Source organism: Vibrio sp. H11, assembly GCF_004804295.1.
In the GTDB taxonomy this organism is placed as follows: Bacteria; Pseudomonadota; Gammaproteobacteria; order Enterobacterales; family Vibrionaceae; genus Vibrio; species Vibrio ostreae.
This window is the reverse complement of the sequence record NZ_SSHN01000011.1, coordinates 57,672-159,113: the sequence shown is the minus strand read 5'-3', so window position 1 is coordinate 159,113 and position 101,442 is coordinate 57,672. Positions and strand designations below refer to the sequence as shown.

At 49.2% G+C, this 101,442-nt stretch carries 90 protein-coding genes (1 of these 90 cut by a window edge); 35 read left to right on the top strand and 55 right to left on the bottom strand.

What is annotated here, in order from left to right; genetic code table 11:
• Positions 1-409 precede the first annotated feature (409 nt).
• The 7 genes from E6C74_RS16465 (at position 410) to E6C74_RS16435 (ending at position 7,447) form a co-directional block, all read left to right on the top strand.
• Positions 410-2,866 carry a P-loop NTPase fold protein gene (locus E6C74_RS16465; protein ID WP_136487135.1) on the top strand — a complete coding sequence of 819 codons (2,457 nt, stop codon included), beginning with the start codon at positions 410-412 and terminating at the stop codon, positions 2,864-2,866.
• Between the two features lie 752 nt (positions 2,867-3,618).
• Positions 3,619-4,380 (top strand): ABC transporter ATP-binding protein, encoded by a 762-nt coding sequence (locus tag E6C74_RS16460; protein WP_136487145.1) that lies wholly within the window; start codon positions 3,619-3,621, stop codon positions 4,378-4,380.
• 29 nt (positions 4,381-4,409) lie between these two features.
• Complete coding sequence (locus E6C74_RS16455; RefSeq protein ID WP_136487134.1) at positions 4,410-5,360, top strand: ABC transporter substrate-binding protein; 951 nt, start codon at positions 4,410-4,412, stop codon at positions 5,358-5,360.
• A gap of 16 nt (positions 5,361-5,376) precedes the next feature.
• Positions 5,377-6,375 (top strand): iron ABC transporter permease, encoded by a 999-nt coding sequence (locus E6C74_RS16450; RefSeq protein WP_136487144.1) that lies wholly within the window; start codon positions 5,377-5,379, stop codon positions 6,373-6,375.
• Positions 6,376-6,379: 4 nt separating this feature from the next.
• Positions 6,380-6,817: a hypothetical protein gene (locus tag E6C74_RS16445; protein ID WP_136487133.1), complete on the top strand. Its 438-nt coding sequence runs from the start codon at positions 6,380-6,382 to the stop codon at positions 6,815-6,817.
• 39 nt (positions 6,818-6,856) lie between these two features.
• The gene (locus tag E6C74_RS16440) at positions 6,857-7,048 is read left to right on the top strand and encodes a DUF1289 domain-containing protein (protein WP_136487132.1); all 192 of its coding nucleotides are present in this window, start codon (positions 6,857-6,859) and stop codon (positions 7,046-7,048) included.
• 189 nt (positions 7,049-7,237) lie between these two features.
• Positions 7,238-7,447 carry an ATP-binding protein gene (locus tag E6C74_RS16435; protein WP_136487131.1) on the top strand — a complete coding sequence of 70 codons (210 nt, stop codon included), beginning with the start codon at positions 7,238-7,240 and terminating at the stop codon, positions 7,445-7,447.
• Between the two features lie 123 nt (positions 7,448-7,570).
• On the opposite strand, the gene ampC is transcribed toward E6C74_RS16435, so the two are convergent.
• Positions 7,571-8,767: a class C beta-lactamase gene (ampC, locus tag E6C74_RS16430; protein WP_168797048.1), complete on the bottom strand. Its 1,197-nt coding sequence runs from the start codon at positions 8,765-8,767 to the stop codon at positions 7,571-7,573.
• 126 nt (positions 8,768-8,893) lie between these two features.
• Between ampC and E6C74_RS16425 the strand changes: the two genes are divergently transcribed.
• Positions 8,894-9,763 (top strand): LysR family transcriptional regulator, encoded by an 870-nt coding sequence (locus E6C74_RS16425; RefSeq protein WP_136487130.1) that lies wholly within the window; start codon positions 8,894-8,896, stop codon positions 9,761-9,763.
• 19 nt (positions 9,764-9,782) lie between these two features.
• Here the strand turns inward: E6C74_RS16425 and E6C74_RS21070 are convergent, their stop codons facing one another.
• From E6C74_RS21070 to E6C74_RS16410, 3 genes are all read right to left on the bottom strand, one after another.
• Positions 9,783-9,998, bottom strand: a complete 216-nt coding sequence (locus tag E6C74_RS21070; RefSeq protein ID WP_206208430.1) for a hypothetical protein — start codon at positions 9,996-9,998, stop codon at positions 9,783-9,785.
• Between the two features lie 306 nt (positions 9,999-10,304).
• Positions 10,305-10,520 carry a DUF3820 family protein gene (locus E6C74_RS16415; RefSeq protein WP_136487129.1) on the bottom strand — a complete coding sequence of 72 codons (216 nt, stop codon included), beginning with the start codon at positions 10,518-10,520 and terminating at the stop codon, positions 10,305-10,307.
• A 174-nt stretch (positions 10,521-10,694) separates the two neighbouring features.
• A complete protein-coding gene (locus E6C74_RS16410) occupies positions 10,695-11,876 on the bottom strand; it encodes a lytic polysaccharide monooxygenase (RefSeq protein ID WP_136487128.1) in 1,182 nt (393 codons plus the stop codon).
• A 416-nt stretch (positions 11,877-12,292) separates the two neighbouring features.
• On the opposite strand from E6C74_RS16410, the gene E6C74_RS16405 reads away from it, so the two are divergent.
• The 3 genes from E6C74_RS16405 (at position 12,293) to glpQ (ending at position 15,571) form a co-directional block, all read left to right on the top strand.
• On the top strand, positions 12,293-12,637 hold the full coding sequence (locus E6C74_RS16405; RefSeq protein ID WP_136487127.1) for a DUF3316 domain-containing protein: 345 nt from the start codon (positions 12,293-12,295) through the stop codon (positions 12,635-12,637).
• Between the two features lie 352 nt (positions 12,638-12,989).
• Positions 12,990-14,360, top strand: a complete 1,371-nt coding sequence (gene glpT, locus E6C74_RS16400; RefSeq protein ID WP_136487126.1) for a glycerol-3-phosphate transporter — start codon at positions 12,990-12,992, stop codon at positions 14,358-14,360.
• Between the two features lie 149 nt (positions 14,361-14,509).
• On the top strand, positions 14,510-15,571 hold the full coding sequence (gene glpQ, locus E6C74_RS16395) for a glycerophosphodiester phosphodiesterase (RefSeq protein ID WP_136487125.1): 1,062 nt from the start codon (positions 14,510-14,512) through the stop codon (positions 15,569-15,571).
• 112 nt (positions 15,572-15,683) lie between these two features.
• On the opposite strand, the gene xapA is transcribed toward glpQ, so the two are convergent.
• Positions 15,684-16,517, bottom strand: coding sequence for a xanthosine phosphorylase (xapA, locus tag E6C74_RS16390; RefSeq protein WP_136487124.1), 834 nt, complete (start codon positions 16,515-16,517; stop codon positions 15,684-15,686).
• A 108-nt stretch (positions 16,518-16,625) separates the two neighbouring features.
• On the opposite strand from xapA, the gene E6C74_RS16385 reads away from it, so the two are divergent.
• Both E6C74_RS16385 and E6C74_RS16380 read left to right on the top strand, forming a co-directional pair.
• Complete coding sequence (locus E6C74_RS16385) at positions 16,626-17,531, top strand: LysR substrate-binding domain-containing protein (RefSeq protein WP_240798209.1); 906 nt, start codon at positions 16,626-16,628, stop codon at positions 17,529-17,531.
• A 209-nt stretch (positions 17,532-17,740) separates the two neighbouring features.
• A complete protein-coding gene (locus E6C74_RS16380) occupies positions 17,741-19,852 on the top strand; it encodes a TonB-dependent receptor (RefSeq protein WP_136487123.1) in 2,112 nt (703 codons plus the stop codon).
• A gap of 40 nt (positions 19,853-19,892) precedes the next feature.
• On the opposite strand, the gene E6C74_RS16375 is transcribed toward E6C74_RS16380, so the two are convergent.
• From E6C74_RS16375 to rbsD, 11 genes are all read right to left on the bottom strand, one after another.
• On the bottom strand, positions 19,893-20,672 hold the full coding sequence (locus E6C74_RS16375; RefSeq protein ID WP_136487122.1) for an IucA/IucC family C-terminal-domain containing protein: 780 nt from the start codon (positions 20,670-20,672) through the stop codon (positions 19,893-19,895).
• On the bottom strand, positions 20,660-21,478 hold the full coding sequence (locus tag E6C74_RS16370; protein ID WP_136487121.1) for an ABC transporter ATP-binding protein: 819 nt from the start codon (positions 21,476-21,478) through the stop codon (positions 20,660-20,662). Before E6C74_RS16370 ends, E6C74_RS16375 begins: the two co-directional genes overlap by 13 nt.
• 27 nt (positions 21,479-21,505) lie before the next feature.
• Positions 21,506-22,447: an iron ABC transporter permease gene (locus E6C74_RS16365; RefSeq protein WP_206208429.1), complete on the bottom strand. Its 942-nt coding sequence runs from the start codon at positions 22,445-22,447 to the stop codon at positions 21,506-21,508.
• Between the two features lie 73 nt (positions 22,448-22,520).
• Positions 22,521-23,537: an iron ABC transporter permease gene (locus E6C74_RS16360; protein ID WP_136487119.1), complete on the bottom strand. Its 1,017-nt coding sequence runs from the start codon at positions 23,535-23,537 to the stop codon at positions 22,521-22,523.
• On the bottom strand, positions 23,534-24,412 hold the full coding sequence (locus E6C74_RS16355; RefSeq protein WP_206208428.1) for an iron-siderophore ABC transporter substrate-binding protein: 879 nt from the start codon (positions 24,410-24,412) through the stop codon (positions 23,534-23,536). The genes E6C74_RS16360 and E6C74_RS16355 overlap by 4 nt, the downstream gene beginning before the upstream one ends.
• 232 nt (positions 24,413-24,644) lie before the next feature.
• The gene (locus E6C74_RS16350; protein ID WP_136487118.1) at positions 24,645-25,655 is read right to left on the bottom strand and encodes a substrate-binding domain-containing protein; all 1,011 of its coding nucleotides are present in this window, start codon (positions 25,653-25,655) and stop codon (positions 24,645-24,647) included.
• A 68-nt stretch (positions 25,656-25,723) separates the two neighbouring features.
• Positions 25,724-26,644 carry a ribokinase gene (gene rbsK, locus E6C74_RS16345; protein WP_136487117.1) on the bottom strand — a complete coding sequence of 307 codons (921 nt, stop codon included), beginning with the start codon at positions 26,642-26,644 and terminating at the stop codon, positions 25,724-25,726.
• Between the two features lie 210 nt (positions 26,645-26,854).
• A complete protein-coding gene (rbsB, locus tag E6C74_RS16340) occupies positions 26,855-27,733 on the bottom strand; it encodes a ribose ABC transporter substrate-binding protein RbsB (protein ID WP_136487116.1) in 879 nt (292 codons plus the stop codon).
• A 178-nt stretch (positions 27,734-27,911) separates the two neighbouring features.
• Complete coding sequence (rbsC, locus tag E6C74_RS16335; protein ID WP_206208433.1) at positions 27,912-28,880, bottom strand: ribose ABC transporter permease; 969 nt, start codon at positions 28,878-28,880, stop codon at positions 27,912-27,914.
• 11 nt (positions 28,881-28,891) lie between these two features.
• Positions 28,892-30,400 (bottom strand): ribose ABC transporter ATP-binding protein RbsA, encoded by a 1,509-nt coding sequence (gene rbsA / locus E6C74_RS16330; protein WP_136487114.1) that lies wholly within the window; start codon positions 30,398-30,400, stop codon positions 28,892-28,894.
• 27 nt (positions 30,401-30,427) lie between these two features.
• Complete coding sequence (gene rbsD, locus E6C74_RS16325) at positions 30,428-30,847, bottom strand: D-ribose pyranase (protein WP_136487113.1); 420 nt, start codon at positions 30,845-30,847, stop codon at positions 30,428-30,430.
• 413 nt (positions 30,848-31,260) lie between these two features.
• On the opposite strand from rbsD, the gene E6C74_RS16320 reads away from it, so the two are divergent.
• Complete coding sequence (locus E6C74_RS16320) at positions 31,261-31,524, top strand: DUF3012 domain-containing protein (protein ID WP_168797047.1); 264 nt, start codon at positions 31,261-31,263, stop codon at positions 31,522-31,524.
• Positions 31,525-31,604: 80 nt separating this feature from the next.
• On the opposite strand, the gene E6C74_RS16315 is transcribed toward E6C74_RS16320, so the two are convergent.
• Entirely contained in the window at positions 31,605-32,723 is a 1,119-nt protein-coding gene (locus E6C74_RS16315; protein ID WP_136487111.1) for a hypothetical protein, read from the bottom strand.
• Positions 32,724-33,134: 411 nt separating this feature from the next.
• Here E6C74_RS16315 and E6C74_RS16310 point away from each other — a divergent pair, with 411 nt between their 5' ends.
• Positions 33,135-33,866, top strand: coding sequence for a complement resistance protein TraT (locus E6C74_RS16310; RefSeq protein WP_136487110.1), 732 nt, complete (start codon positions 33,135-33,137; stop codon positions 33,864-33,866).
• Between the two features lie 197 nt (positions 33,867-34,063).
• Here the strand turns inward: E6C74_RS16310 and E6C74_RS16305 are convergent, their stop codons facing one another.
• From E6C74_RS16305 to E6C74_RS16200, 22 genes are all read right to left on the bottom strand, one after another.
• Positions 34,064-35,254, bottom strand: a complete 1,191-nt coding sequence (locus E6C74_RS16305; protein WP_136487109.1) for a sel1 repeat family protein — start codon at positions 35,252-35,254, stop codon at positions 34,064-34,066.
• Positions 35,242-38,973, bottom strand: coding sequence for a LysM domain-containing protein (locus E6C74_RS16300; protein WP_136487108.1), 3,732 nt, complete (start codon positions 38,971-38,973; stop codon positions 35,242-35,244). Before E6C74_RS16300 ends, E6C74_RS16305 begins: the two co-directional genes overlap by 13 nt.
• Before the next feature lie 2 nt (positions 38,974-38,975).
• Positions 38,976-39,530: a DUF4123 domain-containing protein gene (locus tag E6C74_RS16295; protein ID WP_136487107.1), complete on the bottom strand. Its 555-nt coding sequence runs from the start codon at positions 39,528-39,530 to the stop codon at positions 38,976-38,978.
• On the bottom strand, positions 39,527-41,641 hold the full coding sequence (tssI, locus tag E6C74_RS16290) for a type VI secretion system tip protein TssI/VgrG (protein ID WP_136487106.1): 2,115 nt from the start codon (positions 41,639-41,641) through the stop codon (positions 39,527-39,529). The genes E6C74_RS16295 and tssI overlap by 4 nt, the downstream gene beginning before the upstream one ends.
• 194 nt (positions 41,642-41,835) lie before the next feature.
• Positions 41,836-43,110, bottom strand: coding sequence for a type VI secretion system ImpA family N-terminal domain-containing protein (locus tag E6C74_RS16285; protein WP_136487105.1), 1,275 nt, complete (start codon positions 43,108-43,110; stop codon positions 41,836-41,838).
• Positions 43,111-43,187: 77 nt separating this feature from the next.
• Positions 43,188-46,688 (bottom strand): type VI secretion system membrane subunit TssM, encoded by a 3,501-nt coding sequence (tssM, locus tag E6C74_RS16280; RefSeq protein ID WP_206208432.1) that lies wholly within the window; start codon positions 46,686-46,688, stop codon positions 43,188-43,190.
• Positions 46,689-46,749: 61 nt separating this feature from the next.
• Entirely contained in the window at positions 46,750-48,153 is a 1,404-nt protein-coding gene (gene tssA / locus E6C74_RS16275) for a type VI secretion system protein TssA (RefSeq protein WP_136487103.1), read from the bottom strand.
• A 9-nt stretch (positions 48,154-48,162) separates the two neighbouring features.
• Positions 48,163-48,819 carry a type VI secretion system-associated protein VasI gene (gene vasI, locus E6C74_RS16270; RefSeq protein ID WP_136487102.1) on the bottom strand — a complete coding sequence of 219 codons (657 nt, stop codon included), beginning with the start codon at positions 48,817-48,819 and terminating at the stop codon, positions 48,163-48,165.
• On the bottom strand, positions 48,816-50,396 hold the full coding sequence (locus E6C74_RS16265) for a sigma-54 dependent transcriptional regulator (protein WP_136487101.1): 1,581 nt from the start codon (positions 50,394-50,396) through the stop codon (positions 48,816-48,818). Before E6C74_RS16265 ends, vasI begins: the two co-directional genes overlap by 4 nt.
• 2 nt (positions 50,397-50,398) lie before the next feature.
• Positions 50,399-53,008, bottom strand: coding sequence for a type VI secretion system ATPase TssH (gene tssH, locus E6C74_RS16260; protein ID WP_136487100.1), 2,610 nt, complete (start codon positions 53,006-53,008; stop codon positions 50,399-50,401).
• 24 nt (positions 53,009-53,032) lie between these two features.
• Positions 53,033-53,806: a type IVB secretion system protein IcmH/DotU gene (icmH, locus tag E6C74_RS16255; RefSeq protein WP_136487099.1), complete on the bottom strand. Its 774-nt coding sequence runs from the start codon at positions 53,804-53,806 to the stop codon at positions 53,033-53,035.
• A 2-nt stretch (positions 53,807-53,808) separates the two neighbouring features.
• Complete coding sequence (gene tssK / locus E6C74_RS16250; RefSeq protein ID WP_136487098.1) at positions 53,809-55,143, bottom strand: type VI secretion system baseplate subunit TssK; 1,335 nt, start codon at positions 55,141-55,143, stop codon at positions 53,809-53,811.
• A 6-nt stretch (positions 55,144-55,149) separates the two neighbouring features.
• A complete protein-coding gene (tssJ, locus tag E6C74_RS16245; RefSeq protein ID WP_136487097.1) occupies positions 55,150-55,626 on the bottom strand; it encodes a type VI secretion system lipoprotein TssJ in 477 nt (158 codons plus the stop codon).
• A gap of 2 nt (positions 55,627-55,628) precedes the next feature.
• Positions 55,629-57,185, bottom strand: coding sequence for a type VI secretion system-associated FHA domain protein TagH (gene tagH, locus E6C74_RS16240; protein ID WP_136487096.1), 1,557 nt, complete (start codon positions 57,183-57,185; stop codon positions 55,629-55,631).
• A 1-nt stretch (position 57,186) separates the two neighbouring features.
• Positions 57,187-58,203: a type VI secretion system baseplate subunit TssG gene (tssG, locus tag E6C74_RS16235; protein ID WP_136487095.1), complete on the bottom strand. Its 1,017-nt coding sequence runs from the start codon at positions 58,201-58,203 to the stop codon at positions 57,187-57,189.
• Positions 58,167-59,936 (bottom strand): type VI secretion system baseplate subunit TssF, encoded by a 1,770-nt coding sequence (gene tssF / locus E6C74_RS16230; protein WP_136487094.1) that lies wholly within the window; start codon positions 59,934-59,936, stop codon positions 58,167-58,169. The genes tssG and tssF overlap by 37 nt, the downstream gene beginning before the upstream one ends.
• Before the next feature lie 4 nt (positions 59,937-59,940).
• Positions 59,941-60,378, bottom strand: coding sequence for a type VI secretion system baseplate subunit TssE (tssE, locus tag E6C74_RS16225; RefSeq protein WP_136487093.1), 438 nt, complete (start codon positions 60,376-60,378; stop codon positions 59,941-59,943).
• Between the two features lie 2 nt (positions 60,379-60,380).
• Positions 60,381-61,853: a type VI secretion system contractile sheath large subunit gene (tssC, locus tag E6C74_RS16220; protein ID WP_136487092.1), complete on the bottom strand. Its 1,473-nt coding sequence runs from the start codon at positions 61,851-61,853 to the stop codon at positions 60,381-60,383.
• Between the two features lie 46 nt (positions 61,854-61,899).
• Entirely contained in the window at positions 61,900-62,409 is a 510-nt protein-coding gene (gene tssB / locus E6C74_RS16215; RefSeq protein ID WP_136487091.1) for a type VI secretion system contractile sheath small subunit, read from the bottom strand.
• 440 nt (positions 62,410-62,849) lie between these two features.
• A complete protein-coding gene (locus E6C74_RS16210) occupies positions 62,850-63,896 on the bottom strand; it encodes a sel1 repeat family protein (protein WP_206208431.1) in 1,047 nt (348 codons plus the stop codon).
• On the bottom strand, positions 63,841-64,125 hold the full coding sequence (locus E6C74_RS16205) for a type VI secretion system PAAR protein (protein WP_136487089.1): 285 nt from the start codon (positions 64,123-64,125) through the stop codon (positions 63,841-63,843). The genes E6C74_RS16210 and E6C74_RS16205 overlap by 56 nt, the downstream gene beginning before the upstream one ends.
• Positions 64,126-64,545: 420 nt before the next feature.
• The gene (locus E6C74_RS16200) at positions 64,546-64,989 is read right to left on the bottom strand and encodes an Lrp/AsnC family transcriptional regulator (RefSeq protein WP_136487088.1); all 444 of its coding nucleotides are present in this window, start codon (positions 64,987-64,989) and stop codon (positions 64,546-64,548) included.
• Between the two features lie 108 nt (positions 64,990-65,097).
• On the opposite strand from E6C74_RS16200, the gene E6C74_RS16195 reads away from it, so the two are divergent.
• On the top strand, positions 65,098-65,682 hold the full coding sequence (locus E6C74_RS16195; protein ID WP_136487087.1) for a LysE family translocator: 585 nt from the start codon (positions 65,098-65,100) through the stop codon (positions 65,680-65,682).
• Positions 65,683-65,732: 50 nt separating this feature from the next.
• Here E6C74_RS16195 and E6C74_RS16190 read toward each other — a convergent pair whose 3' ends face one another.
• Both E6C74_RS16190 and dmeF read right to left on the bottom strand, forming a co-directional pair.
• Positions 65,733-66,149, bottom strand: a complete 417-nt coding sequence (locus E6C74_RS16190) for a MarR family transcriptional regulator (protein ID WP_136487086.1) — start codon at positions 66,147-66,149, stop codon at positions 65,733-65,735.
• Between the two features lie 17 nt (positions 66,150-66,166).
• Positions 66,167-67,129, bottom strand: coding sequence for a CDF family Co(II)/Ni(II) efflux transporter DmeF (gene dmeF, locus E6C74_RS16185; RefSeq protein ID WP_136487085.1), 963 nt, complete (start codon positions 67,127-67,129; stop codon positions 66,167-66,169).
• 134 nt (positions 67,130-67,263) lie between these two features.
• On the opposite strand from dmeF, the gene E6C74_RS16180 reads away from it, so the two are divergent.
• The 5 genes from E6C74_RS16180 to E6C74_RS16160 all read left to right on the top strand — a co-directional run bounded on the left by E6C74_RS16180 (position 67,264) and on the right by E6C74_RS16160 (position 72,527).
• Positions 67,264-68,115 carry a DMT family transporter gene (locus E6C74_RS16180; protein ID WP_136487084.1) on the top strand — a complete coding sequence of 284 codons (852 nt, stop codon included), beginning with the start codon at positions 67,264-67,266 and terminating at the stop codon, positions 68,113-68,115.
• A gap of 83 nt (positions 68,116-68,198) precedes the next feature.
• Positions 68,199-69,896 carry a pseudouridine synthase gene (locus E6C74_RS16175; RefSeq protein WP_136487083.1) on the top strand — a complete coding sequence of 566 codons (1,698 nt, stop codon included), beginning with the start codon at positions 68,199-68,201 and terminating at the stop codon, positions 69,894-69,896.
• Between the two features lie 200 nt (positions 69,897-70,096).
• On the top strand, positions 70,097-70,693 hold the full coding sequence (locus E6C74_RS16170) for a TetR/AcrR family transcriptional regulator (RefSeq protein WP_136487082.1): 597 nt from the start codon (positions 70,097-70,099) through the stop codon (positions 70,691-70,693).
• An 85-nt stretch (positions 70,694-70,778) separates the two neighbouring features.
• Positions 70,779-71,810 carry an NADP-dependent oxidoreductase gene (locus E6C74_RS16165; protein WP_136487081.1) on the top strand — a complete coding sequence of 344 codons (1,032 nt, stop codon included), beginning with the start codon at positions 70,779-70,781 and terminating at the stop codon, positions 71,808-71,810.
• Between the two features lie 96 nt (positions 71,811-71,906).
• A complete protein-coding gene (locus E6C74_RS16160; RefSeq protein WP_136487080.1) occupies positions 71,907-72,527 on the top strand; it encodes a glutathione S-transferase in 621 nt (206 codons plus the stop codon).
• 112 nt (positions 72,528-72,639) lie between these two features.
• Here E6C74_RS16160 and E6C74_RS16155 read toward each other — a convergent pair whose 3' ends face one another.
• The gene (locus tag E6C74_RS16155; RefSeq protein ID WP_136487140.1) at positions 72,640-74,379 is read right to left on the bottom strand and encodes a SulP family inorganic anion transporter; all 1,740 of its coding nucleotides are present in this window, start codon (positions 74,377-74,379) and stop codon (positions 72,640-72,642) included.
• 198 nt (positions 74,380-74,577) lie between these two features.
• On the bottom strand, positions 74,578-75,297 hold the full coding sequence (locus E6C74_RS16150) for a UTRA domain-containing protein (RefSeq protein ID WP_136487079.1): 720 nt from the start codon (positions 75,295-75,297) through the stop codon (positions 74,578-74,580).
• Positions 75,298-75,517: 220 nt separating this feature from the next.
• Between E6C74_RS16150 and E6C74_RS16145 the strand changes: the two genes are divergently transcribed.
• Genes E6C74_RS16145 through E6C74_RS16120 form a run of 6 tightly spaced genes read left to right on the top strand, consistent with a single transcriptional unit; the run spans position 75,518 to position 80,767 of the window.
• Positions 75,518-76,588, top strand: a complete 1,071-nt coding sequence (locus E6C74_RS16145) for an ABC transporter substrate-binding protein (RefSeq protein WP_136487078.1) — start codon at positions 75,518-75,520, stop codon at positions 76,586-76,588.
• A gap of 9 nt (positions 76,589-76,597) precedes the next feature.
• Positions 76,598-77,407: an alkaline phosphatase family protein gene (locus tag E6C74_RS16140; protein WP_136487139.1), complete on the top strand. Its 810-nt coding sequence runs from the start codon at positions 76,598-76,600 to the stop codon at positions 77,405-77,407.
• Positions 77,404-78,294 (top strand): ABC transporter permease subunit, encoded by an 891-nt coding sequence (locus E6C74_RS16135; RefSeq protein WP_136487077.1) that lies wholly within the window; start codon positions 77,404-77,406, stop codon positions 78,292-78,294. Before E6C74_RS16140 ends, E6C74_RS16135 begins: the two co-directional genes overlap by 4 nt.
• Positions 78,281-79,063, top strand: coding sequence for an ABC transporter permease (locus tag E6C74_RS16130; RefSeq protein WP_136487076.1), 783 nt, complete (start codon positions 78,281-78,283; stop codon positions 79,061-79,063). The genes E6C74_RS16135 and E6C74_RS16130 overlap by 14 nt, the downstream gene beginning before the upstream one ends.
• Positions 79,060-80,100 (top strand): ABC transporter ATP-binding protein, encoded by a 1,041-nt coding sequence (locus E6C74_RS16125; RefSeq protein WP_136487075.1) that lies wholly within the window; start codon positions 79,060-79,062, stop codon positions 80,098-80,100. The genes E6C74_RS16130 and E6C74_RS16125 overlap by 4 nt, the downstream gene beginning before the upstream one ends.
• Before the next feature lies 1 nt (position 80,101).
• The gene (locus tag E6C74_RS16120) at positions 80,102-80,767 is read left to right on the top strand and encodes an HAD-IB family hydrolase (RefSeq protein WP_136487074.1); all 666 of its coding nucleotides are present in this window, start codon (positions 80,102-80,104) and stop codon (positions 80,765-80,767) included.
• Positions 80,768-80,909: 142 nt separating this feature from the next.
• Here the strand turns inward: E6C74_RS16120 and dkgB are convergent, their stop codons facing one another.
• Positions 80,910-81,710 carry a 2,5-didehydrogluconate reductase DkgB gene (dkgB, locus tag E6C74_RS16115; protein ID WP_136487073.1) on the bottom strand — a complete coding sequence of 267 codons (801 nt, stop codon included), beginning with the start codon at positions 81,708-81,710 and terminating at the stop codon, positions 80,910-80,912.
• 317 nt (positions 81,711-82,027) lie between these two features.
• Positions 82,028-82,909: a LysR family transcriptional regulator gene (locus E6C74_RS16110; protein ID WP_136487072.1), complete on the bottom strand. Its 882-nt coding sequence runs from the start codon at positions 82,907-82,909 to the stop codon at positions 82,028-82,030.
• A gap of 162 nt (positions 82,910-83,071) precedes the next feature.
• On the opposite strand from E6C74_RS16110, the gene E6C74_RS16105 reads away from it, so the two are divergent.
• Both E6C74_RS16105 and E6C74_RS16100 read left to right on the top strand, forming a co-directional pair.
• On the top strand, positions 83,072-84,253 hold the full coding sequence (locus tag E6C74_RS16105) for an MFS transporter (RefSeq protein ID WP_136487071.1): 1,182 nt from the start codon (positions 83,072-83,074) through the stop codon (positions 84,251-84,253).
• A gap of 185 nt (positions 84,254-84,438) precedes the next feature.
• A complete protein-coding gene (locus E6C74_RS16100; RefSeq protein ID WP_240798208.1) occupies positions 84,439-85,002 on the top strand; it encodes a nucleotidyltransferase family protein in 564 nt (187 codons plus the stop codon).
• A gap of 69 nt (positions 85,003-85,071) precedes the next feature.
• Here E6C74_RS16100 and E6C74_RS16095 read toward each other — a convergent pair whose 3' ends face one another.
• Complete coding sequence (locus tag E6C74_RS16095) at positions 85,072-86,025, bottom strand: DMT family transporter (protein WP_136487070.1); 954 nt, start codon at positions 86,023-86,025, stop codon at positions 85,072-85,074.
• A 112-nt stretch (positions 86,026-86,137) separates the two neighbouring features.
• On the opposite strand from E6C74_RS16095, the gene E6C74_RS16090 reads away from it, so the two are divergent.
• Positions 86,138-86,929 carry a helix-turn-helix transcriptional regulator gene (locus tag E6C74_RS16090; RefSeq protein WP_136487069.1) on the top strand — a complete coding sequence of 264 codons (792 nt, stop codon included), beginning with the start codon at positions 86,138-86,140 and terminating at the stop codon, positions 86,927-86,929.
• Positions 86,930-86,959: 30 nt separating this feature from the next.
• Here E6C74_RS16090 and E6C74_RS16085 read toward each other — a convergent pair whose 3' ends face one another.
• Positions 86,960-87,664, bottom strand: coding sequence for a dienelactone hydrolase family protein (locus E6C74_RS16085; RefSeq protein ID WP_136487068.1), 705 nt, complete (start codon positions 87,662-87,664; stop codon positions 86,960-86,962).
• 59 nt (positions 87,665-87,723) lie between these two features.
• A complete protein-coding gene (locus E6C74_RS16080) occupies positions 87,724-88,644 on the bottom strand; it encodes an MFS transporter (RefSeq protein ID WP_136487067.1) in 921 nt (306 codons plus the stop codon).
• Positions 88,645-88,950: 306 nt separating this feature from the next.
• Between E6C74_RS16080 and E6C74_RS16075 the strand changes: the two genes are divergently transcribed.
• Both E6C74_RS16075 and E6C74_RS16070 read left to right on the top strand, forming a co-directional pair.
• A complete protein-coding gene (locus E6C74_RS16075; RefSeq protein WP_226981114.1) occupies positions 88,951-89,286 on the top strand; it encodes a rhodanese-like domain-containing protein in 336 nt (111 codons plus the stop codon).
• A 388-nt stretch (positions 89,287-89,674) separates the two neighbouring features.
• Positions 89,675-89,923 carry a hypothetical protein gene (locus E6C74_RS16070; protein ID WP_136487066.1) on the top strand — a complete coding sequence of 83 codons (249 nt, stop codon included), beginning with the start codon at positions 89,675-89,677 and terminating at the stop codon, positions 89,921-89,923.
• A 615-nt stretch (positions 89,924-90,538) separates the two neighbouring features.
• On the opposite strand, the gene E6C74_RS16060 is transcribed toward E6C74_RS16070, so the two are convergent.
• From E6C74_RS16060 to E6C74_RS16050, 3 genes are all read right to left on the bottom strand, one after another.
• Positions 90,539-93,007, bottom strand: coding sequence for a toll/interleukin-1 receptor domain-containing protein (locus E6C74_RS16060; RefSeq protein ID WP_136487065.1), 2,469 nt, complete (start codon positions 93,005-93,007; stop codon positions 90,539-90,541).
• A 13-nt stretch (positions 93,008-93,020) separates the two neighbouring features.
• Positions 93,021-93,491: a hypothetical protein gene (locus E6C74_RS16055; protein ID WP_136487064.1), complete on the bottom strand. Its 471-nt coding sequence runs from the start codon at positions 93,489-93,491 to the stop codon at positions 93,021-93,023.
• A 131-nt stretch (positions 93,492-93,622) separates the two neighbouring features.
• Positions 93,623-94,768 (bottom strand): amidohydrolase, encoded by a 1,146-nt coding sequence (locus tag E6C74_RS16050; RefSeq protein WP_136487063.1) that lies wholly within the window; start codon positions 94,766-94,768, stop codon positions 93,623-93,625.
• Between the two features lie 184 nt (positions 94,769-94,952).
• Here E6C74_RS16050 and E6C74_RS16045 point away from each other — a divergent pair, with 184 nt between their 5' ends.
• Together E6C74_RS16045 and tyrS are read left to right on the top strand one after the other, a co-directional pair.
• Positions 94,953-95,771 carry a helix-turn-helix transcriptional regulator gene (locus E6C74_RS16045; RefSeq protein WP_136487062.1) on the top strand — a complete coding sequence of 273 codons (819 nt, stop codon included), beginning with the start codon at positions 94,953-94,955 and terminating at the stop codon, positions 95,769-95,771.
• A gap of 81 nt (positions 95,772-95,852) precedes the next feature.
• Positions 95,853-97,130: a tyrosine--tRNA ligase gene (gene tyrS / locus E6C74_RS16040; RefSeq protein WP_136487061.1), complete on the top strand. Its 1,278-nt coding sequence runs from the start codon at positions 95,853-95,855 to the stop codon at positions 97,128-97,130.
• 109 nt (positions 97,131-97,239) lie between these two features.
• Here tyrS and E6C74_RS16035 read toward each other — a convergent pair whose 3' ends face one another.
• From E6C74_RS16035 to pncB, 4 genes are all read right to left on the bottom strand, one after another.
• Positions 97,240-97,704, bottom strand: coding sequence for a heme-degrading domain-containing protein (locus E6C74_RS16035; RefSeq protein WP_136487060.1), 465 nt, complete (start codon positions 97,702-97,704; stop codon positions 97,240-97,242).
• Positions 97,701-98,741, bottom strand: a complete 1,041-nt coding sequence (locus E6C74_RS16030; RefSeq protein WP_136487059.1) for an oxidoreductase — start codon at positions 98,739-98,741, stop codon at positions 97,701-97,703. Before E6C74_RS16030 ends, E6C74_RS16035 begins: the two co-directional genes overlap by 4 nt.
• A 1-nt stretch (position 98,742) precedes the next feature.
• Positions 98,743-99,510, bottom strand: a complete 768-nt coding sequence (locus tag E6C74_RS16025; protein WP_136487058.1) for a DeoR/GlpR family DNA-binding transcription regulator — start codon at positions 99,508-99,510, stop codon at positions 98,743-98,745.
• A gap of 303 nt (positions 99,511-99,813) precedes the next feature.
• Positions 99,814-101,121, bottom strand: a complete 1,308-nt coding sequence (gene pncB / locus E6C74_RS16020) for a nicotinate phosphoribosyltransferase (protein WP_136487057.1) — start codon at positions 101,119-101,121, stop codon at positions 99,814-99,816.
• A 300-nt stretch (positions 101,122-101,421) separates the two neighbouring features.
• On the opposite strand from pncB, the gene E6C74_RS16015 reads away from it, so the two are divergent.
• Positions 101,422-101,442 carry the start of an NUDIX hydrolase gene (locus E6C74_RS16015; RefSeq protein WP_136487056.1) on the top strand. 696 nt of this gene lie beyond the right edge of the window, so 21 of the gene's 717 nt are visible here — the first part of the coding sequence; the start codon lies at positions 101,422-101,424; its stop codon lies beyond the right edge, outside the window.

Genomic DNA, 101,442 nt, shown 5'->3' with positions numbered 1-101,442 from the left:
AGCTTTATTTGATTACTTTAAAAGGTACGCTAATGAGTCCCGTCAATTTCCCTCGGTAGTTATTGTAATGACAAAGTCGCTTGGTAATTAAGGTACGACAGAATCGCTTGGTGATCACATCTTTCGTTTCATCACTGTAACTCGTTTGTGCCCCTTTATGCGTTAGATCTTTTACTCATTCAAATACTGTTCATGCACCTTTGCCCTATTAAAAGTTATCCATTTTTCTAATGCTGCTCGCTGTGTGACCCCCCTTGATTAGGCGTTTAAAACATGTACGATTCTAGTCTGCGCTGGTGATGCACCTCTGAATTTTCGAGATTGCTCAAAAATCCAGCTAACCCCTATGGGCTTAGAGGTATATGATGTTTTACTTATGTAAGTAAAACAATGGCTAGCAGGTAATACTATGTTATCACTACACGATGCAAAGAGACGATTGGGCGAACTCATAGCCAACGAATCAGAATCAAATATGAACGAAGCCCAGACAAGATTCCATATCATTGATACGGTTTTGAAAGAATGTCTTGATTGGGAAGATTTCATAGAAGTTGAGCATCATAAATCCAGTAACGGTTTCACTGATTATGAACTTGGCCACCCACGTCGGGTCATTGTTGAAGCAAAAAGAGAAGGTATCGGATTTGAAATACCCGCTGGCATTTCATCAAACTCCACTCTTCCTATTCAAACCCTGTATCAAGCAAGCCCGAATTTAAAATCTGCGATGGAACAAGCTGCAAACTATTGTGCTAGACGCGGCGTTCCTATCGCCGTGGTTACGAATGGCCATCAGTATGTCGCATTTTTAGGCACTCGCATCGATGGTATAAATGTAGATGAAGGAAGCGCATTGATATTCACTTCTCTATTGCACATGTATGACAATTTCAATGAAGCGTGGAACTGCCTGTCCAGACATGGCGTAGATGACAAGCGCCTTATACGAAAACTTACCATTGGTGACACGTCTCTACCATCAAAGTTATCTACGAAACTTATAGACTATCCTAAAATAAGATATCCAAGTGATATACAGATAAATTTACGACAACTATCAGAGCTATTTATCCAAGATGTTGTAGACAATCCCGAATTGGAAAAGGACTTCTATAAAAAATGCTATTGTGAAAGTGGCGTACTTAATCGATATTCCTTACTTAGTAAAAATATATTAGAAGCTCGCTATTCATCAATCTTTTCTAACACCGAGCAACAACCGTCTACAACGCCTGTATCGTCGAAGAAAGGTAGTAATTTTACGCCTGAAATTCTAGCGGAGGCATTATCAAGACGTCCTATAGTCTTAATAGGAGATGTAGGTGTTGGTAAAACATCATTTATTAAAAACCTATACCATAATAGCGCCTATAATGAATTTAAAAGAGCCATTTATGTGTATATAGATTTGGGTTCCAACGCAACACTTGATACGGACATTAACAACTTGGTTCTCGATCAAATAAATAAACAACTTTTAGATGAGTACGGAATAAATATTTACAACATTGACTTCATTAAAGATATATATAAATCAAACATAGCCATATTCGACGAAGGTATTTGGGGGAAATATAAGGACTCAAATGTTGATAAGTATAATGACAAGTTGGACGAAAAACTTGATGAATTGCAAAGTAACAAGAGAAACCACATAAAAGAATCAATAGAAAGAATAGCCAAGAAACACAACAAGCAAGTAATTATTTGTATCGATAATGCCGATCAGCGTGAATTTGATATTCAACAGCAGGCTTTTATTATCGCTCAAGAACTTGCAAAAGAATGGAAAGCCACAGTTTTCCTGTCTGTAAGACCTCAAACTTTTTACAAATCTAAACGTGCGGGAGCTTTAAACGCTTACCCTCATAAGATTTTTACGATACTCCCACCTAAAGTAGAAGATGTTGTATCCAAACGCTTAAGGTATGCATCTCGGTTAGCCAGAGGCCAAGAAGTTAATGTTGATTATGGTAACGTGAGATCTGAGAACTTGGCAGTATTCTTAGATGTTTTAGTAAATTCCTTACATAGCAACAAAGATATAAATGAATTTCTGACCAACGTTACTGGTGGTAATATACGCTCTGTAATCGAATTTGTTACAAGTTTTATTGGTTCACCGAATGTAGAAGCGGCAAAAATTATTGATTTACAAGAAAGTGAAGGTAGCTATCGTATACCCCTTCATGAATTCACTAAGCAGGCTCTTCTTGGTGATTACTCGCATTTTAGTCCAGAGACATCTTTATCAATGAATGTACTAGACGTTTCGGTTCCAGACCAAAATGAACATTTTCTAGTACCTTTGATAATTTCATATTTGAACCATAATGGGTCACACCTTAATAAAGATGGATTTTGTCAGACAACGAACTTAATAAATGAGATGCAAGACAACGGTTATTCTGTAGATCAAATAGAAAACGCCCTTAGGCGAGCAACCAATAAAAAATTAATCGAGACATCATTGAGAGTGACCTTCGAAGAAGATGAAGGAAATATTTTGTTTGGTGACATGCCACAAAGTTTCCGCGTAACAACAATCGGTGTATATCACATTAGTCGATGGTTAGGTGAATTCGCATACTTGGACGCAATGGTCTTTGATACTCCTATATTTTATAAGGAAACTCGCGAAAGAGTTGCATATAATGTAGAATCCTTAGCAATAGATAGTCGATACAAGCGAGCTTTGGAGTTTAAACGTTATTTGATTCAAGTATGGAACTCAATGTCTATAAGCCCTATCTATTTTGACTTCAATGAAATTTGTACATCTGCAAATGAAAGCTTCAATAAAGTAAAACTTTTTATACAACAAAATTATCCCAGAAAGGGAAAGCATATTAGAGCAAGTTGAATGGTATAAAAGGGCTCAACGAGCCCTTTTATTTATGGTTTTAATTTAGAAATCAATTTGGAATATTTCAATACTTCACATTTTATCTTATTTTCTAAATCTGCCCCAATTTCCAAGAACGCTATGCCTGTAATTATTTCCTGCGGACTAATAAATTTACCATTAGGCACTTGAAGCTTCCCATTCGATACTCTGAAGACTTCCCACATAGGCAGATATGATAACTCTTTCCCATTAAACATTCACATGAGACGTTTGCATTCAGGAGGTATTGGTTTGCCCCTATCCTACTCAGTGACTGTTCTCACACTTTTAAAACAAAGTTCTGCTGTCTGCTCGCGTGCCAATCCGCACTCAAATTCACGAAAAATGTAATTCTTGGTCATCTAGTGATACTTCACTGTCAATACTCCGAAAAGGAGTATTATTGCGATATGTCATATGCCACCAAGGATTATACATAATGACGCAAGTGCGCACTGCTAGAAGGCGTATCAACTTGCTATGTTTACCTTATACAAAATAATTCATTAATTGCTAATTTAGAAATACCACTAAACGATTTTTGTCCAAAAATAAGCCAGAAAGTATTTTGGACTGTTGTGATAAGCTCTGGTCTCGCCAATATCCTCATAAAAATCTACCTTTTAAATTCATACATCCATCGACTAATGGCAAATGAATTGTTATGTTATAACAATTCATTTGGTAATTAATATCATTTACTTTTTAAGGGAAATGGATTTGTGGCGATGTTAGAAGTCAAGCAACTAGGCACTCGAAGCCCGCAAGGCTGGAAAGCGTTGATTGATGCAACGTTTGAGGTCGCAGATGGTACATGTCTTGCGGTTATCGGAACCAACGGCAGTGGTAAATCGAGCCTGTTAAAATCGATTACAGGCGAATATGGCATAGTGCAAGGTGAGTTACTGATTAGTGGTTGTCAACTCAGAGAGTTATCCCCTCAGCAAAAAGCCAAATTGATTGCCGTCGTCGCTCAAAATGATTATGTCGATCCGCGTTTAACGGTACGTGAATACGTGAGTCTTGGGCGAGTGCCACATGCTTTCTGTTGTAGTCAAGGCGCTCACTTGGCTGCGGTTGATAACGCATTAAATGATGTAAAACTGCTCGAAAAAAGCAATCGAAAAATGGGCTCACTCTCTGGTGGTGAACAGCAACGAGCGAATATTGCTCGAGCTTTTGCCCAGCAGCCTCAACTTTTACTGCTTGATGAGCCAACCAATCATTTAGATCCTTTAGCGCGTCTAGAATTGCTCGCTCTAATAAAACGCAAAGGCGTAGCCTGTATCGCAGTATTACATGACTTACAACTGGTTGCGCCTTTCGCCGATAAAGTGGTTCTCATGGACAATCAGCGTGCGGTGAAATGCGGCTCGCCGGAAGAAATACTAAGCAACCAATATATCACGCCAATATTTGGGTTAAATGTGCTGACTTTTCAACACCCACATCTCAACAACGCAGTTCATCATTTTGAAGCTGCATCTTAATCACTCAAATTTTTAACAGGAATGACTTCATGAAATGGAAAGTTGTATTTTCACTTTTATTGCCTATCGCCGCCGCGCAAGCAACGACAACCCAATATCCGGTGACAGTAGACAGTTGTGGAATTCCATTAACGATTGAGAAGCACCCAACTCATGCGGTGTTTCACGATATCAACATGGCTGAAATGGCGTTTGCTTTGGGTCTACAAGATGATATGGCTGGTGTTACAGGCATTACCGGTTGGTACAAGATGTCACCGGAGTTTAAACATCGGTTGGGGGGGATCCCAGAGCTGGCACCTAAATATCCATCGCTTGAAACCTTGATGGCAGCGCAGGTCGATTTCTTCTTCGCGGGTTGGAATTATGGCATGAAAGTGGGCGGTGAGGTGACACCTGAAACATTAGCGCCTTATGGGATTGATACATTGGTTCTGAGTGAAAGCTGCGTCCACACGCGATCCGAGCAGAAAAAGAGTGCCAGCATGGACTTACTCTATACAGACATTCTGAAACTCGGCGTGATTTTCGACCGTCAAGATAAGGCTAATTCACTTGTCAACGGTTGGAAACAACGTATTGCGGCTTTACCAAAACCTACATCTAACGCCAAAGCTCCTAAGGTATTCTTATACGATTCTGGTCAAGATAAGCCGTTTACCGCAGGCCAGTATGCGATGCCAGACGCTATGATTCGAGTGGCTGGTGGTGTCAATGTTACGCATGATATGCAAACTAGCTGGGCGACTACTTCGTGGGAAACGGTTGCGAAGGAAAACCCAGATGTCATCATCTTACTTGATTACCAAAATGCCAACGGCGCGAGTGAACTGCAGCGTTATCTCGAACAACATCCGCTGATGAAATACACCAAGGCTGTTAAGAACAAACGCTATATTAAGCTTCGATATGAACAACTAACGCCTGGACCTGCAAATATAGATGCTGTTGAGAAGATGGCTCGTGCTTTTGCTCAGTAATGCGGTTATTTAAGTGATGAGAATGAGCAGCTATTCATGGATGTGGGTATTAGGGATCACCCTACTATTCTCGATATTTCTATTTAGCTTAATGTGTGGTTCGATGACTTTTTCTGTTCAGCAGGTTTGGGATGGAATGGCAGCCATCGGTTCACAAGAGATGTCGATGACTAGCAGAATTTTGTTGGATCTGCGCGTACCGAGAGCACTGCTTGCGATTATTGCTGGAACTGGGCTTGCAATTGTTGGAGCCTTACTACAAACCGCCACGCGCAACGATTTGGCTGATCCATTTCTATTTGGTTTATCTTCAGGAGCCTCGGCTGGCGCGGTGTTAGTGATCACTCGCTTGGGGGACTTGCTCGGTATTTGGTCACTACCCATTGCTGCATTTAGTGGTGGTCTTGTCTCTGCTGCAGCGGTGATTATGCTGTTCTCGATGCAAAAAAAGCGCGGGAACGACAACTTAGTGTTATGTGGGCTCGCCATCTCATTTTTGTTTGGTGCGATGACGAGCTTTCTTATCTACTCGGGCGACCAGCGCGCTGCCAGCTCCATACTCTTCTGGACTATGGGAGGATTAGGACTGGCGCGATGGGATAATTTGCTTTTTGCTTTGTTAGGCGTTGCCGTTGTTGTCTTGCTGTCGATTAAACGATATCGCGCCCTCGATACACTATTGGTTGGTGATCAGACAATTCACTCGCTGGGGATGAATGTTCACCGCCTACGCAGTGAAATATTTATCTGTTGCGCGTTTTGTACTGCGGCAATCGTCGCTATAACCGGCGTGGTGGGATTCATTGGTTTAATGGTTCCACATTTGATAAGACCGTTTTCAGGAATGACTCACAAGCGTGCACTACCTCTCGTTGCATTATGGGGCGCAGTGATGATGAGCCTGGGTGACGTACTCAGTCGCACATTACTTGCGCCGCAAGAACTACCTGTTGGGATTATTACTGCAGCGGTTGGTGGTGTGTTTGTTTTGTATTTAGTTTGGAAGAAAAGTTAGTGCGATGAAAGATGTAAAAGGTGTGTTCCGTAACCTAGAAAAAATGCTACGACAGTCGAGTTGGTTTGGTGACGACTGGGAAATTTATAATCGAGGTAACTACTTACAGCTCTATAAGCAGAATTGGTTTAATCACAACCAAGGCGGCGTTCATTTTGAAACATTTATTGAGTCCCCTCAGATTAAGAGCAAGTCTTTCCCAGTGTGTGTGCATGCCGAAGAAGACTGCCCTCAGCAAGCTGAATTTATTCGTCAGTTGTTGAGTTTGGAAGCCGAGCGAATCAATGGTTGGAAAGGGTATAAAATGTTGGATAGCAGTTATGGTGTATGTCAGCGTACTTTGCCGCTTAATTTTAAAAACTTAGAACAGCGTTTATACGAGGAACTCAATCGTCTACGTACACTTGAATCAAGCATCGACAAGCTTCTGCTTGAAATGTGAATAGGTGTTTTATTTAGCCAATAACGTTGTGAGAATGCAATGAAAAAGCAAAAAAGCCCATGTATTGATGTGTGCGATTTTTCAGGTCCGAAAGGATGGTGTACTGGGTGTGGTAGAACTCGAGAAGAATGCCAGAAATGGAAGACAATGAAGCCTTATGCGCTGAATAATATGCATAAAGCACTTCGGAAAAGGATGTCACAAATAAATTTGATGGCGAGTAAAAAATAACGTCTTCGTTTTATAGTGTAGTGGTTTACAGAGGCCACCGACCTCCATCAGGTCATGTATACTGTAGCCAGTTGGTATGAAGATATGTCTGACGAAAAACAGATCGAATTGCGCGTTACCACCGACGAAACACTGGTATACAGTCTGATACGGACAAACTGACTAAAGTGCTGGATAACCTGGTTGATAATGCCATTAAGTACACACAACCTGGCGGTCAGGTTACGCTTAGCGGCCCAACGTACCGACGATAACCTGACAAAGATTCAGGTCACGGACACCGGAATCGGTATCGTTCCCCAATATCAAGATCTGATCTTCGAGCGTCTGTATCGTGTGGATGCAAGCCGCAGTAATATTGAGGGTTTAGCCTCGGGCTTTCTCTCGCCAGAGCGATGACCGAGAATTTAGGTGGTCAGTTGAAGTTGGCATAGCAGATTAATCAGGGGGCCGTGTTCACCATCCTATTGGTTCAATAAACAAACACCCATGCTCGCCAATCGCGGACATGAGTGTTAAACGTTATCTACCCTGGTTGCGCTTACTTCTGTCTAGTCCTACCTGCAGAATACGGAATGCCGCTTTCACTCGTTCCTGATTTGGGTAGTTTTTATTGGCAAGAATCACGATACCCGCTTCTTTGCTTGGAATGTAAACCACGTAAGCACCAAATCCACCAGTCGAGCCTGTTTTATTGACCCATACCTCGTTCGTCGGTGGTGTCGGCGGCGTGTTGAGCTGGATGGTTTGAGGCTTAATGATCACATCCGTCGAATTGCCTTCCAAAAGAGCATTAAGTTTGCTGGGATACGGGTACATCTCCCACGCCAAACCTTGCGTAAAAGTACTGGACTGATAGAAGCCAGCACGGTTATTGACCAGTGCCTGCTGTATATCAGGTACGACCACTGTCAACCCCAGATTGGCTTTGATGTACTGTACCATGTCCGAACTGGTGGACTTGACCCCATACGCCTCTGCATCCAGTACGCCCGGATTCACTCTCACGGCGTCGCCGTTCGAGTTATAGCCAAACGCATACTCTTTCATTTTATTATCCGGCACATTGATGTAGGTATTGGGCATACTCAGTGCTGGAAACACGTTTTTTTCCATAACGGACGCGTAGTCCTCTTTTAGGCTTAACGCGGCGATATAGCCAAACAGACCAATACTGGGGTTCGAATAGAGCCTTTTAGTGTTACTTGGATACGCTTCGCCCCAATTTCGATAGTACTGAACCATATCCTGATTGTTTTTCACCGTATCTGGAAACTGCAACGGCAACCCGCCTGCGATGTACGTTCCTAACTCTTGCAAGGTTCGCGTACCTATGGTGCTGCCTTTCAGTTCTGGCATGTGTTGCTCCGCCGTATCCATTAACGACAGTTGCCCCTTCACCTGCGCGTAGCTCGCTAGCGTGGCTGCGAATGTTTTGCTGACCGAACCCAACTCAAAAATCGTCGCTTCAGAAACAGGCTGGTTTTGCGCTTTGTCAGCCACACCGTAATTGTAAAAATACGCTTTTCCCTCAACGACAACACCAAACGCCATACCCGGAATATGGTAGTTCTGCATCAATGCTTGAGCCTGTTTGTCGACCTCGTTTTTTAGTTTTTCTCCCACGCCAGCCGCGTTAACGGCAGGCGCAAACAACATAGCTAGAGATACTGCATTGATGGTTAGTCTTCTCACACACATTGAAGTGAATCTCTCCATTTATAACTATTACTTATTGGTTTTTAATATGTATCACTCTAAAAACACGCCAATCGTAAGGATAGACGTATCAGAGAACAATGTGTTAAAACTGAACTCAGCCATAAGTTTAACTAAGATCTAATCATGAACATCACACATCTGCCGTTGAATGCCCTGAGGGCATTTCTTATCTCTGCTAAGCATTTGAACTTCACCAAAGCCGCTATCGAGCTCTGTGTCACGCAGGCGGCGATCAGTCAGCAAGTTAAGATGTTGGAGCAGCAACTGGGGGTAGCGCTGTTTTATCGTCTTCCGCGGGGATTAGCGCTGACCGATGAAGGAATGATGTTATTGCCGGTGGTTAAAAATGCGTTTGACAGTATGACCGATACGCTAGAGATGCTTGAACAAGGAATTCACCGAGAAGTGGTCAGTGTTGGTGCTGTGGGTACCTTCGCTCTGAACTGGTTGCTCCCAAGAATCAAAGACTTCAATGAACGTTTTCCCTATATCGATGTCAGAATCTCGACCAACAACAACGTGGCGGATCCCGTGTCCGAAGGGCTGGACTTCTTTATTCGTTATGGCAAAGGCAGATGGCATGCGACCGAAGCAGAGCATTTGTTTCCTGCCCCTTTAACCGTGCTTTGCAACAAAACGATCGGCCATCACTTAGAGAAACCGCAGGACATTCTGGGCTACACCTTGCTGCGTTCATATAATCCTGAGGAGTGGGCGTTGTGGTTTCAACAAGCTCATATACCGCTACCTAAGTCCAGACTCAACAGCATCACCTTTGATTCATCTATTTCGATGATTGAAGCCACAATTCAGGGATTCGGAATTGCATTAGCGCCTCCCGTTATGTTTGAAAAGACACTCATGGAAGAGAAGCTCATCCAACCCTTCGATATCTTTCTCGACAGCGGATCGTACTGGCTAACAAAACTCCAAAGTCAAACTGAGACCAAAGCGCAAACTCTATTTAAGCAGTGGATCCTGGAGTATTGCTGATAGTGAACGGGTATTAATCCTAAAACGTCCAGCTGTCAGCGCCATCTAAGTTGCGGACATCGATGTCCGCCACCTCTCTGGGATCAAACATACGATAGTTCACCGCCAGACAACCACTATCCCACGCTTCAGTTGCGGTGTAGTGCGTGACACAACCGCATTGATTACAATGCTTAAAGCTTATGTATTTGTCACCATATTCGTAACTTCCCAGACCAAACTGACCGACATCCACCTGAACCTCATTGCAAGTTAGGTACCCCCACAATACGCCATAGCGATGTCAGAGTGAACAGTTGCAACTGGTTGTGGTCTCAGTTAAACGTAGAATGGTCAACGTGTAGTGGTTTAGCAAAACTGGCCACTACTTTGTAGTTATTTGGCATGTTTGAAATACAATAAGTTATCTGAAAGTTTGGCTGATTCCGTCCCATCGTAACTCGGAAATGTCCAAAGGTGTGCTGACGAGACATGTAACAAGATAACGTTCTGCCATGCCTAAGGTAAAATCTATTAGCTGACTTAGTATCACCCTGAGGAGTTACATCCGTTTCAAAGGTTTAACCACACTGTCTAACCCCTCAATTTTGAGAGCTAAACACAGCTTGAGCAAATCGCCTAGTTCACCGCTCGGCCAGCCTTTTTTATCGAACCACAGCAGGTACTCTTCCGGTAGATCGATGAGTGCACGGCCAGCGTATTTGCCAAATGGCATTTGCATTCGTGCCAGTTTAATCAGATTTTCTTTTTCCAGCATAAGTCACGTGCCTTGCTTTAATATCAACGCATAATCACTGCGCGAGATCGACCAAACCTGAAGTCTACCTTGCTTTCACTAGTAAGGATACTCTCACCAAACGGTCATCCCATAGATATACGTCAGAAGCGATAAAGGGGGCTAATGCCCCCTAAGATCAATCGCCTGATGTGATTAGCGCCACACGCCCCACTGGCCTGTGGTGCCCGGCTGCTCACCCTGAGTCCACCACTGCGCGGTCCACTCGCGACCATCGTGAATCACGACATCACCTGCGGTATACACGGTAGTGCTATCCCAGGCATTGTCGGCCTGATCGGCGGGTACGCTGCCTTCTTTAATCAGAGACAACTGATAGCTGTATGAGGCATTAGGTGCAAACACCTGGTTGGCATAGATGTTACTGGTATCAAACATGTAGTGCTCCATCTCTTCAGACCAGATACCAATAAACCAGTTATTACCTTGTAGCTGATTAAACTGCCCGGCCAGCTCAGCGGCCCAGGTTGAACTGTTGTTCGCCTTAATCGCCAAACGGATATCTGCCTGCTCGTTACCATTTACATCAAAGGTACGCAGCCTGACGGTATCTCCGGACTCCACCGGTCCAAAACCCTGCGGTACAAAATAGCCAAGTGCCGTCATATCTGCGGCCGGCGTCGATACATCCGGCTGATCCGGAGAGGTTGAACTGCCCTGTGTACTAAAAGTGATATCGCTGCAGTTGTAAAAGCCTTCCCCTGCCGGGTCTTGGCGCTGCCAACGGGTATAAAGAATCGCATCGCCGCTGCGGTCAGTCGGGAAAGTGACATTGAGATGGTATTTGCCATCAGCAGAGACAGTCGTATTACCTGCGGTATCGATTAACTGCAGATCGTCCCAGGTTAACGACGCAGAGGAGTTGTAGTCCGGCTTGGTCAGATAGAACTCCCAGAACGATGGGTTATGCGCAGCTGTAGCATGAAAAACCAGCTCAATCTGATTGTTTGCATCCAAAGTAACAGCCGTTTTTTGCCAATGGGGAGAAGGAACATCCAGGCCGGACTTAGCACTATCACCTGCCGCACACAGTGAACCATCCGTGACAAGTTGTTTAACCGCATTGATGTCCTGATAGTTAACTACGTTGGCGGATAGCTCATTACGTTGTACAAACGGATAAGTGCCCGATTGGTCAAACGCTGCCTGACAGGCGGCATTAGGAATCGTATTGTTCCAAAACCCCCCATCCTCATAACAGGTATTTTGGCGGGCACTTGGAAACTCAACCCAACCGTGAGCATTTACCTGAAATGAAAATGCAGAACCATACAGCAGTGCTGCGCAGGTTACGAGGCGAAAATTTCGATTTTTCATGATCATACCTTAACTATGGGAAAACCGGGAAAATTCAGGATTTCATACATCATCCCGTAAAAGAAGCGAGGTTTTCTCATAAAAAATCATATTCCAAAAGCAATATACCGTACGATATTCTTATAATGTTGTGTGCTTTCCAAATTCCTACGTCATTATTGATTGAATAATTGGTATCTTATTGGGTTAGATTCCATCTTCAGCGCAACCAAACATCAGCATACACTCATGGCTGATTTAATATTTGGTCAAAAAAATTACACTGTCAGCAAATCCAGCACGACCAGAGATATGTAAAATTTGTTCACAAAATGCTATCGCGCTCCTGACTGAGCCTGACATGCTATTAACATGCACATCTACATGCATAGCTAATATGCAACTGTGCATGTCGCACAAAGATGAGGAGAAAAGTTATGAAGAAAGCACTTGTGATCTTAACAACTATGTCCCTGAGCGCTGGCGCTTTCGCAGCAGTGAATACGGCAGAAAAAGAAACCACCATCGCTACTGATGCATATCAGTCACAGCAGCAGGCGTATGATGCAGGTTTTAAGCTGGTTGACCAACTCAATCAGTTACCGGCCGAAAAACTGGCTCAGGAGCTGAATATCTTTGACGCCCAAATTGCGACAGAAAGTTTAAAAGTGACTGATGCAGAAGTAAAAGTCGAGCCGTTTGCACCGAAAGAAGGTCAGATCCAATATCGTGCACTGGTTGATGTCGACTACCAATACACAATGCGTGGAGGCCAGAGCTAATTTAACCACGCTCAGCTGATATTCTAACCGAGGGTAAAGTGCAACTTTGCCCTCGGTTTTTTTATCGGTGCGCAAATCAACGAGCGGCCGGCCAACATGTCTAACATTCGCGGAATAGCGATCAGTAGGTTCGGAAACGAACATGGTGCCTGAGTCACCGAGAAATGAAGAGAAAAGTTGGAATCTATTCAACAACTTTATAACTATTTAATTTGTTTTTATGTTCAAATAAATTCATATCAAACCTCTGTCACAGAAATGTAACAATATTCGAACAACAATCCGACCTCTTTCGAACGAAACTTTTTTGGCGTTCGAGCTTTATCTTTACCATCGCATGAACGAGGTCACAATGTTTGGATTATTCAAACCCGATGCTCATATTGAGCGGCTGCCTGACAGCAAAATCAACAGCACATATACACGCTTACGTTGGCAACTTTTTATTGGTATTTTCGTCGGCTACGCCGGATATTACCTGGTACGTAAAAACTTCAGCCTGGCGATGCCTTATCTGATTGAACAGGGCTTTAGCCGTGGTGACCTGGGCGTTGCTCTCGCCGCGGTATCGATAGCTTATGGCCTGTCTAAATTCCTGATGGGCAGTGTCTCTGACCGCTCCAACCCACGTTACTTTCTCAGCGCTGGCCTGCTCTGCTCAGCACTGGTTATGTTCTGCTTTGGTTTCATGCCCTGGGCTACCGGCAGTATCTCTGCAATGTTTATTCTGCTGTTTCTCAATGGTTGGTTTCAGGGTATGGGCTGGCCAGCCTGCGGACGCACCATGGTGCACTGGTGGTCACGTAAAGAACGCGGAGAAACCGTATCCGTCTGGAATGTCGCCCATAACGTCGGTGGCGGCTTAATTGGCCCTATTTTTCTGCTCGGCCTTTGGTTATTCAATGACGACTGGCGCACTGCTTTTTATGTTCCCGCTTTCTTTGCCACTCTGGTCGCCGTGTTCATCTGGCTGACGCTGCGTGATACGCCGCAGTCTTGCGGCCTGCCTCCGATTGAAGAATACAAAAATGATTATCCGGATGATTATGACACCTCTCACGAAAAGGAAATGAGCGCCAAAGAAATCTTCTTTAAGTACGTATTTGCCAATAAGTTGCTGTGGTCAATCGCAATTGCCAATGCCTTCGTCTACCTGATTCGTTACGGTGTACTGGACTGGGCGCCGGTATACCTTAAAGAAGCGAAAGATTTCTCTGTCGATAAGTCTTCGTGGGCCTATTTCTTATATGAGTGGGCTGGTATTCCCGGCACCCTGTTGTGCGGTTGGATTTCCGATAAGGTATTCAAAGGACGTCGTGCACCCGCGGGGATTCTGTTTATGGTGCTGGTTCTTGCAGCTGTGCTGGTTTACTGGTTTAACCCGGCCGGTCACCCTGGTGTCGATATGGCGGCCCTGATTGCCATCGGCTTCTTGATCTATGGCCCTGTCATGCTGATCGGTTTATACGCTCTGGAACTGGCACCGAAAAAGGCAGCCGGCACCGCAGCGGGACTTACGGGTTTGTTTGGGTATCTGGGCGGAGCCGTAGCGGCCAACGCCATTCTTGGTTACACCGTCGATCATTTCGGTTGGGATGGCGGATTTACCATTCTGGTCGGTTCATGTATCGCTGCAATCGTCTGTCTTATTTATGCGTTTGTCGGCGAACGTGCGCACCATAAACAAAAACAGGCGCAGCAGACCACCAACGCTACGGTTTAGTTTCTGAATACCAATTCAGCTGTGACACTCTGCTCATCCTCAGCAGTGTGTCATCATCTTTCAACCGACTTATGTTGGAGTTTCTCCTGACCGGGTCGGTTATTCAACAACCGGCCCCCTGAGGTTTATTGGCTTATAGGAAGTTATTTATGTTTAAAACCATCAGTTTGTCTCTGCTTGCCCTGGCTTGCAGCAGCGCTGCGTTTGCCAACCCGCTGGTCATTGCCCACCGTGGTGCGTCCGGATACCTGCCGGAACACACCTTACCAGCCAAAGCAATGGCCTATGCGATGAAGCCGGATTACATTGAACAAGACGTGGTCATGACCAAAGATGATCAACTTGTCGTACTGCACGACCACTATCTTGACCGGGTCACCGACGTTGCTGAGCGCTTCCCGGACCGGGCGCGCAACGATGGCCGTTATTACGCTATCGACTTTACTCTGGCGGAAATCAAAACGCTGCGGGTTACCGAAGGATTCAAGCTGGATGAGCAAGGGAATAAAGTCGCCGGATTCCCGCAGCGCTTTCCGATGTGGCAGTCGGATTTTCGTGTACCGACACTGGCTGAAGAGATTGAGCTGATCCAGGGTCTCAATAAGAGCCTGGGCTACAACATCGGAATTTACCCTGAAATCAAAGCGCCCTGGTTTCATCGCCATGAGGGGAAAGATATTTCTAAAGCAGTGTTAACGACGCTTAAGCAATACGGCTATGACAATAAGGACGACAAAATCTATCTACAATGCTTCGATGCCAACGAGCTGAAACGCATCAATGATGAATTACTGCCGCAAATGAACATGGATCTCAACCTGGTTCAGCTCATGGCCTATACCGACTGGAACGAAACCATGGTGTATCAGAACGGGCAAGCTAAGCCGTACGACTATGACTGGATGTTTGCCGCAGACGGTATGGAGAAAGTCGCGCAGTATGCAGATGGCATCGGCCCCTGGAAACCTATGCTGGTTGATGAGAAATCAACCCGTGATCATCTGATGATCAAACCACTGATGAATCACGCTAAACAAGCAGGCCTGGTGGTGCACCCTTACACTTTTCGTGCTGATCCGGGACGTATCGCGCCTTATGCGACCGACTTTAATGACATGCTTGATGTGTTTATCAATCAGGTCAAAGTGGATGGTGTGTTCACCGATTTCCCAGATCAAGCGGTCTCGTTTTTACAACACAACACCATGTAGCTGTGCTTGTACCATCCTATTCCCAGACAAGACACCATATAGAGAAAAGGGACGCACGTAGAGAAAAGGGACGCACGCGCGTCCCTTGTTAATCGCCTAACCGGCGATAAACTCAGGCCACTGCAAAATGGTTGCGGATAAAGGATTTGATCAAGTGGATAAAATCTTTCTCCGCCAGTTTGGCGCAGCGCAGCGTCTGTTCGTGCGACAGTTCGACATCACCCAGGCCCTCTGCCATGTTAGTAATCGCACACACTGCCAGAACCGGCAGGCCGCAGTGGGCGGCTGAAATCACTTCCGGCACCACAGACATGCCGACCACATCACCGCCGATGATTTGCATCATGCGGATCTCCGCAGCAGTCTCAAAATTGGGTCCGGTATAAGAGACAAACACACCTTCATTGAGGTGGATGTTCTGATCCTGGGCCACTTTCAGAGCTTCATCACGCAGCGTCTTATCGTAGGCATTCGCCAGGCTGAAGAAACGCGGGCCGTACGCGTCATCATTCGGACCGGTCATTGGTGATTCCGGCATGGTGTTAATATGATCGTTAAACACCACCAGCGAACCTACATCAATCCGTTCCGGACGCAGTGAACCCGCCGCGTTAGTCACCAGCATAAATTCACAGCCAAGGCGTTTAAACGTGCGGACCGGATTGGTCATCACTTTCATGCTTTGATGTTCGTAATAATGGCCACGCCCTTTCATGCACACTACTTCAATACCAAACAGAGTCCCCATCACCAGTTCACCGGAGTGGCCCTCGACCGTACTGACCGGAAAGCCGGCCAGCTGCTCGTAAGGAATCACCACTTTATCTTCCAGCTCATCGGCAATGACGCCCAGGCCAGAGCCGAGAATAAACGCGGCTTGTGGTTTAAAGTCTGCTTTGTGTGCGTAAATGGTTTCCAGTGCTTGGTTTACCGGATCACAGGACATGATCATCACCTCATTGTGTTGTTTGGTTCACTTTACCCCAATAACCGTACTGACAAAATCTCAAAATTTGGCACAATTATGCTCTTTTCCAGCACAATCAGGCACCTTATGACCGAGCTCGATCCCCGTATTACCTTGAAAATGTTGCGTTACTTCTACCAGGTCGCGCAGTGCCAGCAGTTCAGTCAGGCAGCGCAACAACTTAATATCACCAAATCCCCGCTCAGCGCGCAGATCAAAGAGCTGGAAAACATACTGAACGTGACTTTGTTTGAGCGCGATACGCGCAACGTGAGGCTGACCCGTGCCGGCCAGCAGATGCAACTGGAGTGCGAACGCATCTTCGATATCCTGGACAGCTCTCTTAACCGGGTTATGCAGTACGGTCGCCAGGAAAAGCAGACCGTCAACATCGGCCTGATGAGTTCGATTTTCTGGGCGGGTTTTGGCGATGCCCTGCACCGACTGCAACAGGCTTATCCGCAGGTCACGTTAAATCTGCTGGAACTGCCGCCGGAAAAACAAAAACAGGCCCTGCAGCAACACCGGCTCGATATCGGCCTGGTGCGTTACGCCGACAGTATTAACACCGCGCCACTGACAACCCACACCTTGTACAACGAGCAGATGGTGGTCGCCATCCCGGCCGGCCACTCGCTGGCTAACCAACCTAATCTCTCCCTCAGGCAGCTGCATCATCAGCAGTTCGTTATGCTCAAACAGGAAAACTCGGCCGCGACCCAATGGATTCGTCAGCACTGCCTGAATGCCGGGTTTGACCTGAAGATTCTGCAGCAGGTGGTCGAGCCCAATACCCTGCTGGCGGTCATTTCGACCCGTGGCCTGCTCTCAATTGTTCCCGCCAGCTATGCCAGCCTCAGCTGGCCACATGTGCGGTTTGTACCGCTGCAGGAGCCGATTTGTGCTGACATCTGCGCACTTTCTGCGGCAAAGCCGCATCCGCTGACCGAACATATTCTGGCCGAGCTTAGCCGTGCACTACAATCTGAATAGCAGGCCAGCACACTCCAGACTGCGCATGACATAACGGTTTCGCCTCAAAAAAATCGTTTAAAGATGCCTTTCTTCTGCCCCTCAGCGTGTCAATCATTGAAGCGCATCATTCTAACGGTCAGATAACATAAAAATCTTTTATGGTTTATTGATGAAATTAATTATCGTTTGCATTAGTATTTGCATCTAAATTTACAAGGAGAGTCCCCATGGCACACTCACTGTCATCGAAAAACCTATTATTACTTGCCCCTTTTGTCTGCAGTCTGCATGTCTTACCCGTTCTTGCCTCAGAGAGCGAAGAAGCCGATATGGTCGTGATCGCCTCCAGCCGGACTGATTCGATCAAATCTAAAAGCCCACAAGTCGTGACCGTGATTTCACGTGAGCAGATCGAGCAGCAGCTGACCATCACTACCGACAGTTCTCAGGTTCTGTCCAATTTGCTGCCGGGATACTCTCCTAATACCCAAAAACTGAATAACAGCAGCCAGACCTTTCGCGGGCGCTCAGTGCTGTATATGATCGATGGTGTCCCACAGTCGAACCCGTTACGTGAGGGCAGCCGCTCGGCACATACCATTGATCTGTCAATGGTCGAACGGATTGAAGTGATTCACGGTGCCAGTGCGATTCATGGCTTGGGCGCCACCGGCGGCATCATTAACTTTATTACCAAATCCAACAGCAGCGCCCAACCACTCAAACAACATGTCAGTATTCAGGCCACTTCGGCAACGGAGAATATCAGCAGCGATACCACGTCGTATAAACTGAATTATCAGGCTCAGGGTGCCACGGAGCAGTTTGATTACCTTATCGGCCTGAGCGGCGAAACCCAGGGAGTTTATCTGGACGGCAACGGCGATTATGTCGGTGCAGCCACGGTACGCGGCGATATCATGGACTCACAAAGCTACGATGCCTTTGCCAAGTTCGGCTACTGGATCGATGATGAACGGGATATCCAGTTCTCTTTCAACCGCTATCAACTGAAAGGCCAGAAGAACTTCATGGGCGTCAGCGGAGACCGGGACAATGGAGTAGCAACCTCGTCGGTGAAAGCCACTCCGGTTGGTAAAGCCCCTTATAATCAGGTCAATACCGTCAATCTGGTCTACACTGACCGTGATTTAGCCGGCATGAAACTCAATGTGCAGACCTTTTATCAGGACTTCACTGGTCGTTACGGTGCCACCACTTCATCCAGCTTTCAGGATCCGAGCACAGCTGAAACCATTTACGATCAGTCGCAAAACGAGTCCGAAAAAATCGGCGCCAAACTGCTGCTTTCGAAAGGCGGCCTGCTGGACGATACCCTCAAAGTGACCACAGGCCTCGACTTGCTCAGAGACACCACCAGCCAGAAACTGATCCTGACCAATCGCAGCTACGTTCCGGAAACCACCTATAAAAACTATGCGCCGTTTGTACAATTGGAACTGAGCCCGATTGAACGCCTGACCATCCAGGCCGGAGCGCGCTATGAAAAGGCAGAACTGGATGTCGCTGATTACACAACCGTCGCGGCTCGTAACGGAGTCAGTGTGAACGGCGGCACCCCGAAATTCAGCGATACGGTTTACAATGCCGGTGCCGTATTCGACCTGACACCTGATGTCAGTGTATTTGCCAACTATTCACAAGGATTCGGGATGCCGGATGTCGGCCGGGTGCTGCGCGGCGTCAACACACCCGATCAAAACGTCGATGACTTGATTGATCTGTCACCAATCGTCACTGACAACTACGAAGGTGGCTTGCGTGTCAATAAAGAATCGTTTGATTTTGAAATCAGCTACTACGAGTCCAATTCTGATCTGGGCAGCCGAATCGAAGAAAATAATGGTTTGTACACAGTCAAACGCGAGAAGAAGGAGATTCATGGCCTGGAAACATCCCTCGCGGTCAGGATCAACCCTAAGCACACTGTTAATGCCGGATACTCCTATATTCAGGGGAAATCTGATACCGATGGTGACGGTTCGGTTGACACCAAACTGACCGGGGCAGATATTCCGCCCAACAGACTGCGCGTCGCCTGGACCGCGCACTGGAACGACACCGTATCGTCAATGCTGCAGGCCAACCACGCTTTTGACCGCAGTTTCGATGATGACGAACTGGAATTTGAAGGCTATACCCTGGTTGATGCTTCACTCGGCTATGCCCTGCCAGTCGGTAAAGTCACCATGTCGGTCGCGAACCTGTTTGATGAAGACTACTTTACCTATTACTCGCAAAGTGCCTATAAAAATGATGACTTCTATTTCAAAGGTCGCGGCAGAACCGTCACTCTGGCTTATGCCCTGAACTTTTAAGCAACGAGAGCATGGCCAAGGCCATGCTCTTTTTTATGAGCTACTTGCGTTTAAGCAATAGCGGGCAATTGGAGCAGAACTCAGGAGGCTCGGTGGCCTTATAATAGTAGCAACAGGTTCTGCGCATTCTGACCGGTTCAGAGTGTGCTTGCCAATGGCGTTTGGTGCGATAAAAACGGGTTAACGGATTTTCATCCAGCTCAAACACTGATCTCGTGCTCTCATCCAACAGGTAAGCCAGATCGCCTTCTGCCTGCCGCCGGCGCTCAGAATCCAGAGCCGGAAGAATGCGCCGCTCATAAATACTAAACACCCGCACCGCAACATTTTCCCACAGTATTCGCGGTGAAACCCCGCTCAGGCGCTGCAACTGTTCAATCAATGGGGTTAAATGTCCGGCAAAAGCGCCGCTCAGAATCAGCTCGCGCCAGGCACTGCGATCATGCTGGCAAGGGAGCGCCTGAGTCTGTTTCAGTGGTATACCTGAACGCCATAACCGGTTGTGCAACTGATATTCAAATACGCAGTTGTCGATTGAGGCGTCCAGTCCCTTATCAAATACAGACATGGCATACAGCGTCGGCGCCAGCAGTAAAAACGCGCTGCGCTTAATTACCAGCGATGCAGTGACGTTAAGATCAGGGGCGCCAAGGTCTGGCATGATGGCGTTTAGTGTTGCCAGACATTGCTCATCATCCAGTAACAACACGCTGTCCAGCGCATACTGCTGATCCTGTTCGGCCGCAGGTTTTAATCCGAACCCGGTTAACTTAGCCCATTGCAGGTCGGTTAAACTGACCGTCTCGCTCATGACGGACATTTGAGCAGACGCCCTTTACCGCGCGGCACACACATCGGCGTGCCAAACAGCGGATCCTGGGTTAAGTAACACTGCATATCAAACACGGCTTGTACCATCTCTTCATCCAGAATGTCTTCCGGTGGTCCTTGACGATAGATCTTGCCCTGCTTCACCGCAATCATCTGATGCGCATAGCGACAGGCCAGATTCAAGTCGTGCAAAACCATGACTATCGTGGTGTGGCGAGTCCGGTTTAATTCAAACAGTAAATCAAGAATCTCGATTTGATGGGTCAGATCCAGATAAGTGGTCGGTTCATCCAGTAACAAGATATCGGTATCCTGAGCCAGCGCCATTGCAATCCAGGCCCGCTGGCGCTGGCCGCCGGACAGGGTTTCAACCGCCCGGTCAGCAAGTTCCAGCATATTGGTATCTCGGAGCGACTGCATCACCAGACGCTCATCCTGCTCGCTCCAGCTCTGCAACCAGTTTTGATGCGGATAACGCCCCTGTCGCACCAGTTGTAGGACGGTCACTCCCTCGGGAGCCGCCGGCCCCTGTGGTAAAATCGCCAGTTTTTTTGCCACCTGTTTACCCGGCATTTGATGCAATTTTTGTTGCTCCAGCCAGATGTCACCGGATTTAGGCAGCAGCAGGCGGGCGAGCGATTTGAGCAGGGTCGATTTGCCACAACCGTTGCCGCCAACCAGCACGGTAATCTGATTCGGCTCAATCGACAGATCGAGCGATGAAATAATGGTGGTGTTCTGATACCCCAGAACCAGACCGGACGTTTGCAGTGGACTGCGCTTTGGAATGGTCATCCTTTCTGCTCCATAACAAATAGTGAATTAAGTCCGCTGCCTAAACAGCAAATAGATAAAGAAAGGAGCACCGATAGCAGAAACAAATACCCCGGCCGGCAGATCAAGCGGCACAAACAAGACCCGCGCCGCTAAATCGGCGGACATTACCAGACATGCTCCGACCATCGCCGTCACCGGGAGCAAGAGCGCAAAACTGCGCGTCACCAGTTGACGGGCAATATGCGGTGCGATCAAGCCGACGAACCCAATCGCTCCGGCATAGGCCACCACCGGTGCGGCAAGAAGAATACTTAACATCACCAGCATGAGACGCAGCTTTTGCACCGAGATACCGAGCCCGGTGGCAACCGGATCCCCCAACTCCTGAGCATTAATTTGGCGGGAAAAGCAGAGCGCCAGTGGGAACCCGACCATCAACCAGGGCAGCAACGACTGTACATCGTGCCAATTTGCACCATAAATACTGCCGGTCAGCCAGATATAAGCAGACAGGCTACCGGAGGACGGGCTGATCGCAATCAACAGGGTCGTCACGGCTCCCATCGCTGCAGAAACACCAATACCGACTAAAATCATCCGCATCGGCGTAACACCCTGTCGCCAGGCCAGCAAATACACCGCGCCCGAGGCAAAAAAAGCACCGCCAAGCGCAAAGAGCGGCAGCCACCCAATACCATAGCTCATCTGGAAAAAGGCCAGAAACCCCACCGCAGCCGCACAAGCGCCGCTGGTCATTCCGACCACATCCGGTGATGCCAATGGATTGCGGATCACAGACTGCAAAATCAGCCCAGAACACCCCAGCCCCGCACCAACCAACATCCCCATCACGATACGCGGCAGCCGCAGTGTTTCCACCATTGTGCTCAGTTCCCCGTTCAGAGAACCTGACATCAGTTGCCAAGGATTTATCCATTCACTGCCCGAGGACAACGAAATTACAGCAATACCCAGGGTAAGCAACATCAGACCAACAACCGCTCTCAATGCAGTGGATGGTAGACTAAACGACCCTAAACGGCCCCGGTATATCAATGGCTCAGGCATTGCGGTTTCCTTTTCGGGCCAGGAAAATAAAGAAAGGCGCGCCGATTAAGGCAGTCATCACACCAATCGGAATTTCCTCCGGTGGCAGAATTATCCGGGTGATCACATCGGCCAGCAAAAGCAGCGTCGCCCCCCAAATGGCACTAAGCGGCAGTAGCCATTTGTGATCATTGCCCACCAGCGACCGCGCCATATGCGGTACGATCAAACCAATAAATCCGATGTTGCCTGCCATGGCAACAGATATCCCAGCCAACGCAACGATAAGCAGGCTTAACGCTACCTTAAGCAGCCAGGTATTCTGACCTAGCCCCGTGGCAATATCGTCACCAGAGAGCAGAATATTGATGTGCGGTGCCAGCAGCACTGCCGCGAGCATTGTTGCGAGCAGATAAGGCATCACCGGCATAATGTCCCCTAATTCACGTCCTGAAACAGAACCGGCAACCCAGAATAATACGCTGTCGACCCCGTCCTGGCCGATCACCAGTAACCCTTGAGTGAAGGCCATAAACAGTGCAGAGATCGCCGCGCCTGCCAATACTAAGCGTACCGGAGACTGAGCATCGCGGCCCAGATTGCCTAACGCATATACCAGTCCACCGGCTACGCCCGCGCCAAAAAGAGCCACCCAGAACAGCATCGACATGTCGCTGAATGCGAACACCTGGCTGCATAACACGATAAAAAATACCGCTCCGGCGTTAACGCCGAATATTGCCGGAGAGGCAAGCGGATTGCGGGTCAGTGTCTGCATCAATACGCCGGCAATCGCCAACGCAGCGCCGACCACAATCGCAATAATAGTGCGTGACCAGCGAATGGTATTAATCACCACATGTTCGATGGATGTCGGTTCAGGATGCCAAAAAGCAGGCCACACTTGTTGCACCGTCACCGGATATTGACCAAACACCAGACTTGCAAAAACGGCACCGCAGAGTACCACCAGCGAAATAACGAACAGACTCAGCCGAGCCGAAGGAGAAGAAACGGATATTAACATCATTGCGTACTTGGGGTGAGCAGCGGAGGATAGATGGTACTCAGTTGATCCAGCATCAGGTTGGCCCCAAGAATACCGCCGGACAGCAGCCAGCTAACCTTATTGACCTCATATACCTGATTCATTCTCGGTGCTTTAAGCACTTTCCAGATGGGATGGGTGCGCCAGGCATCATAGTTGCGCACCACCACTGGTTGTTCTGAATCCTTGATAACAAAAAACACATCCGCGTCAGCACTTGGCAGCGTTTCTTTGCTTTTAATTTTGATTCCCCAGCTCGCATTTGGCACCGCCGGCAAGCGAAAGCCGATACTACTCAATACCTGACCGGCAAAACTGTCGCGCAAATACAAACGCAGGTGATCAGCGCGAATATCTAACACGGATGCGGTCAGCGGCCAGTCAGAATAGCGGGACGCCAGCTGCTGGCGAAATACAGTTACATTGTGTTGCCACTGCTGCCACAACGCCTGCGCCATGGCTTCACGCCCGGTGGCTAGGCCGGTTAGCGCTAATGTACGCTGAAAATCATACACGTTGTCGGTCAATACGGTAGGTGCAATCTGCTGTAGCTGCGGATAGATTTTTTCATGTCGGCTTCGTGCGCCGATGATCAGATCCGGCTTGAGAGCGACAATTTTTTCCAGGTTAGGTTGCGTTTCCAGGCCAAGATGCTGCACACCTTGCAGCGCTTCACGCAAATAATCATAAGTCGGTGTTTCGGCCCATGAATCAACTACACCCACCGGACGAATACCCAAGGCAACCGCGGAGTCGGTGGCGCCCTGAAATAAAGTGATCACACGGTTAACATCGGAGACAACCCGGGTCTGCCCCATGGCATGCGTGACAACACTCGTCGAAGCTTGCGCCGGCAACACAACTCCACACAGGATCGCCAACACACAAATCAGCACAGCTGACCGATAAGTCAGGCTTCGAAAACAGGTCAACGGCAAGCCAGCAATCCTTTTGAGCAGATTAATTATTCAAAGAGTGAATATTAATGATAATTAATCTCATACGCAATATAATGTTAAAGAAAACAGACTCGACCGTGGAGCATGAGGTGACGTCGTTAGCTCGTTAGCTCGTTAGCTCGTTAGCTCGTTAGCTATGCTGCACTTTCTCTACACTAGTGCGTACCACCAGTTCCGGCTCCAACTGCACTACTTGCGGATCACGCTCCTGGTGCGCCAGTTTATGCAGCAGAGTTTCGACTGCCGCTTTGCCCAGGCGATATTTGGGCTGGTGAATGGTGGTCAGGGGTGGGGTCATAAATTTCGCGATATGAATATCATCGTAGCCGATTAGCGATACATCCTGTGGAATTCGCACACCCAGTTCGCTGGCGGCGTTAATAGCGCCCATCGCCATCATGTCGTTGGATACAAAGATAGCCGTGGGTAAGGCTCCCCGTTGCTGCATGGTATTGAATGCGGCATAACCACCTTCACACTCAAAGTCAGACTCAACAATCCAATCCGGATTGATCGTCAGTCCGGCCTCAAGGACTGCGCGCTTATAACCTTCATAACGTTGCTGCGCCTGCTGGCCAATCAGCGGCCCGGTAATACAGCCGATCTCTTTATGGCCGCACTCAATCAAATGCCGGGTCGCCATGTAGCCGCCCTGAAATGAGTTATCCTGAATTTTGTCCGCAGCAAACAGCATCGGCCCCCAGTCCATCACCACGACCGGAATATCCGGGTACCGTTCAAACATGTCGATACGCTGCCCGATCAGGGTCGGACACATCAGGATGATGCCATCGACCCGCTTTTGCAGCAGCGTGTTAATCGAGGCATGCATCCGTTCCGGGTCACCTTCGGTATTACACAAAATCAGGTTATAACCCTGATGGTAGCAACTGCGTTCCACCCCTTTCACCACCTCGCCAAAAAACGGGTTGGTCGAGGTGGTCACCAGCATACCTATGGTTTTGGTACGGTTCATTTTCAGGCTGCGGGCAAGCGCAGACGGCGCATAGTTCAGCTCCTGCGCTGCCCGGTTAACCCGCTCGGCAATCTCATCGCTGACAAAGCGGGTTTTATTGATGACATGGCTAACGGTCGATGTGGAAACACCGGCCAGTCGTGCAATATCTTTCATCGTTGCCATGTCATTTTCTCCTGTGCGCTTATTCGGGCTTTCCTGCCCAGATCAGAACCTGCCGATTGTCGGCTCGTTTACACTTGCTGAGACAGAAATGCTTCAACTTCGGCGCGGCGCGGAATCGAGGTCTGAGCGCCAAAGCGGGTCACCGAAATCGCCGCGGCAGCATGGGCAAAACGAATCGCCGATTCTAGCGGCATATCTTCCAGGAGGCCAGTCACCAAGGCGCCGTTAAAGGTATCACCGGCAGCTGTGGTATCGGTTGCCTGAACACGAAAGCCGGGAATAATCTCGCCGCGGCCGTTCTGGCTCAGCCAGACACCTTTAGCGCCCAGGGTAATCATCACGATTTCAATCCCTTTGGCGTGCAGAGCATTGGCGGCCTGCTGCGCTGACTCATCATCATTGACGGTGATTCCGGTCAGCACTTCGGCTTCGGTTTCGTTCGGCGTAATGACATCCACACAGCTTAGCAGTTCATCCGGCAGCGGCTGTGCAGGTGCCGGGTTGAGAATCACATTAGTGCGCGCCTGCTTGGCAGCCTGAGCCGCCGCAACGATTCCATCCATCGGGGTTTCCAGCTGCATGAGCAGATAATCGGCGGCGCGGATACGCTCTAAATCACCTTCAATGACCTGTGCGGTCAACTTGGCATTGGCTTCCGCCGACAGACAAATGGTGTTTTCGCCACTGTCGGAGACCTGAATCATCGCAATGCCGGTCGGACAGTTTGGCTGCATCTTGATGGCGCTGATGTCCATACCGTCGAGCTTAAAGCTTTCACGAATATTGATCCCGAACGGATCGTCGCCCACGCAGGCAATAAAACCGATGTCGGCATTCAAACGGGCAGCCGCTACGGCCTGATTGGCCCCTTTGCCACCTGGGATAACTTGATAGTTGCGACCGTGCAGCGTCTCGCCGGGGCGAGGAAATGAAGGCACTTGAAGAACATGGTCAGCATTGACACTACCTAATACCACCAACTTGTTCATAAAGGTTATCCTCAGTCTGATAGGAAGTAAAAAAATAGATAGATGATTGAGAAACAGAGAGATTTAATGCTTCAGTGTGCTGCACAACCGACCGATCACCAAGCGGTCATATACGCCGGTATATCTGAGTATTTGGCCGCTTTAAAAGCATTAAAGCTGTCTGTACTGCTCTCCCCTACAGGGAGAGCAGTGACGTTCAATCAACGCGAATTATTCAGCGATGATTTTCAGCGGAACCGGAATGTATTCATCCACTTGTTCGCCTTTCAGTACCTGGTCAGCCGTTTCTACGCCAAGCGCACCAATCAGATCCGGTTGCTGAGCCACTGTTGCGGCCAGTTTGCCACGTTTCACCGCGGCGATGCCATCGTCAGTACCGTCAAAGCCGACGATGACAACGTCTTTACCTGATGCCTGAACTGCGCGCAGTGCGCCCAGCGCCATCTCATCGTTCTGGGCGAATACAGCCTGGACATCCGGGTTAGCTGCCAGCAGGTTTTCCATTACGTTCAGGCCTTTCGTACGATCGAAGTCAGCAGGCTGGCTCGCCATCAGCTGCATTTCGATGCCGTTCACTGCGTTCATGAAACCTTCGCCACGCTCACGCGCTGCAGACGTACCGGCAATACCTTCCAGCTGAATCACTTTTGCCTTCTCACCCACTTTTTCCATGATGTAGTGACCGGCCATTTCGCCGCCTACCACGTTGTCAGAAGCAATGTGGCTGACCACTTTCCCGCGGCTTGCACCACGGTCCAGCGTCAGAACCGGAATGTTGGAATTGTTGGCAATGCGAATCGCATTGGAAACCGCATCAGAATCCGTTGGGTTAATCAGGATCGCTTTCACACCACGAACAGTCAGGTCTTCCACGTTCGACAGCTCTTTGCTCGGGTCATTTTGTGAATCAAGCACAATCAGGTTGTAACCCAGCTCCTGTGCTTTGGCTTCAGCGCCATCTTTCATCGATACAAAAAACGGGTTGTTCAGCGTCGAGAGCACGATAGCGACAGTGTCCTGAGCCTGAGCTGAAACAGAAACGGTTGAAGAAAGAAGAGCAGCAGAAATCAAGGTTGCGAGTTTTTTCATTTTCATCGTCCTTATTGTAGGGGGCCGGGTCAGCCAGGCTGAACCCGGTGTGTCACATGCATGTTAAAGTTTCACAGTTATTTTAAAGTTTTACTTATACATCAAGCTTAACTATTTATTTTCAAACGGTTATCCCTCTAACTTCGATTGATAACCGCTTGCTTTGGAACGCTTGGAGTTACTTGTTCTTGTTGTCGACCAGTACCGCCAGCAGAATAACCACCGCTTTAGCGATCATCTGGTAGTAAGACGAAACATCGAGCAGGTTAAGGGCATTGTTGAGGAAACCGATGATCAGCGCGCCGACCAGAGTCCCCATGATACGGCCTTTACCGCCCATTAGGCTGGTACCACCGAGTACAACCGCTGCAATCGCGTCCAACTCGTAACCCATACCCGCCGTTGGCTGCGCTGATGACAGACGAGAAGTAACGATAATGCCAGCCAGTGCCGCCAGAGCGCCACAAATCGCATACACACCCATTTTTACCCGGTCAACGTTGATACCTGACAAGCGGGTTGCTGACTCATTACCGCCCAGTGCATACACGTAGCGACCAAAACGAGTGTGATTCAGCAGATACCACACCGCAGCAAACACAACCACCATCAGCCATACCGGTACCGGAATACCCAGCGCATAACCGGTACCAAACCAGGCAAACGCATCCGCGGTATCAGTGAAACCCGTAGAAATAGGACGCCCGTCGGTGTACACCATGGTCACACCACGTAGCAGAGTCATGGTCACCAGAGTGGCAATAAACGCCTGCACTTTGCCTTTGGCGATAATAATGCCGCTGATGCCACCCAGTACTGCCCCCGCCAACAAGGCAGTCGGCACCGCGACAAAGACCGGGACTTCCATTGCAATCAGGCTGGCAGCGAATGCGCCGCACAACGCCAGCACCGAGCCGACACTCAGGTCAATCCCGGCCGTCAGGATAACCAGCGTCATACCGACCGCGATAATCGCATTGACCGACGTCTGACGCAGAATGTTAAGCAGGTTATCAACGGTAAAGAAGTTGGGATTTAAAAAGGAGACCACCACTACCAGAAACAGTAGTGCAATCAGTGATTTCTGCTCAATCAGCCACTCTTTACTCAGAAGTTTCTTACCGCTGTTTGGGGATGAATCGGTCATGGTTTTGCTACTCATGCTGCGTCCTCGTTTAACGTTTTGCCAACGGCACACGCCAGTAAATTTTCTTGGTTGGCCTGGGCGGCATCGAATTCCCCGCTGATGCGACCCTCGTGCATCACCAGAATCCTATCGCTCATGCCCAGCACTTCCGGCATTTCAGATGACACCAAAATGATGCTCATGCCTTCTGCTTTGAATTTATTAATCAGTTGGTAGATTTCTTTTTTTGCGCCGACATCCACACCGCGGGTCGGCTCATCCAGGATCAGCACTTTTGGCCGGGTCATCAGCCCTTTGGCAATCGCGACTTTTTGCTGGTTACCACCAGACAAGTTGCCGATAATCTGATCCCGTGACGGTGTTTTGATATTGAACAGCTGAATGAAATCCTGCACCGCAATCACTTCTTCGCTATGCTGGATTTGTACGCCTTTACTGAGCTTATCCAGTGCGCACAACGACATGTTCTCTTTCACTGACAGCCCGAGTACCAGGCCATCACCCTTGCGGTCTTCAGAGATATACGCGATTCCGTTTGCCAGACCATCCTGCGGGCTGACCGGATTCACCGTTCTGCCGTTAAGATTAATCACGCCACGTTCAGACGGCAGCGCACCGTAAATCACTTTCATCAGTTCAGTACGGCCTGCACCCATCAGACCAGACACGCCGAGGATCTCACCGCGTTTCAGGTTGAAACTGACGTCATGCACGCCCGAACCGGTCAGGCCAATCACTTCCAGACAGATATCGTTACTTGGATGGACATCGATACGCGGGTACTGCTCATCCAGCTTACGACCGACCATCATTTCGATCAGTCCGTCTTCGTTAGTATCCTCAACCTGGCATTCTCCGATGAATTTACCATCGCGTAGTACGGTGATGTCGTCGCAGATCTCAAAAATTTCTTTCAGACGGTGTGAGATATACACGATGCCACAGCCCTGCTCCCGCAGCTCGCGGATCACGCTGAACAACGATTCGGTTTCGGTATCGGTCAGCGCATCGGTCGGCTCATCCATGATGATCACCTTGGACTCAAACGACAGCGCTTTGGCGATCTCCACCATCTGCTGTTCACCCAGGCTTAAATCGCCCAGCAAGGTTTTCGAGCTGTGTTTGACGTTGAGGCGAGCCAGCAATTTGTCGGCATCAGCGTACATTTTCGCCCACAGAATCCGCCCCATCGCACTGGTCTTTTCCCGGCCGAGATAGATGTTTTCAGCAATAGTCAGCTCAGGAATCAGGTTAAGCTCCTGGTGAATGATGCTGATACCGGCGTGCTGTGAATCGCGCGGTCCTTTGAAGCTGGCCGTTTGTCCCTGATATTCTATCGTGCCGGCATCTTTGGAATAGATGCCAGTCAGCACTTTCATCAGCGTTGATTTACCTGCACCGTTTTCTCCCATCAGCGCCATCACGCGCCCCGGATAAACGTTCAGGCTCGCTTTATCCAACGCTTTGACACCAGGAAAGGCTTTTTCAATCTTGCTGAGAGCCAGAATTGGTTGAGTCATAATGAGTCCTCAATCGAGTTTGGCGGATTAAAAAACAACACCAGCCTGGAAAATAACGTTGGCGTACGGTGTGCATTCACCGGTTCTGACTACGGCACGGCTGTAGTGGGTGCGCGCTTTAAACTCTTCGTGAGAAACATAGCTAATGGCAATGCTCTTACCAAAACGCGCTTCCTCGTTTTTAAGTTCATCGAGAAGCGCCGCGTGCAGCTCCGGGCTCACTTCAGCAAACTCTTGCGCCATCACCACGCCTTCAATCTGTGATTCAGACAGGATGACCTGCACGGTTTGCAGGAAACTCGGAACGCCATGAGTCAAAGCAAGATCAATACGTTGTGATTCTTCTGCGATCGGTAAGCCCGCATCACAAATGGTGATTTCATCGGTATGACCCAGTGTTGAAACCAGGTAGGACAGATCGGAATTGAGTAGGGTACTTTTTTTCATCGTTTTACCTTTTTATGCGCTTACGTTGGGCTGTTTCTGCGTTGGCAGCTCGCTCAGGAAACAGTCATCGAAACGTTTCGATGGCATCCTATTCTTTCGGTTTTTGAATTGCACCCGGCAGCAAAACAGACTGTGAGTTAGATCGTCCAATTTAGCCGACAGCATGAATAAACAGTGAGAATGATCACTGAGAGTTCTATCATCAACATCCGGTTTGGTGCACATATGTCATAATTTGCTGCAGAAACCGTGACTTCATAGCCAACCGTCCCATCTGTATATGGGATTAACACCGGCCAAAATGCATCGAATTGCGCTTAAACACTGATATTTGGCGGAGATTTAACACAACTGGGGCCGGTTTCGGTATAGTGACGCGCAGCAAGCTTAGATAGCGTAAAGGAAGATTTATAATGAAAAAATTCGCCGTGGTAATGTTGGGAGCATTGGCCCTGGCCGGCTGTGAAAACGAGGTCGGCAGCAGCGGCTGGTGTGAAGAGATGCGTGATAAACCGACCAATGAGTGGAGCGCGCAAAACGCGGTCGATTTTGCCAAGCACTGCCTGTTCGAGCAAGAAGTCGGCACTCCGCAATGGTGTGAAGCAATGGACGCCAAACCTAAAGGCGACTGGACAGCAAACCAAGCCACGTCCTACGCCAAGCACTGCATTTTCTAATAAGAAAGTAAACTAAAGAACACAAAACGCCGCCGGATACCATGGGGATCTGGCGGCGTTTGAATCAAATACAACATTCGTTAATAAATAACATCTCCCCAAGCACCGGATATTTCATCAATATAAATCACTGGTTTCTGTTTGTTTAAATACGTTTGATATAGCAGATCCGCGTTCTTTTTCTCATCATCAGTTAAAGCAGTAATACCCGACTTTTCAAGCTGATCCTGGTACACTGTCGTGAGAATTCCATATTCATTACCCTCATAGGTAGCGAACAACTTAGCCACTGCGTATCCCTGTACGACAAACTCTCTATGTTCTTTACCCTTGGCAACGAAGTAGTCGAAGGTCAGAACGAAGTGTTTATTATCCAATACTGATAAATTTCTTCCTACCGATTGATTAAGGTAACGTTCCGAACTTAATACATTTTTAAATCGTTTATTAATAACATTCAACGAATCAATATCATTATTATCGGCAGCGTAAAATAACAATTTGAGTAACTCTTTTTTATCCTTTTCGGATAATGGGTTGACGCTACTATCAAACAGGCTTGAGTGCTCTCGTTTTAAATACATGGATATTAGGTGTCTTAACGGGCGAAAGTAGTTCTCATTCATCCCCTCTTTCACTGTATTAATAAACTCATAAAAGTATTTTTCATCTGCGTTGTCAAAACGAGCGTAATATAAAAGTGCATACTGAGCGGATAGATCGCCGGAACTCGCTCTCTTTGCTAATAAATCTATCCCGATTTTACTCCATGAATCATCACAATAAGATGACATTCTCATTTCGCATTGATATTGATTATACTTTGGCGACAATCGAAGCGCAGCATAAGGGTTACCAAGCTTTGCGGACTTTTCAAAAAGCGCAGCGCCACCACTACCAGAAAAAGCGCTACTGCGATAGGTGATTTCCGCCAACCAAAACATTGCAGTAGCGTTACCCTTGTCTACCATCGGTTTTAACAACTGCTCAGCTTTCGCCCAATTGCCCTGCTGAATAGCCAACACAGGATCATATAACGTATCATTAGGTCTATAACGACTCGAAGCATAAGGGTCTGGATTTATCTTTTTCTCTTTGTCAGCAAGCACAATGAGGCTTTGTATTGTTTGATCGACGGGACGAGATAGCTCGACATCAACACCTGTTGGCCATTTAAGATACAAATAATAACCCAACATAGATGAAAAAATCATAATTAGAATGAACAACAAAACTTTAAGAAAACTTATGCAACTAAACACTAACATCTCCACTAATCAAAGTTGAGGTTGACACTTTTAATATCTACTCCAAAAAATCCGAGATCAATCATAACCCACAAAAATAAATAAATACAAACGATAGAAAAAAATAATAACAATACATGCTAAATTATATATTCATCAACCAAATCACTAAAAAATTAAAGTATCAAAACAATGTCAAGACAAATTTCCCCCACAAACCATAGTTAAAAACAATATTGTCATCAATTAACTTTAAATTAGTGAACGAACGCGTGGTTTTTATATTCACTCAGTAATTTAAATATAATAAGCTCCCTAAGAAATTGACACAATTTTTACTTAACCATTATTGAAGGTATATAAATGAACACTAACGCTAAATTTGGCTTTCTACTCGCTGCTATTCTCTCTGTTTCTGGCTGTTCTGCAATAAACACCGCCGTAAGCAAGCGTAATCTCGAAGTAAAAACCACAATGTCAGAAACGATCTGGCTGGATCCGGTTTCAGCTAGCCAACGAACTATTTTCTTACAAGTACGAAACACAACCGATAAGCAGATTGATATTCAACAGGAATTAAAAGAAAAGCTGACACAAAAGGGTTACTCCGTTGTACAAGATCCAGCTGCTGCTCACTACTGGCTACAGGCAAATGTGTTAAAGGCAGAGAAAATGGATCCCGCTTCAGCCCAGGGCTTCCTTAACAGCGGATACGGTGGCGCACTCTCTGGTGCAGCAATTGGAGCTCTAGCTGCAGCATCCGCTACGAGTCATTCAAACACTATTGGTGCGGCAGGTCTCATCGGTGGCGCTATTGGACTGGTTGGAAATGCTTTAGTAGAAGACGTTTATTATGCCCTGATTACTGATGTACGTGTCGTGGAAAAGACAGATAACAAAGTCACTTCTACTGAAGTCGCACAACTATCAAATGGTAATTCTGGCGCACTAAATACCTCTATATCCAGCGTGGATAACAAAAAACGTTTTCAAACCCGTGTTCTGTCGAATGCAAACCAAGTGAACTTAGAGTTTGAAGAAGCTAAACCAGTGCTAGTAGAAGATCTAACCACTTCAATCAGTGGTATTTTCTAAAATAATTAACGTTAATCACCTGACTGTTTAAATTTTATTAGTGTTTATCAATCTGCAAAGACTTTTTAGGTTGTCCAGTTACATTAAGTAACAACGATTGAGACACTGATATAACATGCTTTGTACTATAAAAATGCCGTCAGATACCAATGTGTATCGACGGCAATTTAAAAAATATCTCTAACTTCTTATCATCTTCAGTGAAATAATGGAGAAATCCCAGTTACTTCATCAATAAAGATAACTGGTGTAGAATGACCAATCAAATTTCTAGTCATTATCATCCCTTGAGACTTCTCTTCTTCACTCATAGGTTTTATATTACTATCCATTAGCATATACTCAAAGATACCTTTATATTCGCCGCGTTGGTTAAAGTCCTTGATATAATAATCAAAAAGATTCGCAACAGAGTATCCTCTTATCAAAAAATCTCTATTTGACTTTGTATTACTCCTACCTCTAATAAAATAATCAAAAGCAATAAGAAAATTATTACCATCCAATAGAAGTTGGCTCTGATCTATCAAATCATCAAAATCACTGTCAAAAAAACCTTTAAAATCATCATTAATTAATTTCATAGACAATACGTCATTATTTTTTGCCGCAACCATCAATGAGTTAAAAATAACTTTCTTTTCATTATCACTCAAAGGTAATGGGTCATTGTCAAAAGGACTTAATGACTCCCTAGACAAATAAAGGTTCACTAAATATCGCAATGGGGGATAATAATTTTTATCCATTCCGGTTTTTACCAAATCAACCAAATCAGAATAAAACTCTGAACTTGTATTTTTAAATCTAGTAACATAGAGATAAGCATACGCAGCTTTGGTGTCACCGTCATGTGCTAGTTTTAACAAACCTTTTAATCCGATATCATCCCACTTACTATCACAATAGGCCTTCAACCACCTATCGCAATCATGACCAAAACTCAATGAGGGAGAAAGTCTTAATGCAGCATAAGGATTACCTAATTCAGCAGCCCTTACAAACCATTTACCCCCGTCTGAAAAAGCATTCGCTGAATAGGTAATATCTCCAAGCCAAAACATGGCAGTAGAGTTACCCTGCTCTGCCATTGGTTTTAACATATCAATGGCTTCACTCCAGCGCTTTTGCTGGATTGCCAAGACAGGCTTATACAAAGGATCATCAGGTCTGTAGGTACTAGAAGCATAAGGATCATTATTTATATTTATGCTTTTGTAAGAAGTCGTACTTAACGTTTCGTCAGTTAGTGGAGACGATAAAGCAATGTCTAACCCAGTCGGAAGTTTTAAATATAACCAATAGGATCCAATAGATATGATGAAAGCAAAAAGGATAAAAATTGCAAACTTATACAGTATATTTTTTTTAATCATCATATTTTCCATATACTAAAAAACTCCCACCGAGGATCACTACCAAAAACTGCTTTTATTTTTTCTCTATCTAACTTCATCTTCTGAGTTTCGTCATCAAGTTCAACTCGATAGGCTCGATAATGAAAGTTCCCCTTAACATCTTTATATCTATATCCATGCATATTGATTGCTAATTGCCAAACATTATCATTGAAGGAAATTCTAAGCCCTCTGTTATTATCGCTAACAGAAATGATATATTCTTCAAGACGCCGCCAACTATCAGCAAAACGCTGCCACTGTGAAGCTGGAGTTCTAACATCTTCTAGATTTCCCCCTATGCGAATAAGAGTTTCTTCAAACTGACGAGTCCTGAATTTATTCTCATCATTTCCAGTAGGAGAAATCCATTTCAATATTTGTATAACAGCACTAACTTTCCTTTCTTCATTTTCCTGTCTAGATATTTTCTGAAGATCACTCTCAAAAAAAGATTCTTCCTTTTTATTAGTCAAACAATTTAACAATTTAGCTAATGTTTCTGGAGGTAAATTTCTAATCCAATCTTTCTTACTAGAGCTAACCTCAGCCATCGTGATATGTCGTGCTATCATGGGCGCGTAATCTTCTTGGAGCACATCGTTTTTATACTCATCATAGACAACTGATGGAAGCAACATAACATCTCCAAATGTTAAGCCGAGAGCCATAGCTATAGTCAACCTTTCATTAAGTTGTTCAAAGTACTCATTTCTTCCATTTTTGTCATAATCTCCAAACACCTCTACATAACGGAATCCACTCTCTTTTAACACTCCTAAAAGGCATGTCAAAAATCTATCCATCATAACTGGACTTAATGTTACAGAAAATTTTCCAGAGAAGCCTGGTCCACACACAGCTTTTGCTGATGTGATAAGAACGATTTGGCCATTTTGAAAGGTAAACCGAAATTCTCCAGAGTATCCGATACCATAATTAGCCGCCATCTGAGCACTGATACTGCCCAATTTTCCTAGTGATTGCTCCACCTTATTATTGTTTATCATCACCGCAGGCGGCTTCCAATGAACTTCGGCATCAATGCTTCCTCCAGCTTCTACACCAGCAAATACGTCTACCTTAACCCCAGTTTGTGCCGCCGCTTGTGGAATAAGAGCATCACCATCCTTTAATACTCTTGCTTTAGGTAAGTTTTCGCTAGCTTGGTTTGCGTCCAGAACCTTGATAGATTTTCCTTTAACACCCAACCCACCGTTGGTTTCTGAAGGACCGAAGGATAAATTCCCAGAGAGTTGACAACTTGCTGCCGCCAAACCATAGACTTTGGCGCTAAGTTTTACAAAACACTCTCCCGCATCGTATTCTCGTTTTTTATCCGTCATAGACTCATAATCCAGAGCTACGTAAGAAATCGAAAGCCCATGCCCCTTATCTGGGCGCACGTTTTGATCCTTATCATTAGTCGGAAACCAAGACGAAAATCCTATTTGACCACTTAATAAGGTAAAATTGGCTTGAATCGACGCTCCTGTAGTCAAGTCTAAGTTAGGACGCAATGCATCTAATTCGCTTAACGGCAGATTCAAAGAACCACTGGCACTTGATGATAAGCGTAAAAATTGCGCCTGAGCATTCGCTATATAGGCTGACGAACCGTTGTCTGCTCTTCCGCCTTGCCAGTGGTAGTGGGATTGCCAGAAAGCACTTGAATCATACTTTTCTATTGTCTTATTTAGATTCAACGGTCCTGTGACAAAATTTGCTTTCGTAAAAGTACCTGCTAATTGCTTCTTAATTTCATCTAAAGCTTCAGATAATGTCTTACCTGCAGCATCTGCGTTGACTAACGGATCAACCATTACGACTTTTTCCGTTATATCCTTACAGTGACCTTTACTAAGGTTTTTTTTCGCCGTTGGTAAAAACCAACTTGGTCCTCTAACCCAACCAACTTCTCCCTCATTTGATAACAAACTACATTCAACAGCTTGAAGGTCAGCATCACCAGCCTTGTTAGAAAATATCCCTAGTTTTTTTTCCAAAACCTTATAGTTCTTTTCATCCCATAAAAGAGTCATGGCAGATAGCTTATCTTTATTAAGATAAAAATTAATGACTTTACCTTGTAAAGCTGACGCTTCAGCCCTTCTCTTAAGTTGTTCTAGTCTCTCGAGTGCAACTTTCTTTACCCAGATTAGGTCAGAAAACATATCAGGAATAGAACGTCCACCCATAATGCTACGAATAGAGCTCAGCCATTCAGAAAGTGTCGCATCAATAAAGCGAATCAGCGCCAATGTCGGATAATACGCCCATTGACTGGCGGAACATTTATTAGAAGAAAGAATAGCTCTAATATGCTTATCATCTCTTACTGTGTCGTCAAATGTTAGTAGTTCTGTCAGTAATCCCGAAACTACTTTGTTATAATCATCCGGTTCAATAGTCAGACTAGCGTCATCTCGCCAATTTTTGTATTTACTACTGTTATAAAGGCTTTCCGGTCCCAGATGCACTTTATCCGTGCCAATTAACAACGCTTTAGGCAGACACTGCTCTTTGACAACAAAGCCATAATCATTTAGTTTCAAAAGATAGAAAGTGAAACTATACGCGCTCATGGCGTTTGATGGTATATCACTACCGCGTTTAAATTCTTCCAATGCATTAATAAATTGTGCAGAATTTTTGACATCTTGATTCCAAAATCTATCCAGTTTAGAGTTCAATTCTTCATGATTTTGTTCAGATAACTCTTCATCAGACCAACGACGATAAGAATTAACTTTTTTTATACATTTAGCGATGTCATCTTGTTTTTCACTAGTAAAGTAACTTTCCTTTTCACTGTAGACGAAGTTTGTACCGTCATCAGTAACTACCTTTCCTGCTGCTTTTACTGCTTTTTTCTCTAGCAAAGCAATTTCGTCTTCAAGATAGTCTACAACTTTTAATTTTGCAGCACTTAAAGCTTTCTCCCTTAGAATATATTCTTTGTTTTCCTCATCTACCTCATCAATAAAACCTAATGATTTACCAATGTAATAGGAAATAGGGGCAGTACGTATTGAAACTTTAAATACAAAATCTTTTAGCTTCTCCCAAGTAAGGCTGTCACTAAGAATACTATAATAATCTATGCCATCTTCTTGTTCTGCAATAGAAATGATAAATCCATTTTCTCCTCCATTAAAATAGTTCTTAGCAGCGCCTGATTGAATAGTTACCAACATCCAACTCACAGTTCTTAAGCGTTCGATATCCGTGTCTGACAGGAACATTTCATGTGGTTTATGTTCAAATTTAGATAATATCCCTAGTCTATTAAGGTTGTTAAACGTCGTTTGTCTGTCCGTTGTGACTGCGCTTTTAAACAAATCAATTTCAGACATAACCGCTTCTTGAGCTGTTTTCGTTAGTGCATACCAAGTTTTCTCTCCCGTTTCCGGATGAGCAGGTACGTATAGTATATCGACAAAATCAGGGACTTGACTGGAACAGAGTTCATTCCCACATGCTGGTTTTTCAGGAACTAGAGGAAGTGTAGTACGTGTACCTAAGTCTACTTCGATTGGAGACCCTTCATTACCTGATAACTTAAGTGTGTTACCAGCATAAATCAGATCAATATCTTTAATTTGATCACTATTTAATTCTTGGAGTACACTTTTTGAAATATCAAACTTTTCCGAGATCAGATCTAAACAATCTCCCGGACGAATTTCATAAGTTTTTACTGTAGTCATAATTATAGATATCCCAATAAAACAGATGATGTCAAAGAAAGTGGTGTATTTCCGTTATTTACGTATTTCTTGTTTTCATCTCCAACCAAACTCTTCCATTCATCATCCTCACCAACCCAAGTTAAGGACGAAAAGGGACCTAATATATTTTTCTTGTCTTGATCGTTTAATCCTTTGTGAACGCTATTCAAGAAAACCGAGGAATAATATCTAAAAAACCTCATATCACCATTAATTATTACTGTTAGCAAACTTCGGAGATGATTTAACCTATCTTCTTGTTTCGTATTTTTCTTAAATGAAAATACTACTGTGCTTGTCTTCAAAGCAAAATCGTATTTAATTAAATTAGTCAGTTCTTTTGAACCGGTGAAACAAAAAACTACCGGACTAACTTCAACAAGATGGTGAAAATCACTTCCATAGAACAGTTTTATCATTTCAGGATTGTTCTCGTACCGATATGCCAAAATATCAATATCAGGTACTCTTATTTTGTCGACGACTACCCAATGGGTATATTCGTCAGATTCAAAAAACTCGGTTAACTGACTCATACATCCTCTTTCATTTCACACGGACAATCAGTTCTGGGACAATTGCCATCTAGTTGACGCTGACACATTCTGGCTATTGGTATATCACTAATTGCAATCTGAACTAACGCTTCTTCTGAAATCAGTGATGCTATTGGTTTTATGAATGTCAACTCTTCCGGTGCGTCTACAGCCTCAACGCCGCCGGGTAACAAGGCTGATTGGCCGGCGTAGCCGGAGGCGCTGCCTGCGCTGCCGCCGGCGTTTAGATTAATAGCCGGGCCCGACAAATGTACGCCACCGCCGTCAACTTTGACGAAACTGCCGCCGGCTTTGAGGGTGACTTCGGCACCGGCTTCGACCACTAATTTAGCGCCGGCTTTGAGGGAAATTTCCCGTCCTGCCTGAACCGCGATGAGATTGCCGACTTTGTGCTGGGCTGAGCCATCAACTTTCAGGCTGCTGTCCGCGCCGATTTTACTGCGGCTCTCACCACCGATAGTTTGGTGCTGATTGGCCACGACTTGGCTGAAGCGATCATTTTCGACCGTGACATGGCGGTCGTGGCGGATTTCACTGCGGTGGTCATTCTCGACTAAGCCATCGAAGTCTTTCTGAGCATGCAGGTAAACCTGTTCGCTGCCGGCTTGATCTTCAAAACTCAGTTCATTAAATCCTTCTCCCTGATGGGTTTCACTGCGGATCACGGTTTTGGTTTTATTTTCTGGCAGTGGATACGGCGTAGTATTGGTCGCATGGTAAGTACGGCCGGTCACGATCGGCTGATCCGGATCGCCATTCAGGAATGAAACAATCACCTCGTGGCCAATGCGTGGCAGCGCAAGCATTCCGTATTGACTGCCGGCCCAGCCTTGCGATACCCGGACCCAGCACGAGCTGAGTTCATCAGCGTTGGAATAGCGATCCCAGGGGAAATGCAGTTTGACCCGGCCATGCTCATCACAAAAGATCTCCTCGCCCTGTGGGCCGACCACAGTCGCAATCATCGGGCCATCGACCTGAGGTTTGGCCTCCGGTGTTGCCCGCCAACTGATATGGGCCGGGATCAGCTTGAACTGGTTCGCGTAAGTGGTGGCACCGCTGCCGCCCTCTTCCTCCAGGGCCTGGGGCTGAGTGCCCTGGTGATGAACACTCACCACCAGCCAGTCACGGTTGAGACTCTCATTTAAGTGCTCTTGCAGATCAAATTTCATTCCGGCGCGCAGCAAAGGCTGGTTACTCTGACCACTGGCAGTGCGCGCCTCGCGGCGCAGGAACTCAAGCCGAATCCGGCTAAGCGCTTTACCATTGACGTCATCTTTGAAGCGGCCCGGCGCGTCATAATGCTCGTAAGTCGTGTGCTGGTAATCCATTTCGCTACCCAGCGCACTTTGCGCAAAAGAATAAGCCGGCTTTTTAAAGCTGTAATCCTGCATCGCGGTCTGGCTGACTTCAGCACGCGTACGAACCTGCAATGCGGAGATATATGGCGTATCCATCACGCCACCGGCCAGGCTGTTATAAGGTACCGGCTCGCCCAGTTTAGGCAAGCTGTCAGACGCATCACTGAAGAGCAGCGTATGCTGGCCTTCCTGATGAATGAAGCTGTACACCAGCCCCTCTTCCGCTGCCAGACGGTGTAAGAATTCGAGGTCGGTTTCTCGATACTGCACACACAGTTCGCGCTGCGGATAATCGCGGGTCAGCGCAAAGGCGTAATCATCGATGTCCATTTCCTGCAGCAGCACAGACAGGATTTCAGGAACGGTTTTGAGCTGAAAAATGCGGCTGTTGTGACGCAGTGATAAACGCTCCAGCGCCGGAACCAGAGTGAGAGAATAGAAGGTGTGATGATGGCCGGTGTCGCCACGACTGAAAGCCCGCACAACGCCATGCACGCGCTGCACCAGCATCTCGTCTCGATATAGAGTCAGTTCTGCGCTTTTATCCACCACCATTTCAGCGCTGATGCCCGGCTGGCGGCTGGCCAGCGCAAGTTCATAACGAAACCCGTAGCACGGACGACCATCCATGAGCTCACAGGACAGCGTTTCCTGCCCGTCGAAGGCATGCACCACCAGGGTATCTGTTTCCAGACCATCCACCTGGAACTTGTAACTTAACGTTGCCATGCTGCTATTCCTATCTCTGACCGTTGATAAAGTGCAAACTTGAGTTTGCAGCAAGGGTAATGCCAATCTTATTTTTATTATTAATCAATTGGTTATGTTGAAAAACTCATCATCAGGGCAATCTGCCGCCACAGTGGAGCAAGAAACTGCCCGATACGCAACTTTTTGCCCGCTGTGTAATGGACGTGACACGCTCAGCGCGCCAGCTCTGCGGATAGGTTTTCTTCCAGCTGAGCCATGGTCCAGCTCAGGTTGTTGAGACGCAGTTTCAGGATGTCCAACTCCTTCCGGGCGTCGTCAACCTCGCCCTGCTTAATCAGGCTCTGCACGTAATCCACCCGGCCATAAATCGGTGACAGACTCACGGCAAAATCTTGCAGAGATTTGGTTTGACGCTGCAACTCGTTCCATCGGCCACGTTTCGCCAGCAGTGCGATGTTAGCCATGCGGGTACGCATTTCACCGAAACGTTGCACAAAAATATCGGTTTGCGCCAGCGCCTCCTGCTGTGCGGTAGAAAATGCCTGTTGCGATTCAGCCACCTTAGGATCCTGCGGATAGAGCGCCATCAGCGCTGACATCTCATGCATCGCTTCGCGCTTACTCTGTTCAACAGATGCGGCACTTTTTTGCACAATCGAGTGCTGATACAGCCCGACCAGATCTTCTTTCCAGCGCACGACCTGGCCCGGGGAGACATCAAGCTGGAACTGATGCAGAGCCTGGTCGCTGTTTAGCGTCGCCACTTTCACCTCAGCCGAATACTCACTGTGACTGAACCATGGCAACACCTGATAAGCCCAGACTCCGGCACCAAACAGCAGACCGCCGAGGACAAATGCGGCGCCAACCCATTTGCGGTGCAGGCTGCGCAGCACTTTAGGCGGCTCCTGAGCCTGCTGCTGCATCTGGCGTTTCACCAGGCTGTGGTACTGAGTTTCAATCCGGTCAATATGTTCGAATAGCACAAAACCGACACTTTCAAAATCAACCGGGTAATCCGGCTGCTGCTGCTCCAACTGATGATGAATCCGTTCGCACAAGCGCTCACAACGATAGAGTTCACGCAGTGATTCATAGTTGGGCTTGATGGCTTTCAGCTCCGGCACCACTTTGCTATTCACCCAGTCCAGCACCTCTTTGTGCATCTTGGCATACTTAGCATCCGGCTTGTTCTGACTGTTGAGACAGGCACTGAGTAATTCCAGTCCGTTGGCATATCCGGCCAGACCCTGGGTTTTCAGACTCGCGACCGCGAAGTAGCCGCTCATCATCAGATCCACCCCCGCCTTTCTGGCCAGAGTGTCACAACAATCACGCACCAGTTCCCAATCTGTCGATCCCGCCAGCGGGTTAAAACGACGATTGATCTCATCTCTTACTTTTTGGTACTCATCGAGATGACGAATCTCATCCACATGCTCGCAAATACGGTAGTAAGCATTATCAATAAACAAAATATTGGACATTTACGGCTCAGTCCCAGAGTAAAGGAGCGGGTTACCCCGCTCGCTTAATTAGATTAGTAATATCGAAAATAAACTTTTTAATACAAGGTATTGGATAGCTTAAACGAGTTAAACAAGCGCTCGGTGAACGGGTTAGCATTCGCTTCTGAATTGATGCGGTAAATCATGTCACCGCCATCAACATCAAATTTGTAGTCCACCGAAGTCGCACTGGCTGCCACCACATCCCCCTGGTCCAGCAGACGGAAGAACGCCCACGGTCCCTGAATATCAATACTACGTGGTGACATATTGGACTGAGTCGGCACCAGCGTGACTTTAGAAACCGCAGAGTCGCGCAACGTGTTTGGCCAGATCAGCTCCACGCTGTCACGCGGACCATGGCTGTAGGCCAGATACTGACCGTCGACGTTGAGCACACTGCGGCGCTTGTTGCCGCTCAGACGCAGCGGCTCCACCGAGAAACTGACATCAAGAATGCCTTTGCGGTTAAAGAAAGCATCGCGGATCTTCTGCGCCTGCTTGATCTGATTGAGCACATCTTTACGAATCAGCGACTGGGCATTTTCGCCATCATTGACTGTGATGTTCTCCTCAATAAACATCCGTAACTGATTGTTATAGAAGTTGTCCAGAGTGCCGTTTGGCGCAAAGAAGGCTTCAAAATCCTGCAGTGACGCATCTTTCTTCGCCTTCGGATTAAACGGATAGCGACCAGCCAGCTTGCGCTGGAAGGTGTTGTAAACATCATCGTGCCAGCGCACTTCCAGATGGCGGATCGCCTCCTGCTTAATCACATACCAGCTCTCGTCAGCAATTTTGGTCATCATGCTGTCGAGTGGTTTCGGCAGACCGGAAGCAATCCGTTTCAGGGTATAAATCGGATCCGCATTAACCAGTTTGACTCGTGCCTTGGTTGCATCAAGAGCGGCAGTGCCGACATCCGGTGCGGTCTGAATCGCTTTCAGGTAATTCTGCAACTCTTCCACCGAGGCCAGTACTTCATTCATGTAAGCCGGTTTGTCGCCCACCGGTTTAAGCATGTCATTCAGCTCAGCAAACGGTGATTCGATCATCGACGCTACTTTATATTTCGGACTCTGCAACAGCGCTTGCTGCGCCGCATCATCATCAGGCAGAGAAGCATACAATTCAGTATTGGTGTCCAGCGTGCGCAGCAGACGCTGCATCGGTTCAATATTACCGGTCAGGTTATCCAAGACAGCCACGGCATCATTGATGTCACTGAAATACTTCACATCGATTTCGTTCAGTGCAGCACGCCAAGTGTTGGTGTAATCGGCGACATATTGATCGCGGATCTTATTTCGCAGTGCCTGCTTATCTGCCTCACTGAACTGAGCTGACTTTGACTGGCCCAGTACCCAGCTGTCGATCAGTGCCAACTCCGACACCGACTCAGAACGCGGCATAAAGTACTCTTCAAAGCCACGCTTAGTCAGCATCTGCGGAATGTACAGGCTGCTGCTGTTCATCACGCGTTCTTCAAACACTACGTCAAACACCGGCCCCACTAGGTTACGCAGGTTAATCGCCGGGCCTAATACGGTCTGAGCATTGAGCTTGAGGTTGCGATACACGCGCTGATCATTAGGCATGCTACCCAGTTCTGCCTGAACCTTGGCAATGGTCGGCTCATAAGGTTTCATCACCTTGGTCGCCGCCTTGTTACCATGCTGGCTTTCACCTGCCAGATCGGTATGGCGCATCGCATAGTCGAGGTGGCCCAGCAACTCTTCCTGAATTTCACGCCGCCCCGAGAACTCCTGCTGCCAGTAACGTGAGAAATAATCCATCACGTAATCCTGATAACGGCCGCTTTTATCCACCATCATGCGATACACACGCAGCACTGCCAGTTTTTCTTCATCGGTTTGGGCCTGATTGAGATCCATCACCACATCAGCCATTAACAGTGGCAAGAAGCGGGTTTCCAGCAGATTCAGATAGGTCGCTTCCACCATAGGACCGATGGTGTGCCCTTGATACAGACCGAAATCTGAGATGTATTTGGGCTTTTCACGGAAGAAGCCAAACTCCAGCGTCGCTTCACGGATTTTGTTCAGTGGCTCCAGCACGTCTTGCTGAGAGGCCAAACTCGCTTTGGACGGAAATTCATCCCGGTACTGGTTCACCTTGGCCAGTACGGCATTGGCATGTTCCACGTTGGCGAGGTAATTACGGTGCCAGTTACCCACTAAAAGCAGAGTTGCAATACTACCAGTCACCACCGACAACACCATCAGACGGCGTTTCTGACGCGCAATACGAAAGTTATCCGAGGCCAGTCCTGCTTCAGGATAGATGATGTTAGTGAACAGCTTCTGAGTGAAATAAATGGTTGAGTTTTTCGCCCGCTGCGCGGTGTTAACCGCATGCGACAAGCCATAGCGACGCGACGCCGCATCATCAAATGCGTTGGTCGGCACCCCTTGCTGATACACCGAGGTAAAGTAGGCGCCGCGCACCAGAGCGGAGGTCGAAAACTGATCACTGGCCAGCGCATCCTGGAAAAACTGCCCCAGGATCTCTTTCAGGCCGGAGACCTGACGGGTGAAGCTGTAGATCGCATTGCGCTCTTCCAGTGACATCGGTGCCGACACCGCATGTGGCAACGCATTATTGATACGTTCTACAAACTCGGCATAATCTTTAGCAAACTCTTCCAGCCAGTTGTCGAGGTTGTCGATTGAATCGAGCGAAAAAGTAAAGCCCAGCACTTCCTCACGTTGACTTTTGGTATAGTGCTTGAAGAAAGGTTCAAAGCCATACAGTAAGTCCAGCTTGGTCAGAGCAATGTAGACTGGCAGACGCGTTGACAACGTTTCCATCAGTTCGCGCAGACGTGCACGCAGCAGACTGGCGTAGGCTTTGCGCTCAGACGCCGTCGCGGTGGCCAGATGTGACACATCCAGCGCCAGTACAATACCGTTGAGCGGACGACGGCTGCGGGTACGGTCCAGCCACTTGACGAAGTGCAGCCACAGACGGCGCTCCATGGCACCATCGTTATCTTCACTGCGGTTACCCTGCGTCAGCAGTTCACCGTCCGGATCGATCAGGACCGATTCATCACCAATCCACCAGTCAAACGAATATGGGTTTTCACTCTTCTGCCCGGAGGCACGCATGACGGAAGAGAAAACAAACTTCTGCCCCGAGCGGTTGATCAAACTGGTTTTACCGGCATTTTCCAGCCCAAGAACCAGATACCAAGGTAAAGAATACAGATAATTACGCTTGTTCAGGTTCTGGCGCATATTAACCATCACCTGATTCAGTTCAACTTCCTGGCGCTCTTCATAAACCCGAATCGGATCCTGACGCAGTTGTTCATCACGCTTTTGCTGCGCCTGATAGTTTTGCAGTTTACGCCACTGCAGCAACCCCCATAACGCCAGAGCGCCCAGAGTGAACAAGCCACTGGCGACCACGCGCGACAAGACAGACTGGAGTGGCTTAGTTTCAAAAATCTCTAACCACGGTCCCGCCCACCAAATCGCAACATTCAGTAATATGAACAGGGTAACGAGCAAAATAGGTAATGCGGCCAGCATGCCTGGCTTAAGCCTTCTTACTAACCCAACAATAAATCTCCACATGGATGGTGTCCTTCGTTTACTCTGACGTTGTATATCGTTCTAATTGTTCCACCAGCGACGGTTCCCAGTCGGTCACCTGCATAGCAGATATTTGTGTATGTAATGTTTGGTACTGCTGCTGAGCCATGGCATCCAGATGATTGGCCTGCATCAGGTCGGCAGACAGCAGGCGCCAATAGAACTGGTCTCGCGGCTCAGTCGCCGCTACCAACCCATCGTTCAGCATCGACAATGCCACCGCGATGCCACCGTCTTTGGCCAGAGTGAGTGCTTCCTGACGTTTTTCCTGCCAGTCACCAACACTTTGCGTGGCCGTTGTGTGCTGAGTCGCTGCCAGCCAGTCTCTGACTTCTTCTGACACAAACGGTGCACCGCCTTTGAATTTGAGATCGAACAAGGACGGCATGCGCTGCAAAAACTGCTCAGTTTCTTCTAAAATCGCACTGCACCAGGTCTCTTTGCCCAGGCTGCGCGCGATGTTAAAGCTCATCAACTGGCCGTCGAACCAGTACGGTGACAGAGTCAGGCTCTGTTCAACCTTACGCCATAATGTCAGATCAGGATGACGCATCTGATCCTGATAATCTTTGATTCGATCCTGCTGCATGCCCCTCAGCATGGTCTCCCCGTCTGCCTTATGATCAGGCAGAGAAGTGATCGCTCCCCAGACCGCATAGCGACGTAAACGTACTGACAGCGCAACCCCGAACTCCTGCTCGGCCAGAAAGTCCGCCACTTTTAATAGGGTCTGCTTGGCGGCTTTATCACTCGAGTTATCAATAGCCAGAGACGGACTGCTGCTGGTCGGCGCAGCCGTTGCAGCCGCAACCGGCTGCGCCGACGCTGCTGGCTGGGTTTGCTGACGCTCTTCTGCCTGACGTAACTGACTGGTGATACTGCGCACGACCAAATCGACCGCCTCAGAGCTGAGTCCGTGGCTCTCAATCACTTTTTGCCAGCCATCAACAGCACTAGCGAGCGCGTCACGGTCGGCAGTGTCAAAGCGGTTGAAGTCAACTTTGTCCACTACCAGCGCAAAGCGCTGCGCGATCTGACTGAAAAATTTACGCCGCGGCAGATTACCGCGCTTACCCGGCGCCGGATAACTCTCCTCCCAAAATTCAGCCATGAAGTCCGTCATAACCTCAAAAGAGAGAATAAAACGCGCGGCTGTAAACTGGTTGTGCAGGCACTGCAGCAGGTAAACCAGCAACTTGATATCTTTGGTTTTCTCACCCAGCAACTTGACGACGCTGTGCTCAACTTCATCCCACTGCACGCTGCCGTGGGAAAGAGAGCCGACCTTCATCATTTGGTCTTCAACAAAATCAAACAGCGGGTCATCAATAAGACGCTCTCCAACCCGGCTTTCGCCCTTGATCGGCTGCGCGACAGACTGGCGGTATTCGGTCAATTCCATCTTTTTCTCCTACCAGCCACAGCGTTCACGTAATGCACCGAGTGCATGCTTCAACGGCTCGGTGTCAAACTGCAGCCCGTCGGCAAACGGGGCATTCGAACGCAGTAATAAGCGAGATTGTCCGGCCATTGATTTCATCATGCTGATCGCCGGCATACCTCGCGCCGATGACATCAGCGTACCGCTGTCGTCACTGCGCATATATTGCGAGTCCAGTCCTGCAGCCGAGATTTCAATTCGGGCGTCTGAGACACCACTTGGCAATGCCAGCTCAACCCGGCTGAGGTTATCGATACAGCTCAGCATCAATACCGGTTTAGCATTGTCGGCAAAGCGGGTCTTCTGGTTGAGCGCGGTCAGCGTGACCCAGGCATTGCTGCCTTTGCCCTCGCCTTCCGTGGTCAGTGTCCAGTTTTCATTACTATTTTGCACAGCCTGCATCGCTCGCTGCCAGGATGGCGGCAGATGACTCTGCACGGTTGGCATTGCCACCTGTACCGGAGTTTCAAATACGCGGTCAAAACAGGCCAGGCGCTCAAGACGGGCGTCAATCTGCACACATTGCGAAGCTGCTTCGAGCGTCTGCCGTGCCGTCTCTGCCCGGGCCATACCTGACAGGCCAAACAGCGATGAGCCTGCCAGCACTAACAAGATTGCTCGGTTCATAGCGCTTTGATCTCCAGCTTTTGGCACTTATAAGCCAGGGTACGCTTAGGAATACCCAGGCTTTCCGCTGCTTTGGCGCGGTCACCGGAAAAATGACTCAGACGCTCGCGAATGATTTTTTCTTCAAAATCGTTCAGCGCCTGCTTGAGATCGTTAATCACATTAAAATTCTGCTCGGATGCCGGTACATCCTCTGACGCGATATCGGCCGAAGCGCTTGGTGCGATTGACGAGGCGGTAGCCGGACTGGCCGCAGGTACAATACGCGCAGTGAAACAGTGTTCTTCAACCTGAGTTCCGTCGCTAGTCTGGGCGCAGCCAAATTCAATCAAGTGCTTGAGTTCACGTACGTTACCCGGAAAATCATGCATTTTCAGACAATCCAATGCACGGTAATGCAAGCCGCGAATATTCTTGCCATGCTGCTGATTAAACTGCTGAACAAAATGCTGACTGAGCAGATCGATATCATCCAGACGCGCCGCCAGACGTGGCAGGGTCAGCGGATACTGGAACAGGCGATAGTAAAGATCCTGACGGAACGCTTTACGACGCACCTGGTCAAGCAGATTAACGTGGGTGGCAGACACCAGGCGAAAATCCGAAGTCATCTCCTGCTTACCACCGACCGGGCGAAAGGTTTTTGACTCCAGCACCCGCAGCAGTTTGGCCTGCAGCGCCAGCGGCATATCACCAATTTCATCCAGGAACAAGGTGCCGCCGTTGGCCTGGGCGATCAAACCCTGCTTGTCACTGTCTGCACCGGAGAAAGCGCCTTTGGTATAGCCAAACAGTTCGCTCTCCAGCAAGTTTTCCGGAATCGCGGCACAGTTAATCGCGACGAACGGCGCACGCTGTCTTGATGACAGGTCATGCACCGCTTCGGCCACCAACTCTTTACCGGTACCGGTTTCGCCCTGAATCATGACCGACAGATTGGAGCTGGCCGCATTGACGATCTGTTCACGCAGTTTTTGCATCACCGCACTGTCACCGATCAACTTGCGCGACAGATCTTTGACCAGCACGCGCTGGGCTGAATCACGTTCGAAATCACACAAGGATTCTTTCAGTGCCTGACGCGTCTGCTCTTCACGTTCCATATCGTGCAGCAAAGACCATTGCTGGGAGAAGACATCAATGAATTTTAAAAACGCGGCATCGCTGAAAATCTTACCCACTACATTACTGTCACCCATCAGCACCAAAATCGATTGCACGTGACGGTGCCCCATCGGCAGCGGCTGGATCCAGACTGAATCAAACATGCCGACCTTAGCCACCAACTGGCTGAAGGTGCGGTTTGATTGCCAGAAAACCAGCTCTTCCGCCGTCAGATGCATGGCTTTGGAAGACTGCAATACATGCGAAAATGGATTTTCAAAATCCGTTACCGACCAGGAACAGCTGAGACGGTCATCATGAGGCACCAGCAGACGTCCATTGGCATTTGGCAACAGCAGCAGAGCGTTGGATAAACCCAGTTCGCGGCTGATAATGCTGACAAACTGAGTAGCCAGTTGCTGCGGCTTTCTCAGCCCGACTAAGTCTGCAGTGAAAGTAAGCCAGTTACTCATGCTCAATCCACCTCACCGATAAATTCACCCTCCACCGCATCCAGGTGAATGCGATGTACCGGCTGCTGCTCAGCCAGCTTGCTCAGTAGCGCCAGCGATACCGGCGGCAGCAGCTGGCCTTCGATAATGGCTTCGAGCATACGGGCACCGTTTTCACTGCGTGTCGCACGATTAAGGATTTCGTCAATCAGGCGCTCTTCAATCACCACTTCAGCGTTGTAACGGTCACGGAACAAGGTTTCCAGGCGATTGAGTTTGCCTTTAACAATTTCCGCCAGCACCTCTTTGCTAAGCGGTTTGTAAGGAATCACTTCCATTCGGGCCAGCAAAGCCGGTTTAAAGAAAGCCGCCAGTTCAGGATACAAGGCTTCATCAAGTTGTTTAGGCTGTTCGGCGTAATCCACAATGGTTTGATAACCAAGGTTTGAGGTCAGGAAGAACACGATATTCTGACAATCAATCAGACGACCTTCGCCGTCAGCCAGCTCACCTTTATCAAATGCCTGATAAAAGATGTTCAGCACTTCCGGATGCGCTTTTTCCACTTCATCCAGCAGTACGACAGAATAGGGCATCTTACGAATCGCTTCGGTCAGCACGCCGCCTTCACCGTAACCGACATAACCCGGAGGCGAGCCAATCAGACGTGATACGGTATGCTTCTCCTGGTACTCGGACATGTTGATGGTGGTCAGGAACTGTTTGCCGCCATACAACTGCTCTGCGAGCTGGACCACGGTTTCGGTTTTACCAACCCCACTCGGACCAACCAGCAGGAACGCCCCTTTCGGACGCCCCGGACGGCGCAGGTCTGCACGGGCGGTGAGCAGATTACGGTGCACACGTTCAATAGCGATATCCTGACCTTTAATGGAGCGGCCCAGGATCTCAGTTAAATGGGTGATTTTATGCAGTTCATCGCTGTTCATTTGATCAACCGGTACGCCGGTCCAGTCCGCAATGACTTCGGCTATCTGCTCGGCGTCGACTTGCGCATGCATCAATACTTCCTGATGCGGAATCGCTTGCAGGGCCAGATAATGTGACTGCAGATCAGCATGCAGACTGTCACGAGTCTCTTCATCCGCATCCTGCTGTTTGGCCAGATCCAGCAGTTGCGCACGCAGGTCAATAATGGTCTCAACCCGCTGTTTTTGCTGTTGCCAGCTCTCAGTCAGAGTCTGCTTCTCAGCTTCGTCCGCCAGCTCTTGCGAGCGCAGTTCATCCAGACGGCCCAAGTCCGCACTCTGGCCGAGGTAATGGGCACGTTGCAGCATGTCGATTTCCAGCTGACGCTGGTGACACGCAGTTTCTAACTGCGCCAGACGTTTTGGCGGCGTGGTCATGTTAATCGCAATCCGCGCGCACGCGGTATCCAGCACATCAATGGCTTTATCCGGCAGTTGACGACCCGAAATATAACGCGCCGACAGCTCAGCAGCGGCTTTGAGCGCTTCATCAGTGATCAGCACGTTGTGCGCTTTCTCATACACACTATTCAGGCCACGTAAAATGTCGACCGCCTGCTCAATGCTTGGCTCTTCCAGCTTAACCAGTTGAAAACGACGGGTCAGGGCCGGGTCTTTTTCAAAGTACTTCTTGTATTCTTTCCAGGTAGTTGCCGCGATGGTGCTCAGTTCACCACGTGCCAGTGCCGGCTTCAGCAGGTTAGCGGCATCACTGCCGCCTTCCTGATTGCCAGAGCCAATCAGGGTATGCGCTTCGTCGATAAACAGAATCACCGGATTTGGCGCATTCTTGATAGCGTCAATCACGCCTTTCAGGCGTTTCTCAAATTCACCTTTGACCGAAGCCCCCGCTTGCAGCAGGCCAAGATCAAGCGACAGCAACTCAACTTTCTGCAGTTGAGTCGGCACCGTACCCGCCACCACGCGCAGTGCCAGGCCCTCTATCATCGCACTTTTACCCACACCGGCATCACCCACCACGATCGGGTTGTTTTTGCGACGGCGACACAGGATATCGATCATCAGATTCAGCTCATTTTCACGGCACAGGACCGGATCGAGTTCCTGCTTACGTGCCTGTTCGGTCACGTTGGTGCAGTATTTGTCCAGCGGCGATGTGGCACCGGACAGCGCTTGTGCCGCCGCCCCTTTAGCCGGTTTCTCCACCTCAGTTTCCGCCGAGTCTGCGACGATGGCATCAAAATGTTTCTTCAGACTTTCACGGTTAATATCGGCCAGCAGAGACGCCAGTTTCGGGGACAGATAACGGTCAGCCTGAGTCAGGGCCGCGACCAGCATGGCACCGGAGCGCAGTTCTGTCTGATTCAGTTCGGTAGTCGAAAGCAGCCACGCTTCTTGCAGCAGTTCCACCAACAACGGGGAGAATGCCGGGTAAGTATCCAGCGCCTGCTCCCGGGCATAGCCGGATGTTATCGCCTGCTTGACCGCTTCAACATCCAGATCAGCCTGTTTGATGACCAGTCGCACATCAGAAAGCGGGTTATCTGTCACTACATCTAAAAAATGGGCGAACGTCACTTCCGGATGCTGACGTTCAATACACAAAGACGCCGCTTGTTCTAATGCCAGTTTACTTTGGGCATTTAATTTCGAAATCAACGTTGGGAGTTCAATACGGATCACGGCGATCACCTAGCCTTATAATTTTTAAAGTATTTGATTTAATTGAGTTATTACGTCGCTTGATTTGCTATGCAGCAGATAGCTGTAACCAAGAAAGATGCCGACCCACAACACCAGGAATCCGGCAAACACGGACCAGAGCGGTACTTCACGGCTTAATTTATATTTCGCTTTCACCACATGATCCGTCGCACGGGTCAAATCCTGCGGCTCTTCATCATCGAGCGTGGCCAGTACATCATGCAACCGGCTGATCACACGCTCGCGCTCTACCTGTCCGCCATCCATCACGCGGTATTTGCCTTCAAACCCCAGCACCAGACACTGATAGATAAATTCCAGCAGGGCTTCATAACGCTTAGGTTCCCCTTCCAGACGACCAAGAATGGTAAACACCTTTTCGCCACCCCAGGTTTCGTTGTGAAAACGCGATAACATGGAATGCTCCGCCCAGACGCTGGAAGCGCCCCATTCGGTGCCCATGACCGCTTCGTCGAGAAAAGCACACAGGATGTAGCGGTAAGCCATTAAGATCGCGTGCTCAAAACCCTGCTCCGAAAGCTCAATTTCGATCGCTTTAATCTCTTCCACGGTTTGGTTGTAGATCTGTTCGATGTTGTGACATTCCGACAATGAACGAACTCGCAGAGACAAACCAAACAACGGGGTTGCTGCGTCAATCAGTACATTCGGGTTATCACCGCGCAGCTGGAACCAGTAGTCCTGGTCATGGTTGATCTGCTCGACATCGTCAAACAGCAGGCTGGCGTATTGGCCCTCTTTTTTATTCTGTGCCATGGTTAGCTCCTTATCGCCCAGAACTGCAGGTCAAGATCATCAAATGCCGCGGCAACGTGGAACGCAAAGCCACTGGAATGATCCAGCATCGCCCAGGCAGGGCTGCTCTTATCCAGCTGGTAATAGGTATAGCCGGCGTGGTACGGCAGCTGACGCGGTGCAACAGGCAATGAAATCAGTGGAATTCCCGGTAACTGCAGTGAAATCAGTTCGCGAATCTTCTCAACCGATGACACTTTAGTTTGCTGGGTAAACAGGCGACGCAACTCGTCGAGTGGCATACGGGCTTTCACTGCGATAATGAATTCGGCGCTGTCCATCAGCTGCGGATCATGCACCGGTGCGACCATCAGGCCGTACTTACGCTTATCAAGCTGGATTGAGACCGCACGAGGTTCAAGAACCACACTCAGGCTCTGACGCAGGCTGCGGATCAGCGGACCAAACGACAGGCTCGGCATATCGTGGTTGTAACTTGGTAATGAAGGCGGAAGACGACCTTCATCAGTGAAGGTGGCCAGCTCACCGCAAACAGAAGCCAGACACTCAAACAGACGCTCCGGATGCAGGCTGCGCAGTTCCGCCAGATGCTGCATCTGAGGCTGCAAACGGTTCAGAGCCTGCAGTAACATAAAATCTGATACATCAGCCACGCCACCCTGAGAAGGTGCGCTGATACGTTGGGCGATGTTTTTCGCGCGCTCACGCATCAGGCCGGACATCTCATTAATAAAGCGGTGCAGGGCAGCATTACCAACGACGTTGAGATGACAAGGGATAAAGTCCGGGTCCATCACCACACTGCCATCCGGGCGTTTTTCCAGAATGCGGGCGATGGCAATCGAGGCAAACGAACTGCGATCTTCTTTTTCCAGCATTAACTGCATGCGGATTGGCGAGACATCAATGGTGGTGTTGTCACCCTGCACCGTATGCACATCGCGCACTTCAAGGCGGCGACTGACGTAACGTCCCGTCCCCTGCTCTTCCGGCCAGTTGATTTCCATCAGGGATTCGCTGCGCAGCGGTACGGCCAAATACACCAGTTGATTGGCCAGCGATGCGTCGTCAATTTCCAGCGCATCCGGCATCGCGTCTTCCTGCGGAATACGAAACGCAGTGCCGTCAGGCATGATGCCTACCGCACGCTCTATCGCGATACGACCAAAAGACAAATATTCAGGATTCAGTGACAACTCTGAAACACCATACAGGTAACGGCTGACCGCACTCATGCGCTCATCGATGTGGTATTCCGTATAACGTTGCTGCTGCTGGAAATGCTGGGGTTTAATGAACAGCCCCTCATTCCAGATCACGCGGTTTCGAGCAAACATCTTGTGTTATTCCACCCTATCCAGTTTGACGTTGTAATCTTTAAAAAACATCAGCAGGTGGTATTCCCTGCCTCTATTGAGCACTTTGACTGCTTTTTTCCATTCACTGATTTCCGGATCAGAAAAATGCGCCATCACACCGATGTAATGGGTGTTCTCATCCAGTTCAAATGCATTGACGAATTTGAACTGTCCCGGCATCAGCACGTAGTCGTAGTTTTTAACAAAGTTACTGCGCAGTGCTTTTTTATAATCATCTTTGAGTTGGTCATAGTCGGCCGACATGAACATCGAGTCGTCCTGCAATTCAAAAACTTGGATTTCAACCGGTGACGCTTCTCCCCAGATACTCGGGTTCACCCCTTCATCGGTCAGCAGACTGAATGTCACCTTGGTCGGCTCTTTCGCGGGCTCGTAAGGCTCTGTCGAACTACAGGCCGACAACAGCAGCAGCGAAAGCAGCATAAACAGCAGCTTGTTCACGATTACAACTCCAGTTGCTTCTCACGGATTTTCTTGTCGTACGCCTGCTCGAAGATTTCCCAGAACAGCTTGTCAAAACCACGCTGGCGGTTAGAAGTCAGTTCCTGGTAGTAATTGCAGTACATGTTCCAGGCCCAGGCTTCATCAGAGCCGGTCTGGTTATCGCTATTACGCTTGTAGTGATTAAAACGACGCAGCAGGACCTGAGGCGAAAAGGCATTCAGGATCTGACTCAGCGCTTCGGTGGTAGCGTGTTGCATCGCTTCATTATGGTCGCGCACATTTTTCAGGCTTTCCGAGATAGCCGCCGGTGCAGACAGGTGGACCAGGCTTTTATCCGCGTCATACATGGTACGGATGGTGTCAGGGTAATTCAGGCCAAGACGCAGCGGGTTATCTTCAATCGGCTGCAGGTTACGGTTCATGGTGCCAAAACGGCCTTCACTCACCTGTTCATGCAGTTGCAGTAAGCCTTTGACACACGCCTGCAGCGATTCTCCGAGTTCGTGGGACAACATGTGCATGCGTTCCATATCATTATTCTGACTCAGATCAATACCCAGGCCCTGCAAAATAGGTCCGGTCAGCAGATGCTGGCCGCCAGCGGCCGTTGTGGTGGTGTGGTCGGTCGCAGGTTGCATACTTTTGGCAACTTCTTCTTCGAGAAGATCCAGTACGTTTTCATCCATGGTTAAGCCCTCTGATTCGTTGTTGGTGTTTATATCTGTTGGTGCTGTATTATTTTTAAATAGCGTGTTATTTCTAAACTGATCGTTTCCAGACTGTTCGTTCGTTTTAAACGGATCATTTGCTTGATTGTGCTGAGCATCCTGCTGATGCATGGCAGGCTGCTGTGACGATTCATTTGCTAAAACTGAACGTCCGAAGCCAAGAATTTTTTTCAGACGGATTGAGGAGGTCATCTCATACTCGCTGTCCGCCTGCGGGGTGAAAGAGGGATCATTGAGTACCAGGTTATCCTGCGGAACCAGACTGGCTGGCTGCTCGCTGTCCGGTGCTTTTTCGACTTCCTTTAGCAAAGATTCGCCGTCATCTTCGCTGCTGACCAACGCGTCCAGCGCGGCCAGCGGATCGTGATTGGCTTCTTCTTCGTCCGCCGCGATGAGCTCACTGTCATCGAAAACGTCATCCGCAAGTAAATCAACTTGCTGCGACTTAAACATCGCATCCAGCGGACCATCACTGTCTTCACTATCCCGGGATTTATCCAGCAACACGCGCAGTTGGTAAGGGCCGATGGTGACTTCGTCTTTATCTTCCAGACGCGCCAGTTGGTTACGGCCCAGTGGCATGTGCGAACCGTTGACATAAGTGTCACCGCACAGGTCTTTAACGCAAAAAGCACCATCAACCGACATCACTTCACAGTGCAGAGGTTTCACCTTTCCCTGGGTATCTTTCAGACGCCAGGTGGCGTAAGCATCACTGCCGATCGTGCCGCCATCGACCGTGATTGTCGATTGAGCCGCCAGTCCGGATTCGAGAATCTGGACATTGGTTACCAGAAGAGTCACCGAGGGCTGTGTCATGGCATTCATGTTATTGTCTCACTTGAATCAAAACGTATTTGTCCTCGGTGTGCTTACCGAGGAATGAAGTCCAGCCTAGCGCGACACCGCTTTCAGCCCGCAGGGTGAGCGGTGGCGCTTCTTCAGCGTCCATCGACAACTCAAGGTCATAGGCCATCTGCTCACGCAAAATGAATTCGACCAGTTTGCACAGCGGCTGATACTCTTTTCCTGAGGGCAGAAAATCGGCAAAACGCGCACGTGACAACTTGCCGATACAAATCGCGAACTTGCCGTTACAGTCCATGACCGATTCACCCAGCATGGTATTCATCCCGAGCTCGCCATTCTGGCGCCCCAGAGACAGTTGCTGAGAGGGGTCAATGCTGACTTTGCGACGGACCCATTGTCGAATCTGCACATCCTCAAGATCAAAACAGTGCGCGATAATGCCCGCCACCACCTGCGGAGAACGGCTACGGCCAGCCAGCGTGCCGGCATAGGCCAACATCTTGCACCAGTTAATCGGTGTTTCACCGCGCAAATCCGGGTCGCCCAATCCGACCAAAGCAAACAGCTGCGCCGAAAAGGTATCCTGTGCATCCGGTTGAAAACGCACGTAATAACGGTATTTGCGCCAGATGCGATAAACTAGGTTGATCAGGCGGTTATTAAAAAAATCCATAAACGGCTGTTTAATACCGCCGGGTTCTTCATTCACCAGCTGTTCGATAATGAAACCGGGCAGTGGTGACTGCGCACCGGACAGACCAAAAAAGTTGGTCAGCATCACCAGCCGGTCATCCGGCCTTTCCAGCAGTGCATTGACATCGCTGGGCGAAAAGCCGAGGCTCGGATTCGCACTGAACACCAGCTGACACTGGCGTTCCCACTCTTCCGACTCCGGGTTCAGTTGATGAAGTTTTTGCAACAACTCCACCAACTGGTAAAAATTGTAAGAGCGTACATCCCCGGGTAAGTGCGACTGAGGCACAACCGGACTATCGGCCGTTATATCAACGGCTGCATTCCTGTCTGTGTTCCCCATGTGTACTTCTCTTGATTGGTTAAGTTGACCACCACCAACTCATGAAATGAGTTGATACTGGCGTAAAGTGCGAAGAAATGACTTAGAACTGTACCGAACAGGTAAAGATCGCCTTCAGACCCGAAACCAGCCTGATCGATGTACAGCGTCGACTGCAATCCACGTACCGGCAAACCGCGCAAAATTTTATCGACCGGTTTCGATTCGATTTTGCTGATCCCGTCCAGGCGCAGACGCGCCACGCGCTCAGCCTGACGATCCACCAGAGCGCGGAAATCGTAAGCACGTAACACGCTGCTTAAAGCATCTTTGGAAAGCAGCGACAGATAGTTCAGTGACAGATTGGAAATCAGGGTCCACAGCAGGCTGCCGTCCAGCACCGGACGCAGTGACTGCGACGGAATGGTGATGTTATGAAAGTCCGCATAAGGCGGTGACGTATCCGTCGGCTCACAGATATCGCCGATGCCCAGTTCCAGTGGGAGCAGGCGATTGGTACAGGTCAGTTTGAGAGAAACGGCTTCGTCCACGTCGACAGACAAGGTTTCATCACCACGCACAAACGACATAAAAGAGTCAAAGCCATCACCACGGATACTTTCTTTGACACGGGTACGGTAATACAAAGCCTGCCGGTCACGTGCCCGCTCAACTTCATGCTGGAAGGTTTCAAACGCCGAGTAATGGCGTTTTTCGCCGCGCATACGCTGACCATTCTGGCTGCTGTCCTGCCAGCCGGTCACACTGTCCACACTGAACACTTCGTAATGCGCCGGATAACGACTCGATGGCACAATGCGGTACTCGGCTTTTCGGCCATTGAGATCAATAGGATCAGCATCGTGCTCAAACAGGTTGATCACAGGCGTACAGTAAAGCTGGAAATTATCCTTACGCACCCGTACATCAGCTGGCAAGGTTTTCGAGAAATGAATATTCAGCGTAAAGTCACCCTGCACCGATTTCGGCACAGTGCGTCCAAGCGCTTTAATGTCGAAAAAGTGGAAAGCTTCCGGAAAAGAGAGATATTCCTGCAGAATACGGTAACCTTCATAGACATTGCTCGGATAAGGCAGCAAAGATTCGTCGCTGCCAAAGCCAACCGTGCAAAACGCACTGGCCGGAAGAATAAATTCGGTACCGTTGACTTCAACGCTGATTTTTTGCAAATAGTGGTTGAGCCATAAATAGAGCATTTGTGAACTGTATTTATCGCCCCCCAAATAAAAACGCAGATCCTCAATGCCGGCGTCACCAAAGGCGATGTCACCGTTCATTTTCATATCCAATTTAATGGTGGTTGCTTCGCGGGTGTGTTGCGCGTGCGCATCCAGACATTGCAACGGATAAAGCTCGATATCACGGCAGGTACGAAAATGACACTTAGTGCCAAATACCGGTTTACTGTCGAGCTGGGTACCGCGCGAGACGGTCTGCTTTTCACTGACACTTTTATCTGGAGTGAAAGTGACAATACTCATGCTGGGGACCGGACGCAGATAGTTCGGCCACAGCATGTTAATGATCGAGTGAGTAAGTTCAGGGAATTCATCTTCCACTTTCTCACGCAGGCGCGCAGTCAGAAACGCAAACCCCTCCAGCAGACGTTCTACGTCCGGATCAGTGGTTTTAGCCTGCAAAAAGCGTGAAAGCTGGGGATGAATTTCGGTAAAGGCTTGGCCCTGCTCTTTAAGAAAAGCGAGCTCTTCCCTGAAATACTTATCTTGAGTCATAAACTTAATACACTCGATACTTTCTATTTTGATCCAGTAACAGACTGAACTGAACTTTCTTGTGTAATGCATCGCTGTTGATGCTGGCGGCAATATGGAAACGCAACGTAAGCGGATTGTGATGTTCGTTATCTGAACGAACCAAGACATTCTTTAAGCGCGGCTCATAACGCTCCAGGCATTGCTGGATCGCCAGCTTGATACGTAACGATAAATCCATGGTTTCCAACGTGGCGTCATTAAAATCGACCAATCCCAAATGAGGTGCGCTTTGCGCACCACCAATTCGGGTGTTGAGAATGTTGGATACGTTACGTTTAACGGAGTCGAGTACATCCCATGCATCCGGACCTTGAGTCAGAGACACAGGTTTAGCGTTGGCTTCTAAACGCTCGAAGAAGCCAACCCCAAAAACACTCTCTTCAGGTGCTATATATGTCATGATTAAGCTTGATCCAGACGGCCTACCAATGACAACTCAAAATTTGCACCCATGTATTTGAAGTGCGGACGTACCGCCAGAGAAACCTGGTACCAACCCGGGTTACCTTCAACATCCATAACCTCAATCTTCGCGGCGCGTAGCGGTCGGCGGCTGCGAACGTCTGCTGGTGGATTTTCCTGATCAGCTACAAACTGTTTGATCCACGCGTTCAGTTCACGCTCAAGATCCTGACGCTCTTTCCATGAACCGATCTGCTCACGCTGCAAGACTTTCACGTAATGTGCCAGACGGTTGATGATCATCATGTAAGGCAACTGGGTTCCCAGCTTGTAGTTGGTCTCGGCTTCTTTGCCTTCTTTGGTATTCGGGAATACTTTTGGCTTCTGAATCGAGTTTGCTGAGAAGAACGCGGCGTTATCGCTGCCTTTACGCATCGTCAGAGCGATAAAGCCCTCTTCAGCCAGTTCGAATTCTTTACGGTCAGTGATGAGAACTTCAGTCGGGATCTTGCTCTGCAGTGCACCCATAGACTCAAAAACGTGCACAGGAAGATCTTCAACCGCACCGCCACTTTGCGGGCCGATGATGTTCGGACACCAACGATACTTAGCAAAGCTGTCAGTCAAGCGGGTTGCAAATGCAAACGCCGTGTTACCCCACAGGTAATGTTCATGCGACTGGCTGACATTCTCTGCATAGTTAAATGATTTAACTGGATTTTCGGTTGGATCGTAAGGAACACGCAGCAGGAAACGTGGCGCAGTCAGACCGATATAACGTGCATCTTCTGAATCACGCAGAGCACGCCACTTGGTGTACTTCGGACTTTCAAAGATAGACTTCACGTCTTTGACGTTTGGCAGCTCTTCAAATGAGTCAATGCCAAAGAACTGAGGTCCGACACTGGAAATAAAAGGCGCATGAGCCATAGCGCCCAAAGAGCCCATGTACTGCAGCAGTTTCATGTCCGGTGTTGACGGTGTGAATGCAAAGTTACCAATGATGGCGCCGGTTGGTTCACCACCAAACTGACCATAACCTGATGAGTAAACGTGTTTATACAGGCCAGACTGGCTTGTTTCAGGAGCAAACTCAAAGTCTTCCAGCAGCTCTTCTTTGGTGACATGAAGTAACTCGACTTTGTTGTTTTCGCGGAAATCAGTCCGGTCGACGAAGAGTTTCAGACCACGCCAGGCCGATTCCATCTGCTGATACTGCTCATCATGCAGAATTTCGTCCATCTGGGCACTGATTTTTTTATCCAGTTCAACCAGCATTTGATCAACCAGAGATTTGTTGACCATTTCTGAATGGTCACTACCAATCAGGTTTTCGATAAAGGCTGCCACGCCTTTCTTTGCTACATCGTACCCTTCTTCGCTTGGCGCGATGCGGGTTTGAGCCATGATTTCATCCAGCAGGCTGCCTTCAGCCAGCTGCGGTCTTTCCAATACCGATTCAGTAGTAGACATCTGTTAGTTCCCAATTCCGAATTAATGTCAAAAGTATCAAGTCAAGTTATGCCTGAGTCTGCTCTTCTGCGTCGCTGACCAGATTAAGTTCCGCCAGCAATTTCTCGCGCGACTCTTCTGAGTTCAGCAGCTCTTGCAAACGATCGCGGAACGCAGGGATGTTACCCAGTGGACCTTTCAACGCCACCAGCGCTTCACGTAGCTCGATTAACTTTTTCAATTCAGGAACCTGAGATGCCACAGCATCGGGTGAAAAGTCAGCCAGAGACTTAAAGCTCAGCTCGACAGGCAGTTCTGCACCTTCATCTTCACCCAGTTTGTTCTGCACTGTCGTGCTCAACTTAAGGTCACTTTCACGCATCACGGCTTCGAAGTTGTTCTTGTCGACTGAAACCGTCGAGCGCTCTTCGACAGGCGTCTCTTCAGCGTGACCTTTGAAGTCACCGACCACCAAGGTCTTGAGCGGTAACTCAACTTCTCCCTGTGCATCCCCAGTTGCAGGAATATATTTGATATTAATGCGCTCTTTAGGAGCGACACTTCCTTCTTTAGACATATAACGTCTCCAAATACCTATGCCAATCGTTGTGATAAATTAACTGTGCAGATGCCTTGCGGACTCTGCACAATTAACAATAATAAAAATGTTGTTATTTATAATATACTAAACACTGCCGATTGATATTTAACTAGTCGTTGTGTCAGAGGTTCAATAGTTGCGGCTACAACTTACAGAAATCCCTGCCCCGGCTGTCTTTGAATTATTTTCCTGAAGAATTAATTCAATCTTAAAGGCTTATCGGCTCGTGCCAGTTTTATTTATATTTTTCTTAATTAAGAAAAAGTGTGTCTGACGATGTTTCAATATTTATTTTTTGGGACATTCTATTCATTTGCGATGTATTTGTTGTACAAAAAAACACAAAAACATGACCTTGCTCCAAAAAAACTCTTGCTATCGCCATTCTTATAATTAATTACTAATATTAAAATCGATTAAATATCCCAAAAGCGATCATGGTTATAGTAATCCACATTATTCCTAAGCTTTTGTTCGATATTTTCAGCACGTTTTTCCTGGGTCACATTCATGCGCTGAATAATGTTTTTATTACTCTCTTCAACGGAAAGATAGAGATTTTTCAGTCGGTTGGTGCCCGCTGTTTCAATGTAAATATCCATATAGGCCCGTGCTTTCGCCAGGTCCGTTGGCACGAACTGATAGTTTTCGCTTTGGCCGGCATAAACAAAGCCGAGCGCAGCCAGAGAAGTCAAATCACCGGCCTGAAGCGCCTCTTCACGCCAATGCAGCGCTTCCTCATAACGTCCTTTGTCTTCCAGCAAACCGATATAAGCGCGCATTGCCGGGATATAACCAGTTTGTGCAGCTGCGAGATACATTTTTCTCACTTGCGTATCACGCTCACCCGGTAAAACAAAATAGCCAGCACCAGCCTGGTAGCGTTTGGCCTTTTCCATCAAGGCCTGAGGCTGCTTAAAATCGACGGCCATGTTTAAGTACTGCTCTGACAGCGTCGGGTCAATCGGTTGATAATACTGAGCCAGTTCGTACAACGCTTGCGGCGCATCTTTCTGCCCCAAAGTCACCAAAGCATCATGATATTGCTGTTGCCAATATGCCTGCTCATGATCTGTCAGCCAATCGCCATGAGTATAGAGATGGTGCATAGCATGACGGTTACCGCCATTAGCAGACTGCAACAAATAATCTCTCGCTCTGGGTGGCGTACGTATCGTGGTATTGTAGTTCGACAGTTCCATCGCATACAGATACGCAGCGTCAGCATTGCCCATATCGGCCGCGTGTTTGAGGTAGTTACGCGCTTCAATATTCTTAAACTGCGCCCTCAATAAACGTCCGCTTTCCAGCGCCTGCTGAGCGGAGAGAGTGTCGACATCGTAACTGTCTGCACTTGCTCCGAAACTCGCTACAGACAGACCAAAGACGACGGAAAAAAGTAATTTTTTAGCCGATGTTAACACTGCTGCCACCTTGTAATACGCCGCCACAATCAATAGCATCACCCGCTCGGGCTGCTGGTTTTCCGTCAATCATTACGGTTGCAGAGCCCGCCGCAATGGCCCGCGGATGCGGGGGATGCAAAGGTTTACTGTGCATTTCCAGTGGATCTCCCATTCTTGCCGCAGGTTTGCCGTCAATTTTGACCGACCCGGACCCCGCAGTAACTGGGGTCGGCGCAAAGCCCTCATGGTCGGTCCCCACGTGGCCTACAATTATTCCATTTCCCATAATAAGGTTTCTCTGATTTATCGATAAAAAATAGCTGAGAAGCCTAAAAGCAATTTGTATACCTGAATCTGATACAAGCGGTAGCGGAATTCACCATCACGCGAGCAACTCCTTACCTGATCCAGGCAAGAACATGCCCAGGCCAATACAATAACTTGCCCAGGTTGAATTAAATGTCAGAAAAAAGAAAACAATTAAAGTATTTACTCTAAAAAATTCACCTAATAACAATTAAATCACTTACCACTCAATTTTAATGGCTGAATATCACCAAATTAAGTTAAGGACATATTTTCATCATCTCAATGTTGAGAATATATTATTCTAATTACATTAACGTTAACTGAAATATCCGATTCATTATCATTTGCTAATTAAATTAATACTTATTTTAGTATGCTTTGATATATTGATTTATTATTACTCACGCTCATCTTTTGGCGAATCCATGACCACCATGGTTGTAATCGATTGCACTTGTAAACACTCTCCTAACACATCGGCGTGAAAACGTTTATAAGCACTTAAGTCTTTGGTTTCGACCCGCAGTAAATATTCGTTCATACCGGTAATGTTATGGCATTCCACCACTTCTCTGGCCTCACTAACGTGCTCTTCAAAACTAAGCTGCGATTGTTTGGTATGGCTGTTCAAGCCAATCGACACATAAGCGATAAAGCCGACCTCAAGCTGGGTCTTATCCAGCACAGCGCGATAACCTTTAATGATTTTCTTGCGCTCCAGCTCCTGGACCCGCCTCAGAGTCGCTGAGGGTGACAAACCGACCCGCTCGGAGAGCTCAACATTGGAGATCCTGCCGTCTCGCTGTAGTTCACGCAATATTCTGTCATCAAACCTATCCATAACACACCTTTGTTGCTTACATTCATCATTCAACACAAATATAAACACAAAATTGCGCCCATTAGCCATTACTATTTATCCCATGTTCAATCGCTGAGAAGTAGCACAATGGATTACAGTCAATGGGGCCCTTTAGTGGCATTTGCGTTTGTTTCAACTTTTACTCCGGGTCCGAACAACATTATGTTGATGACCTCCGGAGCCAACGTCGGCTTCCTGCGAACGATTCCGCACATGTTAGGAATTACGGTCGGATTTAGCCTGATGGTACTGCTGGTCGGCGTCGGATTAACCGGTCTGTTTCAGGCTTATCCGCTGCTGCAACAGATCCTGCACGTGGTATGTCTGGCGTATCTGGTCTATCTGGCGATTAAGATTGCGCGCAGTCGCCCATCCAGCAGCTCACAGCAGTACCGGCCGATGTCGTTTATCTCGGCGATATTATTTCAGTGGGTTAATCCGAAAGGCTGGTCAATGGCACTGACCGCGGTCAGCGTCTATAACGAGAGTGCCAGTTGGCTGCAACTGCTGTTGATCTCTCTGGTGTTTGCTATGGTCAATATTCCGAGCGTCAGTGTGTGGACAGCAGCCGGTAAACAGCTCAGCAGCTGGATGACACACCCCAAATATGTGCGCTGGTTTAATGGGGCGATGGGAGGGTTACTGCTGGCATCGACCCTTCCGATGTTGTAATCAGATAGCCGAAGGTGATGGCTGGTTGGTAGAACAACACATCCAAATGCTCAAAATTCGTGGTTCATACTGGCCAGCATGCTGGCCAGTTGCTCGCGCTGCTCTTGGGTAAAATGACGGGTCAGATCCTGGGTCAGCGTTAAATGCAACGCATTATGCTGACGATACACATCCTGGCCCTGTTCAGTCAGATCAACCAACACTGAACGACGGTCTCCTTCAATCGTACGACGCTCGATCAATCCGGCCTGAACCAGCTTTTCAACCTGCACCGTCAGAGTGCCAGTGGTGATGCCCAGACGGTTAGCCAGCTCTTTCATGCGCATAGCACCATGACTGCCCAGCACTTCCAGCGTGTGGATCTGTGCCAGAGAATAGCCGGTCTCTTTCACCACCGACATTTCCCAGGAGGACATTTTGTCATAGAACTCGGTGATCAGATTATTCAGTTCAGTCAGGTGTGGCATATCGGGACCTTGTCGCTTTACTTGGCATTGACCTCTAAGGTGAGGTGGTGCAGTTTATCAAAGTCTTTCAGTTGCTGTCTAAAGTACTCCGCATCTTTATCACTGTCAGTTTTAAGGCGAATCGTGGCCGCATAGTGGTTGGCGCTCACTTTCCACATATGCATATCCATGACATTGACTCCATCATCATCCAGGCGCTCCAATATCCGCTGCTCATAATCCGCACCAATATGGGCATCAAGCAAAATAGGCGCGGTCTGTTTCATCAGTCCCAGCGCCCACTTGGTGATCACCAGCGCGCCGACCATGCCCATAATCGGGTCCAGCCATACCCAGCCGAGATATTTACCAACGATCAATGCCGCTATCGCCAGCAGCGAAGTCAACGCGTCCGCCAGCACATGCATGTAGGCAGCCGTCAGGTTGTGATCATGCTGGTGCTCATGCCCATGAGCATGGTCGTGGTCGTGGTCGTGGTCGTGGTCGTGGTCGTGGTCGTGGTCGTGGTCGTGGTCGTGAGCATGATGATGACCATGGTGATCTTGCAACAGAAACATGCTGGCCACATTAACTAACAGCCCGATAACTGCCACCAGAATCGCTTCATTGAACTGGATCGAGAGCGGATTAAACAAACGGTGCACCGATTCACCGAGCATGATGATTGCGACCAGTCCCAATCCAATCGCACTGGTATAGCCGCCCAGCACACCGACTTTACCGGTACCGAAAGTAAATTGGCGTGTGCCCTGATGCTTACGCGCGTAACGCAAAGTAAACAAGGTGATACAAAAAGCGGCGGCATGCGTGCCCATATGCCAGCCATCCGCCAGCAGTGCCATCGAGCCATAAATGGTCCCGGCGACAATCTCGGCCACCATAGTCACCAGGGTAAGTAACAACACATAAATGGTGTTCTTCTCACCTTGCCGGTTAGCGTATGAAAAGGTTTGTACCTGTGGGCAGTTCGGTGATTGCATAAGAATTACTTTGATTATCAAATTTTCTAAATGGTAGTTTGTTTGATAATCAAAGTAAAATAAATTGGCCATGTTATGCATTTTCGCATTAAATATTGAACAATTAATAATCCAACGACATAAGGAAACTGACCGTGCCAGTGAGCCTTGTCACCACCATCACCATGCTGGCATTTGCTGCCAATTCCATCTTATGCCGCCTGGCACTGCAGGACGGTGCGATTGATGCCGGATCATTTACTGCATTACGATTGGTGTCCGGCGGCGTGACTCTCATCGCTCTGCATGCATTGGTCGTTCCCAAAAGCCGGCGCGTCTATCAATGGCGCTTCTCACTCAAAGCCGGACTGGCTCTGTTTGGCTATGCACTGTGCTTCTCGATTGCCTATCTGCAACTGTCTGCGGGAACCGGCGCTCTGTTGCTGTTCGGCACCGTACAATTGGCCTTGCTTATCGCGCACTGCTGGCAGGGCAATGCCGTCAATCGTCTCGAATGGCTGGGCCTGGCGATTTCCGTCGCCGGCTTTATTTACCTGATGCTACCGAGTGCGCAGCAGCCGGATCTCTGGTCTGCCGCGCTGATGATCCTATCCGGATTATGCTGGGCAGGGTTTACCTTACTTGGACGGCAAAGTGACAATCCGACCAGCGCGATTGCGCAGGGGTTCTGGTGTGCCAGCCTGCTGTGCGTGTTGCTGGCTCCGTGGTTAATTAACCTCAATGCCCTCACCACGACTGGCATTCTTCTGGCGCTCGCTTCCGGATGCATCGCCTCTGCCGCCGGTTATATCCTTTGGTATCAGGTGGTGCGCCGCCTGACGATTTTACAAGCCTCCGTGGCGCAATTGTCCGTCCCGGCGATCGCCCTCATCGCCGGCAGTGTGCTACTCGACGAAACCCTCACATGGCGCCTGACCATGATCAGCCTGCTAATTCTGGGCGGGATTGGCCTGGTGTTTATTGCCCGCCAGCGTGCCGGCACCTAGTTTCTGTCCGGAGAAACCCAGGCTGGATTTTCCCTCGCAGCCAAGTACAATTCGCAGCGTCGATCACCAGCAAGAACCTCATTATGTCATCTACTGCGCCCAAGACCGCTGCCTGCTTTACTCCGTTCCAGCGCGATATTTCCGCCCTTGCCCTGCCAGAGCGGTTTACCTATCCGTTCTGTTATGAACCGCATCCGCTCAGTATCATCGCCGCCGAAGAGTTGCAGCAGCACATCATGACTCAGCAGGACTGGTCCCATCCATTCGGCCTCAACGACGAGCAGCAAAGCGGTGCCAGCGGAAAAATGTTTGGTGTGCTGGTGGTCAGAAAGCCCGATGGAGAGCTGGGCTATCTGAGCGCCTTTTCCGGTCAGCTGGCCGAGCAGAGCCATTGGCCGGCTTTTGTGCCGCCAGTATTTGACCGCTTTGCTGACCCGGATTTTTTCCGCGCTGAAGCAGATCAAATCAACTTGATTAATCAGCGGGTTAAAGCACTGAAAGGCGATCCACGCAGGGCCGGACTGGACGCTGAAATCAAGCAGTGCCAGCAGGATGCTCAGCAGGCGATCGAAGCCTTCCGCCAGCAGATGATCGCCGCCCGCGCAGAGCGTAAAGCACAGCGCGCCGCGGGGGAGAAAACGTTACAGCCGACTGCCTTGCAAGCCTTGCTTGATCAACTTGGCAGGCAGAGTGTGGCGGAAAAGAATCAGTTGAAAAAGCTCAAACAGCAGTGGGAAACTCAGCTCAATGAGCTACGCAACCAGTCAGACAACCTCAATCAGGAGCTGGAACAGCTCAAGGAACAACGCAAACAGTTGTCCGCTGCCTTGCAGAGTAAACTGTTTGGTCAGTATCGCTTTCTTAACCGTGCGGGGGACGAGCAATCATTGAATGCGATCTTTGCTGATAGCAGTAATCCGCTCCCGCCTGCCGGTTCCGGTGAGTGCGCTGCGCCAAAACTGCTGCAATACGCGTTTCGCCATCAGCTACAACCGCTTGCACTGGCTGAATTCTGGTGGGGCTGCTCACCAAAATCAGAAATCCGCCAGCATAAGAAATTCTATCCGGCTTGCCAGAACAAGTGTCATCCGATCCTCGGCCATATGCTGGCAGGGATGGATCTGGATCCCAATCCGCTGCTCGACAATCCGGCCCAAGGCAAAGAGATCGACATCGTGTATCAGGATGAAGCGATTGTGGTGGTCAACAAACCGGCCGAATTTTTATCCGTGCCCGGTGTGAACGTGAAAGATTCCGTTCTGACCCGGCTCGAACAGCGCTTTCCTGATGTGGAAGGCCCGTTTGTCCTGCACCGACTAGACATGTCGACCTCCGGCCTACTGGTGTTTGCTCTTACTCGCCGCGCGAATAAAAGCCTTCAGAAACAATTTATTACCCGTGGAGTTGAGAAACGTTATGTCGCCCTACTGAGTGGGGAAATAGCCCAGGGAGAAGGCTACATTTACCTGCCGCTGCGGCCTGATCTGGATGACCGTCCGCGCCAGATGGTGTGTGAGCAGCACGGTAAACCAGCAGAGACGTTCTGGCAAACCATCCGTACTGCGCAAGGCCAGACCCGGGTCTATCTCTATCCGAAAACCGGTCGCACCCACCAATTACGGGTACACTGTGCCCATGCGCGAGGCTTTAACACCCCAATTGTCGGTGACGACCTGTACGGTGAAAAAGCCGACCGCCTGCATCTGCATGCCGAGACTCTCAGCTTTGATCACCCCTATACCAAACAACGGATGACATTTCAGATTGATGCCGATTTTTAAGCTCCGGCCACAAACAAAACCGTATCCGACATCAGCTGAGACAAAAGATCGCCGCGTGCGATCTTTTGTCTTACTGCTGCTAATTTTTTCTGACTGCTACTCATTTTTTCTGACTGTTACTCATATAGTTACCTGAACAGGAAAAATCCGTCCCAAACGATAACTAGACGACCGGTCTAATTTCAATTACAGTGCCTGTCATGAACACGAAAACCCAAGATACGCGTCAGCATATTCTCGAAGTCGGTTACGAACTGGTGGTCAATAAAGGCTTTACCGGGGTCGGGCTGTCCGAGTTGCTACGCAGTGCAGACGTGCCCAAAGGCTCGTTTTATCACTACTTCAAATCCAAAGAGCAGTTTGGCGAAGCCCTGATCATTGCCTATTTCGACCATTATCAGTCCCGGCTTGATACCTTGTTTATCGACAACGAGGAATCCCGCTATGAGCAATTAATGCGCTACTGGTACTACTGGACCGAATACAACAGCCAGCGCTGCAACGCATCCCGCTGCCTGGTGGTAAAACTGGCCGGTGAAGTGTCGGACCTCTCCGAACCCATGCGCCAGGCGCTGCTCAAAGGGACACGTCAACTGATCGACCGGCTGGCGCGGTGCATTGAGCAAGGTATCGCGCGTGGTGAACTTCAGGTCAATAACAGCCAGAGCACTGCCGACCTGCTGTACAATTTGTGGATTGGCGCCAGCTTACTCAACAAAATTCGCCAGGATGATGTCAGCCTGCAACAGGCACTGCGCAGTACAGAGCAGATCCTGCAAGGCCATGCGCCTGACTGATATATCGATTCGACCCGCTATTTCGATAGCGGTCTTTTTGCAACCTTTACTAGACGACTGGTCTAATTGAAAAAGGAAACCAGAGATGACTCAAGCAACAAACCAACGCATCGTACTCGCTTCACGCCCGGTCGGCGCACCAACGGCCGACAATTTCCGTACTGAGAGCCTGCCGGTCGCAATGCCTGGCGAAGGTGAAGTGCTGCTGCGCACCATTTACCTGTCTCTTGACCCGTACATGCGTGGCCGCATGAGTGACGCCAAGTCCTACGCCGATCCGGTTGCAGTGGATGAGGTAATGGTAGGTGGTACCGTGTGCCAGGTTGAAGTCTCTAATCATGCAGACTATGAAGTCGGTGAATGGGTACTGGCTTACACGGGCTGGCAGCAATACGCCATCTCCAATGGTGAAGGCCTGCTGAAACTTGGCAAACACCCCTCCCATCCGTCTTATGCACTGGGCATCATGGGCATGCCGGGTTTCACCGCCTACATGGGTCTGCTGGACATCGGTCAGCCAAAAGCAGGTGAAACCATCGTAGTAGCGGCTGCTACCGGCCCGGTCGGCGCAACCGTGGGCCAGATTGGCAAACTAAAAGGTTGTCGTGTGGTGGGTGTCGCTGGCGGCGCAGAAAAATGTCGTCATGCGGTGGAAGTGCTGGGGTTTGATGCCTGTATCGACCACAAAGCCGACGATTTTGCCGCGCAGCTGAGCGCTGCGGTGCCACAAGGCATTGATGTCTACTTTGAAAACGTCGGCGGTAAGGTATTTGACGCCGTATTACCCCTGCTGAATTCTAAAGCTCGTGTACCGCTTTGTGGCATGGTATCGATGTATAACAACACTTCACTGCCGGATGGTCCGGATCGCATGTCAAGCCTGATGGTGCAACTGCTCGTCAAACGTATCAAGATGCAAGGCTTTATTATTTTTGATGATTACGGACACCGCTACAATGAGTTTGCGGCCGACATGACCCAATGGCTGGCACAAGGCAAAATGCAGTACACCGAGCAAATGGTGCTAGGACTAGAGAATGCCGCAGATGCTTTCATCGGCCTGCTGGAAGGTAAAAACTTTGGCAAACTGGTGATTGAAGTGAACTCTCCGTTATAAATTCAAACCGTTATAAGTCCAAACCGGCATTCGCTGCGTACAAGGCAGCGAGTGCCGGTACATTGGCACATACATACACAAAGACAAGGACATAGCATGATAACCCTGCACCACCTCAATCAGTCACGTTCCAAGCGCATTATCTGGCTACTGGAAGAACTCGGCGTAGAGTACCGCGTCGTCCCTTATCTGCGTGACAAAGCGACTTTCCTCGCCCCGCCGGAACTGAAAAGCATTCATCCGCTGGGTAAATCACCAGTGATTGAAATCGACGGACGAGTGATGGCAGAGTCCGGTGCCATTACCGAGTATCTGATCGAACGTTATGCACCGCAGCAACTGGCTCCGGCTAAAGACAGTGACGAGTACATTGATTATCTGCAGTGGCTGCACTTTGCCGAAAGCTCAGGCATGCTGCCTTTACTGCTCAAGCTGTTCATTGGCATGGAGAGTGCGCAAACCGAATTTCTGGAAAAATACGCCAATGGCGAAGCGGCCAAAGTACTAGGCTATGTGGATGCCCAACTGGCAGGAAAACAGTATCTGGTGGCCGGCAAACTGACCGGCGCTGATATCATGATGTCCTTTATCGCCGAAGCGGTGTACATGAGCGGTATGCAGGAACACTTCCCCAATATCAAAGCGTATCTGGCTCATCTGTCGACCCTGCCGGGCTACCAGAAAGCCAATCAGACTGAAGCCGAGCTAAGCGCCTGAGCTTACATTCTGAACAACAAAGCCTGCCACGCGGCAGGCTTTGTTATTTTTAATTGAATCGGGCTCATCACTGAACCCGCGTTGTGACTGCACAAGATAACTCCGGCCGCCATCAGGCCACCTCCGGCACCGCCTTGGGCGGCGCATCGACCGGCGCTTCTTTTTGCACTTCAGGAATTTGTCCTTCCTCAACCGCCTGGATATAACAGCCACTGAGTTTAATCGCCAGATACATATCAGCGCGCAGCACCATACCACCATCGCCAACCGGCACCCCGCTCAATTCACACCATTGGCGCATACTGCGCTTGCGTCCGGCCAGGATCAGCCGGATACCGCGTTTTTTTAGCATGGTCTGCACATCACTGAGCATCGCCATCACACTCAGGTCCAGATGGGTAAAGCTCGCCACTGCATCTATAACCACACAGGTTACTTCCGTGTCGTTACCTTCAACAACCTCCAGCACCCGGCGTTTGAAATACGGCGCATTAAAATAGGTCAGCGGCGAATTAAACCGATACAGCACCAGGCCCGGGATCGCGGTCGCTTTGCCGCTGCCGTCGATGGTACGAATGATGCCGTCTTTATCCAGCCCGAGCCGCTGATCACTCGGGCGCATCACCACACGTAAGAACTGAAACAGCCCCAGCAGTACCGCAAGGGTAATGCCGGGAATCACGCCGACCACCAGCACCGCGATAAAGGTGATACCGGCCAGATAGAATGCATCTTTGTCGCGTTTACGTAACGTCCATAATCCTTTCAGATCGATGAGCGACATCGAAGCGATGATCAGCACCACACCGAGCGCCGCAGTAGGAATATATTGCAGCGGCCGATAGACAAACAGCGCAATGATGCCGATCAGCACTGCCGCGATCACCGACACCAGCTGCGATTTACCGCCGTTGGCATCGTTCACAGCGGTGCGTGAATCGGCCCCGCTGATGGCGAAGCCCTGCGAAAAGGCACACGCAATATTGGCAATGCCCAGCGCTCGGAATTCTTTATCGGCATCAATATCGTAGCCGTTTTTGGCGGCGAAACTGCGCGCTGTCAGCATCATACTGACAAAGCTGACCATAGCCAGGTTGAGCGCCGGCACCACCAGCTCACGGCTGATCCCAATATCGAATGCCGGAGCCTGAAACACCGGTAAACCACCTTCAATCGCGCCGACAACGCTGACGCCGCTGGAGTCAAGCTGGGTCACCCACACCAAACCGCCCGCGGCTATGATCGCCAGCATTGCTGCCGGCCAGGCCGGACGCAGCCGTTTCGAAACAAAATAGACCACTACCGTTAACACGCTGACCAGCACCGTTTGCCAATGCACATCGAGCGCCCGTTGCGGCGCTTCAAGCAACCGCTCCAGCAGATAGCGCGCCTGATAATTGACCCCGGCCACTTTACTCAGTTGACCGACAATAATCGTCAGGGCCACACCATTAATCAGGCCAAGCAGAATCGGCCGCGACAGGAAGTCCGCCAGAATACCGAGCTTGAATTTGCTCGCCACAATGCACCAGATACCGGTCATGGCAGTCATGGTCATCACCAGTTGCCAGTGCTTGGTCGCATCGCCGCCTGCCAGCGGTGTCACTACCGCGGCAATCACCGCACACGTTGCGGCATCCGGCCCGACAATCAGCTGACGTGACGTACCAAACAGAGCATATACCAGCATCGGCACTACGCAGGAGTACAAACCGACAATCGCTGACACGCCGGTCAACTGGGCATACGCAATGGCCACCGGCAGAGCAACCGCGACCACCGACAAGGCAGCGCGCACGTCGTCCTTTAACCAGACACGTTGATACTGTTTTAACTGATAAAACCCCGGCATCGTCTGCCGCAACCACGCTGTTCTCAAGGCTTGGTTACCTCTATGTTATGGACCGCCCCTGCGGCACTTATATCATTAAGCATAAACCAAGATTGACTAATCACGTATCTAATTTGCTGATTTGTATAACAATGATCAAAGGCATTTTCGGCATCAAGCCGCGTACTGGATAAATTGAAACAGAGCCGCGGCTAAATCTCAGTCGCTGCAACTGTCGATGGTGATGACCACCGAATCTGGCCGCCAGTATTCAAACTCACAATCCATGATCTGGCCATGCTGATTGTAGTTCACCCGGCAGATTTTCAGCACCGGCTGACCGGCGGCCAGATTGAGCGCCCTTGCCACATGCAGCGGCGCGGCGGTCGGCACCACATCAAAGCGCGAGCGTTGAGTGCAATAGCCGTATTTACGTGCGTACAATCCGGTCAGCGAACCGGCCAGATTTTCAGCTAAAATATCCGCAAACAGACCGGCAATCAGACAGTTTTCGACAAATAACACAGCGCGCCCATCAATAAAGCGCAGCCGTTCAATGATATGTACCGGTGTCATCCGGGTGATCTGCAGCGCACGCGCATACTCCTGAGTCGCCAGCACACTGCGTACATTCAGCACCCGGGTTTCCGCAATCCGGTTCTGCTCAGCAATCATCTGATGAAAGTGGCAACGTGACAGTGGGTTGTAACGCACCCGCTCCGGCGACACAAACCAGCCGCGCCGCTCTTCGCGGTAAATCAGCCCTTCGGTTTCCAGTGACACCAACGCATCTTTAATTGTAATGCGGGTGGTTTCAAACAGCTCACTCAGCTCGCGCTCTGACGGCAGCTTCTGACGCTGGTTCATCACTCCCGAGCAAATCTGATCACGCAACGTCGATTTAATCGACCCCAACTGCGTGCTCGTCTGTCGCTTCATCCTGATCTAGTCCAGTCCTTGTTCATCCGCCCAGCATAGTCAGCGCAGATAACAATTTCATGACAGACAATTGCGGCACAATCACCGCTCATTACTGCTTTTCGCAATATAACTGCCATAAAAGCGCCGTAAAAGCGTCATCTGACTGGCGCTAAATCGTCATATTCGCTGCCTAGGATAAAAAACGTACTTACTGACCTAGTCCAGAAGGATAGAGACAATGAAAACGTTACTGCACCGCTCGGCCATGATCACCGGCGCCACTTTACTTGCCACCACACTTGCCATGCCTGCTTTCGCTGAACAGGCCAACATCCAATCGTTAATCGATGCCGCCAAGAAAGAAGGCGCGGTCTACAGCGTCGGCATGCCCGACAGCTGGGCAAACTGGAAAGGCACCTGGCAGGATCTGAGCCAGCATTACGGTCTCAAACATCAGGATACCGACATGAGCTCGGCACAGGAAATCGCTAAGTTTGCCGCGGAGAAAAGTAACGCCACCGCAGATATCGGCGATGTCGGTTTTGCTTTTGCGCGCGTGGCCGTGCAAAAAGGCGTGACCCAGGCGTACAAACCGACCACCTGGAGCGACATTCCGAACTGGGCCAAAGATAAAGACGGTCACTGGGCGCTGGCCTATACCGGCACTATTGCGTTTATCAGCAACAATAATCTGGTCAAAGACGCTCCAAAATCATGGAACGACCTGCTAACTGGCAACTACAAAGTGACCGTCGGTGATGTTGGTGTGGCTGCTCAGGCCAATAACGCGGTGCTGGCGGCGGCTTTTGCCAACGGCGGAAACGAAAGTAACCTCGAACCGGCACTGAACTTCTTTGCCAAGCTGGCCAAGCAAGGCCGCCTGTCCTTTACCGACCCAAGCCTGGCCAACCTGGAAAAAGGCGAAGTGGAAGTGGCCATCATGTGGGATTTCAACGCCCTCAACTATCGCGACCAGATAGACCGCAGCCGCTTTACTGTCACGATTCCGCAAGACGGCTCGGTGATTTCCGGTTACACCACCATCATCAATAAATACGCGGCCAATCCAAACGCCGCGAAACTGGCACGCGAATACATTTTCAGCGACCAGGGTCAAATCAATCTGGCCGAAGGCTATGCCCGCCCGATCCGCAGCAACATTACCCTGCCGCAATCAGTGCAGGATAAACTGTTGCCTAACTCGGCCTATCAGAATGTTCATCCGGTCACGGACTTCAACGCATGGGAAAAATCCGCACGTAAACTGCCACGTCAATGGCAGGAAAATGTGCTTATCCACCAGCAGTAAGAGGTCATGATGCGCAATAAGGTTATCCTTGTTGTTCTTGATGGACTCAATCTTCAGGTAGCCCGTCAGTGCATGGGCTACCTGCACGGTTTGATTGAGCAGCAAAGAGCAACACTTTATCCGCTGCAGTGCGAACTGCCTTCTCTGTCCCGTCCGCTGTATGAGTGCCTGCTGACCGGCGTTGCGCCGGTTGAAAGCGGTATTGTCAGCAACCAGACAGTACGCCGCTCTCAGTTTGAATCGGTATTCAGCCTCGCCACGCAACAGGGTAAAACCACCGCCGCCGCGGCCTATCACTGGTTCAGCGAACTGTACAACCGCGCTCCTTACGATGCGGTGCGTGACCGCTTTACCCATGACGAGTCGCTTAACATTCAGCACGGCTGTTTTTATCACTGGGATCACTATCCGGATGAAGCGCTGTTTCTTGACGGCGAATCGCTGCGCCGTCAGCATCAGCCGGACTTTCTGCTGATTCATCCGATGAACATTGATGACTGTGGCCACCGCTACGGACTCAACTCCCCCCAGTACCGCAACAGTGCCCGCCATGCTGATGTGCTGCTGTCGCATTTTGTTCCGGTCTGGCTCGCCGATGGCTATCAGATTTTGATCACCAGTGATCACGGCATGAATGACGACTGCACGCATGGCGGGACGCTACAAGAAGAGCGCGCGGTGCCGTTGTTTGTGCTTGGCGATCGCTTTTCGCACCAACCGGAAGTGGCACTGCGTCAGACTGACGTCTGCGGCACCGTGTGTGAGCTGCTGCGCCTTAATCACGACAAACCGTGCGCGCAAGAGGTACTGGCGCTATGAGCAGTTCCACTTTGAGCCAAACGACCACTCAACCTGCCGCAAGCAACCCACCCCGCAGCTGGCAGCGCTTTATGCCACTGGCCTGGCTGTCGCCGTTTGCGCTGTTTTTCTATCTGTTTCAGCTCGCTCCTATGCTGTGGGTCATGGTCAACAGCTTTCAGGTGGATGAACAGTGGTCACTGGATAACTATCGCGAAATATTCAGCTCCGGTTTTATCCTGCAAGGCTTTAGCAACAGCCTGTGGCTGGCGTTGTGGTCGGGCCTGGCCGGGCTTGCCATTGCGGCTCTGCTGGTCAGTTCGCTGCGCCGTGTTCCAGGGCGACTGCGCGATGCGGTGATTGCCTTTACCAACATGAGCAGTAACTTCGCCGGTGTGCCGCTGGCGTTTGCCTTCATCATCATCCTCGGCACCAATGGCGCGCTGACTCTGCTGCTCAAACAATACGGCCTGATTGATGACTTTAATCTGTATGGTCAGTGGGGCCTGCTGGCGATCTACATCTATTTCCAGATCCCGCTCGCGGTACTGCTGCTCTATCCCGCCTTCGATGCGCTGAACGATGACTGGCAAGCCGCAGCAGCGCTGCTTGGCGCGCGTAGCTGGCGCTATTGGGCGCACATTGCCCTGCCGGTGCTGTCACCAGCTCTGCTCGGCACCCTGATCATTCTGATTGCTAATGCCATGGGCGCGTATGCCAGTGTGTATGCCCTCACCTCCGGTAACTACAACCTGATCACCATCCGCATCGCCAGCCTGGTATCCGGCGATCTGTTTCTCGAACCGAATCTGGCGGCAGCCATTTCAGTACTGCTGATGGCACTGCTGGCTGCTATTACCCTGATTAACCAATGGCTGATTGCCCGGAGCTATCATGCAACACGCTAATTCCGTTTATCACAAAAGCGTGGTGTACGGCATTGTCGCCCTGATGCTGGTGCCGATCATCGCCACGCTGGCTTACTCACTGTCGTCACGCTGGGGGGCGACCATTCTGCCGGACGGCTTTACCCTCGACTGGTACCGCCAATTGCTCAGTGATGTACGCTTTGTCGAAGCGTTCGGCCGATCACTGCTGGTGTGCGTGGCTGCGCTGGCACTGAGCACTGTGTTGATTCTGCCGGCGATCTTTGTGGTGTTTTACTATTTCCCCCAACTCGACAAGCTGATGAATCTGCTGATCCTGCTGCCGTTTGCCGTGCCGCCGGTGGTCTCTTCAGTCGGCCTGCTGCAGCTGTACGCTGACAGCAGAGTCCCCATGGTCGGCACGCCGTGGATTCTGATCGGCACCTATTTCACCATCGCGCTGCCGTTCATGTACCGCGCGATAGCGAACAGCTTTACGGCCATTAACCTGCGCGATCTGATGGACGCCGCGCACCTGCTCGGCGCGAGCACGCTGCAAGCCTTCTGGCATATTGTACTGCCCAACCTACGCAAAGGATTAATGGCCGCGCTGTTTCTGTCGTTTTCGTTCCTGCTCGGGGAGTTTGTGTTTGCCAACATTCTGGTCGGCACCCGCTATGAAACCTTGCAGATTTATCTCTATAACATGCGCCAGACCAGCGGTCATTTCACCTCGGCGTTAGTAATGACTTACTTTCTGTTTATCTTTATCTGTACCTGGCTGGCAAGCCGGATTGGAGCAAAATCATGAGTGACGTTTCTGTCTCCCGGCTCACCAAGCGTTTTGGTGACAACACTGTATTTGAGGCGATCGATTTTGATATCCGTCAGGGCGAGTTTATCACCCTGCTCGGTCCGAGCGGCTGTGGTAAATCCACTCTGCTGCGCAGCCTGGCCGGGCTCAACCCGGTCGACAGCGGCCGCATTTTGGTCGCTGGTGAGGATATTACCCACAGTGCGCCCCAGCAGCGCGGCATTGGTATGGTATTTCAGTCTTATGCCCTGTTTCCCAACATGACCGTGGCCGGCAACATCGGTTTTGGTTTAAAGATGCAAGGCGCGAATAAAGCGCATATTGAACAGCAAGTCGGCCGGATTATCGAACTGGTCGCGCTGCAGGGTAAAGAGCAGTGTTATCCGCATCAGTTGTCAGGTGGCCAGCGCCAACGCGTTGCTCTGGCGCGCGCTCTGGTGGTCAAACCGCGTATTTTGCTGCTCGATGAACCACTGTCGGCACTGGATGCCAAAATCCGTAAGCACCTGCGCCAGCAAATCCGCGACATTCAGCAGGCGCTCAACCTGACCACCATCTTCGTCACCCACGATCAGGAAGAAGCGATGACAATGTCAGATCGCATTTTCCTTATGCATCAGGGTAAGATAGTGCAGCAAGGCTCGCCAGAGGCAATTTATACCCAGCCGGCCAATGAATTTGTTGCCGGTTTTATGGGGCATTACAATCTGCTCAGTGCTGCGCAGGCAAAAAAACTGTTTGCCCTCGATAGCGAGCATAAAGTGGCAGTACGTCCGGAGTCGATTTATGTGGCCGAAGCAGGCCGCCAAGAATCGGGGTCCCACTATAGCGGTGGCGCGCATATTTCTGCGCCGATGCGCGGCGTTCTCAAAAGTCAGCAACTGCTGGGCAACGTGATCCGTTATCAGGTCGCGCTGGATGACTGCGAGCTGACCGTCGATCAGCTCAACCGCTCTTCCGAGCGCTTACTGCCTGCAGGCAGTGTGCTGGAGCTGCATTTTAATCTCAATGAACTACAACCTGTGAGTGCCTGATATGTCTCAACCCCTGTACGTGTTCGATATGGACGACACCTTAATCGACGGCGACTGCGCCATGATCTGGAACGAGTTTCTGGTCGACAAAGGCATCGCCACCGACCCGGAATTTCTTAATCAGGATCGCTATCTGATGTCACTGTACGCGCGCGGTGAAATGGATATGGAAGACTATCTCGACTACGTAATGCAGCCCCTCGCCGCCCTGCCGGTTGAGCAGGTGCATGCACTGGTGGATGAATGTGTCGACCGCCGTATCATGCCGCGTCTGTTTGATGAAGCGCGTAACCTGATAGCGACGCTCAAAGCACACAATACCACCATGCTGATCATCTCGGCCTCTGTCAGTTTTCTGGTCGAAGCCGTGGCCAAACAGGTCGGTATTCCTCATGCTCTCGGTATTGATATGGCGGTCAGCAACGGTCATTACAGCAGCGAGATTGTCGGCGTACCGAGTTATCGCGAGGGTAAAGTGGCCCGGTTAGAGGAGTGGTTACTTACTCACCCGCAACACCTTGATGAAGTGCATTTTTTCACCGACTCGATTAACGATTTACCGCTGTGCCAGCACGCCGATTTCGCTTATCTGGTGAATCCGTGCCAGCGTCTGGCGGCTCATGCTGGTCAGCCGCACTGGCAGGTACTGCGCTGGGGTCAGGCTTAAGCTGCTGTCGCTATCACTGTTCCTGAGACAGCGCGACCCTTATCACAAGTAAAAGCCCCGGCCATCAATACAACGGCCGGGGCTTTTCATCTTGATCAGCGTGGTTATCTTATCAACTCCGTGCCGCAGTCACGCGACGGGATCAGTCCCACTGCGGAGCAAAGTCCGGATTAGCCAGACGATGGTTGCGATCCAGAGTCGCAATGCGCGCCATATCCTGCTCACTGAGAGAGACATTGACGTAGCCCAGGTTGCTGTCGATATTGGCACGTTTGGTTGACGACGGAATGGTGACAAAGTGATTGGCTGCCATCCAGGCCAGAACCACCTGAGCCGGTGTCGCCTGATGCTGCTCGGCAATCTCAACGATCACATCATCTTTCAGCACATCGCCGTAAGCAAACGGCATATAACCGGTCACTATGATGTCGTGCGCGCGGCAGAACTCAACCACAGCCTTGTTTTGCAGGTAAGGATGGACCTCCACCTGGTTGGTGTACAAAACGCCCTCGCCCAGGCTCTCAATCGCCTGTCTCATCTGTGCCACGGTAAAGTTCGACACGCCGATGTGGCGGGTCAGGCCCTGATCCTGCGCCTGTTTCAGGCTGCGCAGGTAATCACCCATCGCGACACTGTCATCCGCCAGCGGCCAGTGAATCAGCAGCAGATCAACATAGTCGGTGTTTAAGTCCTGCAGGCTCTGTTTCACGCTTGGCAAAAACTGCTGGTCTGAGAGTTTATCCATCCACACTTTAGTGGTGATGAACAGCGCTTCACGCGCGATACCACTTGCACTCACCGCCTGGCCAACTTCTTGTTCGTTGCCATAAATCTGCGCGGTATCAATGTGGCGATAACCCGCCTCAAGTGCCATCGCAACCGACTGAACCGCTTCATCGCCTTTCAGACGGAATGTACCTGCGCCAAGCTGAGGAATTTGCATGGAGTTCGCTCCTTATCGTGGTTGTTCAATGTCATTAATCCATTGATATAACATGGATTAATGAAGAGTAAGTCAATAAACTGTCATCCGTTAATGGTAAAGCGTTACCCGAACATGGCCGGGCACGCTTTACCTCTTAATCAGTGGCCGTGTTACACCGCATCATAGGCCGGATAATCAGTCAGCATGCTAACAACCGAAGCGAAAGAGATTAACTGGTGCAAAGACAAAACTTTTTTGTCAAATTTGCAAAAACTAATATCACCTGCCGCTGTCAGGCTCGCGGCCAGACATAAGCCAAACTCACGCTATCCGCTCTACAGGGTGAATTTTGGCTGAATAAAATCGATAAACGCAGAGATACGACGCGCGACGTTAGAGGACTTGTAATACACTGCATTCACCAGCTCACGCTCTGAATTGAGTTGGCGGTATGAAGCAAGCAGGGTCACCAACCGGCCGGCGGCCAAGTCTTCATGAATCATAAAGCCGGACAGGCAACCGATGCCATTGCCGGCCAGCACTAACTGGCGCACGGTTTCACCACTGCTGCAGGCAATGGTCGGCTCAACGTAATCACTGCCCTGCAGCGGCCAGACATTCAGCGCACGCGGGCTGGTGAAGCCGACAATTTCATGCTGTTGCAGCTCAGATGGTGTCGCCGGGAAGCCGTGTCGGGCAAGGTAGTCCGGCGCAGCGACTACAAACAGCGGACTTTTTCCCAAAGGCCGGGCATGCAAAGTGGAATCATTGAGCTTGCCAATCCGGATCGCCACATCGGTGCGCTTTTCCAGTAAGTCAACGTAGCCTTCATTCGAGGTCAGTTCCAGCTCAATATCCGGATAGGCCTGGTGAAATTCACGCACCAGCGGCACCAGTTGATGAAGCATCAACGGGCTGGCCGCATCGACGCGCAGCTTGCCTTTCGGCAGTTCACCGCGCGACACCACCTCTTCTTCCGCCTGGCGCAGTTGCTGTAGCCCCGCTCGGATGGTTTCACTAAAACGACGGCCTTCTTCAGTCAAATCCAGGCGCCGCGTGGTGCGGTTTAAGATGGTCATCCCGAGCTGCTGCTCAATCCGGCTCACCGCACGTGATACCTTGGCCACCTGCACATCCAGCACTTCGGCCGCCTGGGAGAAACTGCCGCTGTCGATCACTGCCAGTAAGATTTCCAGATCATCAGAACGGGTCAGCATAGGCGTTCCATTTTTACATAAATGACAAAATTATTTTGCCAATACTAGCGTTTTTAGCAAATAAAAGCTCATCAATAATGCGCCTATCTAAACACAGTCAGCCCGTTGCCGGACACATCTCCACTCATTAAACGGCAGCGGAACTTCAACAGGAAAATTGCTATGCCTATTGCTTTATTTGCCTTAACCCTCAGTGCGTTTGCCATCGGCACCACTGAATTTGTCATCGTCGGCCTGCTGCCGACCATGGCCGCAGACCTCAACGTTTCTCTGCCCTCGGCCGGTTTGCTGGTCAGCCTGTATGCGCTCGGCGTCGCCATCGGCGCGCCGGTACTCACCGCCTTAACCGGCAACTGGAACCGAAAACACGTGTTGCTTTCCGTCATGGCGCTGTTTGTCGCTGGTAACCTGCTCGCCTGGCAATCTCCGGGCTACAGCACGCTCATCCTGGCGCGTATTCTGACTGGCCTGGCGCACGGTGTGTTCTTCTCCATCGGCTCAACCATCGCGACCGGCCTGGTAGCAAGGGAGAAAGCCGCCAGCGCGATCGCCATCATGTTTACCGGCCTGACCGTTGCACTAGTGACCGGCGTACCGCTTGGCACTTACATCGGCCAGCATTTCGGCTGGCAGACCACCTTTTTAACGGTCGCGCTCTTGGGGCTTATCGCCCTGATCGGCAGCGCCCTGCTGGTACCGTCAACCCTGCCGCAAGCGGCTAAAACCTCGCTGACCGAGCAAGCCAAAGTACTAATGCAGCCGCGTCTGCTGCTGGTGTTTGCCATTACTGCACTCGGCTATGGTGGCACCTTCACTGCCTTTACCTTTATCGCCCCCATCCTGCATGAAGTGTCCGGTTTTGCCACATCCACCATCAGTATTCTGATGCTGGTGTACGGCGTATCGGTGGCGTTCGGTAATATCTGGGGCGGCAAACTGGCCGACAAACACGGTCCGACTCAGGCGCTGAGTGTGATTTTCACCGGCCTGAGCCTGGTGCTGCTATTACTGACCTTCGCCGCGCCCAACCCGGTGACGGCGGTGATCATCATGCTTATCTGGGGTATGTTCGCCTTTGGTAATGTGCCCGGACTGCAGGTCTACGTGGTGAAGCTGGCCGAACACTACACTCCCAATGCGGTCGATGTCGCTTCAGGGCTCAATATCGCCGCCTTTAATATCGGCATTGCCCTTGGCGCCTGGGGCGGTGGCCTGGTAGTGGAGCAATCCGGCCTGATGACTACACCCTGGGTGGGCGCGATTGTGGTCGCGGTTGCCCTGCTGCTGACCCGTCTCAGCCAACGTTTTGATAAGCGCCAGCCCGAACTGGCCCGCTCACTGTAACGGCACCAAACTCAGGGGAAGGGAGCTAAACTCACAGGAATTGCACCAAGCCCTCCGACGAGGGCTGGTATGCGCTGAGGCATCAATTTGATGATTTACTGAACCGATATCATATTCTCCTGCCATCATGCGAGATTACCGTTATACTGAATATCAACAGTCACTAACATAATTACCCGCAATACATGCCAAGTGATATTGAACACCTTTATCTGGGACAAACCGAAGCTCTGCTACGCAATGATTCATTGCGTATGCGCTGTCTGCTGGCCGTGCAAGCGCTCAATTTACCTGACTGGTATTTGGGAGCCGGCTTTGTGCGCAACGCGATTTGGGATCACCTGCACCACAAGCCCGAAATGACGCCACTCAATGATGTGGATGTGGTCTATTTCGATCCCAGTGATGTTTCACCGCAAACAGAAGAAGCACTGCAAGCCCGTCTCTGCGCAGTCATGCCGGACATTAACTGGGAAGTGCGTAATCAGGCACGCATGCACGAAAAGCACGGTCATGCCCCTTATCGCAGCACCGCGCACGGCATTGCGCAATGGGTGGAAGTGCCGACCTGCGTCGGTGTGCGGCTCGAAACCGATGGCCGCCTGACCTTCTGCGCGCCGTACGGCCTGCGTCAGAACTGGTCACTGACCATCGCGATTAACCCCTGCAACCGTCAGCCGGAAGTGGTACAGCGTCGCATTCTGGAAAAGAAATGGCTTACACTGTGGCCGCATTTGCATTTGATTTAATCGTTTCAGACTGGTTATGTCTTTGAGTTACACACAAACCGGCGGCCGAATCCGATCCGCCGCCGTATTTTATTCCGCTTTCAGGCTGGGCTTGAGCGCTGCACGCCGCTTGGTCAGCAACTGCTTGATCCAGCCATGACCGCTGACCAGTACAATGCCGCCAATCACCATCGCCGAACCATACAAAAACCCGGCTTCAATCCGCTCCCCCAGGAGCAAAGCCCCGAGCACCACACCGTACAGCGGCGTCATAAACGACAACACACCAAGACGCGAGGCAATATAGGTATTGAGCATCCAGAACCAGAGCAGAAAACCACCGAACGAGATAATCAAAGTCTGGAACGTCACACTGGCCAGCGCCAGCGGCGTCGGATTAATCGCGAGCTGATCACTCCACGCTGCCGCGCCAAGCAAAATCAGCGCGCCCATCACCAGTTGGTACAACAGCGTTTGCTCGGAAGAGACATTGGCCAGTTTCGAGCTGCGGATCAATACCGTGGTCAGGCCCCAGGCCACACCGCCGAGCAGAGCGAGAAAATCGCCCCACAGCATATTGGGCTGCATCTCTGCTGCTTCTTCACCGTGCCACAGAAATGCCACCGCGATGCCGGAAAAGGCAAGCAGAATACCTACCCACTGCACAATTTTCAGCCGCTCACTCTCAACGAGAAAATGCAGGATCAGGGCGCTAAAAATAGGCGAAGTGTAGAGAAAAATAACCGAATGGGCCGCTGAGGTATAATGCAGCGCTGCGCCCAGAAACAGATATTCCAACGCAAACAGAGTACCGACCAGGATACCGGCTTTCCAGTTTCCGTCCGCAAACTGGAGTTTTTTGCCGCGTATCACCACGTACGCCAGCACCAATACCGCCGCGATGGCGGAGCGCAGGCCGATTTGCAGGATCGGCGCAATATCCTCTCCGGTCGCTTTAAGTGCAATTTGTTGTAAGCCCATGGCAAAGCAAAACACCACCATGATGCCGAGCGCTGTGGCGTCGATTGGTTTGCGTGTCATCATTCTCGTTATCCAACTGTTATTTTGTTATCGCTATGTTTACATTATGCGTTGTCGTCATTAAGACATATAGCTAAAATCAGACAACCCATAGCGATGATATGACAGAGTCAGCATGAGCATTCCAGGCCAACAGATTCATTTCCCGCCATTCAGTACCGAACTGCCGGCTCCGCTGGTGTTTCGCTCCGCCTGTATGCCCGCCGACGCCGCCTATCCGCGCCACAGTCATCGCTGGGGCGAGTTCGTTTATTCGTTCAGTGGCGTGATGGAAGTGAAAGTCGGCAGCCGCCAGTATCTGACTCCGTCACAATACGGTTTATGGCTGCCGCCCAATGTCGAGCATCAGGGGCTCAACCGCTACGAAACTTGCCATGGCTCACTGTATGTCGATGAAAGTTTGTGCCACGCCATGCCGCAGCACACCTGCGCGCTGGAAATCAGCCCGCTGGTGATTGCCCTGCTGGAGCACCTGCGCCAGAGTTTAATTACCCCGCCCTACAGCGAAGCCGAATACCGCCTGCTGCAAGTGTTAGCCGAACAACTGACCCACGCCACACCGATTGGCAGCTACCTGCCCACCTCCGGCGATCCTTTGCTGAGCAAAGTGCTCAGTTGGCTGGAGCAAAACCCGGGCAGCAACGAATCCCTGCGAATGTTGGCCCAGCGCGCGCACACCACCGAACGCACTCTGACACGCCACGCCCAGCGTGAACTGGGTATTTCGGTCTCAGAATGGCGCCAGCGTCTGCGCGTCGTGAAAGCGATGCCGATGCTGGAAGCCGGCGCGAAAGTAGAAAATGTTGCCCACGATCTCGGCTACGCCAGCGCGTCTGCGTTTATTGCGATGTTCCGACGTTTAACCGGGGTAACGCCGGATGAGTACCGGAGGAATTTAGGGGGGTGATGTTTTTCTCCGCAGCCAAAGGTGCTGCAGTTAGTCTGTATGATGGCTTCCGCAAATAAATGAAGTTGCAGCATGCAAGCTCTGATCGTTTGCATATTGATTAAAGCGAGAGCCATATCCGCCATAGCCAATTTCTTCTTTGGTAAAACTATGCTGAACTCCCCCTAGCATCAGCATTTGCCAGCAACAATTGGCAAAGTCCATTTCATGCATAAACTCGCTTACCGCGTTCAGTGGAATATGAGGATCACGACTTCCTTGTACCAATAAAAATCGAGTATTGACCGTCTTTTCAAGCGGTAGGAATGAGGTTGGTGTGCCATGAATCGAAACAGCCGCATCCACGCCAATATCAGCCCGGCCAGCTTCAAATACAATCGAGCCACCAAAGCAAACGCCAACAAACGATATTTTTTTACCCTCAGCACCCAAGGCATCCCTGAAAACAGGGAATAAACCAGCAAGTAGCCTCCTAAGCTCTTGGGGTTCTGTGAGTGTTTTTCGTATAAACGCTTCAGCCTTTCCAACGTAAGTTTTGGGCTGATGACCTGAACCATAAATATCGGTAAGAAGTACTTTTCCGTTGACATTTTTTGCAAGTTGTTTCGCTTTACGATGAGCATATTCGGTGTGGCACCCTTCCCAATCAGGGAAAAAAACGACATGTGCCTCATCGCCAAAATCATATATGAACGAATCAAAATGCTGATCTTTATGAACTAATGTTTGCTTCATCCTATCTCCTTGCAGAAGCTCCCTTTCGAGAGCCCCCGATTGTTTTTAATAATATGTTTCTAGGCGGTAACGAGCTCTGGTGTCTCTCGTTTTGTTCGTACTGACAACGTGAGTAGTAGCCCAAAAGCGGTAACTGCAGCAGCTATGATTGGCAAGATTTGTAACGACAATCCGGCATCGATAACCTCCCCGCCAACCCAGGCTCCGCCGGCGTTACCAAGGTTGAATGCCGCGATGTTAAATGCAGAAGCAAGAATCGGCGCTTTGCCTGCTTCGGAAAGTACATAGGTTTGAAGAGATGGAATGGTGGCAAACATAGCCACTCCAAACAGGAAGGTGACCACGACCATGGCAACGGTTGAGCCCATAGCAAAGTAAAGCGCGACCAGTACGACCATTAAAAGAAGCAACGTACTGCGCATACCGAACACCACGCTTTTGTTAGTCAGGCGTGCACCAATTGGGTTTCCGACAGCCATGCCAGCACCGAACAGCAACAACATAGCGGGCACGTAATCTAAAGACATACCGGTAATGTCGGTCAAAATCGGAGAAATATAGGTAAAAGCAGTGAAAGTGCCGCCAAAGCCAAATATGGTAATTAATAAAGCGCGAATCTTGCCTGGCTGAATGAGTGCTGCGAATTCTTGTTTTAGATTGGTTGGGGCTTCACTTTCAATGTGAGGTAATAATTTAGCAATAGAGAGTGCTGAGATAACACCTAGTGCCGCAATAATATAGTAGGTATTTCTCCACCCAATTATCTGGCCAATATATGTACCAAACGGTGCCCCAAAAATATTGGCTAATGTAGCGCCCAAGAACATGGCAGCGATTGCACTGGCTTGTTTCTCTGGCTGGAACCAGAAAGTGCCTTTGTTTTTTTGGCGCTGGTTGCTGTGATGAATTGTTTCGTGGCTTTGTATGTCACGCTTTGAATTCAATAATTTCTTTTGGCTTGGTGTAAGCGTGCCAGTCACTCTTTGTCTTGCCAAAGAGTAACCAGAAAGGCGCTTGGGTTCTTTGGCGCTGTCCGGGCCGGTTTTAGGCGTTCCCTACGCCAAAAACCTAAAAAATCGTCCTGATTTTTTTCCCCTGGTTTTCGAGTTTCTAAAGCACGCCACTTGAAAGATTTGAAAAAGCCTCACTTCTGTTTGCCCCATTACATAATTTGTTACTACACATGTTCTAGAGCATTCACACTTGTTCAACCATACTTATTTGAGTTTCAATTCTGAGGGGGAATTATGTTTGGAGTTAACTGGAAAGCGGCGGGGCTGGCGTTCATGCTGGCTTTGCCTGTGGGTCAGGTGTTGGCGAGCGAGCGGGCTGAGCAGGCTTGGCGGATGATAGATAATGGCGCATTGGTGATTGATGTGCGCACGACGCAGGAATACGCTGACGGCCACTTACCCGAAGCGCGTAATATTCCTCTCAGTGACGTTGGCACTGGCTTTCATGATATCGATAAGCAGCAACCGATTGTGGTGTATTGCCGCAGCGGTGGTCGTGCTGCGATGGCAATGGAAGCGTTGCAAAAACAGGGCTTCACTCACGTGCACAATGGTGGCGGACTGAACGAAATGCAGGAAACTCAGATGAACACCGGGCCGCTGAATTAGCCCTGTTTAGCACAATGATTTGATTTGAACGGGCCAAACCGCCCCGTTTTGGCTTTATCACTCTCCGCTTATCCCGTTACTGCTTTGTGACGTGAGCAATCAGCGTTGGCTTTGCTGGCTGCTCCAGGCTTGACCCAGGCGTGCCAGAGCTTTCAGTACTTTAATCAACCAGCTATCACTCCTGATATAACAAAGTAGGTTGTGAACAGCGGTCGCGAGCAGTAGACTTGCACGGGCTAGAACGCCTGACAGTGTCTATCGCACGTTGATATGTCCGGCGTTGAGCAAATCAGAAACGTCCGGTTTAGCGATATCAAAGAGTAAAAGTAAACATTATCCTTTCATTATGCTGCCGTAAAATCGATATTAAATTTGATGGAGATAAACAATGAACAGCGGTTGGGCTAACTTCTTTCCGTACTTTGCCGGAGCTCTCAAAATTATCGTAACAGCGATTGGTGCCTACTTTGCGATTAAATGGCATTTTGATGAAGATCGCAGAGTAAAGGAAGCGGCAGGTGTGGTATTTGAACCACAAAGCTCTTTGAAAAAATTGTTAAAGATGCTGGCTATCCCTGTCATTCTGACCGTTCTGGTCGTTGCCGTGATTTACGCGACGAACTGGTATCTCGACTGACCACCTGTGTGAATACCATCGCTGCTTAGCGATGGTAAGTCGTCTTTTTCAGGCCTATTGATATGCAGATCTTTAGCTTATATTCCTCTCAGTGACGTTAGCAATGGCTTTAATAACATCGATAAGCAACAACCGATTGTGGACGACTGCAGCAGTCGCTCGGCCATGGCGATGGACGCACTAAAAAACAAGGCTTTAGAAATGTGCACAACGGAGGCGGTTTGAATGAGATGCAGGAAACACAGATGGAGATGGGAGCACTGAATTAGGAGATTGAAGTGTAACATAGGAACTATACATTCAATTTACCTAAATGAATATCTTCCCCAGATATTCCCTAATTCTGATTTCAAATATTATGATTTTAAAATCTTAAAATACCGGAATATAAAAATTTAATTATAAATTAAGATGACACCTCTAATTAATAGTAACTTTAAAATTTATTTATCACATAACACATAGCAATCAATAATGATTAATTCACTCTCGCTTAAAATAAGTTCACCTTTGTAAGTGATATATAAAGATCATAATTTATGTCGAATCCGATGTTACTAGATTCGACATCGTATTAAATAATTAAAGTTATTATTTATCTACATTGTTAAGCTATTATGATAAATTTCTTCTAGCAAGTTCTCGTAAAGCCTCACACAACTTTATACGACTTTCTTCAGGGTATCTATCTAGATCACGCCTAACAAAATTCAAAGCTCCATCCTCATCGCCTGAAAATGCCGCATCAAGGGCTAAGTAACGGTTTAATGTTCTTGATGAAAGTTGACTATCATTCAAATTTTGTATTTTCTCTATAGCAGTTTTAAATTCAATTTTATCAGAGAAAATTAATGCAATGTCGCAATAACCTAATAGGGGATAGTGATTGTCTGGATAACGAGCAACACAATCTTTAATTAGATCCAAACTACGAGTCTTATTTTGCTTAATTTTTGCATGGAATAATGCGTCTGCTATATCTGCCATTTCAATAGACTGCTCTGAATTAATAGAGCGTAAGTTATCAATAAGTTCCTTCAGTTTACGCTCATGATGAATAGCATCATCCGAATTAATTAGACTATTAAAGTAGGCTTGTGTATGAAACTGATTACCTCTTTCTTTTTCATAGTTTTCTTTAGCATATTTCAATGCTTTTTCATATTCTCCTAGTTGTACATAAACCTGAACGATTTCTCGTTTTGCTCTTGCGTTAACATAACGTTTATCTTTTATCAAATTGAAACGAGTTAGAGCTTCGTCAAATCGACCTTGTAAACGATAGAAAAATCCTAAAAGAAAAGAATGCTCATCTCCTTTGATAAGTTGAACTTCAGTCATAAACCGATCATTTTTTGTTTTAGCTAGAGCTAAACATAAATAATATCGTATATCTTGCAAAGATGATGAATCGATATTATCTTTTTTAGCTAATATGATATCAGCTAATTCGATAATACGTTTTAGGCTTCCACGATTGTGATAGAGGTCTTTCATACAGCGAAGATAGTGTGTAGGAATCATAAAGCGCTCATCTACTACGATACCATTTTTTAAAGATTCTTTGATAGAAAAAATAGTTTCTGATGAATCTAGCTCAAATAAATTATCGTCTCTTACTGTTTCTGCAACTTTTTCAGATACTAACCTCTGAAGCTCGGGATCAAGCTTTATCCTATTTCTTGCAATATAGTCTCTTACTATATCATTGACTCTCACTATCTCATTATCTAATCCAATTAACTCCACAATGTGTTGAGCTGCAAGATCCTCTAGAATTGGGTAATAAGTTTCTTCATCGACAATAGAAAAAATGAACTCTGTTGAAATAACTTCAAACCTAGATAACATTCTGATAAAATTTGAAGTTTTCTCACAATTCTCATGTTTAGCCAGTAAAACAGACGCTTTATCCGAGTTGTATTGAGCTAGTGTAACAATTTTATCCTCAAAATTAATTTGAGAGTCATTTAATAACATGTCTGCCGCATACTTAACTTGGTCAGGATAACCTGATAGTACATTGCAAACATCTGTAAATTGCTGTTCCGTAATATCTAGGTTATAAAAACCGCAAAGCTTACTAAAAAAATTCTTTCTATCTGAAACACTAAGCTCCGATAATTCAAGAAAAAAGAATAAATCGCTTTTTGGCTGGTTTTTAAAAATAACCTTGTACTTCGATGCTATACAAAATACTGGATATTTTTTACCTTCGTACTCAAGTATAGCTTTTTTAAACCAATCACTAACTTCTTTTTGATAATTTGCAATTGCGCCTGAATCTACAATATAGAATATTTCACGAGCTTCATGAGCTGCATCCATAAATTTATGAATGATCGAAACTTTCTCATCTAATGATTTATCATTCATATTTAGAAGAGATTCACCAAAATCGATAAGTCCAAAGTCGTTCAGTTTTAAAATAAACTCTTCAATAGACGCATCTCTATCTATCGCAATTGAAGCTGGCTTAAAAGGATCTTGTGTGACATCAGTTTTCCTCAGGCTATAGTGCAATAATGTTCTTCTACCTACCCCTGGGAATCCCGAGCAGAATATAGCTAGAGGCTTATTTAGGAAAAAATCATGGATTCGGCCTTCAAATTTATCCGTCTCAGAGTTTCTACCAGCAAAGAAATTATCCCTCAATTCCAATTTTGGATATTTCTTCCAACAGATCTCTCTTAATTTAGTATGAATTCTACGAGCAGCAACAGAAGATCTTGAAATTGGCTTCATATTATAAGTACGCAGCCAATCTGGAATTCTGGGATCGTCAAACTTTATTGAACCATCGATAATAATAGGATAAACTTTTGATAAAGTTTTTTCATCTAACCGTTGTTTTGCACCGGATACTTCAGTTTTAACCCATTCCGAGTTTAGAGAATTTTCAGAGATGAAGAAAACAAATAGTTCCGCTTTATCTAAACCTAATAGAATTTCATCTAAAGATCGTTCACCTTCTTCAAAAGTAAATTCATCATAAACGATATTGTCTTTTTCCAACCAATTAGCGACATTCCTCACATAGCCGGCTTTATCTTTACTCGAATGAGATAGAAATGCTTTTATCATTTTTTCACCTAGCTTAAGCTGTTATAATATCGCTTAAATCTTCCACATCTGCTAAATCTGCCAACATTTTACTATAAGTGACTAGTTCTAGCTGAAGAACTTTAAGATCTTGTCGAAAAAGGTTTTTTTGCTGTTCCGTAATATTATCACTGGCTAAGATTAAGTGCCATTTTGATGTGAACGGCCTCACTATTTGATTTAACACAATCACGGCAATTTTTGTAAATTCTATACAGTTTCGACCATTAGATTTTATTACATCTCTAGTAATAGGGAATAATTGATAAACACTATCTAGTGCTGTTTTTTCACTCCCCGAACTATCACTAAGATTTTGTGTTGTAACGCGAGTTATTAACTCAATATAAAGCTCCCATGCTGCCGCCTTATCTTCATCTTTCGGTTGCCACTCCATTTCCAAAAAGGGAGCTTTAATCTTCAGTGACATCATGCCCCAATTTTCTAGCCATTTCGATAATTTCATATTAATAACCAACTTTAATTTACATCGTGTACAGAATACTACAGGGGAAATAAAAAATAATAGAACATTTAAACAAAAATTAAGATAAATCCAATACAATTGACAGAATTTTAAACGAAACACTCCCACCCTCAAAGCGCAGTTTCATCCACGCCATGAAGCCCTGCCACAATACTGGCGAAGATATCCCGCCCGACTGGCGTCAGGACATCGGGAAAATCGTAATCCGGATTATGCAGTTGCGGGCTTTGCTGGCCGGAGCCGAGCACAAACATCGCCCCTTCTTTCGCGACCGCAGTGAACTGGCCGAAATCTTCTGACCAGCGCATCGGTTTTTCTAAAATCGTATATGGCGTGCCGGTTTCCTGGCAGGCTTGCACTACCCGTTCGCAGCCCTGTTGTGAGTTTACGCTGGCCTGGAATACATCCTGCCATTCGAGTTGGCAGCCTAAACCATATTTATCGGCATTGGTTTGCGCCAGTTTGCTGGCAGCTTCCACCAGGCTTTGCATGGTTTGGTTACTTTCGCTGCGCAGGGTTGCCATCACCACCGCTTCACCCGGGGCGGTGCCGAAAGCCACTTCGCCTAGTTTGGCATGGATCACCGTCACCCAGCAGCGCTCGCTGAGGTACTGCGGCAGCGCGGTGAGCTTAGTGACGATCTCGCACATCGCCATGGCCGGGCTGACACCGTTTTCCGGGTGCGCCGCGTGGGACGTTTTACCCTGCAGACGGATGATCATGCCGCGCGAGGCGCAGTTAAACGGGCCGGCTTTGACCGCCACATGGCCCAGCGCCAGGCCGGGGTAGTTGTGCAGCGCAAAGGCGTAATCCGGCATCAGGCTGGCAAAGTTAGGATCATTGACCATATTAATCGCCCCTTCACCGGTCTCTTCGGCGGGCTGGAAGGCGAGTATAACTCTGCCCCTCGCCGGGCGGCGGGTACTGAGCTGCTCGCCCAGCGCGCTGACAATCGCCATATGGCCGTCGTGGCCGCACTGGTGTGACACGCCGCTGTGAGTGGAGCGGTGAGCAAAGGTGTTAGTCTCTTCGATGGGCAGCGCATCGAGTTCACAGCGAATCAAGGTTGTCAGCCCAGGCTGCCGGCCCTGATACACAAAAGCGAGCCCACTGCCGCCAAGGCCGGTGAGGACTTGATCAGGCTTAAAATGTTCAAACTGCGCCACAATGCGCTGCGCGGTCTCCTTCTCCTGATTGGACAATTCAGGAAACTGATGCAGGGTATGACGAAATTCGGTCCAGCAAATCTCTGCCATAAATAATGTCCTCCGTGACCATGGCATAAGTGCATTGAGCCAGAGTGCCGTAAGTGTGTCGACAATAGATTGAGCGAGTTCACACTTTATGCTTGATAACGGCTCAGCTTGACACTCGATTTGCCCGCCGCCAGCAGGCATACTGGGGTAAAATTATAGCTTCAGTCACACGCAAGGGATGCTCATGCAGGTCAGTTATCAGGAATACCACGCACTCGGTGAAGCGATCAGCGCGCTGCACAGCCCGCAGTTCAGCTCGCGTCTTATTGACGTACTAAAAAGTGTACTCAGCTTCGATTGCGCGGTGATTCTCGGCCATCGTCTGGATAAACATCCGATCTATTTGTATGACTCACTGCCGGCCAGACGTGAGCTGTTGTTCCAGCACTACCTGACCCACGCCTATCAGCATGACCCGTTTTATCTCAAAGTGGCGCGCGAGCACAGCGAAGGTGTGTTTCACTGGCGCGAGGTGGCGGGCAGCGAGTCGGCGCAGCGCGAATATCAGCATCAGTTTTACTCCGCAACCGGCTGGCAGGATGAAGTCACCCTGGCGGTCAATCTTGCAGGCCAACGCAGTATAGTGATTCATCTCGGGTTCCTGTCACAGCACAATCCTGTCACCAAAGACGAGATACATGCGCTGCAACAACGCTTTGTCGCGCTGGCCGCATTATGCCGTCAGCACTGGAATCCGCAGCCGTTGCTACTGGCTGAAAGTGGTCAGGCGCCGCAGGATCTGCGCCACTGGGTAGAAGCGGCAATTGCCAGTTTCGGACACGCCCGGCTCAGCCCGCGCGAGCAGCAGATCACGGCGCTGTTGATTCAGGGCCTCGACTCACAGGACATCGCCGAGCAGCTCGGCATCCGTCATGGTACGGTGAAAAACCATCGTAAACGCATTTACGCCCAGCTCAATGTCGCCTCGCTGAGCGAACTGTTTCAGCTGTTTTTAAATCACCTGATCGCAGCCGGCTACCCATCAACGCCCAAAGCAGACTAAAACAGCGTGATTGTCCCTTTAGGGACATCGCCCCGCGCGCATCGTTTGCTTATGCTGCCAACATCAATGATTGGAGGCAGTATGAATTCAGATATTTTGTTTAATGACCTGAGCGCGCGCGGGCTGATCGCACAGAGCACCGATTTGGCAGAGCTGCGCCAGCTGTTTACTACACCGCAAACCTTATACTGCGGGTTTGACCCCACGGCGGGCAGTTTACACATCGGCCATCTGGTGCCCTTGCTGATGTTAAAGCGCTTTCAGGATGCCGGACATCAGGCAATAGCCCTGGTAGGCGGTGCCACCGGGATGATTGGCGATCCGAGTTTTAAAGCCACTGAGCGCAGCCTGAACGATGCAGGGACTGTCGGGCAATGGGTTGCGGATTTAAGCGGTCAGATTACGCGGCTAATGACCCCGCATCTCAATCAGCCTATCCAGTGCGTCAACAACGCCGACTGGATGAAAGATATGGATGTGATTCGCTTTTTTCGCGATATCGGCAAGCATTTCTCAGTGAACAGCATGGTTAACCGTGAATCGGTGAAGCAGCGGCTTGAGCGCCCGGATCAGGGCATCTCGTTTACCGAATTCAGCTACTCGCTGCTGCAGGCGTATGATTTTGCCCATCTCAACCACAGCCGGCAGTGTCAGTTACAAATCGGCGGTAACGACCAATGGGGTAATATTGTCAGCGGTATCGACCTGACCCGCCGCCTCCATCAAAGCAAAGTTCATGGCCTGACTCTGCCTTTGATTACCAAATCCGACGGTACTAAGTTCGGCAAAACCGAAAGCGGCGCGGTGTGGCTGGATGCAAGCAAGACCTCGCCGTATTCGTTCTACCAATTCTGGCTCAATTGTGATGACAGCGATGTGTACCGCTTCCTCGCCTACTACACCTTCTTATCCATGGAGCAGATTGCCAAGATTGAACAGCAAGACTCACAGCGTCAGGGCAAGCCGCAGGCGCAGCAGATCCTAGCCAGTGAAGTGACCCGCTTTGTGCATGGCGATGAAGGGCTAGCCAGTGCGCAACGTATCAGCGCTGCGCTATTCCGCGGTGAATTGAATCAGCTCAGCGAAGCCGAGTTAGGTCAGTTAGAGCAGGACGGATTGCCGTGCCTCAATATGACACGCAGCGACATGACACCCGGAGAGGAAGTGGTTGCCATGCTGCTTTCCAGCGGACTAGCCGCTTCCAAACGTCAGGCACGCGAATGGCTGACACAAGGGGCGATTCGGATCAACGGAGAACGCTGCGAAAGCGCGCAGATTACCGATCACTTCGCCCTGTTCGACCGTTACTATGTGCTGCAACGTGGCAAAAAGCAGTTTGTACTGGTCAAGCTGGGCTAAGTTTACACTGTAAACAGCCGCCGCTTAGTGCAACAAAAAAGCCCCTCGCGGGGCTTTACACTTTGTGTATCGGATAAGCTTTATTACACAAGCTTTAGTTCTACAAAGATTATTGCTGGCTGAGCACGTTTTGCAGTGCGTCCGCCACCAGCTGATGGTCTTCTTCCTGCGGCAGGCCGGAAACGGTCAGCGCGCCGACCAGGCCGGAGCCTTGGATGCGGATCGGGAACGAACCGCCGTGGCCGCAATACTCGTTGGCATCGACATGCAGCTGCGCTTCAAATTCACGCTGTTTCTGCGCGTTGTACAGCGACAGGTAATAGGTACTGTGGTTGTACTTGAGCACCGAGTTGCGCTTGCGGCGTACCCAATCAAACTTGTCAGCCGCCGTGCCCGGCATCGCATACTGGAACAGTACCTGACCAAAACCAAACACTTCAATCGCTACCGCCGCGCCGCGTTGCTCTGCCGCCTGCTTGAGTGCACAGCCCAGTTGCCAGGCTGTCTCGTGATTGAAGTGCTTGAGCTGAATTGTCGCTTCCTGCGCCAGCACATCATCCAGAGTCAGGCTCATAGATTCACCTGAATCGTCTGGCCGGTTTTGCTGCTTTGCAGCGCCATTTCAATCAGCGCAATATTATGCAGCGCTTCTTGTGGCGGTACCGGGTTGGCGGTGCCTAAGCGAATCGCATCGGCCACCGCTTTGAAGTACAGCTGGTAGCCGCCCAGCTCGGTTTTCACCGGCTCAGAACCTTCTTCGCTGTACAGCACGCCGCACAGGGATGCCTCTTCAGCAGCCCACTCAGGCGCTTCCGGCAGGAGCCCTTGTTTCAGGTAACCTTCCTGCGGATCCAGGCCGTATTTTTCAAATTTGGCCTTTGAACCCAGCACTTTGTAGCGCAGGTTGGGCTCCGGGCTGTACAGGTTAGAGTGCAGGTGCACAATGTGCTCCGGGTAGTGCAGGATCAGGTTGTAGTAATCGATGGTGGTAGAGCCCGGGCGCATCAGGCGGCACTGAGCGTTGATCGCCTGTGGCAGGCCAAACAGTATCAGCGCCTGATCCAGCAGGTGCGGTGCCAGATCAAACAAAATGCCGCCGCCGTCTTGGGCCTGTTCGCGCCAGCGCTGACGGATTTCCGGACGGTAACGGTCGAAGTGCGATTCAAACAGTTTAACTTCACCCAGCGTACCTTGTTCAATCAGCTTTTTCACGGTCAGGAAGTCACCATCCCAGCGGCGGTTGTGGAATACGCTCAGGGTCAGACCTTTTTCATCGGCCAGCGCAATCAGCTTTTCGCCGTCTTCGATGCGGGTCACGAACGGCTTTTCGACAATGACGTTTTTGCCGTTTTCCAGCGCGCGTTGAGCGAGCGAGAAGTGAACATCATTCGGAGCCGTGATGATCACCAGCTCGGCATCGCTGTTATCGAGAAGCGAATTGGCATCAGCAAACCACTCAACTTCCGGCCAGTCAGCTTTGACGGCATCCTGCTGACTGGAGCTGATCGCGCTCAGCTCCAGCTCCGGCAGGGTTTTAATAAACGGCAGATGGAAGGTTTTCGCTGAGAAGCCGTAACCAATCACGGCTGTTTTTACCGGGGCGTAAGTCATATTAAAGCTGTCCTTCTTGTGGGGTTGCCACGATGCATTGAATATCGTGACGTTCAAACAGTTGTTGTAGTGCGGCTGTTGGCGCTGCGTCGGTGATCACCATGTCAATGGCGGCGATATCACATACATGATGGAAGTTTTCGACGTCCATTTTCTGATGTTCACACACCAAAATCACCTGCTCGGCCTGCGCCATCATGGCCTTTTTCATCGCTGCTTCCTGCTCATCGTTGGTGGTCAGGCCGCGCTCAGATAAAGCGCACACACCGATAAAGGCTTTGTTGACATGATAGCCGGCCATCTGTTGCTGCGCCTGAGCGCCAAGTACCGCGCGGCTGTAAGGGTCAAAATGGCCACCGAGCAAATGAACGGTCAGGTCACTGCTCAGCTCTGTATTGGCGACAATATTAACGGAATTGGTCACTATGGTGGCCGGCACGGCAAGGTAGCCCGCCATCAGCGACAAGGTAGTGCTGGTGTCGAGCACCAGATAATCCTGCTCATCCACCAACTCGGCGGCGCACAACGCCATGGCATGTTTGGCCGCACTGATGGTTTTACCGGCGTAAGGCTCACTTTTGGCGGAGACCGGCGCCGTCATCGCACCACCACGGATACGCTGAATACCGGGCTGCTGGGTAAGCTTGACCAGATCGCGCCGCGCCGAGTCACGCGATACACCAAACTGCTGGCAAATTTCGTTCAGGGTAATTTTACCCTGCTGCTCAAGCAGCGTGGTTAAGTGGATCAGGCGTTCGTCTTGGGTCATTTACTTATAATCACGTAAGTGGTTTTAATGCATTATGCCCAGTTTCGCGATTTGATGCACGAAAAATATACCGTACACAGCTTTGACGTTACGTACACTGCTTTAACGTTAAGTGAGGAACCCGCTTAATGAGCAGATTTCGCGCATAAAAAAGCGGCGTTAAACGCCGCTTGATTGCTGGATGTGGATGTGGATGTGTGATTGTGATTCAATCGCAGTGTTGGCCGCACTCGATTAGCGCGAAGTCAGCGCATTTATCTTGTCTAATTTATCTTGTCTATCTAAGCCGCGACGAAAGTCGGATCAGGCGGCTGCGATATACTGCCGCTTAACCTGCTTTTGCCGACGCAGCTCCTCAACCAGTGCATCGACATCCAACTCAATATTGAAACGACGCTTGAGGTTAGCGAGGAAGATTGGGTCTTCACACATCGCTTTTTCCGGTTCATCGCTGATTTTCGCCACCGGACGACCATTACATTCAGTCAGCTTAATCACAATCGACAGGGGTTGATACGCCTTGCCTGCCTGATTTTTCCAACCTGCCAGATCGTTGGTCAGGAAGGTGCCGATACCAAATGAAATCCGCACCCGGCCGGCAAAGTATTCACACAGCTCCAGCGCTTCATCAAAGTTGAGGCCGTCGGAGAAGATAAACACTTTCGAGCTTGGATCAATTCCCATGCTGGCATAATGCTCCAGCATGCGATCACCCCATTTAAACGGGCAACCGGAATCATGGCGGATCCCGTCAAAGGCTTTCGCCAGGTGCATGTTGAAATCCTGCTGGAACGCATCGATGGTCAGGGTATCGGTCGGCGCAATCGACAGCTGGCCGTCAAAGGCCGTCAGCCACTGCTCCAGCGCGACGCGCTGAGAATCACGCACGTTGACCAGTGCCTGATGCCCCATAAACCACTCATGGGCGATGGTGCCAATCGGTTTGAGGTCAAACTCACGGGAAAAATGATAGTTACTGGTGCCCAGCAGCAGCTCCGGGATCTCCTGCTTGAGGTACGCCATCACGTCGCGCTGTACCTGGCCGGAAAAACGGCGTCGGGTGCCCATTTCAGTCAGTGAGAAGTTGCTGATGCCGCGCTTGGCGATTTCCGCTTTGAGTTTCTCTACTTTGCCGGCCAGCACCTCGATTGGCAGTTCGGCCGGAACGTCAGCCCAGCGGCGGCGGTTACGCACCTCCGATACAATCGACATAATGATGGTTTCGTACAAAATGGTGTCGCGCCAAGTGCCTTGGATCCCAATCCGCAACTGATGTTTACCCTCTTGCTTGACCACGCCCATTTCAATCTGACGCTCAGGCTGGAAATGGAAATAACGCAGAGACTGCAAAAACGAGCTTTTCAGATGCGGTGAACTCTGTTTGAGGTAGACAATATCGGCATCGGAGAAACGCAACGACGCCAGATGCGCGATCTCATCGCGCACTTCATCCAGCAGGTCACTGACGTCTTCATCACTGCGCACAATCAGTTCGTAACGCACCTGAGCATCAGGATAGAGCGAGTGAATCGCCTGCATCATGTTGATTTTATAGGCGTCGAGGTCCAACAAACTGCGGATAATGCGGGGAGAAAACAGGCCAGCGTTCATAGTGCTTTCCTTTGGTTCACGGCAAGGATAACTCATGTTAGTAACATTGTGTTCTTAACTCATGCCGGAACAATAAATGAGCACATCCTGTTTGTCAACTTTTGTGACAAACCCTGCAGCCATTCATATCCATAAACTTAGATGGTTAAGCAGAGGAACCCGCCTATTTACAGCCCTTTAACCAGTAAAAAGCGCCCTGAGCATTTGGACAAAATCAGTTTGTCACAATTGGTTATTTACATTTGACCACGCCGTCGCGCTTGCCTAGAATGTGACTCGTTGTTTGCCAGGAAAGCTAATATGATCGTCACCATAGATATG

Bases quoted from the DNA above. Each gene is read 5' to 3' on its own strand.
- E6C74_RS16465 (WP_136487135.1), top strand. From the start codon at position 410: ATGTTATCACTACACGATGCAAAGAGACGATTGGGCGAACTCATAGCC.
- E6C74_RS16460 (WP_136487145.1), top strand. From the start codon at position 3,619: ATGTTAGAAGTCAAGCAACTAGGCACTCGAAGCCCGCAAGGCTGGAAA.
- E6C74_RS16455 (WP_136487134.1), top strand. From the start codon at position 4,410: ATGAAATGGAAAGTTGTATTTTCACTTTTATTGCCTATCGCCGCCGCG.
- E6C74_RS16450 (WP_136487144.1), top strand. From the start codon at position 5,377: ATGAGAATGAGCAGCTATTCATGGATGTGGGTATTAGGGATCACCCTA.
- E6C74_RS16445 (WP_136487133.1), top strand. From the start codon at position 6,380: ATGAAAGATGTAAAAGGTGTGTTCCGTAACCTAGAAAAAATGCTACGA.
- E6C74_RS16440 (WP_136487132.1), top strand. From the start codon at position 6,857: ATGAAAAAGCAAAAAAGCCCATGTATTGATGTGTGCGATTTTTCAGGT.
- E6C74_RS16435 (WP_136487131.1), top strand. From the start codon at position 7,238: ATGCCATTAAGTACACACAACCTGGCGGTCAGGTTACGCTTAGCGGCC.
- ampC (WP_168797048.1), bottom strand. From the start codon at position 8,767: ATGGAGAGATTCACTTCAATGTGTGTGAGAAGACTAACCATCAATGCA.
- E6C74_RS16425 (WP_136487130.1), top strand. From the start codon at position 8,894: ATGAACATCACACATCTGCCGTTGAATGCCCTGAGGGCATTTCTTATC.
- E6C74_RS16415 (WP_136487129.1), bottom strand. From the start codon at position 10,520: ATGCTGGAAAAAGAAAATCTGATTAAACTGGCACGAATGCAAATGCCA.
- E6C74_RS16410 (WP_136487128.1), bottom strand. From the start codon at position 11,876: ATGAAAAATCGAAATTTTCGCCTCGTAACCTGCGCAGCACTGCTGTAT.
- E6C74_RS16405 (WP_136487127.1), top strand. From the start codon at position 12,293: ATGAAGAAAGCACTTGTGATCTTAACAACTATGTCCCTGAGCGCTGGC.
- glpT (WP_136487126.1), top strand. From the start codon at position 12,990: ATGTTTGGATTATTCAAACCCGATGCTCATATTGAGCGGCTGCCTGAC.
- glpQ (WP_136487125.1), top strand. From the start codon at position 14,510: ATGTTTAAAACCATCAGTTTGTCTCTGCTTGCCCTGGCTTGCAGCAGC.
- xapA (WP_136487124.1), bottom strand. From the start codon at position 16,517: ATGTCCTGTGATCCGGTAAACCAAGCACTGGAAACCATTTACGCACAC.
- E6C74_RS16385 (WP_240798209.1), top strand. From the start codon at position 16,626: ATGACCGAGCTCGATCCCCGTATTACCTTGAAAATGTTGCGTTACTTC.
- E6C74_RS16380 (WP_136487123.1), top strand. From the start codon at position 17,741: ATGGCACACTCACTGTCATCGAAAAACCTATTATTACTTGCCCCTTTT.
- E6C74_RS16375 (WP_136487122.1), bottom strand. From the start codon at position 20,672: ATGTCCGTCATGAGCGAGACGGTCAGTTTAACCGACCTGCAATGGGCT.
- E6C74_RS16370 (WP_136487121.1), bottom strand. From the start codon at position 21,478: ATGACCATTCCAAAGCGCAGTCCACTGCAAACGTCCGGTCTGGTTCTG.
- E6C74_RS16365 (WP_206208429.1), bottom strand. From the start codon at position 22,447: ATGTTGCTTACCCTGGGTATTGCTGTAATTTCGTTGTCCTCGGGCAGT.
- E6C74_RS16360 (WP_136487119.1), bottom strand. From the start codon at position 23,537: ATGATGTTAATATCCGTTTCTTCTCCTTCGGCTCGGCTGAGTCTGTTC.
- E6C74_RS16350 (WP_136487118.1), bottom strand. From the start codon at position 25,655: ATGGCAACGATGAAAGATATTGCACGACTGGCCGGTGTTTCCACATCG.
- rbsK (WP_136487117.1), bottom strand. From the start codon at position 26,644: ATGAACAAGTTGGTGGTATTAGGTAGTGTCAATGCTGACCATGTTCTT.
- rbsB (WP_136487116.1), bottom strand. From the start codon at position 27,733: ATGAAAAAACTCGCAACCTTGATTTCTGCTGCTCTTCTTTCTTCAACC.
- rbsC (WP_206208433.1), bottom strand. From the start codon at position 28,880: ATGACCGATTCATCCCCAAACAGCGGTAAGAAACTTCTGAGTAAAGAG.
- rbsA (WP_136487114.1), bottom strand. From the start codon at position 30,400: ATGACTCAACCAATTCTGGCTCTCAGCAAGATTGAAAAAGCCTTTCCT.
- rbsD (WP_136487113.1), bottom strand. From the start codon at position 30,847: ATGAAAAAAAGTACCCTACTCAATTCCGATCTGTCCTACCTGGTTTCA.
- E6C74_RS16320 (WP_168797047.1), top strand. From the start codon at position 31,261: ATGAAAAAATTCGCCGTGGTAATGTTGGGAGCATTGGCCCTGGCCGGC.
- E6C74_RS16315 (WP_136487111.1), bottom strand. From the start codon at position 32,723: ATGTTGGGTTATTATTTGTATCTTAAATGGCCAACAGGTGTTGATGTC.
- E6C74_RS16310 (WP_136487110.1), top strand. From the start codon at position 33,135: ATGAACACTAACGCTAAATTTGGCTTTCTACTCGCTGCTATTCTCTCT.
- E6C74_RS16305 (WP_136487109.1), bottom strand. From the start codon at position 35,254: ATGGAAAATATGATGATTAAAAAAAATATACTGTATAAGTTTGCAATT.
- E6C74_RS16300 (WP_136487108.1), bottom strand. From the start codon at position 38,973: ATGACTACAGTAAAAACTTATGAAATTCGTCCGGGAGATTGTTTAGAT.
- E6C74_RS16295 (WP_136487107.1), bottom strand. From the start codon at position 39,530: ATGAGTCAGTTAACCGAGTTTTTTGAATCTGACGAATATACCCATTGG.
- tssI (WP_136487106.1), bottom strand. From the start codon at position 41,641: ATGGCAACGTTAAGTTACAAGTTCCAGGTGGATGGTCTGGAAACAGAT.
- E6C74_RS16285 (WP_136487105.1), bottom strand. From the start codon at position 43,110: ATGTCCAATATTTTGTTTATTGATAATGCTTACTACCGTATTTGCGAG.
- tssM (WP_206208432.1), bottom strand. From the start codon at position 46,688: ATGCTGGCCGCATTACCTATTTTGCTCGTTACCCTGTTCATATTACTG.
- tssA (WP_136487103.1), bottom strand. From the start codon at position 48,153: ATGGAATTGACCGAATACCGCCAGTCTGTCGCGCAGCCGATCAAGGGC.
- vasI (WP_136487102.1), bottom strand. From the start codon at position 48,819: ATGAACCGAGCAATCTTGTTAGTGCTGGCAGGCTCATCGCTGTTTGGC.
- E6C74_RS16265 (WP_136487101.1), bottom strand. From the start codon at position 50,396: ATGAGTAACTGGCTTACTTTCACTGCAGACTTAGTCGGGCTGAGAAAG.
- icmH (WP_136487099.1), bottom strand. From the start codon at position 53,806: ATGGCACAGAATAAAAAAGAGGGCCAATACGCCAGCCTGCTGTTTGAC.
- tssK (WP_136487098.1), bottom strand. From the start codon at position 55,143: ATGTTTGCTCGAAACCGCGTGATCTGGAATGAGGGGCTGTTCATTAAA.
- tagH (WP_136487096.1), bottom strand. From the start codon at position 57,185: ATGAATGCCATGACACAGCCCTCGGTGACTCTTCTGGTAACCAATGTC.
- tssG (WP_136487095.1), bottom strand. From the start codon at position 58,203: ATGGGGAACACAGACAGGAATGCAGCCGTTGATATAACGGCCGATAGT.
- tssF (WP_136487094.1), bottom strand. From the start codon at position 59,936: ATGACTCAAGATAAGTATTTCAGGGAAGAGCTCGCTTTTCTTAAAGAG.
- tssE (WP_136487093.1), bottom strand. From the start codon at position 60,378: ATGACATATATAGCACCTGAAGAGAGTGTTTTTGGGGTTGGCTTCTTC.
- tssC (WP_136487092.1), bottom strand. From the start codon at position 61,853: ATGTCTACTACTGAATCGGTATTGGAAAGACCGCAGCTGGCTGAAGGC.
- tssB (WP_136487091.1), bottom strand. From the start codon at position 62,409: ATGTCTAAAGAAGGAAGTGTCGCTCCTAAAGAGCGCATTAATATCAAA.
- E6C74_RS16210 (WP_206208431.1), bottom strand. From the start codon at position 63,896: ATGCTATTGATTGTGGCGGCGTATTACAAGGTGGCAGCAGTGTTAACA.
- E6C74_RS16205 (WP_136487089.1), bottom strand. From the start codon at position 64,125: ATGGGAAATGGAATAATTGTAGGCCACGTGGGGACCGACCATGAGGGC.
- E6C74_RS16200 (WP_136487088.1), bottom strand. From the start codon at position 64,989: ATGGATAGGTTTGATGACAGAATATTGCGTGAACTACAGCGAGACGGC.
- E6C74_RS16195 (WP_136487087.1), top strand. From the start codon at position 65,098: ATGGATTACAGTCAATGGGGCCCTTTAGTGGCATTTGCGTTTGTTTCA.
- E6C74_RS16190 (WP_136487086.1), bottom strand. From the start codon at position 66,149: ATGCCACACCTGACTGAACTGAATAATCTGATCACCGAGTTCTATGAC.
- dmeF (WP_136487085.1), bottom strand. From the start codon at position 67,129: ATGCAATCACCGAACTGCCCACAGGTACAAACCTTTTCATACGCTAAC.
- E6C74_RS16175 (WP_136487083.1), top strand. From the start codon at position 68,199: ATGTCATCTACTGCGCCCAAGACCGCTGCCTGCTTTACTCCGTTCCAG.
- E6C74_RS16170 (WP_136487082.1), top strand. From the start codon at position 70,097: ATGAACACGAAAACCCAAGATACGCGTCAGCATATTCTCGAAGTCGGT.
- E6C74_RS16165 (WP_136487081.1), top strand. From the start codon at position 70,779: ATGACTCAAGCAACAAACCAACGCATCGTACTCGCTTCACGCCCGGTC.
- E6C74_RS16160 (WP_136487080.1), top strand. From the start codon at position 71,907: ATGATAACCCTGCACCACCTCAATCAGTCACGTTCCAAGCGCATTATC.
- E6C74_RS16155 (WP_136487140.1), bottom strand. From the start codon at position 74,379: ATGCCGGGGTTTTATCAGTTAAAACAGTATCAACGTGTCTGGTTAAAG.
- E6C74_RS16150 (WP_136487079.1), bottom strand. From the start codon at position 75,297: ATGAAGCGACAGACGAGCACGCAGTTGGGGTCGATTAAATCGACGTTG.
- E6C74_RS16145 (WP_136487078.1), top strand. From the start codon at position 75,518: ATGAAAACGTTACTGCACCGCTCGGCCATGATCACCGGCGCCACTTTA.
- E6C74_RS16140 (WP_136487139.1), top strand. From the start codon at position 76,598: ATGCGCAATAAGGTTATCCTTGTTGTTCTTGATGGACTCAATCTTCAG.
- E6C74_RS16135 (WP_136487077.1), top strand. From the start codon at position 77,404: ATGAGCAGTTCCACTTTGAGCCAAACGACCACTCAACCTGCCGCAAGC.
- E6C74_RS16130 (WP_136487076.1), top strand. From the start codon at position 78,281: ATGCAACACGCTAATTCCGTTTATCACAAAAGCGTGGTGTACGGCATT.
- E6C74_RS16125 (WP_136487075.1), top strand. From the start codon at position 79,060: ATGAGTGACGTTTCTGTCTCCCGGCTCACCAAGCGTTTTGGTGACAAC.
- E6C74_RS16120 (WP_136487074.1), top strand. From the start codon at position 80,102: ATGTCTCAACCCCTGTACGTGTTCGATATGGACGACACCTTAATCGAC.
- dkgB (WP_136487073.1), bottom strand. From the start codon at position 81,710: ATGCAAATTCCTCAGCTTGGCGCAGGTACATTCCGTCTGAAAGGCGAT.
- E6C74_RS16110 (WP_136487072.1), bottom strand. From the start codon at position 82,909: ATGCTGACCCGTTCTGATGATCTGGAAATCTTACTGGCAGTGATCGAC.
- E6C74_RS16105 (WP_136487071.1), top strand. From the start codon at position 83,072: ATGCCTATTGCTTTATTTGCCTTAACCCTCAGTGCGTTTGCCATCGGC.
- E6C74_RS16100 (WP_240798208.1), top strand. From the start codon at position 84,439: ATGCCAAGTGATATTGAACACCTTTATCTGGGACAAACCGAAGCTCTG.
- E6C74_RS16095 (WP_136487070.1), bottom strand. From the start codon at position 86,025: ATGATGACACGCAAACCAATCGACGCCACAGCGCTCGGCATCATGGTG.
- E6C74_RS16090 (WP_136487069.1), top strand. From the start codon at position 86,138: ATGAGCATTCCAGGCCAACAGATTCATTTCCCGCCATTCAGTACCGAA.
- E6C74_RS16085 (WP_136487068.1), bottom strand. From the start codon at position 87,664: ATGAAGCAAACATTAGTTCATAAAGATCAGCATTTTGATTCGTTCATA.
- E6C74_RS16075 (WP_226981114.1), top strand. From the start codon at position 88,951: ATGCTGGCTTTGCCTGTGGGTCAGGTGTTGGCGAGCGAGCGGGCTGAG.
- E6C74_RS16070 (WP_136487066.1), top strand. From the start codon at position 89,675: ATGAACAGCGGTTGGGCTAACTTCTTTCCGTACTTTGCCGGAGCTCTC.
- E6C74_RS16060 (WP_136487065.1), bottom strand. From the start codon at position 93,007: ATGATAAAAGCATTTCTATCTCATTCGAGTAAAGATAAAGCCGGCTAT.
- E6C74_RS16055 (WP_136487064.1), bottom strand. From the start codon at position 93,491: ATGAAATTATCGAAATGGCTAGAAAATTGGGGCATGATGTCACTGAAG.
- E6C74_RS16050 (WP_136487063.1), bottom strand. From the start codon at position 94,768: ATGGCAGAGATTTGCTGGACCGAATTTCGTCATACCCTGCATCAGTTT.
- E6C74_RS16045 (WP_136487062.1), top strand. From the start codon at position 94,953: ATGCAGGTCAGTTATCAGGAATACCACGCACTCGGTGAAGCGATCAGC.
- tyrS (WP_136487061.1), top strand. From the start codon at position 95,853: ATGAATTCAGATATTTTGTTTAATGACCTGAGCGCGCGCGGGCTGATC.
- E6C74_RS16035 (WP_136487060.1), bottom strand. From the start codon at position 97,704: ATGAGCCTGACTCTGGATGATGTGCTGGCGCAGGAAGCGACAATTCAG.
- E6C74_RS16030 (WP_136487059.1), bottom strand. From the start codon at position 98,741: ATGACTTACGCCCCGGTAAAAACAGCCGTGATTGGTTACGGCTTCTCA.
- E6C74_RS16025 (WP_136487058.1), bottom strand. From the start codon at position 99,510: ATGACCCAAGACGAACGCCTGATCCACTTAACCACGCTGCTTGAGCAG.
- pncB (WP_136487057.1), bottom strand. From the start codon at position 101,121: ATGAACGCTGGCCTGTTTTCTCCCCGCATTATCCGCAGTTTGTTGGAC.